General features: G+C 66.5%; 114 protein-coding genes and 4 tRNA genes (2 of these 118 only partly in view). 59 read left to right on the top strand and 59 right to left on the bottom strand.

Annotation, left to right across the window (positions count from 1 at the left end):
* The 16 genes from CDO87_RS15575 to CDO87_RS15645 all read left to right on the top strand — a co-directional run.
* Positions 1-1125 carry the 3' portion of a nickel-dependent hydrogenase large subunit gene (locus CDO87_RS15575; RefSeq protein WP_100929628.1) on the top strand. 669 nt of this gene lie to the left of the window's left edge, so the window shows 1125 of its 1794 coding nt (coding positions 670-1794); its start codon lies beyond the left edge, outside the window; its stop codon occupies positions 1123-1125.
* 15 nt (positions 1126-1140) lie between these two features.
* Complete coding sequence (locus tag CDO87_RS26805) at positions 1141-1317, top strand: hypothetical protein (protein ID WP_157815012.1); 177 nt, start codon at positions 1141-1143, stop codon at positions 1315-1317.
* Entirely contained in the window at positions 1310-2092 is a 783-nt protein-coding gene (gene cybH, locus CDO87_RS15580) for a Ni/Fe-hydrogenase, b-type cytochrome subunit (RefSeq protein ID WP_100929629.1), read from the top strand. Before CDO87_RS26805 ends, cybH begins: the two co-directional genes overlap by 8 nt.
* Before the next feature lie 341 nt (positions 2093-2433).
* A complete protein-coding gene (locus CDO87_RS15585) occupies positions 2434-3042 on the top strand; it encodes a HyaD/HybD family hydrogenase maturation endopeptidase (protein WP_100929630.1) in 609 nt (202 codons plus the stop codon).
* Positions 3043-3045: 3 nt separating this feature from the next.
* Entirely contained in the window at positions 3046-3366 is a 321-nt protein-coding gene (locus tag CDO87_RS15590) for a HypC/HybG/HupF family hydrogenase formation chaperone (protein WP_100929631.1), read from the top strand.
* 11 nt (positions 3367-3377) lie between these two features.
* A complete protein-coding gene (locus CDO87_RS15595; protein WP_100929632.1) occupies positions 3378-3761 on the top strand; it encodes a hydrogenase accessory protein in 384 nt (127 codons plus the stop codon).
* Between the two features lie 13 nt (positions 3762-3774).
* Positions 3775-4605 carry a hydrogenase expression/formation protein gene (locus tag CDO87_RS15600; protein ID WP_100929633.1) on the top strand — a complete coding sequence of 277 codons (831 nt, stop codon included), beginning with the start codon at positions 3775-3777 and terminating at the stop codon, positions 4603-4605.
* Positions 4602-5414 carry a [NiFe]-hydrogenase assembly chaperone HybE gene (gene hybE, locus CDO87_RS15605; protein WP_100929634.1) on the top strand — a complete coding sequence of 271 codons (813 nt, stop codon included), beginning with the start codon at positions 4602-4604 and terminating at the stop codon, positions 5412-5414. The genes CDO87_RS15600 and hybE overlap by 4 nt, the downstream gene beginning before the upstream one ends.
* A gap of 4 nt (positions 5415-5418) precedes the next feature.
* Positions 5419-6315 carry a hydrogenase expression/formation protein HupK gene (locus tag CDO87_RS15610; RefSeq protein WP_100929635.1) on the top strand — a complete coding sequence of 299 codons (897 nt, stop codon included), beginning with the start codon at positions 5419-5421 and terminating at the stop codon, positions 6313-6315.
* Complete coding sequence (gene hypA, locus CDO87_RS15615; protein WP_100929636.1) at positions 6308-6649, top strand: hydrogenase maturation nickel metallochaperone HypA; 342 nt, start codon at positions 6308-6310, stop codon at positions 6647-6649. Before CDO87_RS15610 ends, hypA begins: the two co-directional genes overlap by 8 nt.
* Positions 6649-7530 carry a hydrogenase nickel incorporation protein HypB gene (hypB, locus tag CDO87_RS15620; protein WP_100929637.1) on the top strand — a complete coding sequence of 294 codons (882 nt, stop codon included), beginning with the start codon at positions 6649-6651 and terminating at the stop codon, positions 7528-7530. The genes hypA and hypB overlap by 1 nt, the downstream gene beginning before the upstream one ends.
* Positions 7531-7535: 5 nt before the next feature.
* Positions 7536-9032, top strand: a complete 1497-nt coding sequence (locus CDO87_RS15625; protein WP_100929638.1) for a sigma-54 dependent transcriptional regulator — start codon at positions 7536-7538, stop codon at positions 9030-9032.
* A gap of 4 nt (positions 9033-9036) precedes the next feature.
* Positions 9037-9351 (top strand): HypC/HybG/HupF family hydrogenase formation chaperone, encoded by a 315-nt coding sequence (gene hypC / locus CDO87_RS15630; protein ID WP_100929639.1) that lies wholly within the window; start codon positions 9037-9039, stop codon positions 9349-9351.
* On the top strand, positions 9348-10490 hold the full coding sequence (gene hypD, locus CDO87_RS15635; protein WP_100929640.1) for a hydrogenase formation protein HypD: 1143 nt from the start codon (positions 9348-9350) through the stop codon (positions 10488-10490). The genes hypC and hypD overlap by 4 nt, the downstream gene beginning before the upstream one ends.
* 154 nt (positions 10491-10644) lie before the next feature.
* Positions 10645-11667, top strand: a complete 1023-nt coding sequence (gene hypE, locus CDO87_RS15640) for a hydrogenase expression/formation protein HypE (RefSeq protein ID WP_100929641.1) — start codon at positions 10645-10647, stop codon at positions 11665-11667.
* A 75-nt stretch (positions 11668-11742) separates the two neighbouring features.
* A complete protein-coding gene (locus CDO87_RS15645; protein ID WP_100929642.1) occupies positions 11743-12969 on the top strand; it encodes an AGE family epimerase/isomerase in 1227 nt (408 codons plus the stop codon).
* A gap of 39 nt (positions 12970-13008) precedes the next feature.
* Here CDO87_RS15645 and CDO87_RS15650 read toward each other — a convergent pair whose 3' ends face one another.
* Positions 13009-13764 carry an SDR family oxidoreductase gene (locus tag CDO87_RS15650; protein WP_100929643.1) on the bottom strand — a complete coding sequence of 252 codons (756 nt, stop codon included), beginning with the start codon at positions 13762-13764 and terminating at the stop codon, positions 13009-13011.
* Positions 13765-13835: 71 nt separating this feature from the next.
* Between CDO87_RS15650 and CDO87_RS15655 the strand changes: the two genes are divergently transcribed.
* Positions 13836-14465 (top strand): TetR/AcrR family transcriptional regulator, encoded by a 630-nt coding sequence (locus CDO87_RS15655; RefSeq protein ID WP_100929644.1) that lies wholly within the window; start codon positions 13836-13838, stop codon positions 14463-14465.
* A gap of 322 nt (positions 14466-14787) precedes the next feature.
* On the opposite strand, the gene CDO87_RS15660 is transcribed toward CDO87_RS15655, so the two are convergent.
* A complete protein-coding gene (locus CDO87_RS15660; RefSeq protein WP_100930992.1) occupies positions 14788-15786 on the bottom strand; it encodes a substrate-binding domain-containing protein in 999 nt (332 codons plus the stop codon).
* Between the two features lie 151 nt (positions 15787-15937).
* On the opposite strand from CDO87_RS15660, the gene CDO87_RS15665 reads away from it, so the two are divergent.
* From CDO87_RS15665 to CDO87_RS15680, 4 genes are all read left to right on the top strand, one after another.
* Positions 15938-16960, top strand: coding sequence for an ABC transporter substrate-binding protein (locus CDO87_RS15665; protein WP_100929645.1), 1023 nt, complete (start codon positions 15938-15940; stop codon positions 16958-16960).
* Positions 16961-17041: 81 nt separating this feature from the next.
* Positions 17042-19252, top strand: a complete 2211-nt coding sequence (locus CDO87_RS15670) for an iron ABC transporter permease (RefSeq protein ID WP_100930993.1) — start codon at positions 17042-17044, stop codon at positions 19250-19252.
* Entirely contained in the window at positions 19249-20307 is a 1059-nt protein-coding gene (locus CDO87_RS15675; RefSeq protein ID WP_100929646.1) for an ABC transporter ATP-binding protein, read from the top strand. The genes CDO87_RS15670 and CDO87_RS15675 overlap by 4 nt, the downstream gene beginning before the upstream one ends.
* Positions 20304-21101, top strand: a complete 798-nt coding sequence (locus tag CDO87_RS15680) for an inositol monophosphatase (RefSeq protein WP_100929647.1) — start codon at positions 20304-20306, stop codon at positions 21099-21101. The genes CDO87_RS15675 and CDO87_RS15680 overlap by 4 nt, the downstream gene beginning before the upstream one ends.
* 10 nt (positions 21102-21111) lie before the next feature.
* Here CDO87_RS15680 and ugpC read toward each other — a convergent pair whose 3' ends face one another.
* From ugpC to ugpA, 3 genes are all read right to left on the bottom strand, one after another.
* On the bottom strand, positions 21112-22113 hold the full coding sequence (gene ugpC, locus CDO87_RS15685) for a sn-glycerol-3-phosphate ABC transporter ATP-binding protein UgpC (protein WP_100929648.1): 1002 nt from the start codon (positions 22111-22113) through the stop codon (positions 21112-21114).
* A gap of 121 nt (positions 22114-22234) precedes the next feature.
* Positions 22235-23071 (bottom strand): sn-glycerol-3-phosphate ABC transporter permease UgpE, encoded by an 837-nt coding sequence (ugpE, locus tag CDO87_RS15690; RefSeq protein WP_100930994.1) that lies wholly within the window; start codon positions 23069-23071, stop codon positions 22235-22237.
* Between the two features lie 20 nt (positions 23072-23091).
* Entirely contained in the window at positions 23092-23973 is an 882-nt protein-coding gene (gene ugpA, locus CDO87_RS15695) for a sn-glycerol-3-phosphate ABC transporter permease UgpA (protein ID WP_100929649.1), read from the bottom strand.
* 66 nt (positions 23974-24039) lie between these two features.
* Here ugpA and CDO87_RS15700 point away from each other — a divergent pair, with 66 nt between their 5' ends.
* Complete coding sequence (locus tag CDO87_RS15700) at positions 24040-24315, top strand: hypothetical protein (RefSeq protein WP_100929650.1); 276 nt, start codon at positions 24040-24042, stop codon at positions 24313-24315.
* Positions 24299-24658 carry a plasmid stabilization protein gene (locus tag CDO87_RS15705; RefSeq protein WP_100929651.1) on the top strand — a complete coding sequence of 120 codons (360 nt, stop codon included), beginning with the start codon at positions 24299-24301 and terminating at the stop codon, positions 24656-24658. Before CDO87_RS15700 ends, CDO87_RS15705 begins: the two co-directional genes overlap by 17 nt.
* 18 nt (positions 24659-24676) lie before the next feature.
* Here CDO87_RS15705 and ugpB read toward each other — a convergent pair whose 3' ends face one another.
* From ugpB to CDO87_RS15740, 7 genes are all read right to left on the bottom strand, one after another.
* Positions 24677-25978 carry a sn-glycerol-3-phosphate ABC transporter substrate-binding protein UgpB gene (gene ugpB / locus CDO87_RS15710; RefSeq protein WP_100929652.1) on the bottom strand — a complete coding sequence of 434 codons (1302 nt, stop codon included), beginning with the start codon at positions 25976-25978 and terminating at the stop codon, positions 24677-24679.
* An 86-nt stretch (positions 25979-26064) separates the two neighbouring features.
* A complete protein-coding gene (locus tag CDO87_RS15715) occupies positions 26065-26964 on the bottom strand; it encodes an HAD-IIA family hydrolase (protein WP_254698156.1) in 900 nt (299 codons plus the stop codon).
* Between the two features lie 2 nt (positions 26965-26966).
* Positions 26967-27782 carry a phosphonate ABC transporter, permease protein PhnE gene (phnE, locus tag CDO87_RS15720; protein WP_100929654.1) on the bottom strand — a complete coding sequence of 272 codons (816 nt, stop codon included), beginning with the start codon at positions 27780-27782 and terminating at the stop codon, positions 26967-26969.
* Complete coding sequence (gene phnE / locus CDO87_RS15725; protein WP_100929655.1) at positions 27782-28606, bottom strand: phosphonate ABC transporter, permease protein PhnE; 825 nt, start codon at positions 28604-28606, stop codon at positions 27782-27784. Before phnE (CDO87_RS15725) ends, phnE (CDO87_RS15720) begins: the two co-directional genes overlap by 1 nt.
* The gene (phnC, locus tag CDO87_RS15730; protein WP_100929656.1) at positions 28603-29397 is read right to left on the bottom strand and encodes a phosphonate ABC transporter ATP-binding protein; all 795 of its coding nucleotides are present in this window, start codon (positions 29395-29397) and stop codon (positions 28603-28605) included. Before phnC ends, phnE (CDO87_RS15725) begins: the two co-directional genes overlap by 4 nt.
* A gap of 69 nt (positions 29398-29466) precedes the next feature.
* Positions 29467-30435 (bottom strand): phosphate/phosphite/phosphonate ABC transporter substrate-binding protein, encoded by a 969-nt coding sequence (gene phnD, locus CDO87_RS15735; protein WP_100929657.1) that lies wholly within the window; start codon positions 30433-30435, stop codon positions 29467-29469.
* Positions 30436-30477: 42 nt separating this feature from the next.
* Positions 30478-31287 (bottom strand): DeoR/GlpR family DNA-binding transcription regulator, encoded by an 810-nt coding sequence (locus CDO87_RS15740; RefSeq protein WP_308213896.1) that lies wholly within the window; start codon positions 31285-31287, stop codon positions 30478-30480.
* Positions 31288-31435: 148 nt separating this feature from the next.
* Between CDO87_RS15740 and CDO87_RS15745 the strand changes: the two genes are divergently transcribed.
* Positions 31436-33079, top strand: coding sequence for a Na/Pi cotransporter family protein (locus CDO87_RS15745; RefSeq protein ID WP_254698158.1), 1644 nt, complete (start codon positions 31436-31438; stop codon positions 33077-33079).
* 126 nt (positions 33080-33205) lie between these two features.
* On the opposite strand, the gene CDO87_RS15750 is transcribed toward CDO87_RS15745, so the two are convergent.
* Positions 33206-33279: transfer RNA gene (locus CDO87_RS15750), tRNA-Cys, on the bottom strand.
* A gap of 231 nt (positions 33280-33510) precedes the next feature.
* Here CDO87_RS15750 and CDO87_RS15755 point away from each other — a divergent pair.
* From CDO87_RS15755 to CDO87_RS15765, 3 genes are all read left to right on the top strand, one after another.
* Entirely contained in the window at positions 33511-34164 is a 654-nt protein-coding gene (locus tag CDO87_RS15755) for a protein-L-isoaspartate O-methyltransferase (RefSeq protein WP_100929660.1), read from the top strand.
* A 47-nt stretch (positions 34165-34211) separates the two neighbouring features.
* Entirely contained in the window at positions 34212-35621 is a 1410-nt protein-coding gene (locus tag CDO87_RS15760) for a TolC family outer membrane protein (RefSeq protein ID WP_254698159.1), read from the top strand.
* Positions 35622-35691: 70 nt separating this feature from the next.
* Positions 35692-37158, top strand: coding sequence for a hypothetical protein (locus tag CDO87_RS15765; protein ID WP_157815013.1), 1467 nt, complete (start codon positions 35692-35694; stop codon positions 37156-37158).
* 118 nt (positions 37159-37276) lie between these two features.
* Here the strand turns inward: CDO87_RS15765 and CDO87_RS15770 are convergent, their stop codons facing one another.
* Entirely contained in the window at positions 37277-37597 is a 321-nt protein-coding gene (locus CDO87_RS15770) for a DUF6280 family protein (protein WP_005863737.1), read from the bottom strand.
* A gap of 214 nt (positions 37598-37811) precedes the next feature.
* Here CDO87_RS15770 and efp point away from each other — a divergent pair, with 214 nt between their 5' ends.
* Both efp and CDO87_RS15780 read left to right on the top strand, forming a co-directional pair.
* Positions 37812-38375: an elongation factor P gene (gene efp, locus CDO87_RS15775; protein ID WP_100929663.1), complete on the top strand. Its 564-nt coding sequence runs from the start codon at positions 37812-37814 to the stop codon at positions 38373-38375.
* A 95-nt stretch (positions 38376-38470) separates the two neighbouring features.
* The gene (locus CDO87_RS15780) at positions 38471-38956 is read left to right on the top strand and encodes a GNAT family N-acetyltransferase (RefSeq protein ID WP_100929664.1); all 486 of its coding nucleotides are present in this window, start codon (positions 38471-38473) and stop codon (positions 38954-38956) included.
* Here the strand turns inward: CDO87_RS15780 and CDO87_RS15785 are convergent.
* On the bottom strand, positions 38953-39750 hold the full coding sequence (locus CDO87_RS15785; protein WP_100929665.1) for a fructosamine kinase family protein: 798 nt from the start codon (positions 39748-39750) through the stop codon (positions 38953-38955). The genes CDO87_RS15780 and CDO87_RS15785 overlap by 4 nt on opposite strands.
* Complete coding sequence (locus tag CDO87_RS15790; RefSeq protein WP_100929666.1) at positions 39751-40488, bottom strand: folate-binding protein YgfZ; 738 nt, start codon at positions 40486-40488, stop codon at positions 39751-39753.
* A 63-nt stretch (positions 40489-40551) separates the two neighbouring features.
* Here CDO87_RS15790 and CDO87_RS15795 point away from each other — a divergent pair, with 63 nt between their 5' ends.
* Positions 40552-41229 (top strand): TIGR04283 family arsenosugar biosynthesis glycosyltransferase, encoded by a 678-nt coding sequence (locus tag CDO87_RS15795; RefSeq protein WP_100929667.1) that lies wholly within the window; start codon positions 40552-40554, stop codon positions 41227-41229.
* A 105-nt stretch (positions 41230-41334) separates the two neighbouring features.
* Here the strand turns inward: CDO87_RS15795 and CDO87_RS15800 are convergent, their stop codons facing one another.
* On the bottom strand, positions 41335-43143 hold the full coding sequence (locus CDO87_RS15800) for an ABC transporter ATP-binding protein (protein WP_198521736.1): 1809 nt from the start codon (positions 43141-43143) through the stop codon (positions 41335-41337).
* Positions 43140-43862: a tyrosine-protein phosphatase gene (locus CDO87_RS15805; RefSeq protein WP_100929668.1), complete on the bottom strand. Its 723-nt coding sequence runs from the start codon at positions 43860-43862 to the stop codon at positions 43140-43142. Before CDO87_RS15805 ends, CDO87_RS15800 begins: the two co-directional genes overlap by 4 nt.
* Before the next feature lie 145 nt (positions 43863-44007).
* Between CDO87_RS15805 and CDO87_RS15810 the strand changes: the two genes are divergently transcribed.
* Positions 44008-45204, top strand: coding sequence for an alanine--glyoxylate aminotransferase family protein (locus CDO87_RS15810; RefSeq protein ID WP_100930996.1), 1197 nt, complete (start codon positions 44008-44010; stop codon positions 45202-45204).
* Positions 45205-45420: 216 nt separating this feature from the next.
* On the opposite strand, the gene CDO87_RS15815 is transcribed toward CDO87_RS15810, so the two are convergent.
* The 4 genes from CDO87_RS15815 to CDO87_RS15830 all read right to left on the bottom strand — a co-directional run bounded on the left by CDO87_RS15815 (position 45421) and on the right by CDO87_RS15830 (position 47920).
* Complete coding sequence (locus CDO87_RS15815) at positions 45421-45648, bottom strand: histidinol phosphate aminotransferase (protein WP_100929669.1); 228 nt, start codon at positions 45646-45648, stop codon at positions 45421-45423.
* A 131-nt stretch (positions 45649-45779) separates the two neighbouring features.
* Positions 45780-46889, bottom strand: a complete 1110-nt coding sequence (locus CDO87_RS15820) for a pyridoxal phosphate-dependent aminotransferase (RefSeq protein ID WP_100929670.1) — start codon at positions 46887-46889, stop codon at positions 45780-45782.
* Positions 46890-46928: 39 nt separating this feature from the next.
* Positions 46929-47258: a DUF1992 domain-containing protein gene (locus CDO87_RS15825; protein WP_100929671.1), complete on the bottom strand. Its 330-nt coding sequence runs from the start codon at positions 47256-47258 to the stop codon at positions 46929-46931.
* Entirely contained in the window at positions 47255-47920 is a 666-nt protein-coding gene (locus CDO87_RS15830; protein ID WP_100929672.1) for an NAD(P)-dependent oxidoreductase, read from the bottom strand. The genes CDO87_RS15825 and CDO87_RS15830 overlap by 4 nt, the downstream gene beginning before the upstream one ends.
* 106 nt (positions 47921-48026) lie before the next feature.
* Between CDO87_RS15830 and CDO87_RS15835 the strand changes: the two genes are divergently transcribed.
* The gene (locus CDO87_RS15835; RefSeq protein ID WP_100929673.1) at positions 48027-49310 is read left to right on the top strand and encodes a lipoprotein-releasing ABC transporter permease subunit; all 1284 of its coding nucleotides are present in this window, start codon (positions 48027-48029) and stop codon (positions 49308-49310) included.
* 4 nt (positions 49311-49314) lie between these two features.
* The gene (locus CDO87_RS15840; RefSeq protein ID WP_100930997.1) at positions 49315-50001 is read left to right on the top strand and encodes an ABC transporter ATP-binding protein; all 687 of its coding nucleotides are present in this window, start codon (positions 49315-49317) and stop codon (positions 49999-50001) included.
* A gap of 523 nt (positions 50002-50524) precedes the next feature.
* On the opposite strand, the gene CDO87_RS15845 is transcribed toward CDO87_RS15840, so the two are convergent.
* Together CDO87_RS15845 and CDO87_RS15850 are read right to left on the bottom strand one after the other, a co-directional pair.
* A complete protein-coding gene (locus CDO87_RS15845) occupies positions 50525-50959 on the bottom strand; it encodes a DMT family transporter (RefSeq protein ID WP_040604295.1) in 435 nt (144 codons plus the stop codon).
* An 8-nt stretch (positions 50960-50967) separates the two neighbouring features.
* Positions 50968-51375: a PaaI family thioesterase gene (locus CDO87_RS15850; RefSeq protein WP_100929674.1), complete on the bottom strand. Its 408-nt coding sequence runs from the start codon at positions 51373-51375 to the stop codon at positions 50968-50970.
* Between the two features lie 119 nt (positions 51376-51494).
* Here CDO87_RS15850 and CDO87_RS15855 point away from each other — a divergent pair, with 119 nt between their 5' ends.
* On the top strand, positions 51495-52013 hold the full coding sequence (locus CDO87_RS15855) for a hypothetical protein (protein WP_100929675.1): 519 nt from the start codon (positions 51495-51497) through the stop codon (positions 52011-52013).
* Between the two features lie 63 nt (positions 52014-52076).
* The gene (locus tag CDO87_RS15860; protein ID WP_100929676.1) at positions 52077-52493 is read left to right on the top strand and encodes a cytochrome c; all 417 of its coding nucleotides are present in this window, start codon (positions 52077-52079) and stop codon (positions 52491-52493) included.
* A 163-nt stretch (positions 52494-52656) separates the two neighbouring features.
* Here CDO87_RS15860 and CDO87_RS15865 read toward each other — a convergent pair whose 3' ends face one another.
* Positions 52657-53244: a TetR/AcrR family transcriptional regulator gene (locus tag CDO87_RS15865; RefSeq protein WP_100929677.1), complete on the bottom strand. Its 588-nt coding sequence runs from the start codon at positions 53242-53244 to the stop codon at positions 52657-52659.
* A 79-nt stretch (positions 53245-53323) separates the two neighbouring features.
* On the opposite strand from CDO87_RS15865, the gene CDO87_RS26810 reads away from it, so the two are divergent.
* The 6 genes from CDO87_RS26810 (at position 53324) to CDO87_RS15895 (ending at position 58647) form a co-directional block, all read left to right on the top strand.
* Positions 53324-53644: a hypothetical protein gene (locus tag CDO87_RS26810; RefSeq protein ID WP_157815014.1), complete on the top strand. Its 321-nt coding sequence runs from the start codon at positions 53324-53326 to the stop codon at positions 53642-53644.
* 103 nt (positions 53645-53747) lie between these two features.
* On the top strand, positions 53748-55034 hold the full coding sequence (locus CDO87_RS15875) for a homoserine dehydrogenase (protein ID WP_100929678.1): 1287 nt from the start codon (positions 53748-53750) through the stop codon (positions 55032-55034).
* A 251-nt stretch (positions 55035-55285) separates the two neighbouring features.
* The gene (gene glpX, locus CDO87_RS15880; RefSeq protein WP_100929679.1) at positions 55286-56257 is read left to right on the top strand and encodes a class II fructose-bisphosphatase; all 972 of its coding nucleotides are present in this window, start codon (positions 55286-55288) and stop codon (positions 56255-56257) included.
* A 239-nt stretch (positions 56258-56496) separates the two neighbouring features.
* Positions 56497-58242, top strand: coding sequence for a single-stranded-DNA-specific exonuclease RecJ (gene recJ, locus CDO87_RS15885; protein WP_100929680.1), 1746 nt, complete (start codon positions 56497-56499; stop codon positions 58240-58242).
* A gap of 130 nt (positions 58243-58372) precedes the next feature.
* A tRNA-Glu gene (locus tag CDO87_RS15890) sits at positions 58373-58447 on the top strand.
* Between the two features lie 125 nt (positions 58448-58572).
* Positions 58573-58647, top strand: a tRNA-Glu gene (locus tag CDO87_RS15895).
* Positions 58648-58844: 197 nt separating this feature from the next.
* Here the strand turns inward: CDO87_RS15895 and CDO87_RS15900 are convergent.
* Both CDO87_RS15900 and CDO87_RS15905 read right to left on the bottom strand, forming a co-directional pair.
* Positions 58845-58921 (bottom strand) — tRNA-Met (locus CDO87_RS15900).
* A gap of 223 nt (positions 58922-59144) precedes the next feature.
* Positions 59145-60458, bottom strand: coding sequence for an ATPase (locus tag CDO87_RS15905; RefSeq protein WP_100929681.1), 1314 nt, complete (start codon positions 60456-60458; stop codon positions 59145-59147).
* A 207-nt stretch (positions 60459-60665) separates the two neighbouring features.
* Here CDO87_RS15905 and CDO87_RS15910 point away from each other — a divergent pair, with 207 nt between their 5' ends.
* The 3 genes from CDO87_RS15910 to CDO87_RS15920 all read left to right on the top strand — a co-directional run bounded on the left by CDO87_RS15910 (position 60666) and on the right by CDO87_RS15920 (position 62707).
* Positions 60666-61241: a tetratricopeptide repeat protein gene (locus CDO87_RS15910; protein WP_100929682.1), complete on the top strand. Its 576-nt coding sequence runs from the start codon at positions 60666-60668 to the stop codon at positions 61239-61241.
* 95 nt (positions 61242-61336) lie between these two features.
* On the top strand, positions 61337-62191 hold the full coding sequence (locus CDO87_RS15915; RefSeq protein ID WP_100929683.1) for a lipopolysaccharide assembly protein LapB: 855 nt from the start codon (positions 61337-61339) through the stop codon (positions 62189-62191).
* Positions 62192-62203: 12 nt separating this feature from the next.
* Complete coding sequence (locus CDO87_RS15920) at positions 62204-62707, top strand: prepilin peptidase (protein WP_100929684.1); 504 nt, start codon at positions 62204-62206, stop codon at positions 62705-62707.
* A gap of 72 nt (positions 62708-62779) precedes the next feature.
* Here the strand turns inward: CDO87_RS15920 and CDO87_RS15925 are convergent, their stop codons facing one another.
* From CDO87_RS15925 to CDO87_RS15960, 9 genes are all read right to left on the bottom strand, one after another.
* On the bottom strand, positions 62780-63754 hold the full coding sequence (locus CDO87_RS15925; protein ID WP_100929685.1) for a type II secretion system F family protein: 975 nt from the start codon (positions 63752-63754) through the stop codon (positions 62780-62782).
* A gap of 10 nt (positions 63755-63764) precedes the next feature.
* Entirely contained in the window at positions 63765-64730 is a 966-nt protein-coding gene (locus tag CDO87_RS15930; RefSeq protein WP_100929686.1) for a type II secretion system F family protein, read from the bottom strand.
* Between the two features lie 19 nt (positions 64731-64749).
* Complete coding sequence (locus CDO87_RS15935) at positions 64750-66207, bottom strand: CpaF family protein (RefSeq protein WP_100929687.1); 1458 nt, start codon at positions 66205-66207, stop codon at positions 64750-64752.
* Between the two features lie 18 nt (positions 66208-66225).
* Positions 66226-67473, bottom strand: coding sequence for an AAA family ATPase (locus tag CDO87_RS15940; protein ID WP_100930998.1), 1248 nt, complete (start codon positions 67471-67473; stop codon positions 66226-66228).
* 290 nt (positions 67474-67763) lie between these two features.
* The gene (locus tag CDO87_RS15945; RefSeq protein WP_100929688.1) at positions 67764-68447 is read right to left on the bottom strand and encodes an OmpA family protein; all 684 of its coding nucleotides are present in this window, start codon (positions 68445-68447) and stop codon (positions 67764-67766) included.
* 8 nt (positions 68448-68455) lie between these two features.
* A complete protein-coding gene (locus tag CDO87_RS15950; protein ID WP_100929689.1) occupies positions 68456-69877 on the bottom strand; it encodes a type II and III secretion system protein family protein in 1422 nt (473 codons plus the stop codon).
* Positions 69878-70091: 214 nt separating this feature from the next.
* Positions 70092-70958, bottom strand: coding sequence for a Flp pilus assembly protein CpaB (gene cpaB / locus CDO87_RS15955; RefSeq protein WP_100929690.1), 867 nt, complete (start codon positions 70956-70958; stop codon positions 70092-70094).
* 133 nt (positions 70959-71091) lie between these two features.
* On the bottom strand, positions 71092-71268 hold the full coding sequence (locus CDO87_RS27040; RefSeq protein ID WP_198521737.1) for a hypothetical protein: 177 nt from the start codon (positions 71266-71268) through the stop codon (positions 71092-71094).
* A 280-nt stretch (positions 71269-71548) separates the two neighbouring features.
* On the bottom strand, positions 71549-71743 hold the full coding sequence (locus tag CDO87_RS15960; protein ID WP_100929691.1) for a Flp family type IVb pilin: 195 nt from the start codon (positions 71741-71743) through the stop codon (positions 71549-71551).
* A 365-nt stretch (positions 71744-72108) separates the two neighbouring features.
* Between CDO87_RS15960 and CDO87_RS15965 the strand changes: the two genes are divergently transcribed.
* The gene (locus CDO87_RS15965; protein ID WP_100929692.1) at positions 72109-72963 is read left to right on the top strand and encodes a lytic transglycosylase domain-containing protein; all 855 of its coding nucleotides are present in this window, start codon (positions 72109-72111) and stop codon (positions 72961-72963) included.
* On the opposite strand, the gene CDO87_RS15970 is transcribed toward CDO87_RS15965, so the two are convergent.
* The 11 genes from CDO87_RS15970 to coxB form a co-directional block, all read right to left on the bottom strand.
* Positions 72960-74369, bottom strand: coding sequence for an FAD-binding oxidoreductase (locus tag CDO87_RS15970; protein ID WP_100929693.1), 1410 nt, complete (start codon positions 74367-74369; stop codon positions 72960-72962). The two genes, CDO87_RS15965 and CDO87_RS15970, sit on opposite strands and share 4 nt — an antisense overlap.
* Positions 74370-74435: 66 nt before the next feature.
* Complete coding sequence (locus tag CDO87_RS15975) at positions 74436-75257, bottom strand: MBL fold metallo-hydrolase (protein ID WP_100929694.1); 822 nt, start codon at positions 75255-75257, stop codon at positions 74436-74438.
* 180 nt (positions 75258-75437) lie between these two features.
* Positions 75438-76022: a GNAT family N-acetyltransferase gene (locus CDO87_RS15980; RefSeq protein ID WP_100929695.1), complete on the bottom strand. Its 585-nt coding sequence runs from the start codon at positions 76020-76022 to the stop codon at positions 75438-75440.
* A complete protein-coding gene (locus tag CDO87_RS15985; RefSeq protein WP_100929696.1) occupies positions 76022-77284 on the bottom strand; it encodes a pitrilysin family protein in 1263 nt (420 codons plus the stop codon). Before CDO87_RS15985 ends, CDO87_RS15980 begins: the two co-directional genes overlap by 1 nt.
* Entirely contained in the window at positions 77281-78669 is a 1389-nt protein-coding gene (thrC, locus tag CDO87_RS15990) for a threonine synthase (protein WP_100929697.1), read from the bottom strand. Before thrC ends, CDO87_RS15985 begins: the two co-directional genes overlap by 4 nt.
* A 1-nt stretch (position 78670) precedes the next feature.
* A complete protein-coding gene (locus tag CDO87_RS15995) occupies positions 78671-79345 on the bottom strand; it encodes an SURF1 family protein (protein WP_100929698.1) in 675 nt (224 codons plus the stop codon).
* Between the two features lie 96 nt (positions 79346-79441).
* Positions 79442-80248 (bottom strand): cytochrome c oxidase subunit 3, encoded by an 807-nt coding sequence (locus CDO87_RS16000; protein WP_100929699.1) that lies wholly within the window; start codon positions 80246-80248, stop codon positions 79442-79444.
* A 19-nt stretch (positions 80249-80267) separates the two neighbouring features.
* Positions 80268-80882: a cytochrome c oxidase assembly protein gene (locus CDO87_RS16005; RefSeq protein WP_100929700.1), complete on the bottom strand. Its 615-nt coding sequence runs from the start codon at positions 80880-80882 to the stop codon at positions 80268-80270.
* Positions 80872-81051 (bottom strand): hypothetical protein, encoded by a 180-nt coding sequence (locus CDO87_RS16010; RefSeq protein WP_100929701.1) that lies wholly within the window; start codon positions 81049-81051, stop codon positions 80872-80874. The genes CDO87_RS16005 and CDO87_RS16010 overlap by 11 nt, the downstream gene beginning before the upstream one ends.
* A complete protein-coding gene (gene cyoE / locus CDO87_RS16015) occupies positions 81048-82007 on the bottom strand; it encodes a heme o synthase (RefSeq protein ID WP_254698161.1) in 960 nt (319 codons plus the stop codon). Before cyoE ends, CDO87_RS16010 begins: the two co-directional genes overlap by 4 nt.
* A gap of 94 nt (positions 82008-82101) precedes the next feature.
* Positions 82102-82977 (bottom strand): cytochrome c oxidase subunit II, encoded by an 876-nt coding sequence (gene coxB, locus CDO87_RS16020; RefSeq protein ID WP_100929702.1) that lies wholly within the window; start codon positions 82975-82977, stop codon positions 82102-82104.
* Positions 82978-83191: 214 nt separating this feature from the next.
* On the opposite strand from coxB, the gene tldD reads away from it, so the two are divergent.
* The 3 genes from tldD to dprA all read left to right on the top strand — a co-directional run bounded on the left by tldD (position 83192) and on the right by dprA (position 86369).
* Positions 83192-84613: a metalloprotease TldD gene (gene tldD, locus CDO87_RS16025; RefSeq protein WP_100929703.1), complete on the top strand. Its 1422-nt coding sequence runs from the start codon at positions 83192-83194 to the stop codon at positions 84611-84613.
* Positions 84606-85070, top strand: coding sequence for a hypothetical protein (locus tag CDO87_RS16030; RefSeq protein WP_157815015.1), 465 nt, complete (start codon positions 84606-84608; stop codon positions 85068-85070). The genes tldD and CDO87_RS16030 overlap by 8 nt, the downstream gene beginning before the upstream one ends.
* Positions 85071-85187: 117 nt before the next feature.
* Positions 85188-86369, top strand: coding sequence for a DNA-processing protein DprA (gene dprA, locus CDO87_RS16035; protein WP_198521898.1), 1182 nt, complete (start codon positions 85188-85190; stop codon positions 86367-86369).
* A 56-nt stretch (positions 86370-86425) separates the two neighbouring features.
* Here dprA and CDO87_RS26815 read toward each other — a convergent pair whose 3' ends face one another.
* On the bottom strand, positions 86426-86563 hold the full coding sequence (locus CDO87_RS26815; RefSeq protein WP_157815016.1) for a hypothetical protein: 138 nt from the start codon (positions 86561-86563) through the stop codon (positions 86426-86428).
* A gap of 397 nt (positions 86564-86960) precedes the next feature.
* Here CDO87_RS26815 and topA point away from each other — a divergent pair, with 397 nt between their 5' ends.
* The 6 genes from topA (at position 86961) to CDO87_RS16065 (ending at position 95099) form a co-directional block, all read left to right on the top strand.
* The gene (topA, locus tag CDO87_RS16040) at positions 86961-89645 is read left to right on the top strand and encodes a type I DNA topoisomerase (protein ID WP_100929706.1); all 2685 of its coding nucleotides are present in this window, start codon (positions 86961-86963) and stop codon (positions 89643-89645) included.
* Positions 89646-89798: 153 nt separating this feature from the next.
* Positions 89799-90362 carry a L,D-transpeptidase gene (locus tag CDO87_RS16045; protein WP_100929707.1) on the top strand — a complete coding sequence of 188 codons (564 nt, stop codon included), beginning with the start codon at positions 89799-89801 and terminating at the stop codon, positions 90360-90362.
* Between the two features lie 162 nt (positions 90363-90524).
* Positions 90525-91058 carry a superoxide dismutase family protein gene (locus CDO87_RS16050; RefSeq protein WP_254698164.1) on the top strand — a complete coding sequence of 178 codons (534 nt, stop codon included), beginning with the start codon at positions 90525-90527 and terminating at the stop codon, positions 91056-91058.
* 126 nt (positions 91059-91184) lie between these two features.
* Positions 91185-91889 carry a CoA transferase subunit A gene (locus tag CDO87_RS16055; protein ID WP_100929708.1) on the top strand — a complete coding sequence of 235 codons (705 nt, stop codon included), beginning with the start codon at positions 91185-91187 and terminating at the stop codon, positions 91887-91889.
* Complete coding sequence (locus tag CDO87_RS16060; RefSeq protein ID WP_100929709.1) at positions 91889-92512, top strand: CoA transferase subunit B; 624 nt, start codon at positions 91889-91891, stop codon at positions 92510-92512. The genes CDO87_RS16055 and CDO87_RS16060 overlap by 1 nt, the downstream gene beginning before the upstream one ends.
* A 229-nt stretch (positions 92513-92741) precedes the next feature.
* Positions 92742-95099, top strand: coding sequence for a mechanosensitive ion channel domain-containing protein (locus CDO87_RS16065; RefSeq protein WP_100929710.1), 2358 nt, complete (start codon positions 92742-92744; stop codon positions 95097-95099).
* 334 nt (positions 95100-95433) lie between these two features.
* Here the strand turns inward: CDO87_RS16065 and CDO87_RS16070 are convergent, their stop codons facing one another.
* A complete protein-coding gene (locus CDO87_RS16070; RefSeq protein WP_100929711.1) occupies positions 95434-95883 on the bottom strand; it encodes a phasin family protein in 450 nt (149 codons plus the stop codon).
* Between the two features lie 126 nt (positions 95884-96009).
* Entirely contained in the window at positions 96010-97812 is a 1803-nt protein-coding gene (locus tag CDO87_RS16075; protein WP_100929712.1) for an alpha/beta hydrolase, read from the bottom strand.
* Between the two features lie 132 nt (positions 97813-97944).
* On the opposite strand from CDO87_RS16075, the gene phaZ reads away from it, so the two are divergent.
* Complete coding sequence (gene phaZ, locus CDO87_RS16080; protein WP_100929713.1) at positions 97945-99213, top strand: polyhydroxyalkanoate depolymerase; 1269 nt, start codon at positions 97945-97947, stop codon at positions 99211-99213.
* Between the two features lie 131 nt (positions 99214-99344).
* Here phaZ and CDO87_RS16085 read toward each other — a convergent pair whose 3' ends face one another.
* On the bottom strand, positions 99345-99884 hold the full coding sequence (locus CDO87_RS16085) for an adenine phosphoribosyltransferase (RefSeq protein WP_100929714.1): 540 nt from the start codon (positions 99882-99884) through the stop codon (positions 99345-99347).
* 293 nt (positions 99885-100177) lie between these two features.
* On the opposite strand from CDO87_RS16085, the gene CDO87_RS27045 reads away from it, so the two are divergent.
* Positions 100178-100345, top strand: coding sequence for a hypothetical protein (locus tag CDO87_RS27045; protein WP_198521738.1), 168 nt, complete (start codon positions 100178-100180; stop codon positions 100343-100345).
* A 48-nt stretch (positions 100346-100393) separates the two neighbouring features.
* On the opposite strand, the gene CDO87_RS16090 is transcribed toward CDO87_RS27045, so the two are convergent.
* From CDO87_RS16090 to CDO87_RS16110, 5 genes are all read right to left on the bottom strand, one after another.
* Positions 100394-101014 carry a LysE family translocator gene (locus tag CDO87_RS16090; protein ID WP_100929715.1) on the bottom strand — a complete coding sequence of 207 codons (621 nt, stop codon included), beginning with the start codon at positions 101012-101014 and terminating at the stop codon, positions 100394-100396.
* Positions 101015-101018: 4 nt separating this feature from the next.
* Positions 101019-101696 (bottom strand): DUF2927 domain-containing protein, encoded by a 678-nt coding sequence (locus tag CDO87_RS16095; protein WP_157815017.1) that lies wholly within the window; start codon positions 101694-101696, stop codon positions 101019-101021.
* Positions 101697-101707: 11 nt separating this feature from the next.
* A complete protein-coding gene (locus tag CDO87_RS16100) occupies positions 101708-102064 on the bottom strand; it encodes a 5'-methylthioadenosine phosphorylase (protein ID WP_100929717.1) in 357 nt (118 codons plus the stop codon).
* Positions 102065-102138: 74 nt separating this feature from the next.
* Entirely contained in the window at positions 102139-103008 is an 870-nt protein-coding gene (locus CDO87_RS16105; RefSeq protein ID WP_100929718.1) for an S-methyl-5'-thioadenosine phosphorylase, read from the bottom strand.
* 247 nt (positions 103009-103255) lie between these two features.
* Entirely contained in the window at positions 103256-104008 is a 753-nt protein-coding gene (locus CDO87_RS16110) for a sulfite exporter TauE/SafE family protein (protein WP_100929719.1), read from the bottom strand.
* A gap of 289 nt (positions 104009-104297) precedes the next feature.
* Here CDO87_RS16110 and CDO87_RS16115 point away from each other — a divergent pair, with 289 nt between their 5' ends.
* Complete coding sequence (locus CDO87_RS16115; RefSeq protein ID WP_100929720.1) at positions 104298-105926, top strand: SulP family inorganic anion transporter; 1629 nt, start codon at positions 104298-104300, stop codon at positions 105924-105926.
* A gap of 75 nt (positions 105927-106001) precedes the next feature.
* Here the strand turns inward: CDO87_RS16115 and CDO87_RS16120 are convergent, their stop codons facing one another.
* On the bottom strand, positions 106002-106652 hold the full coding sequence (locus CDO87_RS16120; protein WP_100929721.1) for a CatB-related O-acetyltransferase: 651 nt from the start codon (positions 106650-106652) through the stop codon (positions 106002-106004).
* Positions 106653-106863: 211 nt separating this feature from the next.
* Positions 106864-107469, bottom strand: coding sequence for a flavin reductase family protein (locus CDO87_RS16125; protein WP_100929722.1), 606 nt, complete (start codon positions 107467-107469; stop codon positions 106864-106866).
* A gap of 119 nt (positions 107470-107588) precedes the next feature.
* Here CDO87_RS16125 and CDO87_RS16130 point away from each other — a divergent pair, with 119 nt between their 5' ends.
* On the top strand, positions 107589-108080 hold the full coding sequence (locus CDO87_RS16130; protein ID WP_100929723.1) for a GNAT family N-acetyltransferase: 492 nt from the start codon (positions 107589-107591) through the stop codon (positions 108078-108080).
* Positions 108081-108138: 58 nt separating this feature from the next.
* Positions 108139-108900: an EcsC family protein gene (locus tag CDO87_RS16135; RefSeq protein WP_100929724.1), complete on the top strand. Its 762-nt coding sequence runs from the start codon at positions 108139-108141 to the stop codon at positions 108898-108900.
* Positions 108901-109260: 360 nt separating this feature from the next.
* On the opposite strand, the gene ptsP is transcribed toward CDO87_RS16135, so the two are convergent.
* Positions 109261-110841 carry the 3' portion of a phosphoenolpyruvate--protein phosphotransferase gene (gene ptsP / locus CDO87_RS16140; RefSeq protein ID WP_100929725.1) on the bottom strand. Its footprint extends 660 nt past the window's final position, so the window shows 1581 of its 2241 coding nt (coding positions 661-2241); the start codon falls outside the window, past its right edge; the stop codon is at positions 109261-109263.

Genomic DNA, 110841 nt, shown 5'->3' on the forward strand with positions numbered 1-110841 from the left:
GGCGGCAAGAACCCGCATCCCAACTGGCTGGTGGGCGGCGTGCCGTGCCCGATCAACGTGCATTCGACCGGGGCCGTGGGCGCAATCAACATGGAACGCCTGAACATGGTGTCCTCGATCATCGAGCAGTGCATCGAGTTCAACAAGAACGTCTACCTGCCGGACGTGAAGGCCATCGGCGGCTTCTACAAGAACTGGCTCTATGGCGGTGGGCTGTCGTCCAAGGCGTGCCTCGCCTACGGGGACATCCCCGAGAACCCGAACGATTTCAGCGCCGAGCAGCTTCACCTGCCGCGCGGCGCGATCATCAACGGCGACCTCACCACGGTGCACGACGTCGACCCGCGCGACCCCGAGCAGGTGCAGGAGTTCGTCGACCATTCGTGGTACACCTACGGCGAGGCGGGCAAGGGGCTGCATCCGTGGGACGGCGTGACGGAGCCGAACTACGAACTTGGCCCCAACGCCAAGGGCACCCGGACCGACATCCAGGAACTGGACGAGGCGGCGAAGTATTCGTGGATCAAGGCGCCGCGCTGGCGGGGCAACGCGATGGAGGTGGGCCCGCTCGCCCGCTATGTCGTGGGTTATGCCAAGGGTCACGAAGAGATCAAGGACCAGGTCGACCGCCTGCTGCGCGACATGGACCTGCCGCTTGAGGCCGTCTTCTCGACCCTCGGGCGCACCGCGGCGCGGGCGCTGGAGTCGGAGTACTGCGGCCGGTTGCAGAAGCACTTCTTCGACAAGCTGGTGACCAACATCAAGAACGGCGACGAGTCGACCGCGAACGTGGCGAAATGGGACCCCTCGACCTGGCCGAAGGAGGCCAAGGGCGTCGGCATGACCGAGGCGCCGCGCGGCGCGCTGGGGCACTGGGTCCGCATCAAGGACGGGCGCATCGACAACTACCAGTGCGTCGTGCCGACCACGTGGAACGGGTCGCCCCGGGACACGGCGGGCAACATCGGCGCCTTCGAGGCGTCGCTGATGAACACCAAGATGGAGCGCCCGGAAGAGCCGGTGGAGATCCTGCGCACCCTGCACAGCTTCGACCCGTGCCTTGCATGCTCCACCCACGTCATGTCGCCGGACGGCGAGGAACTGACCACCGTCAAGGTGCGCTGAGGGAGGACCTGAACCATGAAACGCATTGCAGCACTGATCGCACTTCTTCCGGTTTCGGCCATGGCACACGGGGCGCATGCCCCGGTGCCGGAAAGCAGCCACGGCCTTGCCCACCTAGCACCCGCGCTTTTGGTGATCGCGGTGGCCGTGGTGGCCGCCCGCATCTCCCTCCGGAGGAAGGACGATGCATGACGGCACGGAGACGATCCACCAGCCGCGGCCGGGGATCGAGCCCCTGCCGACGGCCCGCCTGACCGGCGACGCCACCGCGCAGGACCTCGAGTCGATCCGCAAGCGCACCTCCGTCTACGTCTACGAGGCGCCGGTGCGCCTGTGGCACTGGATCAACGCGGCCTGCATCTTCGTGCTGGTCTTCACCGGCTGGTTCATCGGCAACCCGTTCCCGTCGATGCAGATCGGCGAGGCGACGCACCAGTTCATCTTCGGCTACACCCGCTTCGCGCATTTCGCGGCCGGGCTTATCCTGACGGTGGGCTTCTTCGGGCGCATCTACTGGGCCATCGTCGGCAACCACCACGCCAAGCAGCTGTTCTACGTGCCTGTCTGGAACCGCCACTGGTGGAAGGAGCTGTGGTTCGAGGTCAAGTGGTACGCCTTCCTCGAAAGCGAGCCGAAGAAATACGTGGGCCACAACCCGCTGGCGCAGCTTGCCATGTTCATGTTCATGACGGTGGGCCTGTCCTTCATGATCCTGACGGGTCTCGCGCTTTACGGCGAGGGGCTGGGCGATCACAGCTTCATCTATGCCGCCACAAGCTGGGTGCTCACCCTGTTCGGAAACAGCCAGATCGTGCACTCGGTACATCACCTCGGCATGTGGTTCATCGTGATCTTCATGATCATCCACATCTACGTGGCGATCCGCGAGGACATCATGTCCCGGCAGTCCATCGTCTCGACGATGATCTCGGGGCACCGCACATTCAAGGACGACCGCGCCGACTGACACGGGGCGTCCGCGAAGGCACGGGAAGGCGGGTCGCAGGGCCCGCCTTTTCGCATTCCGGTCAGCGGCTTTCCGGCCGCCGCGTGCAAGATTCTCCGGAGATACATTTTTTGGATGGAATTTTGTCTTTCTGTTTTCAGCAATGTTGCAAGATAAGTTTCCAGATGTCGTGCGCCGATGTTCGCGGTCTGCCTGAAAAAACGCTTATCCGGTAAGGGTTTGTTCAATATGCACGAAAAACGGCCCCAACCGGCAAGTCCGTTGCCGTCCGCCGCCCATCCATGGAAAGGTCTGCCTGGTAACGAGGCTTCCGGCAAGGCGGCTCGACGGAGGAGGACAGCATGACAGGGAAAACCCTCATCATGGGCATCGGCAACGTGCTCTGGGCCGACGAAGGGTTCGGCGTGCGCTGCGTGGAGGCGCTGGCCGACGCGTGGTCCTTCCCGGCGGAGGTGACGCTGCTCGACGGGGGGACGCAGGGGCTGTACCTGCTGCCGTTCCTCGAAGAGGCCGACACCCTGATCGTCTTCGACGCGGTGGACTACGGGCTGGTCCCCGGCACGCTGAAGATCGTGGAGGGCGACGAGGTGCCCGCCTTCATGGGCGCCAAGAAGATGTCGCTGCACCAGACAGGTTTCCAGGACGTGATCGCGACGGCGCAGCTCATGGGGTACTGCCCCGAGACGCTGATCCTGATCGGCTGCCAGCCCGAGGAGCTTGAGGATTACGGCGGCGGCCTGCGGGCGGTGGTGGCGGCGCAGATCGCCCCGGCGCTGGAGATCGCGCTGGAGAAGCTGCGCGCCATGGGCATCGAGCCCGTGCCCGGCAAGGCCGACACACACCTCTTGGCCGACAAGTCGATCCTGCGCGACGCCTACGAGGAGGGCCGCCCCTCCGAGGAAGAGGCCTGCCGCATCGGCGACGCCCGCTTCCTGCCTGCGGGCGCCTGAGCCATGTGCGTCGGCGTCCCCATGGAGATCCTCTCGGTCGACGGCATCTCGGCCATGGCCTCGGGCGCAGAGGGGATCGAGGTGATCGACCTGTCCCTGACGCCGGACGCGACCGTGGGTTGCCACGTCCTGACTTTCCTCGGCGCCGCACGAGAGATCATCACTGCCGACGAGGCTGCGAAGATCGCCAGTGCGCTGGCAGGCCTGCGGTCGCTGATGAACGGCGGCGCGCTGGGCGACGCCTTTGCCGACCTCGAAGACACCGGGCCGCGCCTGCCGCCCCATCTGCAAGCCGCCCTTGCCGCCGGCAAGACCACCGCCTGAAGGAGACCGCCATGTCCCATCCGCTCATCACCCGCCTGACGACCGAATTCGGCTGGCCCCGTTTCGAAGACATGGGATCGCTGGAGGACTGGCGCGCCGGTCCCGGCGCGCACGTGCTGTTCGTGCCGGGCGATCCTGTGCGCAACCTCGAAACCGCCGACGTCGCGGTGATCCTGCCCGAGCTGCGGCAGGCGTTCCAGGGCCGCTTCGACTGCGCGGTCTGCGGCGACGGGATCGAGGAGCAGGTCCGCAATGAGACCAAGGTCTTCAAGACCCCCAGCCTGATCTTCTGGCGCGCGGGCGAGATGATCGGCGCCGTGCCGAAGGTGCGCGACTGGGACGACTACATGGCCCGCGTCGCGCATATCCTGAGCCTTCCGGTCGCCGCCGAATAAGGGAGAGAGACAGATGTCGAATTTCGTACTGCCCCCGGTGGGTTTCGGCCCCGGATCGCAGCCTCTGGGCGACGAGGACGCGCAGCTGGAATACATGCCGATGCCGCAGGACATGCGCACCTACGCGCCGCATGTGCCGGATGTGGCGGGCGACGCGGATCAGGCCATGGCCCTCCTGGCGGAGGTCGGAGAGGCCTGCGCGCAGGTGGCCCGCGACGGCGGCTCGAAGACCTTCGACCTGACCGGGCTCGACGCCGCCAACCTCGCCCTGATCAAGGAGACGCTGGGCGAGGGCGAAGTGGCGGTGAAGGTCTGGGGCCTGCCCGCGCTCGCCGCGCAGGAGTCGGTGTTTGCCGGGGTCTGGCGCGTCACCGGAGAGGGCGTCGACCGCATCGAGGTCGCACAGGTGCCGCAGGCCGCCCGGGCGCGCGCCTTCATCCCGCGCAAGCCCGCCGCCGGTGCGCAGGCGCCGAAGGGCATGGGTGTGGTTAATGCCCCGGCGCTGGCGGTGGAGCTGGAAGAGCGTTCCGCCCATTACGCCGCCGCGCGGGAGCTGCATGTCGTCAACCTGACGCTGCTACCGCACACCGAACCGGACCTGCTGTGGCTCGACACCGCGCTGGGGCAGGGCTCTGCCACGCTGCTCTCGCGCGGCTACGGCAACTGCCGCGTCACGGCGACGGCGCTGCCGCATGTCTGGCGGGTACAGTTCTTCAACTCGATGGACACGCTGATCCTCGACACCTTCGAGGTGACGGACATGCCGGAGGTGGTGCTGGCCGCCAGCGAGGACCTGAGCGACAGCGCGGAGCGCATCGCCGAAGTGCTGGAGGCGATCCGATGAACACGCAGACCGGGTTCGAAGGTTCCTACCTCGGCGCGGCGGACAAGATCAGCGCGCAGGCGATCATGGAGTGCAAGATCTGCTGGACGCCCTACGATCCGGCAGAGGGCGACGACACGCGGCAGGTGGAACCGGGCACGCCCTTCCTTGCCCTGCCGGACGACTGGTCCTGCCCCAACTGCTCGGCGCCGAAGGAACAGTTCCTCGTGCAGTCCGATCCGGGGTCGGTTGCGGCGCAGCAGGCGGCGGCGCTGGCCCCGCGCATCGCCGCGCTGGAGGCCGATTTCCGCGAGATCTGGCATTCGAAGATGCGCGACGTGCCGATGGTCAACGCCGCGCTGCGAGTGGAGGCCGTGGGCTTCACCCTCTACGAAGGCCGCCCGCTGGGCGTGCTGATCTCGCCGTGGTTCATGAACCTCGTGATGCTGGCCGCCGAGGGCGAGGACTGGTCCGGGCTGAAGGCAGGCGAGAAGGAGGTGATCGCTTTCCCCTCCGGCGAGTACGAGTTCCTGCACAACGTCCGGGAGCAGGCGGGCGGCTACAAGGCCTGTTCGCTGTTCTCGCCGATGGGCGATTTCCGCAGTCACAAGGACGCCGCCGACGTGGCGCGCGCCGTGATGGTCGCGCTCTTCCAGGAGGAGCACCGGGCAGAGACCGACCGCTCTGCCGACATCCGTGCCGCGCGCGAGGCGGAGCTGGCGGCGGCAGAGGCGGCCGCAGAAGAGGAAGGCGGGGCGCCCGCGCTCAATCCCGCGCCGACGCGGCGCGCGGTCATCACCGGCGGCATGGCCTCCGGCGAGGAGGAATAACGCGATGCTGGCGCTCGTCGGACAGCCGGGCTTGGCATGGCGGACGGGACCGGCGCTGCCGGTGGCGCGCCTTGTCATCGGCCGTCCGGCAGAGGAGGCGGCGGCGGTCCTGCCGCGCATCTACAACCTGTGCCGCGGCGCGCAGGAGACCGCCGCACGGCTGGCCTTCGGTCTGCGGCTGGAGGACGGCACCGACGACCGCCTGCATGCGGAGATCCTGCGCGATCACGTCCTGATGCTGTGCATCCGCCTGCCGCGCCATTTCGGCAGCTCGGCGATGGTCCTGCCGCAGGGCTGGCAGGCGGACCCTTCGCTGCTGCGCGCGCCGCTGTTCGGGACGGTCGAACGGCTGCCCCGGCATCTGTCGGAACTGGATAGCGCCTTGGCTGCGGGGGCGGGCGTCATGCTTCTGCTGAGGCGGGTGCGCGACAGCTTTGCTCCGTTCGAGGCGGCAACGGGTGTCCTGCCGGTGCCGGAAGGGTCCGAGGTCTTCGACCGCACGGCGCAGGAGAATTCTGTCGCGGGACGCTGGGCCCTGCATCCACTGATGCGCGAGGTCGAGCGGGACTTCGGACGCGGGCCCTTCTGGCGGCTCATGGGCCGGGTCGTGGAACTTGACGCCCTGCTGGCCGGCGTGCGCCTGCCGTTCCGCGTGACCCCGGACGGAGAGGCTTTTGTCCCCGCCGCCCGCGGCTGCTACGGTGTCTCGGCACGGACAGAGGCAGGCCGTGTGACCGCCTTCGAACGGGTGACGCCGACCGATCACCTGCTGGCGGAGGGCGGTGTGCTGGACCGGAGCCTCGCGGCGCTGCCGGGGCGCAAGCGGGGGCTGGCGCCGCTGCTTCTGGATATCCTGGACCCCTGCGTGCCGGTCCGGCTGGAGGAGAAGACCGATGCATGAACTCTCGCTTTGCGAAGGCATCCGGACGGTGCTGGAAGACACCGCGCGCCAGCACGGCGTCGACCGCATCGCGCGGGTGCGGCTGGAGGTCGGGCGCTTTGCCGGGGTCGAGAAGGAGGCGCTGTTCTTCGCATTCGACGTGGTGATGCGCGGCTCTGCGGCCGAGGGGGCTGTGCTGGAAGTGATCGACCTGCCGGGGCAGGCGATGTGCTACGACTGCATGAAGGTCGTGGAGATCGCCCACCGGCTGGACCCCTGCCCGGACTGCGGCGGGGGCAAGCTGATGCCGCAGGGCGGCGACGAAATGCGTATCAAGGATTTGGAGGCTGCGTGATGTGTACGGTTTGCGGATGCGGAGACGGAGAGGTGAAGGTGCACGGCCATGACCACGATCATGACCACGGGCATCATCATCACCATGGGCATGACCAAGAGCACGGCCATGACCACGAGCACGGCCATGACCATCACCACGGGGACACCCACGACCACGTCCACTTCGGCCACGGTCCGGCGGGCGTCGAGGTGCCGGGCATGTCGCAGTCTCGGCTGATCGAGATCGAGACCTCGATCCTCGCCAAGAACGACCGCTATGCGGGGGCCAACCGCAGGGCGCTTGCCGCGAAGGGTATCCTCGCGTTGAACTTCGTCTCTTCCCCCGGTTCGGGCAAGACGACGCTCCTGTGCCGGACCATCGAGGCGCTGGGGGACCAGCCGCTTGCCGTGATCGAGGGCGACCAGCAGACGCAGAACGACGCCGACCGTATCCGTGCGACCGGCGCGCGGGCGGTGCAGGTGAACACCGGCAAGGGCTGCCACCTCGACGGGCACATGGTGGGCCACGCGCTGGAGCATCTCGACCTCGCGCCCGGCGCGATGCTGTTCATCGAGAACGTCGGCAACCTGGTCTGTCCGGCGGGCTTCGACCTTGGCGAGGACTGCAAGGTGGCGATCCTGTCGGTCACCGAAGGCGAGGACAAGCCGCTGAAATACCCAGACATGTTCCAGGCGGCGCGGCTGGCGATCCTGAACAAGACCGACCTCGCCCCGCATTGCGACGTGGACATGGACCTCTACGAGGCGAACCTGCGCCGGGTGAACCCGGAGATCGAGATCATCGCCCTCTCGGCCCGCACGGGCGAGGGCATGGACCTCTGGACCGGCTGGCTGAAGGCGCGCCTCGCGGCGAAACGGGCGCCGGCCGCCGCGGAGTGAACGCCATGGCCGACGCATCCACCCTGACCCTGCCCACGATCCTGCTGGTCGACGACGAGGAGCACGCGCTCAACGCCATGCGGATGGCGCTGGAGGACGACTTCGACTGCCTTTGCGCGCTGAACGCCGACGAGGCCGAGGCGCTGATGGAGGACAACTTCGTCCAGGTGGTGATCTGCGACCAGCGGATGCCGGGCAGGTCCGGGGTGGATTTCCTGTCGGCCGTGCGCGACCGCTGGCCCGAGACGGTGCGCATCATCATCACCGGCTACGCCGAGACGCAGGACATGATCGCGGCGATCAACGACGCGGGCATCTACCAGCTCATCACCAAGCCGTGGCATCCCGACCAGCTCATCATGATGGCGAAGAATGCCGCCGACCTCTTCCGCCTGAACCGCGACCACGAACGCATGTCGCTGGAGATGCGGTTCCTCACCCGCTCGGTCGAGCACAAGCTGGCGGAGAAGCGCCGCGCGCTGCGCGAGGGGCTGGGGTTCGAGAAGATCCTGCGCTCGGCCAATTCGCCGATGAACCCGGTGGTGGCGCAGGCGCGGCAGTTCGCGTCCTTCGACGTCTCGGTGATGATCGTGGGCGAGGAGGGCACCGGCAAGGCGGAGATGGCCCGCGCGATCCACTACGGCTCCCTCCGGTCGGACCGGGCGTTTCACGAGGTCAACGTGGTGGGCGTGGACGACCGCATCCTCGAGATCGAGCTTTTCGGCCACAAGCGCGGTGCGGTGCCCAACCTGCAGACCAACGGCGTGGGCCTTTTGCAGAAGGCCGACCGGGGCACGCTGTTCCTGAACGGGATCGAAAGCCTGTCGCCGCGCATGCAGCTCCAGTTGCAGCAGGTGGCGACGGAGGGCGTGTTCCGCCCCGTCGGCGGGCACGAGACGCTGCGCAGCGGCGCGCGGCTGATCGCCGGCAGCAGCCGCGACCTCAGGGCGGAGGTCGAGGCGGGCAACTTCCGCGCCGACCTGTTCTATGCGCTGGCGCAGACCACGCTGCAGGTCCCGCCGCTGCGTGCGCGGCTTTCGGACCTGCCGCTTCTGGCGCAGGAGATGCTGTTCGAGGCGGCCTCGCGCCACGGCAAGATCGTGCACGGGCTCTGCGAGGACGCCGTCGATTTCCTGAAGCGCTACCACTGGCCGGGCAACCTGCGCGAGCTGGAGAACGAGGTCTTGCGCATGTTGATCTTCGCGCAGGACGCGGTGCTGGGGCCGGAGCTGATCTCGCGCCACATCCTGCAGGCCGCGCCGTCGGAGGCAGGCCGCGAGCCCGGCGTGGACGCGGTGCTGGCCGACACCGGATCGCTGAAGGAGCGGGTGGAGCAGATCGAGATGCGCATCCTGCGCGAGACGCTGACCCGGCTCAGGTGGAACAAGTCGCGGGCGGCCTCCGAACTGGGGCTGAGCCGCGTGGGCCTCAGGGCCAAGATCGAACGCTATGGCATCGAAGAGCCGCGCAAGGCCGGGATGCCGGACGACGAGGAGGAGTAAGGCCATGTGTCTGGGGATCCCGGGACAGATCATCGAAGTGACGGACGAGGCGCGCATGATGGCGCTGGCCTCCGTCTCGGGCGTCCGGCGCGAGGTCAACGTGGCCTGCGTGGCGACCGGCCCGCTGGAGGAGCTGGTGGGCCAGTGGGCGCTGATCCACGTGGGCTTTGCCATGTCGCTGATCGACGAGGAGGAGGCCGCCAAGACGCTCGAGGCGCTGCGCGGCCTTGGCGAGGCGCAGGAGACGCTGGAGGCGATGGCGGCGGGCGACGCGGCGCTGGCCGGTCCGGCGCGGAACGCCGTGGAGGAAAGCGCATGAAACACGTTCAGGAATTCCGCGACCCGAAGCCCGCGAAGGCGCTGATCGCGCGCATCGGCGCGGTGCTCGACCGGATCGGCGCCACGGCGGAGAAGCCGGTGCACATCATGGAGATCTGCGGCGGGCACACCCATGCGATCTTCCGCTACGGACTCGACAAGCTGGTGCCGCCGGGGCTGGAGTTCATCCACGGGCCGGGCTGCCCGGTCTGCGTGCTGCCGATGAGCCGCGTCGACGAATGCATCGAGATCGCGGAACGCCCCGAGGTGATCTTCACCACCTTCGGCGACGCGATGCGGGTGCCGGGCACGCGGAAGTCGCTGATCCAGGCGAAGGCGGACGGCGCGGACATCCGGATGGTCTATTCGCCGCTCGACGCGCTGGAGATCGCCCGGCGCAACCCCGACCGCGAGGTGGTGTTCTTCGGCCTGGGCTTCGAGACGACGACGCCCTCCACCGCCCTGTCGATCCAGGCGGCGGCGCGCGAGGGGCTGACGAACTTCTCGGTCTTCTGCAACCACATCACCGTGCCGCACCCGATCCGCGCGCTGCTGGACGACCCGCACATGGTGCTGGACGGCTTCGTCGGGCCCGGGCACGTGTCCATGGTGATCGGTGTCCACCCCTACGATTTCATCGCGGAGGAGTATGGCAAGCCGCTGGTGGTCGCGGGGTTCGAGCCGCTGGACCTGCTCCAGTCGGTGCTTATGGTGCTGGAGCAGATCGCCGAAGGCCGCGCCGAGATCGAGAACCAGTACGCCCGCGTCGTGCCGGAGCACGGCAACCCGGTCTCGCTTGCCGCGATCGCGGATGTCTACGAGGAGCGTCCGTCCTTCGAATGGCGGGGACTGGGCGAGATCGACGCCTCGGGCCTGCGCATCCGCGCGGCCTACCGGGCCTGGGACGCGGAGGAGAAGTTCGGGATCGGCTATGCCACCGGCGCGCGCAACGTGGCGGAGCCGGAGGGCTGCATGTGCGGCGCGGTGATGACCGGCCGGATGAAACCGGTCGCCTGCCCGCAGTTCGGCACGGGCTGCACCCCGGAGATGCCGCTGGGGGCGCTGATGGTGAGTTCGGAAGGGGCCTGCGCGGCCTACTACCAGTACGGCGGCGCCCGGGCGGCGGAACCGGCGGAATGAGGGGTTTCGCCGGGCTGGCGCCCGGCGATCCGCCGGGGGAGGCGCTGCCTCCCCCGGACCCCCTCCGAGGTATTTGGACCAAGATGAAGGGGCGGGGGCGGTTCTGGCCCCCGCGGGCGCCCCCGGATGCGGGCGGGGACAGGGAAGGCAGGACATGGCTTTGAGAGACACGCGGGTGACGCTGGCGCATGGCGGCGGCGGCAAGGCGATGCGGGACCTGATCGAGGAGGTGTTCACCGCCGTCTTCCAGCCGCCGGGCATGGAGGATCAGGCGCGGCTGGTGTCGGAGGCGCTGTGTGCGCCGGGGGCGCGGCTGGCCTTCACCACCGACAGCTTCGTCGTCGATCCGGTGGAGTTTCCCGGCGGCGACATCGGCAAGATCGCGGTCTGCGGCACGGTGAACGACCTTGCGGTGGGTGGCGCGCGGCCGCTCTGGCTGTCGGCGGCCTTCATCATCGAGGAGGGCTGCGAGGTGGATCTCTTGCGGCGGATCGTGGCCTCGATGCAGCACGAGGCGGAGAAGGCCGGGGTGCGCATCGTCACCGGCGACACGAAGGTCGTGGGGCGCGGCTCGGCGGACAAGGTGTTTGTCACGACCTCGGGCGTGGGGGTGATCCCGCCGGGCCGCGACCTTGCAGCCGAGCATGTGCGCCCCGGCGACGCGGTGCTGGTGAACGGGGTGCTGGGCGACCATGGTGCGGCGATCCTTGCGGCGCGGGGCGACATGGCGCTGTCGACCGACATCGTCTCGGACTGCCAGGGGCTGGGGCACCTGATGGAGGCGGTGCTGGCGGCGGCGCCCAACGCGCGGGCCTGCCGGGATGCGACGCGGGGCGGTATGGCCTCGGCGCTGAACGAGATCGCCGGAGCGGCGGGTGTGGCGGTGGAGATCGACGAGGACGCGCTGCCGCTCAGGGACGAGGTGAAGGGGATGTGCGAGATCCTCGGGCTCGACCCTCTGTACCTCGCCAACGAGGGAACGCTGGTGATCTTCGTCCCGGAGAACGAGGCGCAGGCGGCGCTCGCCGCGATGCGGGCCTTGCCGGAGGGGCGGGGCGCCGTGCAGGTGGGCCGCGCGCTGGACGGGCCGCCGGGCCGGGTCACCATGCGCACGCTCTTTGGCGGTAGCCGGATCGTCGACATGCTGGTGGGCGAGCAGTTGCCGCGCATCTGCTGAGGGATTGTCGCGCGGGCCGTCGCTTGCCATACCTGTCGGAGAGCATCACCGCCGAGGGCTGGGGGACTTTCCGAGATGTCACAGATTTCCGATCCGGCGGGCGCGGGGCGCTGGCTGCAGGACCCGGTGCACCGCGCGTACCTTCTGGAGAATGCGCGGCGCCAGTTGCGGTTCTTCGACGGCACGTTGCGGGGCGACGGCGGGTTCGACGTGCTGGACCGTGACGGCACACCCCTGCCGCGCGCCGGGCAGGAGCTGCACTACACGACGCGCATGGTGCATTCCTACGTGCTGGGCCGGGCCATCGGCCACCGCGGCGCGGACCGGATGATCGATGCGGGGATGGCCTTCCTTTTGACCCGGCACCGCGATGCGCAGCACGGCGGCTACCTGTGGTCGGTCGATGAGACCGGTGTCCATGACGGTCTGAAACTGGCCTATGGCCATGTCTTCGTCCTGCTGGCGGCGTCGAGCGCGAAGCTCGCCGGGCACCCGGATGCCGACCGGCTGATGGCCGATGTTGCGGAGGTGCTGGACCGGCACTACTGGGACGAGGCGGCGGGCCTCCACCGGGAGGAGTTCGCGCGCGACTGGCAGCCGATCTCCACCTATCGCGGCATGAACGCCAACATGCATTCGGTCGAGGCGATGCTGGCGGCCTTCGAGGTCACAGGCGATGCGCACTGGCTTGAGCGGGCGGGCCGGGTGCTGGAGGTCTTTACCGACCGGATGCCGCGCGCCAACGGCTGGCGGGTGCCCGAGCATTACACCGAGGATTGGCAGGTCGATCCGGAGTACGCGGGCGACCCGATGTTCCGCCCGGCGGGCACCACGCCCGGCCATTCGCTGGAACTGGCGCGGCTGCTGCTGCAGCACTGGGACCTGGCGGGACGGCCCGCGGGCGACGCGCCGGAGCGTGCCCGGCGGCTGGCGGAGACCGCGCTGATCGACGCTTGGCGGGTCGACGGCGGCCTCGCCTACACGCTGAAACCGGGCGGCGAGGTGGACATCGGCGACCGCTACTGGTGGCCGGTGACCGAAGGCATCTGCGCGCTGGCGAGCCTGCTGAAGCTGGAGGGCCGCGACGGCGACGAGACCTGGTATCGCAGGCTCTGGCGGTTTGCCGACATGCGCTTCGTCGATCACGACAGGGGCGGCTGGTATCCGGAGCTTGATGACGACGGCGCGCCGGAGGGTCGCCAGTTCACCGGCAAGCCGGACATTTACCACGCGCTGCAGGCGGAGCTTTACCCGCTGGCGCCGGGGCTGTCGCGGCAGGTCGAAGGGCTGGGCACGCTGTAGCCGCGGGGCCAGCGGTGCAGCCCCGCCGGATGGACCCGTCTACTGTTTTGCCGCCCCTGCCACCGCGTCCGGGCCTGCCGGCAGGACAGTGGGGCAGTCCGCCTCGGTCGCGGAACGGAAAATCGCCTCGGCAACTTCGGACGCGCTGGTCGTCTCTTCCGGGGGATGGGCCTGCAGGGCGGCAAGCGATTTCTGCGCGAAATCGGTATAGGCCGGAGGGAACCAGCCGCCCCTGGCGACACGTTCCTGGATATTGGCCGCAAAATTTGTCGCGGGTGCGAGGCCGGGAACCACGACCCTTGCCCTGATATCGAACTGGGTCAGCTCACCGGCGGCAGATTCCGTCATTGCGACGACGGCGGCCTTGCTTGCCCGATAGACCGCAAGCAACGGAAGCGGCGCGTAGATCGTGCTCGACGCGACGTTGACGATGGTGCCGGACCGGCGTTTGCGCATGGCCGGGAGCACGGCCTGCATCATCGCAATCGTTCCGAAGAGGTTGGTCTCAAACACCTCGCGTGCCGTATCGAGCGACGTGCCTTCGAGGGCGTTGAACCAGCCGATGCCGGCGTTGTTGACGAGGACGTCGATCTGTCCGGCCTGTGCGATCGCTTCGGCAATGGAATTTGCGTCCGTCACGTCAAGCGGCACAATATGGAGGCGCTCCGATGCAGGCATCGTGTTGGCGGCGGGATTGCGCATGGTGGCGAAGACGGTCCAGCCCTTTTCAATGAAATACAGGGCGGTCTCGCGCCCGAAGCCGGTCGAGCAGCCGGTGATGAGGACTGTGGGCATCTGATTATCCTTGGTGTCGATGGTGTCTGTGTGTAATATATGAGGGTTCCCTCAGCTTTGGTAATCGCATTATGAATCGTCCGAACCCATCGCGCCTCAAGCCCAGAAAAGCACCGCAACAGGCGCGTTCAGCCGCGACCCTGGAGGCCATCCACACGGCCACTATTCAGGTTTTGATTTCCGAAGGTGTCGCGCGGCTGACGACAGCGCGGGTTGCCGAACGAGCCGGCGTTTCCATCGGCACGATGTATCAATATTATCCCCACAAGCAGGCGCTGCTGTTTGCCTTGGTCGAAAAGCAGCTTGCAACCGTTACCGATTTCATGCTGGCCGCCGCCGAGCAGTTGCGCGGGCAGGACGCGGAGACGATAGCCGAAGGGCTTGCCCTCGCCTGGCTCAATGCCAAGACCTCCGACTCCGAAGCGTTCCAGACTCTGTATGGCATTGCCGCCGAATTCGACCTGCAGGCCAGCATGGGGCGAGTACTCAGGCAGATGGCCGGGGAGTTTTCGAGCCTGCTGGCGACGGCGCCCGACGCTCGTTTTGCCGACCGCGATGCGGTGGCCTTCATGCTGGCGGTGATGATTGGCGGGTCGGTACGCATGGTTCTCGATGCTGCGGCCTCGCCGGAGAATCTGTCCCGCCTGCGCCAGGAACTGCCGCGCGCCTGCCGCGCCTATATCGTCGCGGCGCAGGAATAGCGGCGTTGGAAGCGATGTATTCGGCTGGGCGCGAAGACCGAAACCGGGCAAGTCGTCATCCCGGGTGACATAACCATTAGCTGCGCCTCGACGGCTTCCACGAACCGTTCGGTCGGTTTGGTCATGTTCCCGTCCCAACGAAGCCCCGATTGCGAGTAGGCGCCTCGCAGGCATGCGGGCGGAAACCAAGGCATGTTCGCAGATGGAGACTTCGGACAACGGATCCTGAAAAGAAATATATTTCAGATGGTTATCGTGCTCTGGCGTTCCCCTTGGCGCACTTCGAACAGGGCCATGAACCAACTCCAGTGGCGGCGGGCGGTCAGCGCCGGATCGAGCTGCGCCAGATCATGTTGACTGGCAGCGTGACGTTGGTGGGCGTGCCGTCGCCGGGCGTGCTGTCGAGCGCGCCGAGCGCCGCGCGGGCGATGTCGCGGATCGGCTGACGAAAGGTAGTCAGGCTGTAGGATTCCCATCCCGCCTGCTCGATGTCGTCGAACCCGATGACCGAGACGTCCTTCGGCACTTCCAGCCGGAAGCGCGTGCGTGCCGCGTCCATGACCCCGCAGGCGATCAGGTCGGTGGTGCAGAAGATGCCGTCGGGCCGTTCGCCCTGCGTGAGCAGCCGTGTCCCGAGGTCGAGGCCCGTCTGGTAGGAGGTGGGGCCGACTGCCGCCTCCGTGATCGCGACGCCTGCCGCTGCCGCGGCCTGCCGGAAACCCGCGGCGCGGTCCTCCAGGCTGGCGGTCCCGGCGCAGGAATTGGCCAGCGCGATCCGGCGGCAGCCCGCCGCCGCCAGCGCCGCAAAGGCCTGCCGTCCGGCATTGGCATCCTCCAGCCGGATCATCAGCGAACCGGGCCGCTCCTCGTCGCGGTTGATGAGCACGAGTTTCATGCCGTTGCGGCGGCAGGTCTCGGCCAGCGACATGTCGGGCATCCCCGACAGCACGATGGCGGCGTCGGTGCGATAGGCGATGGCCTGCCGCAGCGCCTGCGCGACGCTGTCGTCGGACCGGTCGGTGTTGATCAGCAGGCCCACCTTGCCCGCCGCCTGAAGCTGTTCGGTCAGCGCGGCCAGCAGGGCGGAACGGTAGGGGGTGTTCATCTCGGCGGCGATCAGCGCGACCAGCCCGGTGTTGGAGGTGATCAGCCCCCGCGCCAGGTGATTGACCTGGTAGCCAAGCTGCTCTGCCGCCGCCTCGATCCGGGCGCGGGTCTCCTTGGCCACCGAGGCGCCGGGCGTGAACGCGCGCGACACGGCGGTGCGGGAAACACCGGCAAGCTCGGCCACGTCCCGGGCGCTGACCTGTCGTTTCGTCATGTTCATTGCAATCCTGTGCAGCCCCCGAGCCCCGGCCAGGCAACCATAGTTTTGTGAAGGTTTCTTGACAACTGGCGATTCGGCCGACAACCTGATGCACAGGTGTGCAAAGCACCCGGCCCGGTAACCGCCGGGAACTAGGGAGGATGATATGAAGACTTTGAAATACGCCCTGATTGGGGGCGCGGCTTTCCTGCCCGCGGGCGCGATGGCCGCAGAGCTGAACCTGATCTGCTCGGCCGACGTGGTGATCTGCGAAAAGCTGGTGAGCGAGTTCGAGGCCAGCCATTCCGACATCGACGTGAACATGGTGCGCCTGTCCTCGGGCGAGGCCTATGCCAAGGTCCGGGCCGAGGGCCGCAACCCGCAGACCGACCTGTGGTGGGGCGGCACCGGCGACCCGCACCTGCAGGCCGCCCACGACGGGCTGACCGCGGAATACAAGTCGCCCATGCTGGAAGAGCTTCAGGACTGGGCGCAGGGGCAGGCAGAAACCTCGGAGTATCACACCGTGGGCGTCTATTCCGGTGCGCTCGGCTGGGGCTACAACAAGGACATCTTCGCCGAGAAGGGCATCAAGGCGCCGGAGTGCTGGTCCGACCTGCTCGACCCCGCGCTGAAGGGCGAGATCCAGATCGCCGACCCGAACTCCTCCGGCACGGCCTACACCACGCTCGCGACGCTGGTGCAGATCATGGGCGAGGACGAGGCGTTCGAGTTCCTCAAGAAGATGCACGGCAACGTCTCGCAGTACACGAAGTCCGGCTCCGCCCCGGTGAAGGCCGCGGCGCGCGGCGAAACGGGCCTTGGCATCGTGTTCCAGCATGACGCCGTCGCACAGGCGGTCGAGGGCTTCCCGGTCGAGGTCGGCTCTCCCTGCGAGGGCACGGGCTACGAGATCGGCTCCATGTCGCTGATCGAGGGCGCGCAGAACGAGGACTCCGCCAAGGTTTTCTACGACTGGGTGCTGACAGCGGAGGTGCAGAACATGATGCCGGAGGCAGGGTCCTTCCAGATCCCGTCGAACGCCTCGGCCACCCCGCCGAAGGAAGCGCCCGACCTGTCGAAGATCAAGCTGATCGACTACGACTTCGCCGAATTCGGCAGCGCGGAACGGCGCAAGGAACTGCTGTCCCGCTGGGATCAGGAGATCGGCAGCCTGCCGCTGCAATAAGCCGTCCCTTGCGGACCGGGGATGCGCGGGCCATGGCGCGCGCATCCCCTGACCCCTCTCCTGACGCTTCCGGACATCGAGATGAACAGAGACAACCGCAGGCTCGACCTGATCCTTGCGGCGGGGCTGATCGCGCTCGTCGCCCTGCCCTGGTACCGCGTGCGCCAGGGGTTCTTCGGCTTTGAATGGCTCGGCGACATCGCCGGGTCGGACAAGCTCTGGCCCGGCCTGTTCCAGGCCATCGACGGGCGCTGGCAGCTCTGGCCGGTGCTGGTGCTCTTTGCGCTGGCGGTGTGGCTGCGGCTCGGGCAGGCGCCGGGTGTGCGGGGCAGGGCGCTGGCCGGCATCGGCGTCGCCGGACTGGTCTGGCTGCTGGTCGAAGGCCTGTCCGTGGGCCTGCGCGGCTGGAACTGGGGCCTTCTGGAAACCACGTTCGGAGAGGTCGCGGGCCAGCAGGCCTTCGGCGCCGGGGCGGTCGTCCTGGGCTGCGTCTTTGCGCTCTTCGTGGCATTCGGTGCCGCGGAACGCGGCGCGCTGAAGGGCGACGCCTTCGTCCTCGGCGCGATCACGCTTCTGGTGCTGCTGGTCGGTGTCTTCGTCTTCTATCCGCTGGTGTCGATGTTCACCGGCGCGTTCCAGGACTTCGACGGATCCTTCACCACCGAGGGCGTGCAGAACAACATCTTCGACCCGAAGATCTGGTCGCTGGCCTGCCTCTGGGGCGGCAACTGCGGCGTGGCCTGGCGAACGTTCTTCCTTGCCGTCTGCACGGCGACGGGCACGACGCTGCTGGGCCTCGTGTTCGCGCTGGTCGCGACGCGCACCGGCTTCCGGTTCAAGAAATCCCTGCGCCTGCTGACCGTGCTGCCTATCATCACGCCGCCCTTCGTGGTGGGCCTCGCGCTGACCATGCTGCTGGGCCGCCAAGGCACGCTGACGCAATGGATCGAGCTGGCGACGGGCTGGGAGCTGGGCCGCTGGCTATATGGCCTGACCGGCATCTGGATCGCGCAGATGCTGTCCTTCACCCCGATCTCCTTCCTCGTGCTGATCGGCGTGGTCGAGGGCATCTCGCCCTCGATGGAGGAGGCGTCGCAGACGCTGCGGTCTGACCGCTGGCGCACCTTCCGCAAGGTGTCCCTGCCGCTCATGGCACCGGGGCTGGCGAATGCCTTCCTGATCGGGTTCATCGAGTCGATGGCCGACTTCGGCAACCCGCTGGTGCTGGGCGGCTCGGGCGGCGTGTTGTCCACGGAAATCTTCTTTGCCGTGGTCGGTGCGCAGAACGATCCGGCAAGGGCCGCCGTGCTGGCCTCCGTCCTCTTGGTGTTCACGCTCTCGGCCTTCCTGGCGCAGCGGTTCTGGCTCTCGGGGCGGAACTACGCGACCGTGACCGGCAAGGGCGACGGCGGGCGCCACGCGCTGCTGCCGCGCCGCGTCGCCTGGCCGGTGGTGACCATCGCGGTGGCGTGGGCGCTCTTCACCATCACCGTCTACGCGATGATCCTCTTCGGCGGCTTCGTGAAGACCTGGGGCCTCGACCATTCGCTGACGCTGGAACACTACATCCGCGCCTTCGGCGTGTCGCTCTCGGACGGGATCGCCTGGACCGGCGTCGCCTGGAACAGCTTCTGGACAACGATGGAGATCGCGCTGATCGCCGCGCCGCTGACCGCCGCCGTCGGCCTGCTGACCGCATGGCTGATCGTGCGGCAGCGGTTCCCGGGACGGTCGGTCTTCGAGTTCGCGCTGATGATGAGCTTTGCCATCCCCGGCACGGTCATCGGCATCAGCTACATCATGGCCTTCAACCTGCCGCCGCTTCAGATGACCGGCACCGCCGCGATCCTCATCGCCTGCTTCGTCTTCCGCAACATGCCGGTCGGCGTGCGTGGCGGCGTGGCGGCCATGGCGCAGCTCGACGGCTCGCTGGACGAGGCGTCGCTGACGCTGGGGGCCGGATCGGGGCGGACCATGCGCAAGGTCATCCTGCCGCTGATGCGGCCCGCGATCCTCGCCGCGCTGGTCTACAGCTTCGTGCGGGCGATCACCTCGATCTCGGCGGTGATCTTCCTTGTCAGCGCGAAGTACAACATGGCGACGGCCTACATCGTGGGCCTTGTCGAGAACGGCGAATACGGCATTGCCATCGCCTATTCCTCTGTCCTGATCCTCGTGATGATCACCGTGATCGGTGGGTTCCAGCTTCTGGTTGGAGAACGCCGGATCGGGCGGCGGGAATTGAAACAGTCCTTGAAGGCCGAGGCCGCAACACGGGAAGCCAACGCATGAAGACCAGAGGCGCGGTTGAATTCCGCAACGTATCCAAGAAGTTCGGCCAGTTCACGGCGATCCCCGACCTGTCGTTGTCGATCGAGCCGGGGGAACTGGTGACGCTGCTTGGCCCCTCGGGCTGCGGCAAGACGACGACGCTCAGGATGCTGGCGGGGCTGGAAAGCCCGACCGCCGGGCAGATCCTGATTGGCGGGCAGGACGTGACGCGGCTGCCGGCCGACCGGCGCGACGTGTCCATGGTGTTCCAGAGCTACGCGCTGTTCCCGCACATGACGGTGGCGCAGAACGTGGCCTACGGGCTGGAATCCGGCGGCATGAAGGCGCCCGAGGCGCGGGAACGCGCCGCTGACGCGCTGGCACTGGTGGGGCTCGACGGGCTGGGCGCCCGGCTGCCCGCCGAACTGTCCGGCGGCCAGCAGCAACGGGTCGCCGTGGCGCGCGCGCTGGTGCTGGAACCGCAGGTTCTTCTGCTGGACGAGCCGCTCTCCAACCTCGACGCCCGCCTGCGCCGCCGCGTGCGGACGGAAATCCGCGAGTTGCAGCAGCGGCTGGGCTTCACGGCGGTCTACGTGACCCACGACCAGGAAGAGGCGCTGGCCGTCTCCGACCGGATCGTGGTGATGAAGGAGGGCCTCGTGGCGCAGATGGGCTCCCCGCGCGAGCTGTACGAAGCACCCGCGTCGGAGTTCATCGCGGATTTCATCGGCGAGGCGAACGTGGTCGAGGGCCGCGTGCTGTCGGTCGCGGGGGACGAGGCGCAGGTGGATGTGGGCGGCGCGGTGATCGCGCTGCCGGCGCGCGGTCTGGGCGAAGGCCCGGCGCGGCTGGCCATGCGGTCGAACGCGGCGCGGGTCCGGTCGGGCGGCGAGGGCGTGCCGGGCACGGTGGCCTCCTCGGCCTACCTCGGCGACCATGTCGAATACGAGATCGATGGCGCTTTGGGACGGATATTCGTGGTCGACGACGAAAGCGACACGCCGCTGCCCGTGGGCGCGCCCGTGGTCCTGGACCTGCGCCCGCGCGGTCTGGCCCTGATCCCGGGTGCAGCATGAGCACCCTGACCGAACGGCTGGCGGTGGCCGAACGCGTGGCCAGCGATGCAGGCGCGCTTGCGCTGGACTATTTCCTGCGGCGCGACGCGCTGGTGATCGAACGCAAGCGCCACGTCACCGACCTCGTGTCGGAGGCGGACCGCAACGTCGAGACGCTGATCCGCGACGCCCTGACGGCGGCCTTCCCCGAGGATGCGCAACTGGGCGAGGAACACGGCCTGTCCGAGGGCACCTCGGGCTTCACCTGGGTCATCGACCCGATCGACGGCACGGCGCCCTATCTCAACGGCCTGCCGGGCTGGTGCGTTTCCATCGGCGGCCACGACGCCGAGGGGCCCGCCCTCGGGGTGATCGTCGCGCCGGTGCTGGGCGAGGTCTTCGTCGCGGCGCGCGGGCAGGGCGCACGGCTGAACGGCGCGCCCATGCGGGTGATGCCGGGCGACCTGAGGTCCGGGATGCTGGGTGTGGGGGCCAACGACCGCGTCGCCTCCGACCGGGTGGGACAGATGCTCGCCGACCTGATGGAGGCCGGATCGTCCTGGACCCGCTACGGCTCCGGTGCGCTCATGCTGGCCTGGGTCGCGGCGGGGCGGCTCGTGGGCTACGCCGAGCCGCGCATGTCCGCCTGGGACTGCATGGCCGCCTATGCGCTGATCCTAGAAGCCGGGGGCCGGGTGCTGCCCTTCCCGACCGGCCCGGACTTCGCGAAACCCGCGCCGGTGATGGGTGCGGGGCCGGGCACCTTCGACGAACTGGCCCGCATCTGCGCCTTCGGCACTTCGGAGGCCTGGTAGCCCCGCCCGGTCAGCGGATGCGCTGGCCCTTGGCGTCAAAGCGCATCTCCTGCGCCGCATCCCAGTCGAGCGAGACGTCGGCCCCTTCCTCCGGGATGGGGCTGGCGGCGTCCTGCCGGACTGTCAGCAGGTCGCCCTGAGCGCCGCGCAGGTGAATGAGCGTTTCCGCCCCCAGCGCCTCAGCGTATGCCACATGGGCGGGCAGGCGGCCCGAGGGCGCGATGCGCATGTGTTCGGGCCGAACCCCCACCTTGCCCTCGCCGCTCTGTCCGATCTGCGCGGGGTCGAGGAAGTTCGTGGGCGGCGAGCCGATGAACCCGGCGACAAAGGCGGTGGCGGGATTGGCGTAGACCTCAAGCGGCGCGCCGATCTGGTCGGCCACACCACCGTTCATCACGATCATCCGGTCGGCCAGCGTCATCGCCTCCACCTGGTCGTGCGTGACATAAAGCGACGTTACCCCGAGGTCGCGTTGCAGCGCCTTGATCTCCAGCCGCATCTGCACGCGCAGCTTGGCGTCGAGGTTCGAGAGCGGCTCGTCGAACAGGAAGACCGCAGGCTTGCGCACGATGGCCCGGCCCATGGCGACCCGCTGCCGCTGCCCGCCGGACAGCTCGCGCGGCTTGCGCTTCAGGTAGGGCTCAAGCTGCAGCATCTTCGCCGCCTGCGCCACGCGGGTCTCGATCTCCGCCTTCGGGGTGCCCGCGATCTTCAGCCCATAGGCCATGTTGTCGAAGACCGACATGTGCGGGTAAAGCGCGTAGTTCTGGAAGACCATGGCGATGTCGCGGTCCATCGGCTCCACGTCGTTGACCGTCCTGCCGTCGATCTGCACCGCGCCGGAGGTCACGGTCTCAAGTCCCGCCACCATGCGCAGCAGCGTGGACTTGCCGCAGCCCGAGGGGCCGACGATCACGATGAACTCGCCTTCGGACACATCGATCGAGACGCCGTGGATGACCTCGGTCTTGCCGAAGGATTTCTTTACATTGTCGAGGGTCAGCGTCGCCATTGGTCTTCTGTCCTGTTGTTCTGTTCCGCCCGGCGGCACGCCGTGCAGCCCCCGGCTGCCTCCATGGGCGGGGGCGTCACCCGCGGTCGGGGGTCACCCTTTTCTCCCAAGGAAAGCCGGCTCATTTCTCGCTGTCCACAAGGCCGCGGATGAAGAGTTTCTGCATGCCGATTACCACCAGAACCGGCGGGATCATGGCGAGGATCGAGGTCGCCATGATGACCGGCCAGTCGGCGATGTCGTCTCCGCTGGGGAACATCTGCTTGATGCCCATGACGATGGTGTTCATCGACGGATCGGTGGTGATGAGCAGCGGCCAGAGGTACTGGTTCCAGCCGTAGATGAAGAGGATGACAAAGAGCGCGGCGATGTTCGTCCGGCTCATCGGCAGCAGGATGTCCCAGAAGAACCGCATGGGGCGGGCGCCGTCGACGCGCGCGGCCTCGGCCAGCTCGTCGGGGACGGTCATGAAGAATTGCCGGAAAAGGAACGTCGCCGTGGCCGAGGCGATCAGCGGCAGGATCAGCCCGCTGTAGCTGTTAAGCATCCCGAAGTTCGCGGCGACCTCGTAGGTCGGCACGATGCGCACCTCGACCGGCAGCATCAGCGTCAGGAAGATCAACCAGAAAAACAGGTGCCGGCCCGGAAAGCGGAAGTAGACGATGGCAAAGGCCGACAGGAGCGAGATGACGATCTTGCCGACCGCGATGCCGATGGCCATGACGGCCGAGTTGAACAACATCAAGGCCACCGGCGCGTTGATGCCGGAGGTCAGGGCCTTGGCGTAATTCTCCCAGAACTGATCCCCCGGCAGCAGCGGCATCGGCGGACGGGCGATTTCCGGCTGGCTGACGGTCGAGGCGACGAAGGCCAGCCAGATCGGGAAGAAGATGAAGAGGATGCCGAGGATCAGCCCCGCATGGGTCAGCCACAGGCCTGCGCCGCGTTTCTCGACCATTCCGTTGCGTTCGGAAGCCATCAGTAATGCACCCTGCGCTCGATGAACCGGAACTGCACGACGGTCAGGATGCCGACGATCACCAGGAGGATCACGGACTGCGCCGCCGAAGACCCGAGGTCCTGCCCGACGAAGCCGTCGGCATAGACCTTGTAGACGAGGATCGTGGTCGCCTGCTGCGGCCCTCCGCTGGTGATGGTGTGGATCACGCCGAAGGTCTCGAAGAAGGCGTAGATGATGTTGACCACCAGCAGGAAGAAGGTCGTGGGGCTGAGCAGCGGCCAGACGATGGTGCGGAAGCGCGTCCAGAACCGCGCGCCGTCGATGGCCGCCGCCTCGATCACGCTGCGCGGAATGGCCTGCAGCCCGGCAAGGAAGAACAGGAAGTTGTAGCTGATCCGCCCCCATGCGGAGGCCACGACCACAAGGCCCATCGCCTCCGTCCCGTTCAGCACGTGGTTCCAGTCATAGCCGAGCTGGCCCAGGTACCATGTCACCACGCCGACGCGGGTGTTGAACATGAACATCCACAGGACGCCCGCCACCGCCGGGGCCACGGCATAGGGCCAGATCAGCAGCGTGCGATAGGTGCCCGACCCCTTGATCAGCCGGTCGGCCAGCACCGCGAGGTACAGCGCCACCCCCATCGACACCACCGTCACGAGGATGGAAAACACCGCCGTCGTGACAAAGGATGCGCGGTAGTACGGGTCACCCAGCAGGTATTCGAAGTTGCCCAGACCCACCCATTGCATCGACAGGCCGAAGGGGTCGGGGATGAACAGCGACTGCCAGACCGCCTGCCCGGCAGGGTAGAAAAAGAAGACCGCCGTGATCGCCATCTGCGGCAGGACCAGCAGGAGGGGCAGCCAGACCCCCTTGAAGGTAACGCGTTTTTCCATCAGTCATTGACTCCGGTACGACCAGGTCGCACCTTCTTGGGCAGGCGCAAGCGCGAGGATGTTTCCATGACCGTCAAGATGTCCATTTCCCTGACCGACCAGCAGGCCGCCTACGCCCGCAAGCAGGTCGAAGAAGGCCGTTTCCCCTCGACCTCTGCCGTGATCCAGCAGGCGCTGGAAGCCAAGCGGCGCGAGGACGAGGAATACCAGGAGTGGAAGGCCGGGTTCTTCGAGGAACTGAAGCGCCGCGCCGAGGGGCCGCATGTGTCGTTGGACGAGTTCCACGTGATGGTCGAAGAGATGCTCGACGAAGAGGACGCAAGGCTTGCCTTGGACCGTTGAGGTCGGCCAAGCCGCCCGGGATGATCTTCGCCGGATCTATCGCCATCTCATCGCGTCGAATGGCGCCTTTGGGCACGACCTTAAGGACGCCAAGGCATTGTCGCGGGCGCGTGTCTTCGCCATCGAGGCTGGCTTTGCGCGATTGGCCAAGGCACCCTATCGCGGTACGTGCCACACCATCGCCGGACACACCTATCGCCACGTCACCATCGACCGCGCGGTCTACTGGTTCACGCTGGACGAGCCCGCAGAGGTCGTGCGGATCGAGGCGATATTCTTTGGCGGACAGGATCATCTGGACCGGATGTTCAATCGTTTGCGGGAGGAGGGAGAGGCCCCGTAAGGCCCCTCCCGGCAGCACTCAGCGTGCGGACTGCTCGAAGCGGCGCAGCAGCGGGTTGCCGCGTTCCACCGCCGAATCCAGCGCTTCCTGTGCCGACTTGTCACCGGCCCAGACGGCCTCCAGTTCCTCGTCGATGATCGTGCGGATCTGGTCGAAGGAGCCGAGGCGGATACCCTTGGAGTTCTCCGTCGGCTCGTTCGTGGTCATCTGCTTGACCGCCACGTCCGTGCCCGGGTTCTCCTCGTAGAAGCCCTGCTCGGCGGTCAGGTCGGCGGCGGCCTGGGTGATCGGCAGGTAGCCGGTGTCCTGGTGCCACTTGGCCTGGATCTCCGGCGAGGAGAGGAACTTCAGGAACTCCGCCACGCCGTCGTATTCCTCTTCGGACTGACCGGCCATGACCCAGAGCGATGCGCCGCCGATGATGGTGTTCTGCGGGGCGTCGACCAGCGCGGACCAGTAGGGCAGGGGCCGCACGCCGAAGTCGAAGTCGGCCTCGGCCTTGATGCCCGCGTAACCGGCCGAGCTTTCGGTGAAGAGCGCGCATTCGCCGCCGCGGAAGTTGGCGCCGCCCTCGTTGCGGCGGCCGGTGTAGACGAACTTGCCGTCCTGCGCCCACTCTCCCATCGCCTGGATGTGCGCCACCTGCGCCTCGGAGTTGAAGACCAGCTCCGTGTCGGTGCCTTCGAACCCGTTGGCCTTCGTGGCGAACGGCACGTCGTGGTAGGCCGACAGGTTCTCGAGGTGGATCCAGCTTTGCCACGCGGTGGTCAGCGGGCAGTCGACGCCTGCCTCTTTCAGCTGGTCGAGGACCTCGCCCACCTGCTCCCAGGTCGAGAGGTCGACGTCCGGGTCGATGCCGCTCTCTTCCAGCATGGTGCGGTTCACCCACAGCACCGGCGTGGATGAGTTGAACGGCAGCGACAGCATGTTGCCGTCGGCAGAGGTGTAATAGCCCTTCACCGCGCCGATGTACTGCGACTGGTCAAAGCCTTCGCCCATGACCTCGAAGACCGGGTTCACGGCGCCCTGCGCGGCCATCATCGTGGCGGTGCCGACCTCGAAGACCATCAGGATGTCGGGCTGCTCGCCCGCGCGGAAGGCGGCGATACCGGCGTTCAGCGTCTCCGAATAGTTGCCCTTGTGGGTGGCGACCACGGTGTAGTCGTCCTGCTGGCCGTTGAAGGTCTCGACCTGTTCGGCCACCAGCTCTCCGAGGCGGCCGGTGAAGGCGTGCCAGAACTGGATCTCCGTCTGGGCCATGGCCGGGGCCGCGGTCGCGATGGCCGCCGCCGTGGCCAGTAGGGTGTGGGTCAGTTTCATGAGGTTCTCCTCCGTTGGTTGGTATCGGCTTCTCTGGCCGAAAACATGCGCGGTTTGCCCGCACTGGTTGAGAGTTTAACGTCCCGTCACGGTCGGTCCACGATAACGTCGGGGACGATGCCGGACTTCGCGATGGCCGCATGGGGATCGCCGCTGGCGAAGAAGCCGTAGCCCGCCACCAGCGCCGAATGGATGCCCGCCGCCTGCGCGCCGAGGATGTCGGTGTGCAGGCTGTCGCCCACCATCAGGATGCGGTCGCGCGGCGGCATGGGGTCCAGCCGCGCCATCGCAAGCTCGTAGATGTTTGCGAACGGCTTGCCGAAGAATTCCGGCACGACGCCCGTCCGGTCGGCCAGCCGGTGCGCGAAATGCCCCGGCTCCACCGAAAAGCCGGTTTCGCGCGGCGCCACGATGTCGGGATTGCCGACCAGCACCCGGCGCGGCCTGTCGGCAAGCGCCGCTTCCAGCAGGGCCTGCCGTGCCTCCGTCCAGGCGGCGCTGCCGATCATCAGGAAACCGTCGACATCGGCATAGGCCGCCGGGTCTTCCTCGAGGTAGATCAGGTCGAGGTCTTCCAGATCGCGCAGACCCGTCGCCGGGGTTGCCATCAGCCCCCAGCGCATCCCGGCCGGACCGTTCAGGTTCGCCAAGAGCGTCCGGCGGCTCGTGATGACGTCCTCCGGTGCGAAGTCATAGCCGAGCCGGGCGTATTTCTCCATCAGCGCGGCATGGGGAAAACCGGCGGCGTTCGACACGATCAGCACCTGCTTGCCCAGTTCCCGCAGGTCCGAAATGCGTTCCGCCACGCCCTCGATGGCCGTCTCGCCGATGTTCAGCACCCCGAAGGCATCGAGCAGGAAGGCGTCATAGCGGCTGGCCACGTCGGCGAGCGTGCGGGCACGCTCCGGTGCGGGGCGGCCTGCCACCGGCGGCGGCAGGCGGTGGCGCACCGCCTCGTAGGCGGCAAAGGCGGTTTCCAGCGTCATGCTCAAATGATCGCCCCCCGGACCTTGGCCGACACCCATTCGGAAATGACGACGGCAGCGAGGATCACCAGCAGGATCAGCGAAACCTGCGGCCAGGCAAGCACATTGAGCGAGCTTTGCAGTTGCAGCCCGATGCCGCCCGCGCCCACCAGCCCCAGCACGGTCGACTCGCGGATGTTGATGTCCCAGCGGAAGACCGCGACGCCGGCCAGCGCGGGCAGGATCTGCGGCACGATCCCGTAGGCCATGACCTGCCAGCGCGAGGCGCCCGTGGCGGTGATCGCCTCCACCTGGCTGTGGTCGATCTCCTCGATGGCCTCGTAGATCAGCTTGGCGCAGAACCCGACAGAGCGGATGGCGATGGCCACCACGCCCGCGAAGACCCCCGGCCCGATGATCGCGATGAGGAGGAGCGCCCAGATCAGGGAGTTGATCGAGCGGGTCGAGACGATCACCAGAAGCGCGATCGGCCGCGCCAGCACGCGGGAGGGCGTGGTGTTGCGGGCCGCGAGGAAGGCCACCGGGATCGCCAGGACCAGCGAGATCAGCGTGCCGAGGGTTGCAATGTTCAGCGTGTCCCAGATAGGGCGGCCGAGCTGGGTGATGTATTCCCAGCGCGGCGGGGTGGCGCGGCTCCAGATGTCGCCCGCGATGCGCGGCGCGTCCCAGACGAAGAACCACGTCGTCGCCTCGGAGATCCGCTGCCAGCAGAAGAGGAACACCGCCACGCCGATCAGCCAGCCGAACCAGCGTACCAGCGATTGCCCGGTGGTTCTGCGGCGCCAGACCTGTTTGCCGTCCTGTGTCAGAACCACCATCACTGAACCCTCGCCCGGATCACGCCGGAGAGGTACTCCAGCGCCATGACGATCCCGATGATCAGGATCAGGATGGCCGCCGCCGTGTCGTACTCGTAGCGGTCGAAGGCGGTGTTGAGCGTCGCCCCGATGCCGCCGGCGCCCACCAGCCCGAGGATCGCGCTTTCGCGGAAGTTGATGTCGATGCGGTACATCGAGAGGCCCACGAGACGGGGCATGACCTGCGGCTGGACGCCGTAGTTGATCCACTGCATCCAGCGCGCGCCGCTGGCCCGGATCGCCTCGGCCTGCACGCGGTCCATCGACTCGATGTCCTCGGCCAGCAGTTTCGACAGGAAGCCGATGGTGGCAAAGGACAGCGTCAGGAAGCCCGCCAGCGGGCCGAAGCCGAAGATCGCGACCAGAAGGATCGCCACGATGATCTCCTGCAAGGCCCGGCTGATCGCGATGATCGCCCGGCAGATCACGTAGACGGGCAGGGGGGCGATGTTGCGCGCCGCCCCCAGCCCGATGGGGATCGAGATGGCGATGCCCACGACCGAGGCCGCGACCGTCATGATGATGCTTTCCGCCAGACCGTCCCAGATGTCCGACCAGCGGGTGACGAAATCGGGGTGGGTGAAGGCCAGCACGAACTGCCAGCCGCGGTCCAGCCCCTCGTAGACCCGGCCCCAGTCCACCGGAATGGTCGAGACCGCCGCCACGAGGTACACGCCGAAGGCTGCGATCAGGCCCCAGCGCAGGGCGGTGTTGCGGATCAGCGGGGGCTTGCGCCAGCCGCGGCCCAGCATGTCGTCCAGCTCGCGATGGGTTCCGGCGCTCATTCCGCCGCCTCCACCGCTTCGCCGTCCTCGTCCTTCTGGATCGTCGCTTCCCAGTCTTCCTCGCCGTAGATCTCGGTCAGCTTGTCGGGGCTCAGCGCGGTCGGCAGCCCGTCAAAGACGATCTCGCCCAAGCGCAGGCCCACGACGCGCGGCACGAACATCTGCGCCAGCGCCACGTCGTGGATGTTGATGATCGCCGCCAGCCCGCGCTCGGCGCAAAGCTCGCAGATCAGCCGCATGATCTGGCGCGAGGTCTTGGGGTCGAGCGAGGCAGTGGGTTCGTCCACCAGCAAGAGCTTCGGCTCCTGGATCAGCGCCCGGCAGATGCCGACCCGCTGCCGCTGCCCGCCCGAAAGTTCGTCCGCGCGCTTGTCGGCCATGTGCAGAAGGCCCACGCGGTCCAAGAGGCGGAACGCCTCGTCCACGTCCTTCTGCGGGTACTTCCTCAGGAACGACCGCCAGAAGCCGACATAGCCCAACCGGCCGGACAGGACGTTCTCCATCACCGTCAGCCTTTCGACCAGCGCGTATTCCTGGAAGATCATGCCCATCTCGCGCCGCGCCCGGCGCAGCGCCCCGGACCCGAGTTTCGTCAGGTCCGTTCCGTCCAGCATCACCGCGCCGGAGGTCGGTTCCACCAGCCGGTTGATGCAGCGGATCATGGTGGACTTGCCCGCGCCCGAGGGCCCGATCAGCGCCAGCACCTGCCCCGATGGCACGTCGAGGTCGATGGCCTTCAGGGCCATGTCGCCGGTTTTGTAGGTTTTCGTCAGTTTCTCGAGGCGCAGCATTCCCGTTCCCCAGCCGTTCAGGGACAGGACGCAAGGGCGCCCTGTCCGTTGGTTTCTATCGGGGCAGGATCATTCGCAGGCGTAGGACACGCCGTTTGCGGCGTCGATCTTGCGGATCACCTCCCAGAAGTCCTTGTAGTTCATCTCGATGAACTGGGCCTCGTCGGACTTGGAGAACTCCTCCTGCAGGGACGTGCCCTCCCAGTCGAAGCTGAAGAACGCGTCCCTGATCTGGTCCTGAAGCTCGGGCTTGAGGTTGTAGACCACGCCGAAGCCGGTCGTCGGGAAAGTCTGCGACTTGTAGATCGACTTGACCTGGTCCTCGGTGATCACGTCGCGGTCCAGCATCCGGTGCATGACCGAGTTGGCGATGGCCGCCGCCGGGTAGTCCTGGTTGGCGACGCCGAGGATGGAGTTGTCGTGCTTGCCGGAGAACACTGGCTCGAAGTCGGTCTCCGCCTCCATGCCGTATTCCGCCTTGAGGATCGCCGAGGGCGCCTTGAAGCCGGAGTTCGACGTGGGCGAGGTAAAGGCCATCTGCTTGCCCTTGATGTCCTCGACGCTCTCGATGCCGCTTTCGGGATGGGTGATGATCTCCATCTCGTAGCCGAAGTTGCCGTCCGCCGACGCCATGATGGTGAAGGGACGGAAGCCCGCGCAGTTCACCGCCAGCGGGTTCGACCCGGTGTTGAAGCCCGAGATGTGCAGGCGGCCCGACCGCATCGCCTCGATCTGGGCGGCGTTGTTCTGCACCGGGAAGAAGATCACGTCCTTGCCGGTCTTTTCCTTGAGGTGGTCGAGGAAGTCCGACCATGCCGTCTTGTAGACCGCGGGATCCTCCACCGGCGTGTAGGCGAACACCAGCGTGTCCGGGTCGATCCACTGGCTTTCGTCCGTGGGCACGTCCGCCACGAGGTCGCCGTCCGCATCGCAATACCGCGCGTCGAGGTCGCCTTTCGGGCAGTCCTGCGCCTGTGCCGCCGTGGCCAGCAGCGCCGCCACCGACGCGCCGAGCATCAGCCTGAGTGTCTGTGTCATGTGTTTTCCTCCCTTGTGTGCGGCAGTTTCACCGCGTTGTTTTCAGTCCGCCAGGATGAACTCGACGCCTCCCGCCGTCAGTGTCCCGGCAATCTCCGGCCCCGGCACGCGATCCACGATCACGCTGTCGAGGTCTCCCGGTCCTCCAACCGTGTTCAGACCCCGTTTGCCGAATTTCTCCGCGTCGATCAGCAGGTGGCGCCGCGCGGCGCGGCCCAACATGGCGCGCTTCACGGCGGCAAAGCCCCGCACGCTCTCCGAGGGGCCGTCCTCCGTCAGCCCCGAGGCGCCGATCATGCAGCGGTCGACGTTGAACCGCGCGAGGTAGTCGAGCGTGTCGGTCCCCACCACGGCGCTTTCGGCGGGCAGGTATTCCCCCGGACACAGCAGCACCTGCTGCGGGCCCTGCGCCAGCGTCATGGCCACGGGGATCGAATTGGTGATGACGGTGCAGGTCGTGCCGCGCAGGGCAAGCGCCCGGGCGAACTGGATCGTGGTCGACCCGCTGTCGACCATCAGCGTCTCGCCCTCCTCGACCAGCGCCGCGGCGCGCCGCCCGATGCGTTCGCGTTCCCCGATGCGGGCATGCGCGCGTTCGTCCAGCCCCGGGTAATGCCCCGCGCCGGTGGCCATCGCCCCGCCATGCGCCCGCGCCACCAGCCCGTCGTCGGCCAGCGCGTCGAAGTCGCGCCGCACGGTTTCAGTGGAGACGTTGAAGCGCTCCGCCAGCTCGGAAATCCGCAGGTGCGGACGCAGCTTCAACTCCAGCAGGATCTGCTCACGCCGCTCCGACTTGCGCAGCCTCGACGGCGCCGTGTCGGGTTTCGGGGATTGGATGCCGGTCACTGCCACGTTGCGTCCTGACTCGCGTTTCCCGGCCATGTTTGTGGCTTTGCACTCGTTTTACAATCATTTTTGTTGCATATGCCTCATCTTTGCGGTCGTCTTTGGTCAAATACCTCGATTCAAAAAGACTATTGTGGAAAGGGCAGGGGCACCGGTGATCGGTTTCCTCATACATCTGTCGGCGGCCGTGGCGCTGCTGTTGTGGGCGGTCCGGCTGGTCCGCACGGGGATCGAGCGTGCCTTCATGTCCCAGGTGCGGCAGGGCCTGCGCAACCTGTGCCGCAACCGCCTGACGGCGGCCATGGGCGGTATGCTGGCGGCGATGCTGATGCAAAGCGGGACCGCCGTGACCCTGATCGCCAGCGGCTTCATCGCCTCCGCCGCGATCGCCCCCGCGGCGGCGCTGGTGCTGATCGTCGGTGCGGAGCTCGGCTCCGCCCTCATGGCGCGCGTCCTCTTCCTGCCGATCCAGAGCGCGATCCCCGTCCTGTTGCTGGCCGGGGTCATCCTGAACTTCCGCAAGCAGAACCACGCCCTGAAACAGGCGGGCCGGGTGCTGATCGGCCTCGCGCTGATCCTGCTGGCGCTCGGCATGATCCGCGCCGCGACGGCCCCCATTGCCGCCAACGACATCGTGCGCGCCATCGCGGCCTATCTCGCCGGGGACCTGCTCAGCGCCTGGGTGCTGGGCGCGCTTCTGGCGTGGTCCATGCACTCCAGCCTCGCCGCGGTGCTGACAGTGGCCAGTTTTGCCGCGACCGGGCTGACCACGGCGCCGGTGGCCGCCGCCCTCGTGCTGGGCGCGAACTTCGGCGGGGCGATCATCCCCATGACGCTGCTTTCCGGCACCGGCCGCGATGTGCGCGTGGTCGTCACCGCCAACACCCTCGCAAGGGGGAGCCTCGCCGTCGCGGGCCTCCTCGCGCTCTACTTCCTCGAAACGCCCGCGCTCTTCCCGGGGCTGGAGGAAGGGACCCGCGCCGTCACGCTGCACATCCTCTTCAACCTTGTCCTGACCCTCCTCGTGCTGCCGTGGCCGGGCCTTTTCCTCAACGTGTCCGCCCATGTCGTGCGTTCGGACCCCGACGCGCTGCAGGACGACCTGAGCGCGCTCGACCCCGACGCCGTGGCCGATCCCCGCCTCGGCATCGCCTGCGCCCGCCGCGAACTGATGCGCATGGGCGAGACGGTGCAGGCGATGCTCGTGCAGGTGAAACCGCTCTACCGCGCCTGGGACGCGGAGGCCGAGGCGCGCATCCTGCGGCTCGAAGAGGCGGTCGACCGGATGCACTACGAATCGAAGCTCTACATCTCCCGCCTGCGCGCCGGTGACCTGTCCGACAGCCAGTCGCGCCAGACCCTCGAACTGGTGACGGTGGCCAACGGGTTGGAAGAGGCCGCCGACCGCATCGCCGTCAACATGCTCGCCATCGCCCGCAAGATGCACCGCAAGGCGGTCAGCTTCTCCGGCGAGGGGTTGAACGATCTGGAACGGCTGCACGATGTCGTCTGTTCGAACGCCCAGCTTGCGATGGGCGTGCTGACCACCGGCAACCCCGACGACGCGCGGCAGCTCGTGGCCCAGAAGGACGAGATGCGGGGACTGGAACAGCGCCTGCAGGAGCGCCACCTGCAACGGCTTCAGGACCGCAGATCGGACAGCGTGGCCAGCACCAACATGCACCAGGAGTGCCTGCGCCTGCTGAAGCAGATCAACACGTCCTTCACCTACGCGGCCTACCCGATCCTGGAAGAGGCCGGCGCCTTCCTCGGCAGCCGCCTGACGCGAAACGCATGATACGAAACGCCTGAAGGATCGCTCAGGCATCTGCCCATCCGGGCCGAAAACGACAAATACATGGAAAACTGCTCACAAAAAATCGGCGCCCCGAAGGGCGCTGTCCGATAGGATCACGATTTTATGTGGAGGCGAGTACCGGAATCGAACCGGTGTACACGGATTTGCAATCCGCTGCGTCACCACTCCGCCAACTCGCCAGAGTTTCGCCTGATTAGGGCCCCCGCCCGGGGACGTCAAGCGGTTATCCGTCGACTTTCCGATTGCCGCCGCGGCGCGGCCCCGCGCGCGCCGGACCTGCCGGGCGTCCGTTCCTCGGGGGCGTCTGACAGTTGCAACACTACACCCAAGTTTGACCGGCTCAGACATTGCCGCCCCGGTCGGGATGTGGCACAACGCAGTTCAGGCCTCTGAACGAAAGAGTTTAGTGCATGAGCGATTTTGCCACACGACGCCGGATGATGGTCGACACGCAGGTGCGTCCCTCCGACGTGACCGAATTCCCGATCATCGAAGCGATGCTCACCGTCCCGCGCGAAGCCTTCGTGCCGCGTGACCGGATCGAAGCCGCCTATGTCAGCGAGCATGTGCCGCTGGGTGGCGGGCGCGTGCTTCTGGACCCGCGCGTCTTTGCCAAGATGCTGGACGCGCTCGACATTTCCAACGACGACCTCGTGCTCGACGTGGGTGCGGGGCTGGGTTACTCCGCCGCCGTGATCGCCCGCATCGCCGAGGCGGTCGTCGCCGTCGAGGATGACGACACCCGCGCCTCCGAAGCGCAGTCCCTCCTGTCGGAGCACCACGCCGACAACGTGATCCTGCACGAGGGTCCGCTGGACGCCGGTGCCGCCGAACACGGCCCCTACGATGTCATCATCGTCGAGGGCGGGGTGGAGACGCTGCCGGAGACGCTGTGCGACCAGCTCAAGGAAGGCGGCCGCATGGCGGTCATCTTCATGGAAGGCGCGCTCGGCACCGTCCGGGTGGGCCACAAGTACGATGGCGCGATCAACTGGCGCTTCGCGTTCAACGGCACGGCGCCTGTCCTGCCGGGGTTCACGAAGGACGAAGTGTTCGCGCTCTGATACAACCGGACGAGAAGCCGGGACGGGACTTGCGATTGGGGACAGCTATGCTGAGCAGACTGCGCGCGACATGTATCGGAGGGGTGGCCGCGATAGCGGTATCGGTGGCGACCGCCACTGCAGGCTGGGCGGAAACGCTGGCCGAGACGCTCTCCTATACCTACATCCACAGCGGCGTTGTGGAGCAGAACCGCGCGCTGCTGCGCGCCGCCGACGAGGATGTGGCGCAGGCGCTCGCCTCTCTGCGCCCGGTGCTGAACTGGTCCGGTTCGGTGCGGCGCCAGTACGGCACCGCGGGCGCCAGCGGCCTGACCTCGCGCAACATCACCCATGACGCGACCGTGGGCCTCACCGCCGAGATCGTCCTCTACGCCGGCGGCCGCAACCGTCTGGCCCTGGACGTGGCCAAGGAATCCGTGCTTGCGACGCGGGCCGACCTGCTTTCCGCCGAACAGAGCATCCTGCTGCGCGCGGCGAAGGCCTTCCTCGGGATCCGCGAATCCGCGCAGACCCTCGGCCTCCGTCAGAACAACGTCCGCGTCATCCGGCAGGAAGTGCGCGCCGCGCGCGACCGCTTCGACGTGGGCGAGGTGACCCGCACCGACGTCGCGCTGGCAGAGGCGCGCCTCGCCGCCGCCGTGGCCGCGCTGGCCGCCGCCGAAGGTTCGCTGATCCAGGCGGGCGAGGAATTCCACGCCGTCGTCGGCCGCGATCCCGGCAACCTCGTGACGCCGACCTCTCTGCCCTCGCTGCCCGCCAGCGTGGAAGAAGCGAAGCGGCAGGCGTTGCAGCGCCACCCCGACATGCACGCCGCGCAATATGCCGTGGCCGTTCAGGAACTGAACATCCTTATCGCCAAGGGCGCAATGAAGCCGTCCGTCTCGCTGCAGGGCACCTATGGCGTGACGGAGGAATTCGGCAACGACGACTTCTCGCGCGGCGGGTCGGTCTCGCTGCAGGCCAGCGGGCCGATCTACCAGGGCGGGGCGCTGGCCTCGGCGGTGCGTCAGGCCATGGCAGGGCGTGACCAGGCGCGTGCCAACCTGCATGTCGTCAGCCTTACCATCGAACAGCAGGTCGGCGTCGCCTACAGCGCGCTGCGGGTCGCCCGCGCCAACAAGACCTCCTTCGAAGAGCAGGTCCGCGCCGCGGAGACCGCCTTCCGCGGGGTCCGCGAGGAGGCTACGCTGGGCGCACGCACCACGCTGGACGTGCTCGACGCCGAACAGGAACTGCTCGACGCGCGGGCCAACCTGATCTCTGCCCAGATCTCGGAGTTCTCGGCGGCCTACGACGTTCTGGCCTCGCTTGGCCTGATGACGGCGGAGGCGCTGCGGCTGGACGTGCCGCACTTCGATCCGGCGGCCTACTACAACCTCGTCAAGACCGCGCCCGTGGCGCGCAGCAAGCAGGGTCAGGAACTGGACCGTGTCCTCCGCGCCCTCGGAAAAGACTAGTCTTTTTCGGGTCTGTTGTGCGAATTCGCGCAAGCGGGTACATTGGTGACGAGGTCAGAGTGGTAGAATAATGTCAGATCCCGTCACGAACGTAGAGATAGAGGATATCCTGTCTTCGATTCGGCGACTCGTCTCCGAGGACGGTGGCCCGCGCCACCCCCTCCCGAGAGAGGCGAAGCGCGTCGAACGGCTTGTCCTGACGCCGGCCCTGCGGGTGCAGGACGCCCCGCCGCCCAGGCCGCAGCCCGCGCCGGAACCGATGCTTCTCACCAATCCGTCGGAGACGCCCGAACCGTCACAGCCAAGCCGCCTGGCCCGGCTGGTCGAGCGGGAGGTCGCCCGCGTCTTCGGGTCCGGTGACGACAGGGCAGGGCGCGCCGGCAAGGACGACAGAGTCGCCGCCGAAGACAGCGAAGACATCGGGTACACCGCCGCAGAGGCGGAGGACGATCCGGTGGCGGAGATCGCCGACTGGACCCGCGTCCGCCTGTCTGAACCGATGTCGCGCTACGACCATGACGCCGTCGGGCTGGACACCCCCGAGGACGAGGAAGAGCCCTCCGATGCACCGGACGAGGCCGAGCTTGACGCGGTCCTCGACGCCCTCGCGTCTGTCGACGAGCCCGCAGCGGACGACGACGAGGCCCTCTCGCTTGAGGCGCTGCAGGACGTTCAGGACACGCCGGAGGACGACACGCTCGACCTCTCCGCCGTGCTGGCAGAGGCAGAGGCCGTCACCGACTTCGGCCCGATGGACCGCGGTCTGGAGGCGAAGATCGCCGCGCTGGAGGCGCTGATCAACAGCCGTGACGACAGTGCCACGCCTGTCGCCACGGACGCGCAGCAGGCCACACCGGACCATGCCGACGAGGATGATAACGACGCGGACACCGCCCTCGCAGAGCCGGGCTATGACGCAACGTCATCCGCCCGACCGGAGGAAGAGGACCCCACCGACGACCTTTCCGACCACGTCGACGAGGCCGAAGCGTTGGTTCACATGATGTCGCAAGAGGCAGATTCGTGGGATGCCGACGCCGCGCGGGACGTCCATCAGGACGCGGCCCGGGCCGAAAGTCACGCAGACGTGACGGCTTCGATGCGCCCGACGCTCTCCGTTGTCCCGGATGACGAGATCGACGTCTGGGACGATCTGGCGGACGAGACACCGGAACCGGAAAAACAGCAGGCAGACGACCCGGAAGAAAGCAGCGCACGCGCCGCCACCGGCCCGGCCTTCCGTCACCGCCCGCCTGAGCCGATGCTCGACTGGGAAGACCACGCGCCCCGCAGGGACAGCGCACGTCAGGCCGTGGCGCCGCGCGCCGACGCCGACCGCGACGAAGAGACCTCGCAGCCCGTCGCGCAGGCGTCCGACGACGCGCCCTACCTGGACGAGGCGATGCTGCGCGACATGGTGTCGGAGATCGTCCGCCAGGAACTTCAGGGCGTGCTCGGAGAGCGGATCACCCGCAACGTGCGCAAGCTGGTCCGCCGCGAAATCCATCGCGTGATGATGACACAGGACTTCGACTGACGCGCACGCGTCCGTCCGCCGCGAGATCCCGATCAGGGCTACGCAACGTAAATCCTTGTTCTGAAAAGAAAAACCCGCTCCGAAGAGCGGGTTTTTTCAGCTTGGCAGCAGTTTGGGTTCAGGCAGCTTCGGCCTGCTGAGCGGCATGACGACGCTCGCTCTCTTCGCGCGACAGCGCAACGGACGTACGAACGCCCTTCGAGACAAACTCCATCAGCCCGTTCACGACACGCTCGTTCGGGTCGATCCCGGCACAGGACAGAACTTCGCGCCCGTCGCGCGAACGCGCCCAGCGGGCGATCTGCTCCGGCCCGTTGCCATACTTCTTGTCATCGGCAATCGCATCGTCCAGAGCGGCGAGAACCACGGCCGCAAACAGCTTGCGGGCACGGTTGCCTTGCTCGGCGTTGAATGCGGTGCCGTCAACGAAATCCTTCATAGTGCGACCTTTGATTATTGCTCTTGTGTTCGGCGTAACGCGGGTTATGGCCTATCTGTTCCGATTCGGATACCCCGATACAGCATAGCTCTATTGCGGCTGGCGCATGACTGCTGCAAGTGCAGCACGACATATCGTTGTCTTGCCAGCCACCAACGGGCCAGATATAGGAGCGGTCGAAGTTTCATCAACCTTTCGACACGGAAAAGCTCCCATGCCCAAGATCAACGGTAACGAGATCCGTCCAGGCAATGTTCTAGAGCATGACGGCCATCTTTGGGCCGCTGTGAAGGTCGATCACGTAAAGCCCGGCAAGGGCGGCGCTTTCGCCCAGGTCGAGCTCAAGAACCTTCGTAACGGGTCAAAACTTAACGAACGCTTTCGGTCCGCCGACAAAGTCGAGCGCGTGCGCCTCGAACAGAAGGACATGCAGTTCCTCTACGAGACCGACGGCCGCCTGACCTTCATGGACACGGAAACCTTCGAGCAGGTCGAGCTGGACGCCGACATCCTCGGCGAGCGTCGCCCGTTCCTGCAGGACGGCATGACCATCGTCGTGGAATTCCACGAATCCGAGGCGCTGAACGCCACGCTGCCGCAGAAGGTCATCTGCACCATCGAAGAGACCGAGCCGGTGGTGAAGGGCCAGACCGCGGCCAACAGCTTCAAGCCCGCGCTGCTCGACAACGGCGTGCGCGTGACGGTGCCCCCCTTCGTCGGCACCGGCGAGCAGATCGTCGTGAACACCGAGACCATGGAGTATTCGGAACGCGCATAACCCGCGCGGCCTGAACCCATTCCCCCGTGCAACCGCCGGGGGCGATATACAGACAGAAAAGGCCTCCGGCTCTCACAGCCAAGGAGGCCTTTTTCATGATTACCGAAGCCACGCAGAGCGACCTGGGCGGGCTTGTGCCGCTCTTCCGGTCCCTCAACGACCTGCACGCGGTCCACGTGCCCGACCGCTTCCACGATGCCGCCAGCGACGCGGACCTGCACGAGGTTCTGCAGGGCGCCTGGCACGCCGGGAGCCGGTTCCTCGTCTACCGCACCGAAGGCGTGGCGCGCGGCTACCTCAAGTGGCAGATGCTGCCCGAGGGCGTCGCCGCGCTGGAACGCCCCCGCCGCACGGCCCTTCTGGATCACATCTGGGTGGAACCGATCTGGCGGCGCCGGGGCCTGGCCTCGCGGCTCATCGACCGGTTCGAGCGGGACAGCGCAGGGGCAGGGGCGCGCGGCTGGACGGTGCGGGTGCATGCCTTCAACGCCGCTTCCGCCGCGCTGATGCAGCGCCACGGGGCCAGGCTGTCGGTGCAGTCCTTCGACAAATGCGCAGCGCCCGCCCGGATCGGTGCCTAGACGCGCGCCAGTGTCAGCAGGCGCTCCACCAGACCGAAGTAGCTGCCGCCGAAAAGGTGCAGGTGCACCAGCGCGGGGAACAATTGGTAGATCGGGCGGCGTGCCTCGTGCCCGCGGCGCAACTCGCCATAGCCGTCGTGAAAGGACGGGCCCGGCTTGCCGAACAGGTGCAGCATGGCAATGTCCACCTCCGGGTCGCCGAAGTAGCAGGCCGGGTCGATCAGCCACGCCCGATCGCCGGAGAACAGCGCGTTGCCGCTCCAGAGGTCGCCGTGCAGCAGCATCGGCGTCACGTCCTCCAGCCGGTCGGGCAGGGCGCCGGCCAGCGTCTCCACCCGCCGGGCGAGGGCGGCGGGCAGGTGCGGCAGGAACGGCAGCAGCCGCGCCTCGCACCAGAACGACGGCCAGTCCGGGCGCGGCGTCATGTCGAGCCTCAGCGCCCCGAAGGCGTAGCCCTCCGGCCATCCCGTGCTGCGGCCCGCGGTGGCGTGCAGCCGCCGCAGCCCCCGTCCCAGCGCGTGCCAGCCGGCATCGGTGGCGGGGCTTTCCTCCAGCCATTCGAGGCAGAGGATGTCGCGGCCCTGGAACAGCACGCGCGGCACCGGCGCGCCGGTGCGGTCCATGGCCTGCAGCATCCGCGCCTCGACGGCCACGTTGGCGCCGACCTTGACCGCCATGCGGCGGCCGTCGGCCAGGTCGACGCGGGCCACCTCGGACAGGTCGCCGCCGTGCAGGTGGCGGACCGCCGTGACACGGGTCTCGAACGTCGCGGCAAGGTAGGGGCCGGGGATCACCTAGCCGACCATCGACACATGGACGTCGCCCGCCATCATGTCCTCTCCGGCGCGGTCGAAGCGCAGGTAGGCGATGGCCTCGTTGCCCGCTTGGGTGAACAGCGTGCCCGCCTCCTTGCCGTTGCTGACGATCGTCGTGCCGACCGGCGCGTGGCCGTCGATGGCGACCCGCGCCAGTCCCTTGCGCAGCTCCGTCTTGTGCTTCATCCGGGCGGTGACCTCCTGCCCGACATAGCAGCCCTTCTTGAAATCGACGCCGTTCAGGCGTTCGAACCCGGCTTCCAGGATGAAGGTGTCCGGTGTCAGCTCCACCCCGGCGCGCGGCACGCAGGCGGCGACGCGCAGCGCGTCCCAGTCGGCCTCGCCGGCGGGTTGCCCGGCATAGCCGCGCCAGCCCAGCCGAGGATCGCGCGGATCGGCAAAGGCGCCCTCGGGCGGGGTGCCCGTGCCGCGTGTCACCACGAGGTCGGTCTCGGTGATCTCCACCGGCGTGCGCAGCTTGTACATGCTCAGCGCCTGCATCAGGCTGACCGTCAGCGCCACCTCCACGTCGATCAGGACATCCTCGCCATCGGGGACGAGGAAGAAATCGGCGCGGTACTTGCCCTGCGGCGTCAGCAGGGCGGCATAGACCAGCCCCTCGTCCAGCCGCTCAACGTCGTTTGTCACCAGTCCCTGAAGGAACTCCCGCGCCTTGGCGCCGTGGACCCTCAGGACGGTTCGGCTCTCTTGCGTCATGTCTATTCTTTCACCTCTGGCTTCAGGGTGTCATATAGACCCGCGAAGCCAGAGATGACAGACATGCCCGCTCCGATCACCGTCCTGATGCCAACCCTGAACGCGGCGGCCGACATGCCCCGCGCTCTGGCGTCGCTGGGCGAGGGGCTGACCGAAGGGCTGATCCGCGAACTGATCGTCAGCGACGGCGGCTCCACCGATGCGACGCTGGACATCGCCGATGCGGCGGGCGCCACGATCGTGACCGGCCCGGCCTCGCGCGGCGGGCAGTTGCGCCGCGGCGCGGTCCGGGCGCGGGCGGACTGGCTGATGGTGCTGCACGCCGACACCGTGCTGGGGCAGGGCTGGACCCGCCCCGCGGCCGAGGCCATCCGCCACGGGCAGGCGGGCTATTTCACCCTGCGCTTCGACGCCACGGGCCTCGCGCCGCGCGTCGTCGCGGGATGGGCCAACCTGCGGGCGCGGAGTTTCGGCCTGCCCTACGGCGATCAGGGCCTGCTGCTGCCGAAGGCGCTCTACGACGAGGTCGGCGGCTACCCGGACATCCCGCTGATGGAGGACGTGGCCCTCGCCCGCGCGCTGAAGGGTCAGCTGAAGCCGCTGGACGTCATCGCCACCACATCGGCAGAGCGGTATCGCAGGCAGGGGTGGATCGTGCGCGGCGGGCGCAACCTCTCGACACTGACCCGCTACCTCGCCGGTGCCGATCCGGAGACGCTGGCACGCCGCTACCGGAGCTGACGTCAGGCCCGCCCCACAAGCGCAGCACGGGCGCTGATCGGGGACTGAATGGGCAAGTAGGCACCAAGTCAGCACAAGACCCCGTGAGAGGCCACAGCGCGCCTCTCAGGCCGTTCCGGTGGCAGAAGCCCCTTCGTCCGCGTCGGCGGCGTCCCCGGCCTTCCGCGTCTCGAACTGCATCCGGTAGAGCGCGGCATAGGCGCCGCCCTTTTCCAGCAGCGCGTCATGGGTGCCTTCCTCGACAACCCGGCCCGCGTCCATCACCACGATCTTGTCGGCGTTGCGCACGGTGGACAGCCGGTGGGCGATCACGATGGTCGTCCGCCCGACCGCCAGTTCCTCCAGCGCCGCCTGCACGATGGCCTCCGACTGGGTGTCGAGCGCGCTTGTCGCCTCGTCCAGCAGCAGCACCGGCGTGTCGCGCAGTACCGCCCGCGCGATGGCCACCCGCTGCCGCTGCCCGCCCGAAAGCGTCGATCCGCGCGGCCCGACCCGCGTGTCCAGCCCGTTTGCCAGCCGCGGCAGGAAGTCCTGCACATGCGCGGCCTTCAGCGCGGCCTGCAACTGCTCTTCGGTCACCTTGCGGTCCAGCACGATGTTGGAGCGCAGCGTCTCGTCGAACAGCAGCGCCTCCTGGCTGACGGTCGAGATCATGCCGCGCAGGTCCGCCAGCCGCATGGCCGAGACCTCGGTTCCGCCGATGGTGACCGCGCCCTCCTGCGGATCGACCAGCCGGGTCAGCAGGTGGAAGATGGTGGATTTGCCCGCCCCCGATGCGCCGACCAGCGCCGTCGTCTTGCCCGGCTCGGCGCTGAAGGTCACGCCGCGCAGCACCTTGCTGTCGCCGTAGGACAGGCGCACGTCGCGCAGGTCGATGCGCGGGGTGCCCGTGGGCGCCGGCAGCGGATGCTCCGGGTCCTTCAGCGCGGGCTCGGTGTGCATCACCTCGATCACCCGTTCGATGCTGGCGGCGGCGACCTGCCAGGACCCGCTGATCGCGCCGAGGCGGCGCAGCGGATCGAACATCATGCCGATGGCGGTGAAGAAGGTCATGAACTCGCCGATGGTCTTGCCGCCGTCCTGGATCTCGCGGCCCGCGAAATACAGGATGCCGAAGAAGCCGATGCCCGACATGATGTCGATCAGCGACGGCATCAGCGCCTGACCGGCGACCGAGCGCGTCTCGCCCAGGATGCGCTTCTTGGCCAGCTTGCGGTAGCTCTTGGCCTGATAGGTTTCGAGCTGGTTCAGCTTCACCGGGGTGATGCCGTGGAAGACCTCGTTCAGCCGGGTCGACTGACCGGCGGCGATGTTGCGCACCCAGCGGGCGTTGTTGCGCACGAAACGCTGGAGCAGGGCGCCCGGCGCGATCATCAGCGGCGCACCGATCAGCGCGATCAGCGTCCACTGCCAGTCCGTCCACATCGCCACGCCGAAGAGCCAGATGAAGGTCAGCGCGTCGCGCCCGGCGCCGGTCAGCACCGTGCTCCAGACCTTGGCGATGGCGCCCACGTCGCCCTCGACCCGCTGGATCAGGTGCCCCGGGCCGACCTCGTTGTGATAGGACACGTCGAGCCGCATCAGATGCTCCAGCATGTCCTGCCGGATGTCGGCCATGCTGCGCTGCGCGGCACGGTTCAGCACCACCTTCTGCGCCACGCTCGACACGGCGCGGAAGAAGAACAGCGCCAGCACGATCAGCCCCACGCGCAGCAATGCGCCGCGGTCGTCGGTCGAGAACACGTCGTCGAAGAGCGGCTCCATCATCACCGCGAAACCCGCGGTCATGGAGCTTTCGAGCGCCATGAACACCAGCGCGACGGTCAGGAGTTTCCAGTACTTCCGGAGGTAACGCTTCCACAACCAGCCCAGAAGCCGCGTGGGCGGGGTCTGTATCGGGGCTTCCTCGCTCATGCGTCGCGCTCCGTCATCAGGCGCTGCGCGACCTCGGCCTCGGGCTGGCGCGCCTCCCAGCCTTCCTGCAGGGGATTGGCGCGGTATTCGTGCCGGATCCACTCCTCGAAACCGATCTGTCCCAGCGCCAGACGTGCGCCATAAACCCGCAGGATGTAGTCCTGCACGCCGGTCTTGGTGAAGTCGAGGTGGATGTACTTCAGGCCAAGCTGCTTCTGCGCGACCTCGATCGGCGCGTCCTCGAAGATCAGCAGGTACATCGCGGCGACGAAGCCCGCGCGGTCCGCACCGGACTTGCAGTGGAACATCATCGGTTTCTCGGCGGCGCGCAGGGCGTCGATCACCGCCACGATCTTGCTGCGCGGCGCCGCCGTGCGCGCCCAGAGCTTCGCATCGACCAGCGTCAGCCCCAGCGCCTCGCAGCTTTCCTTCTCGAAAAGGTACTGCGCCCGCTTGTCCGGGCCGCGCAGGTTGATGACCGTCTTTATCCCCATCTTCGCATAACGCTCGAACCGGCCGTGCGTGGGCTGGTTCGACCGGTACACCCCCGGCGCGATCTCGAAGAAGTTGGTCCACAGGATGCGCAGAAAGGCATGGTCGAACAGGTGGAAATGCAGCGTCGACCAGCGCCGCGCCTTCGGATCCGTGATGTCGGTGCCGAAGGAATGGCGCAGGCGACGTTCCGCCTTGTCCAGTTTGTCGCGCAGTCGTGCCAGCATCGAAGGTTCCAAGCGTCAGTGTCGCCGTTTACGCGGCAAACCCCCCGGTGTCCAGCAACAGGCCCATGCCCTGCGGCGCCCGGGGGTATTGACGGCGCGGCGCAGGCGGTGAAGGGTCGCGCCGTTCTGGAATATGGAGGACCGGATGACACTTTCACAGGGGCGTGCCCACGTTGCGATTCCCGGCCCTTCGGTGATGCCGGACGCGGTGCTGCAGGCGATGCACCGCCCGGCGCCCGACATCTACTCGGGCGATCTGCACGGCATGGTCGACAGCCTCGTGCCCGACCTGCGCTACGTGGCGGGCACGAAGGGCCATGTCGCCATGTACATCTGCAACGGCCACGGCGCGTGGGAGGCCTCGTTGTCGAACGTGGTGGCACCGGGCGAAACCGTGCTGGTGCCCGCCTGCGGCCGCTTCGGCCTCGGCTGGGCCGAGGTGGCGCGCGGCCTCGGGATCGAGGTCGACCTGATCGACCACGGCCGCCAGCGTCCCATCGACCCGGAACTGGTGCGTGAAGCCCTCCGCGCCGACAAGGGCCAGAAGATCAAGGCCGTGCTGGCGGTGCACACCGACACCTCTTCGTCGGTCCGCTCCGACATCGCCGCGCTGCGCAGGGTGCTGGACGAGGAAGGGCACCCCGCGCTGCTGATGGCGGACTGCGTGGCCTCGATGGCCTGCGACGAGTTCCGCATGGACGACTGGGGCGCCGACGTGGCGATCACCGGCTCGCAGAAGGGGCTGATGGTACCGCCGGGCATGGCCTTCGTGTTCTTCAACGACAAGGCCAAGGCGGTGCGCGCCGCCATGCCCCGGGTCACCAACTACTGGGACTGGACGCAGCGCGCCGAGCCCGAGATGTTCTACCAGTACTTCGGCGGCACCGCGCCGACGCACCACCTCTATGGCCTGCGCGCCGCGCTCGACATGATCCGCGCCGAGGGGATGGAGGCGATCTGGAACCGCCACGCACGGCTGGCCGCCGCGCTCTGGGCCGCGGTGGAACATTGGGGACAGGACGGCCCCTTCAAGCTGAACATCGCCGACCCCGCGCACCGCTCGCACGCGGTGACGGCCATGGCGATCGGCAAGGGCAACGCCGACCGGCTGCGCAAATGGTCCTCGGAAGAGGCGGGGGTGACGCTGGGCGTTGGCCTCGGCGTGACCGACCCGGACGACCCCACCGCGTCTGGCTATTTCCGCATCGGCCACATGGGCCACATCAACGCGCACATGATGCTGGGTACGCTGGGCGTGATCGAGACCGGGCTGAAGGTGCTGAAGATCCCGCACACCCCCGGCGGCGTGGCGCAGGCGGCAGAGGTGCTGGCCGCCGGCTGACCAAAGCGGGCGCGCCACCGTCAATGAGGCGGAGCGCCTGCGGCGCACAGGTCGTCTCGGCCGGGGCCTTCGTGCCCCGCCCTCGGGATGGCACGCACCGGAACGGCCCCCCCGGCGGGGCCCGCCCAGGGCACCGGACGCTGGCCGCGAAAGCGCCAAGCTTCGGCTCTACGGACTGATCAATGAAATCGGGATGCGCTGTGCGCGCCGCCCCGCTCAGGCCTTGTCGGTGTTGGCCGAGGGCGGCTCGATCCCGGCGTCCCTGCGGCGGCGCGCCTGGTCCAGCCGGGTGATGAGGTGGTTCAGGATGGCCGCGATCAGGATCACCGGGGCAAGCCCCCAGACGGACCAGATCGCGACGAGGATCCAGAGCAGGTTCACGAAGAGCAGGATCATGTTGGCGGTCATGTAATCCTCGACCGGTTGCGGATGATGGTTCTGCATGGCGGCGGCTCCGGGCCCTGATCCCGCACCCTGTCGGGGTGCCGTTGACCAAAGCCTAGCGCATCTGCCGCAGGAGTCCCGTCCACTCTGCGTGAATTTGGTAAACCCTGCGTTAACGCGGGCAGGGACGGTCAGCCGTTGCGCGCCCGCGCCAGTGCCTTGGGCAGCGCCTCTTCGAGGATGTCCATGTCCTCCGGGCGGCCGGCGGTGATGCGGATGCAGCGGTCCTGCGGCGCCACGAAGGGCATCCGGACGAACACGCCGTCCTCCGCCAGCGCGGCCAGCACCGCACGGGCAAAGGCGCCGTCGCTGCCGCAATCCACCGCGACGAAGTTCGTGCCGGAGGGCAGGGTGCTCAGCCCGTTGGCCTCCGCGATGCGGGTGATGCGCGTTTTCGACTCGTCCACCAGCCGCAGCACGTCGCCCAGCCAGGCCTTGTCCTGCAGCGCCGCCAGCGCGCCCGCCAGCGACAGGCGCGACATGCCGAAATGGTTGCGGATCTTGTCGAAGGCCTTGATCAGCCCCTGCGCGCCCACCGCGTAGCCGATGCGCGCCCCGGCCATGCCATGCGCTTTCGAAAAGGTGCGGAAGCGAATCACGCGCGGGTCCTCGGGGTCGAGATCCGGCGAGGTGCCGTCCGGCGCGAACTCGATATAGGCCTCGTCCAGCGCCAGCACGCAGCCGTCGGGCAGGTGGTCGAGCGCCGAGACGATCTCGCTGCCCTTGTGGAAGGTGCCCATCGGGTTGTCGGGGTTCGACAGGTAGACGATCTTTGCGTCGACCTCCGCGGCCTTGGCGAACAGCGCCGCCGGGTCCTCGCGGTCCTTGACGAAGGGGACCTTGTGCAAGACGCCGCCATAACCCGCGACATGGTAGTTGAAGGTCGGATAGGCCCCGTCCGAGGTCACGACCGCATCGCCCGGTGCCACCAGCAGCCGCACGAAATTCCCCAGAAGCCCGTCGATGCCGGAGCCCAGCACGATGTTCGCAGGCGTCACGCCCATCTGCTCGGAGAGCGCGCCCTTCAGGTCCAGATGGCTCGAATCGGCGTATTTCCAGATCTCCACCGCCTCGTCCTGCATCGCCGCGATGGCGAAGGGCGAGGGGCCGAACACGCTTTCATTGGCGCCCAGACGCGCCCGGAACGGCGCACCGCGCTGGCGTTCCAGCGCCTCGGGGCCAACGAACGGCACGGTTGCGGGAAGGTCGGCGATCAGGTCGGGGTAACGGGGTCCACTCATGGCTGCGCAATATGCCGCGGGATTTCCGCCGTGCAAGCGTTATCGCAGGAACTTGCGGCGCGCTTCCCGGGCGATCTCGTAACGCAGTTGCAGGTCGGCGATCCGCGCCATAAGGCGTTTGCGCGCGTCGGGGTCCGTGGCGGCCTGCCAGTCGGTGCGCGCGGCGTCCAGCTGCGCCTTCAGCGCGATCTCCTCGGGCAGGGCGCCGGCCTCCGCCATGATGCGGAAGCCCACCGCGTCGCCCGCATCGACCTGCGCATCGCCGGGACGCTTCGGCAGCGGCTTGCCCTCGCCGGACAGGCCGGAAAGCGCGCCCTCCGCCTCCGCCTTGCGGATCTGCGCTTCGGTCAGCCTGTGCCAGCCTCTCATCCCGTGGCCCTCCCTGGGCGGCTGACCCGGCGCGCCAGCACCGGTGCGGTGCCGTATGTCGCCGGATCGTCCAGACATTTTACCACGTATTCCGCCACGTCAGCACGGCTGATCACGCCCATCCGCCATGTCTCCGGCGCAACCATCACCTCGATGTCGTGGCAGGCGCGGTTGCCGGTCAGGATCGTCGGGCGCACCAGCGTCCAGTCGAGCGACGAGGCGCGGATGATCTCCTCCTGCCGGGTCTTGTCCTTGTAGGGCTCCGACAGCAGGACCCGGTGGCCCAGCCGCTCCGGCGTGGACAGCGCCGACACGCTGTCGCCCGCGCCGATCCCGGTGATCGCGACCAGCCGCCTCACGCCCTGCGCCTCCATCAGCGGCACCAGCGCCCGCGTCGCATCGGAGAACAGCGTCACCCGCCGCCACAGCATCGCGATGCTCTCCTTCATGCCAAGCGCCATGACCACCGCATCGACGCCCTCCAGCGCGGGGCCGAGATCGGCGGAGTTCGTGGCGTCCCCCGCGACCGGCTCCAGCCCCTCGCGCGGGGGCATCGACCCGGCGGAGCGTGACATCGCCCGCACCGTGTGACCCGCCGCCAGGGCGGCCTCCACCACCTTCAGACCGATCCCCCGGCTGCCTCCCAGAACAAGCAGTTTCATGGCGACGCACCTCCTGCGGGTTGTTGACCATCACAGTTCCTTAACTTGACCCGGCAGCGTCAAAAGGCCAGTTTCGCCGCCGAGCAGTGCAGGAAAGAAAAACCATATGCGCAATCCGCCGCCCTTCGCCCCTTTCGAATGGATGATCGCGTGGCGATACCTCCGCGCGCGCCGGGCCGAAGGCGGCGTTTCGGTGATGACCTGGATCAGCCTCGTGGGAATCACGCTGGCGGTCTTTGCCCTGATCGCGACGCTGGCGGTGCGCTCCGGCTTCCGGGCGGAGTTCGTCGACACCATCCTCGGCTCCAACGCGCACCTCACCGTCTACAGCACCACCCGCACCGACGAGGCGGGCAACCCCGACCGCACCATTGCCGATTACGAGGGCATGGCGCAGCAGGTCGAACGCGTGCCCTTCATCCAGCGCGTCGCACCGCTGGTCAAAGGGCAGGTCATGGCCACCGCCAACGGCAACAACGCCGGCGTCGAGGTCTTCGGCATCGCCCCCGACGACCTGAAGGCCATCCCGCGCATCGCCGACCCCGAAACCGGGCGCGGCGACCTCGACCGCTTCGAGGAGGGCGTGGCCATCGGTTCGGGCGTGGCGATGATGCTGGGCGTGGGCGTGGGCGACGACGTGAAGCTGATCTCGCCCAACGGGGTGAAGACCGCCTTCGGCGTCTCGCCCCGCGTGAAATCCTACAAAGTGACCTGGATCTTCACCGCCGGGCGCTACGACATCGACCGCACGCGGATCTACATGCCCTTCGCCGAGGCGCAGCTCTACTTCAACCGCGAAGGCGTGGCCGACGAGCTGGAGGTCATCGTCTCCGACCCCGAAGAGGTGGAGACCTTCATCCAGCCGGTGTCGGAGGCGGTGGGTCCCGGCGCGCTGATCTGGACGTGGCAGGACGCCTCAGGCGGGTTCCTGCGCGCGCTCGAAATCGAGGACAACGTGATGTTCGTCATCCTCTCGGTGCTGGTGCTGATCGCCACGATGAACATCGTCTCGGGCCTCATCATGCTGGTCAAGAACAAGGGCCGCGACATCGGCATCCTGCGCACCATGGGGCTGACCGAAGGCTCGGTCATGCGGGTGTTCTTCATCTGCGGATCGTTCACCGGGATCATCGGCACGGCCATGGGGGTGATCCTCGGCTGCCTCTTCGCGATCTACATCGACCCGATCTTCGCCTTCGTGAACTACGTGGCGGGGGGCGGCGTCTGGGACCCGTCGATCCGCGGCATCTACGCGCTGCCCGCCAAGCTGCAGATGGCCGACGTGATGTCGGCGGTGCTGCTGTCGCTGGGCCTGTCGTTCATCGTGACGATCTTTCCGGCGCGCCGCGCCGCCCGCATGAACCCGGTGGAGGCCCTGCGCTATGAATGACACCGTGCAGGACCCGGTGCTGCGGCTGACCGGGATCGAGAAGGTCTACAACGCCGGCAAACCCGGAGAGGTCCGCGTGCTGCGCGGCTGCGACCTCGAAGTCGCGCGCGGCGAGGTCGTGGCGCTGGTGGCGCCCTCCGGCGCGGGCAAGTCGACGCTCTTGCACATCGCGGGGCTTCTGGACACCGCCGACAGCGGCACGGTGGAAATCGCGGGCGAGCCGATGCAGGGCAAGTCCGACCGCCGCCGCACGCTGGTGCGCCGGGCGGAGGTGGGCTTTGTCTACCAGTTCCACCATCTGCTGCCGGAGTTCTCCGCGCTGGAGAACATCGTGCTGCCGCAGCTTGCCAACGGCGTGCCGCGACAGGCGGCGGAGCAGCGGGCACGCAGCCTGCTGGACAGCGTCGGCGTGGGGGAGCGCGCGGGCCATCGCCCGGCGGCCATGTCCGGCGGCGAACAGCAGCGGGTCGCCTTCTGCCGGGCCATGGCCAACACGCCGAAGCTGCTGCTGGCCGACGAGCCGACCGGCAACCTCGATCCGCAGACCTCCGACCGGGTGTTCGCCGCGCTCATGGACCTGGTGCGCGAGACCGGGCTTTCCGCGCTGATCGCCACCCACAACCTCGACCTCGCCGCGCGCATGGACCGGCGGGTACGGATGGAAGACGGCCACCTGCGCGCGGACGGCTGAGGGGGAGGCGGCGCAAAGCCCCGCCCTACAGCCGTCGCGCTTGTCTGCGGATGACGCGCACCGACCGGATGTACAGGACACGCCGGTGGCAAACCGCGTGCCGGATCGTAGGGCGGGGCTCTGCGCCGCCTTGCCCTTGGCTTTCCATCTGCAAGTGACAGCCGTCGCGCGCGAACCCGGACGGCGCGCCACGGATCGCCGATGGCCGGGCGGTTCGCAGGGCGGTGCTCGGCGCCGCCTGCGCCTCTGCGACACATGCGCCCGTTAACCACATCCGTGGGCAAATCGCGGTCCCGGGCGCGGCGCGCCGGGACAAAGGTTAACAACCGGCCGGGAATCGGGGTCCAATCGGCCGGTTCGCCCCTTAATGCGACACTGGCGCGGCTTAAGCCTTCGGTAATCCGTTGTGGAAAGCCCCGCCCGCCCTACCGCATCTGGCGCCGGACGGGCCGTTAACCCCACCGTGCGCCGCGTGAACGGGCGCAGGACCGTAGCCCCGTTGCCGCCGCACACCCACCGCGCTTTACGCCCTTTGCGTGATCCAGACCCCCAGCGCCATGACCGCGATCCCGGTCGCGCGCGTCAGGGTCAAAGGGCTGATCCGCGCGCCGAACAGGCCGAAATGGTCGATCGCCGCGGCCGAGATCAGCTGCCCGATCAGCACGAAGAACACCGCGTTGCCGACGCCGAAATGCGGCGCGATGAAAGTCACCGACAGCACGTAGAACGCGACGAAGGCACCGCCCAGCAGCAGGTGCTTCGGCGCCACGCGCACACCCCCGAAGCCCTTGGCGCCATTGAGAATCCACACGACGAGGCAGATCGCCAGCGCCACGCAGAACAGCACCACCGCCGCCGCTACGGGCGAAGCCAGCCGCTGCCCCAGCGCCGCGTTCAGCGCCGCGAGGATCGGGATGCCCATGCCCGCGAAAAGCATGACCACCGCGTAATGCGTCATCCCCGGCGTCATGGCTTGAAGAACGTCGCGCTGGCCCGCGCGACCTCCTTTTCGCCGGGCAGGCTGACCAGCACGGCCTCGGCGAAAATCAGCGCCCGCCCGCCCTTGACGACCTTCGCCGTGCAGCGGATCGCATCGCCCCGCGCCGCGCTCAGGAACCGCGTCTCCAGGTTCGTCGTCGCCACCGGCACGAACTCTCCGATATGCCCGGCGCAGGCAAAGACCATCGCCGTATCGGCCAGCGTCGACAGCGCCTGCCCGCAGACGATGCCGCCGACACGGGCGATCTCTGCGGTAACCGGAATTTCAAGAACGGCGCCCAATGGTGTGATATCGGACACTTTTGGCTGCAAAGCTTGCACCCATGGGGCGAAATTGTCTTCTAACAGCGCATTTGCGGTGGCAGGATCGAGCATGAGTCTCCCTCGGACGTCTTCTGGGTCCGACCATGACCGCCGGAACGGCGCCTGTCACGCGCCCGAATGCGCGGTGCGCGACAGAGGAGGCCGGGGGGACAGATAGGGAAGGATCTCGGATGAAGCGTTGGCTGGCACTGACGGCGGCACTGGGACTGCTGTCGGGATGCGCGTTCCTCGAACGGCTGGCGGGTCCGGGGCCTGCCGCGCCGCAATCGGGCACCATCACCCTCTCGGGCACCGCTCCGGCCTCGGCCGTCTACCTGGTGGAGCCGCAGGTCACCGTGATCAGTCCGCCCCGCGCGGTGCCGGTGACGCAGGGCGCAAGCCTTTATGCGGGCTGGTGCATGGACTGCCACGGCGCCGAGGCACGCGGTTTCGGCCGCGTCTCCGGCCAGATGACGGTGAAGCCCACGGACCTCACCACGCTTGCGCTCAACAACGGCGGCACCTTCCCGGCGCGGCGCGTGATCGGCGCGATGCAGGGGGCCGGGGCCTATCACCGCGGCCTGATGCCGGAGATCGGCGGCGCGCTCGACGGCCCGCTGGTGGAGTGGATCGGCCCCGACGGCACCTCGCATCTGACCACGCAATCCACCATGGACCTGATCGTGTATCTTGAAAACCTGCAGGTCTGACGCAGCGCTTGCATCCGCGGCAGGGCGCTGGCATCACACCCTGAAAAAGAGGGGCTGAAGGACATGCGCGCACCGCTCATCGCGTTGGTTATGACCGCTGGACTGGCGGGTTGTGTCGAAGAGACCGAGATGCCGGGGCCGCAGGACGGCCGCGCGCTCTTCATGGAAAACTGCGCCGTCTGCCATGGCGAAAACGGCAAGGGCGACGGTCCGATGGCGCGCCGCATGCAGAAGGCGCCCAAGGACCTGACGCTGATCAGGCTGCGCCACGGCAACGCCTTCCCGCGCGCGAAGGTCATGTCGATCATCGACGGCTACGCGCGCTCCGACATCGCCGGGCCGGGGATGCCGGAATTCGGTGAACTGCTGGAAGGCGACCTCGTGCCCTTCGACTCGGGCGATGGCATCCAGACGCCGACGCCGCGCAAGCTGGTGGCGCTGCTGGAATACCTCGAGACGATCCAGGAAGACCGCAAGTAAGTTCTGGAGCCCGGCGATTCCAGGGGGTTGCCGGGCGTGCCTCTTACAGCCTCCGAACGGCGCGGCGTGGTCCGTGCCTCCTGACGCGACACATGAGGAACGGCCGACTCTCCTGTCCTGACAGGATGATGTCCCGGGATCTTCGGGTCGCGTGAGAGCGTCGTCAGGCGGCGACCGTCTTGCGCACCATGTCCCAGTAAAGCCGCGCCACGTCCTCCGGCCCCAGCCGCCCGCCGGGGCGATACCAGGTGGTCACGCCGGTCAGCATGGCGATCACCGCAAGCGTCGTCAGCTTGCTGTCGGTCAGGGCAAAGATCCCCGCTGCCACGCCGTCCCGCAGGATCGTTTCCAGCGCATCCTCGTATTCCCTCCGCAAACGCTCGATCTTGGCGAAGTTGCCGGGATCGAGGTTGCGCAGCTCCATGTAGGAGATGAACACCGCCTCTGGCCGGTCGAGGTGAAAGGCGATGTGGAACCGCACGAAGGCCTCCAGCCGCGCGTCTGGCGCCTGTGGCGGGTCGAGCGTGCGCCAGGCCTCCAGCAGGTCGAGCATGTGGCCTTCGAGCAGCGAGAACAGAAGCGCCTGCTTGTCGGGCGTGTAGTTGTAAAGCGCGCCGACCTGCACGCCCACCTCGCCCGCGATCTGCCGCATGGAGACCGCCGCGAAGCCGTGCTTGGCGAACAGGTGCAGGGCGGCCTCTCGGATGCGGGGGCCGGTGATCTCGGAGTGGGAGCCTTGGGTGCGCGCCATGCCGCCCAAATTATCTGAACGCACGTTCAGATCAAGGCGGGCGCTTGCGGGAGGATGCGCCATGCGGCAAGACTGACGCATGAGACGCGCGTACCTGTCCCTCCCGGCGGCCCTGTTGATGGCCCTGACCGCCTGCACCCAGTTCCCCGAACTGGATGCGGTGGCGACCCCGGGCGTGGAGAACGCGCCTTATCCCCGGCTCGTGCCCATCGACGACCTCATCGCGGACCCGGCCCCGCCGCGTGCGACGAAAGAGGACATCGCGCAGGTGCAGGCGCGGGCGGATGGGCTGCAGGCGCGCGCGGCGGGGGTCGGCAGCGCGCAGGTCTCCCAGCCGGATTCGGTGGCGGAGCGGCTGAAGCGCCTGCAACAGAAAGCGGCAGAGCTGCGGCAACAGTGACGCAGGGGGCCCTTGCCCGGGCATGGGCATGTCCGCGCGTGGTTGCAGGGCGCATCACTTGCGCGTAACCGGTGTCGCGGAACGTCACCCGGAGGTATGCCCCATGTCCCAACCCCTTCGTCTTGGAATTGCCGGTCTCGGGACCGTCGGCACCGGCGTGGTCAAGATCGTGCGCCAGAAGGCGGCCCTGCTTGAGGCACGCTCCGGCCGGCCGATCGCCATCAGCGCGGTGTCGGCGCGCACCCGTGCCAAGGACCGGGGCGTGTCGCTGGACAGCTACGCCTGGGAAGACGACCCGGTGACGCTGGCCACCCGCGACGACGTGGACGTGTTCGTCGAACTCATGGGCGGCAGCGACGGCCCGGCGAAGGCCGCTGTCGAAGCGGCGCTGAAGGCGGGCAAGGACGTCGTCACGGCGAACAAGGCGCTGCTTGCGCACCACGGTCAGGCGCTGGCCGAACTGGCCGAAGCGAGCGGATCGGTCCTGCGCTTCGAAGCGGCGGTGGCGGGCGGTATCCCGGTCATCAAGGCGCTGACCGAGGGCCTTGCCGGGAACGAGATCATCCGCGTGATGGGCGTGATGAACGGCACCTGCAACTACATCCTCACCCGGATGGAGGACGGCGGCCTGACCTACGACGAGGCCTTTGCCGAGGCCGACGCCCTGGGCTACCTGGAGGCCGATCCGACGCTCGACGTGGGCGGCATCGACGCGGGCCACAAGCTGTCCCTGCTGGCGGCCATCGCCTTCGGCACGCAGGTCAGCTTCTCCGGGGTGGAGCTGGAAGGCATCGGCAAGGTCACCATCGACGACATCAAGCAGGCCGCCGACATGGGTTTCCGGATCAAGTTGCTGGGCGTGTCCCGGATGACCGGTCGCGGGCTGGAGCAATCCATGGCGCCCTGCCTCGTCCCGGCCTCCTCGCCGCTGGGCCAGCTTTCGGGCGGCACCAACATGGTGGTGATCGAGGGCGATCAGGTCGGCCAGATCGTGATGCGCGGCGCCGGCGCGGGCGAGGGGCCGACCGCCTCTGCCGTGATGGGCGACGTGATGGACGTGGCGCGCGGGCTGCGGGTCTCGACCTTCGGACAGGCCGCGTCAAAGCTCGTTCCGGCGGTGCCGGCGAAGGCCACGACGCCGGCACCCTACTACCTGCGCACCCAGCTTGCGGACAAGCCGGGCGCACTGGCGAAGGTGGCCGCCGCCTTGGGCGAAGCGGGTGTGTCGATCCACCGTATGCGCCAGTACGACCACGTCGAGGACCGGGCGCCCGTGCTGATCGTGACGCACAAGACCACGCGCGCGGCGCTCGACCAGGCGCTGGAGGCGATGCAGAAGCTGGCCGTTGTGGTCGCGGCGCCCGTCGCCCTGCGGATCGAGGAAGTCTGAGGCAGGGGCGGCGCAAAGCCCCGCCCGACATCGGACCTGCACGGCGCGGCACGGGCCGGGCACGGTACGGGAGCGCCGCCTTTGGCGCTGTCGGCGCCGCGTCGGTGCCTGCCTGCTGACCGAACAGGCTTTGGCGGCGGCGAAGGTGGCGGGAAAGGCGCAAGGCGGCGAGGGTTGGCGCAACCAGCCTTGCCCCCCGCGCGCCGCCTGCGCTAGAGCCAAGACACGCTTCATCCAAAGGAAATACTCCGATGCCGACGCCCAAGGATTTCAATGACCGCATGCTTTCTCTGGGCCTCGCCCGGGTTGCCGAACAGGCCGCCATCGCCAGTGCCGACCTGATCGGCCGCGGAGACGAGAAGGCCGCGGACCAGGCCGCCGTGAACGCCATGCGGGAAGAGCTGAACAAGCTCGACATTTCCGGCGTGGTCGTGATCGGCGAGGGCGAGCGGGACGAGGCGCCGATGCTCTATATCGGCGAGGAAGTGGGGCAGGGCGGCCCCGGCGTGGACATCGCGCTCGACCCGCTGGAAGGCACGACGCTGACCGCCAAGGACATGCCGAACGCGCTGACCGTGATCGCCATGGGGCCGCGCGGGTCCATGCTGCACGCGCCGGACGTCTACATGGACAAGCTGGCCATCGGCCCGGGTTACCCGGTCGACGTGGTGTCGCTGGACATGTCGCCCTCCGAACGTGTGTTCGCGCTGGCCAAGGCGAAGGACTGCGCGCCGCAGGACATCACCTGCTGCATCCTCGAACGGCCGCGCCACGAGGACATGATCGCCGAAGTCCGCTCGACCGGGGCGGGCATCCGGCTGATCACCGACGGCGACGTGGCCGGTGTCATGCACTGCGCCGAACCGGTGTTGACCGGCATCGATATGTACATGGGTTCGGGTGGTGCGCCCGAGGGGGTGCTGGCGGCGGCCGCGCTGAAGTGCATGGGCGGCCAGATGTGGGGCCGCCTGCTGTTCCGCAACGACGACGAGCGGGGCCGCGCCGCCAAGGCCGGGATCACCGACCTGGACAAGATCTACGCCCGCGACGAGCTGGTGACCGACCACGTGATCTTTGCCGCGACCGGCGTGACCAACGGCTCCGTCGTGTCGGGGATCAAGCGCACGCCCGGCTGGATCGAGACGGAGACGATCCTGATGCGCTCCAAGACCGGGTCGGTGCGGCGGATGCAGTACCGCAATCCGTTCCGTCACAAGGTCTGAGTACCTTTGGCATAAGTGCCCGGACCGGCCCCCGCGATCTGCGGGGGCCGTTTCGTTTTGCCCATGCCCGGTGTCGCGTGGCTGTCAGCCTTTGAGGCAGGTATTTGATCCAAGGTGAAGACAGGGCGCTTGCGCCGGGCCCCATCGGGTGTGCAGCGTGATGGCGGGGGTGTGGCTGCGGCCTTTCGCTTGCCACCGGATTTGGCTATCCCCTGCGGTGGGGCAGTGGAAGGACGGCATTGGCGTATCTGGGTGTAGAGAGCAGCCTCTCGGGGCGGCGTTGGGTCGGACCGGACGTGGAAACCGAGCGTCAGGCGGAGCTTCTGGCGCAGCAGACCGGACTGGCCCGTCCCCTCTGCGCGATCCTCGCGCGGCTGGGTGTTCCGCCGGAGGAGGCGCAGGCCTACCTGGAGCCGAAGTTGCGCGACCTGCTGCCCGACCCGCGGTCGCTCAAGGACATGGAGAAGGCGGCCACGCGGTTCCTGAAGGCGGTCTCCGGGCGCGAACGGATCGCGGTGTTTGCCGATTACGACGTGGACGGCGGATCCTCGGCCGCCCTGCTGATCGACTGGCTGCGGCAGATGGGGCGGCCGGCGACGCTGTATGTGCCCGACCGGATCGACGAGGGCTATGGGCCGAACCCGACCGCCATGGCGGGGCTGGCCCGCGAGCATGACCTGATCGTCTGCGTCGATTGCGGGACCTTGTCGCATGACGCCATCGCCGCGGCCGAGGGGGCGGATGTGGTGGTGCTGGATCACCACCTTGGCGGCGAGACGCTTCCCGACTGCGTGGCGGTGGTCAACCCCAACCGGCAGGACGAGGACGGCGGGCTCGCGCATCTCTGTGCGGCCGCGGTGGTCTTCCTGATGCTGGTCGAGGCGGGGCGGCAACTGCGCGAGGCAGGCGCGCGCGGGCCGGACCTGATGAAGATGCTCGACCTCGTGGCGCTGGCGACGGTCGCCGATGTGGCGCCGCTCCGGGGCGTGAACCGGGCGCTTGTCCAGCAGGGGCTGAAGGTCATGGGGCGCAGGGAGCGCGTCGGCCTCGTGGCGCTTTCTGACGTGGCACGGCTGGAGCGCGCGCCGGAGGCTTATCACCTGGGATTTGTCATGGGGCCGCGGGTCAACGCCGGTGGGCGGATCGGGCAGGCCGACCTTGGCGCGCGGCTTCTGGCCAGCGACAACCCGGCCGAGGCGCAGGCGATGGCGGAACGGCTCGAGGCGTTAAACGCGGAACGGCGGGAGATCGAGGCGGCGGTGCGTGCGGCGGCCCTTGATCAGGCCGAGGCGCGCGGGTTGGATGCGCCGCTGATCTGGGCCGCGGGCGAGGGATGGCACCCGGGGGTCGTCGGAATCGTCGCCTCCCGCCTGAAGGAGCACACCGGTCGGCCCTCCGTGGTCATCGGCCTCGACGGGGCGGAGGGCAAGGGCTCCGGTCGCTCCGTCGCAGGGGTGGACCTCGGCGCCTCGGTGCAGCGGCTGGCGGCGGAGGGGCTGCTGATCAAGGGGGGCGGGCACCGCATGGCGGCAGGCCTCACCGTGGCGCGCGACCGGCTGGAGGAGGCCATGGCGCGCCTCTCCGACCTGCTGGAGAAGCAGGGGGCCGGGGCGGGCGGCGCGGCGGACCTGCGGGTCGACGGCGTGTTGATGCCCGGTGCCGCGCAGGTCGACCTGGTGGAGGATCTGGAGCGCGCCGGACCGTTCGGGCAGGGCGCCCCCGGACCGCGATTCGTCGTGCCGGACGTGCGGCTGTCCTTTGCCAAGGTCGTGGGGTCGGGGCATCTGAAGATCACCTGCGGAGACGGCCTCGGGGCCCGGCTGGAGGCGATCTGTTTCAACGCGATGGACGGCCCCCTGGGGCAGGTGCTGCTGAACCACGAGGGTCGGCGCTTTCACTTGGCGGGCAAGCTGGACGTGAACACGTGGCAGGGCCGGCATACGGTCCAGATGCGGCTCGACGATGCCGCGCCCGCGGCGGATTGAGGCGTGATTCCATCGGGTTGCGCGGGGGCGGCCGGGGGCACCCTGCCGCGATGAAGATTCCTGCGCGGCCTCGTGATTTTGTGCTTGCGCGCGGCGCCCGCATTCCCTAGAAGACCGCTCACCACAGCGTGGCCCGTTCGTCTATCGGTTAGGACGCCAGGTTTTCAACCTGGAAAGAGGGGTTCGATTCCCCTACGGGCTGCCACTTTTCCCTGAAAATCCAGATACGTGCCGGTCCAGTGGGAACCGGAATTTCGTGTGCATTCAGGGTGAAGATTGGTCTTGCACGTCGCCGCGCGCTTCCGTAGAAGACCGCTCACCACGATGCGTGGCCCGTTCGTCTATCGGTTAGGACGCCAGGTTTTCAACCTGGAAAGAGGGGTTCGATTCCCCTACGGGCTGCCACTTTTCCCCTTGGACAAGCATCAGTTTCCCGGTGACGAAGCCGGTTCGTCTGCGCCTTGGATTGTGTGTCAGTCCGGGGCTGGCTGCGACGGCACTGGCGGCGATTGCCGATGCTCTCCGCATCGCAGGATACACCGTGCGCAGCGGGACGCGTGGTGCGTCGCTTCGCTGCAAACTGCAATGATTTAGGGGTGTTGTGGTGGCGTGGGGGGGACTCGAACCCCCGACCTAACGATTATGAGTCGTTCGCTCTAACCAACTGAGCTACCGCGCCAGACCGTGGGCGGGGGATAAGGGGGGGCGCGGGCGCCGTCAAGCGGAAATTCCGGGAAATCGTGCCTTACTCTGCTGTGCCGTGACGCGCGGTGTTCAGGTCACGGCATGCCCCGGTGCCAAGCGCTGCGCGACAGCCTGCGAGATCGCGGCAAGGACGCCCTGTACCACCCGCCGACACTTCACGGCGCATGGCAGAAACCGCGCGCAGGGGCCCACAGTCCCTACTTCACGATCTTCTCGTCCTTGACGAACATGTTGCCCCATGCGCGGTCGATCAGCTCGGGCGTCATCTTGTAGGGCAGCCCTTCGAAATCGCAGACGGCAATCATCTGGTCGATCAGGAAAACCGGCTGGTAGTTGGCGAAGATGTTGTTGATCGTCGGGTACTTGGTCTTCAGCAGGTGCACGAGCGAGGCCTCGTCCAGCTGCATCTTCTTCTTGCGGGCCACGAGGGCGAAGATCTTCAGGAAGTTCTCCTGGCTGGGGCCGTCGATCTTGATCTTGAAGAAGATCCGGCGCAGCGCGGCTTGGTCGAAGATCTCGTTCGGGTGGAAGTTCGTGGAGAAGATGACCAACGTGTCGAAGGGCACCTCGAACTTTTCGCCGGACTGGAGGGCGAGGATGTCCTTGCCTTCCTCCAGCGGCACGATCCAGCGGTTCACGAGGCTTTGCGGCGGTTCCGCCTGGCGGCCAAGGTCGTCGACGATGAAGATGCCGCCGGTGGACTTCAACTGGAGCGGTGCCTGGTAGGTGCGTGCCGTGGGGTTGTAGACGAGGTCCAGCATCGACAGCGAAAGCTCCCCCCCGGTGATGACCGTCGGGCGTTTGCACATCACGTAGCGGCGGTCGAAGCGGGCCCGCTGGCGCAGGGCGTTGGGATCGTCCGCGTCCTCCTCGGCCTTCGAATGCACGATCGGGTCGTAGACGGTGATGACCTGTCCGGAATACTCCAGCGCGCGGGGCACGTAGATGCGGTCGCCCATGGCGTCGCGGATGCCGTTGGAGATCGACGACTTGCCGTTGCCCGGCGGGCCGTACATCAGGATCGACCGGCCAGAGGACACCGCCGGCCCGAGGTTGGAGATCAGGTCGTTCGGCAGGATCAGGTGGCCCATCGCCGAGGTAAGCTGTTCGCGGGTGATCTGGATGTTGCGGATCGACTGGCGTTCGACCTGTTCGCGGTAGACCTCCAGCGGGACGGGCATCGGGCCGAAGTACTCCGACTGCGCCAGCGCGTCGAGGGCGCGGGCCTTGCCGCTGTCGGTCAGCTGGTAGGGCATCTCGTTGGCGACCTGCCCGGCGGCCCCCAATGTGCCCATCGCCTCCATCAGGCCCTGGGCGCGGGCCATGTCGATGATCTCCTGGCAGACGGGCACGGGCAGGCAGACGGCGCGGGCCAGTTGCGTGACCTTGTTGGTGTTCTTGCGGAACAGCGTCTTGAGAACGATGTCGCGCATCATCACGGTCGAAAGGCTCATGTCCTCGAGCCTGCGCGGCGCCGGAGGCGCAATGACGGTGCTGCTTTGCATGTTCATGTGGATGTCCTGCCCGGATTGCCCGTTTGTTTGGTTGCCAGAGTGACAACGGTTTGTGGCAGGTCTAGGGCGGGCTTTGGGACATTTGGAGGGTGCGTGCCGGTCGGGCAGGGGCGGCGCGACCCCCTGTGCCGCCGCGAAACGTCTTGACGTGGCGGGCGCTTCACGCGACTTGAATAGGCGAGCAGCTTTCCCAAGGGGCGACAGATGACCCCAAGTTCCACATGGTGGTCGCTTGCGGCGATCCTTCTCTTTTTGACACTTGCCGGATGCGCGCCGGGCGAAGAGGTCGTGGACGATCCGAACCCGTTTGCGCCCTCCGTCGATCCGGACGGCGAGGCCGTCGACGGCATGATCGTCGGCCACCGGCTGATGGAAGCGGGCGAGTACCATCTTGCGCTGGAGGCCTACACGCGCGCCGCGGGCCAGAAGGGCATCAACGCCGAAACCCTTACCGCGCTCGGTTCGGTCAACCTCGCGCTCGGCCGTTTGAACCAGGCGGAGGGGCTGTTGCGCCGCGCGGTGGAACTCGACCCGGAATGGGCCGAAGCCTGGAACAACCTTGGCGTCCTGCTGATGGAAAAGGGGGAAACCTCCGAGGCGAGCCTCGTGTTCAAGAAGGCCTATGCCCTCGACAATGGCCAAAACGACTCAATTCGCGATAATCTTCGCTTGGCGCTCGCAAAATTGGAAAATAGCCGGTATGATCCGGAACAAGAAGAAGAATTCAGGCTCGTGCGGCGGGGCAGCGGATCGTACCAGATCCGCAGGAACGACGTTTAACCGGGCTGAATGGCCGTCCAACGTGGCGGCAGAGGCATAAATACATCCGCCATCAAGGTGGAGACAAGGCAGAGCAGCAAGAGGACGCAGGCAACATGCGCCATCTGATCCGTGTGACATTGGGCGTGGCCGTGGCGGCGTCGCTTTCCGCGTGCGACAAGACCATCGACAAGGACGAAGTGGACCGCAAGTTCCAGGGCGTCAACGTCATCGACGAGACGAACCTGAACGAGGTCATGCTGACCGTCGGCGACCCGAACGAGGCGGTCAACTACTTCAGGCGTTCCTCCACGACCGAGCCGGACCGGATCGACTTCCAGCGCGGCCTGGCCTCCAGCCTGATCCGGGCGAAGCGTTTTCCCGAGGCGCGGATCGCCTGGGCGCAGGTGGTTGCGCACGAGGATGCCACCAACGAGGACCGCGTGGAGCTTGCCGATGCACTGATCCGCACGAATGACTGGGATCAGGCGGAAAAGGTCCTGTCCTCGATCCCGCCGACACACGAATCCTTCAAGCGTTACCGGCTGGAGGCGATGATCGCCGACGGCAAGAAGGACTGGAAGAAGGCGGATGCCTTCTACGAGGTCGCGCTGGGTCTGACGACCAAGCCTGCCTCGGTGATGAATAACTGGGGCTATTCGAAGCTGACCCGCGGCGACTTCCGCGAGGCGGAGCGGCTGTTCGGAGAGGCGATAAACGCCGACCAGACGATGTTCACCGCGAAGAACAACCTCGTCATGGCGCGCGGCGCGCAGGGCAACTATACTCTGCCGGTCATCCCGATGACGCAGCCGGAGCGCGCGGAACTGCTTTATACGCTTGGCCTTGCGGCGGTAAAGCGCGGCGACGTGCAGATCGGCAAGGGGTTGCTGCGCGAAGCGGTGGAGACCCATCCGCAGCACTTCGAGGCGGCCGCCCGTGCCCTGGCCGCGCTTGAAAACGGCGCCTGAGGGGCGCCGGAGATGTCGATAACGGTCACCGAAGCCGCCTGGTTCCTGCCTTTCGTCCTGCCGGTCTGCCTGTACATCATGTACACCGACATGAAGGGCATGCGCATTCCCAACCACTCCGTCCTTGCGATGTTCTTCATCTTCGTGGTGGTGGGGTTCATCGTCATGCCGTTCGACGCTTACCTATGGCGCTACGTGCATTTGATCGTGGTATTGGTCGCGGGCATTGCGCTGAACGCCGGGGGCGCCGTGGGGGCGGGGGATGCGAAGTGGGCGGCCGCTGCCGCGCCCTTCATCGCGCTAGGCGACCTGCGGTTCCTGATGATCCTCTTCGCAGCGAACCTGCTGGCGGCCTTTGTCGCCCACCGGATTGCCAAGTTCACGCCCATCCGGCGGCTGGCCCCGAACTGGGAAAGCTGGAACGCCGGGTCGAAGTTTCCCATGGGCCTCGCCCTTGGCGGCACCATGGCGATCTACCTCGGACTTGGCCTGTTCTACGGTCAGGCCGCGGGCTGACCTCCGCCACATCGTGAAACGGAAAACGCCGCGCCGATCGGGACGCGGCGTCGTTTTTTCATGGCGGCTGGCTCAGTTGCCGGCCATGGCGCCCATCTGCGTGATGCCCACGGCAGAGGGGCCGACGAGGATGATCAGCAGCGGCGGCACCGTCAGCATCATTGTGGTCAGCGTCATCTTGGTCGGCAGCTTGTTGGCGGCTTCCTCGGCGCGCATCACACGCTTGTCCCGCATCTCTCCGGCATAGACGCGCAGCGCGTCGGAGATCGACGTACCGAAGGTCTGCGCCTGATTCAGCACGGTCACGAAGCTCGACACGTCCTGCGATCCGCAACGCTCCGACATGTCGTTCAGGACCTGGCTGCGGTCCTTGCCGGCCTTCATCTCGTGGCTGATGATCTCGAACTCATCGGCCAGCGCGGGGTAGGAGGCGCGCAGCTCCTTCGCCACGCGGATGATCGACTGTTCCATCGACTGGCCGGCCTCGACGCACACGAGCATCATGTCGAGCGCATCCGGGAAACCCTGCTGGATCTCTTCCTTGCGCTTCTCCATGCGCTTGGTGATCCAGTACTTCGGGGCGAGGTAGCCGACACAGCCGGGGCCGAGGATATACATCAGCTTGGTGGTCATGTCCGCTTCTTCGGGGTTCACGAAGAAGAGGTAATACCCCGTGCCTGCCGCCAGCATCCCGAGGCCGAGCGCGAACTGCATGAAGTAGTAGACCTGCACCGCGTCCTTCGTGCGGTAGCCCGCCTGAAGCAGTTTCAGCTTGATCTCGGACAGTTCCTTGGCGTCCTGCGGTTCGAGGAACTGCGCGTACTTGTTCAGCTTCTCGTTGCGGCGCTTGTCGCGCAGGACGGCGCGCGACTGCGCGTCCATCTTCTTCTGCGAGGTCTCCTTGAGCTTGTCGAGCGGGTCAGGCTTGGTGCTCAGCAAGATCGGGATGGTCGCGAGGATCAGCAGGATCGCGAGACCGGCAACCACGATCAGCGGGCCGGCGGGGCCCAGCAGATCGGTGATCGCGGTGTTGAGTTGGTCTAGCATGGGTGTCTCCTCAGACCTTGATGTTCACGAGCCAGCGCATGACGATCATGTTCAGGGCGAGCATGATGCCGACGATGAAGCAGGCCGGAATGAACCACGGGTGGTCCAGAACTTCGTCGTAGTAGTCGGGTTTGGCGACCTGGATGAAGATCAGGGCCATGACGGGAAAGCCGGACAGGAACTTGCCGGACCACTGCGCCTCGGCGGTGATGGCCTTCACGCGGCGGAACAGGCGGAAGCGGGCGCGGATCACCTTGGCCAGACCTTCGAGGATCTCGGCGAGGTTGCCGCCCGCCTGCTGCTGGATCGCCACGGCGACGGCGAGGAAACGCAAGTCCTGCATGTCGAGCCGTTCGGCCATGTGCTTCAGCGCCTCGCCGATGTCACGGCCATAGGCGGATTCGTCGGCGATGATGCCGAACTCGGTCGCCAGCGGGTCCTTGATCTCTTTCGAGACGATGGTGATCGCGGAGGTGAACGGATGGCCGACGCGCAGCGACCGCACCATAAGTTCCACAGCATCGGGCAGCTGCTCCTCGATCATCGAAAGGCGCTTCTTGGCCTTGGAGCCAACCCACATGTAGACGCCGCCGATGCCCATGCCGGCCGACAGAATGACGCGGATGGGCAGCCCGGTCTCCGTCCCGATGCTGAGGCCCAGGAAGGCCACGACCGATGCGCCTGCCATGATCATCATCAGCTGCTGCGGCGTGAAGGCGATGGCCGCCTTGTTTGCCTTGTCGGCCAGCAGGGAATAGATCGGCAGGGACCGGCTTTCCATGTGCTGGTCCATCTCCTTGCGGAGCTTGGCCAGGACATCTTCGCGCCGGTCGCCCCGGTCGAGCATTTCCAGCCGCCGGTTGACCTTGTTGGACAGCGAGATCGACTTGCCGAAGGCGACCAGGTAGATGCCGTTCACGAAGACGAGGACGCCGACGAAAATCAGGCCGTATATGATCGGTGCTGCAGAGAGCATGTTCGTGACTCGCTTTCAATTAATCCGGGCGGAACGGTTCGTAGATCGAGGCCGGGATGTCGTAACCCCACATCCGGAACCGCTCCGAGAAGGCCGACCGCACGCCGGTCGCGGTGAAGTGACCGATGATCTTGTTGTCCGGCGTCAGCCCGACGCGCTGGTAGCGGAAGATTTCCTGCATGGAGATGACGTCGCCCTCCATGCCGGTGATCTCGGTGATGGAGGTCATCCGGCGGGAGCCGTCCTGCAGGCGCGACGCCTGCACGATGAGGTTCACGGCCGATGCGATCTGCGAGCGGACCGCCTTCAGCGGCATCTCGATCCCGGCCATGGCGATCATGTTTTCCAGACGCGCCACGCCGTCCCGCGCGGAGTTCGCGTGGATTGTGGTCATGGAGCCGTCGTGACCGGTGTTCATAGCCTGGAGCATGTCGATGACTTCCTCGCCGCGGGTTTCCCCCACGATGATCCTGTCAGGGCGCATACGCAGGGCGTTCTTGAGGCAATCGCGTGGCGTGACGGCCCCCTTGCCCTCGACGTTGGGCGGGCGGCTTTCCATGCGTCCCACGTGGGTCTGCTGAAGCTGGAGTTCCGCGGTATCCTCGATGGTCAGGATGCGTTCGCTGTCGTCGATGAAGCTGGACAATGCGTTGAGCGTGGTCGTCTTGCCCGAACCCGTACCGCCGGAGACGATGATGTTCAGGCGGGTCGCCACGGCGGCTTGAAGGTAGACGGCCATCTCTTCGGTGAAGGCGCCGAAGTTCACGAGGTCGTCGATGCCCAGCTTGTCCTTCTTGAACTTCCGGATCGAGACGAGGCTGCCGTCGATGGCGATGGGCGGCACCATGGCGTTGAAACGGGAGCCGTCCATCAGACGGGCGTCGACATAGGGGTTCGATTCATCGACACGGCGGCCCACGGCGGACACGATCTTGTCGATGATCCGCATCAGGTGCTTCTCGTCCTTGAACGTGATGTCCGAGAGCTGCAGCTTGCCCGACCGTTCGACAAAGATCTGGTGCGGACCGTTCACGAGGATATCGGAGACGGTGTCGTCTTTCAGCAAGGCCTCGAGCGGGCCCAGACCTTTCACCTCGTCGTAGAGGTCGGTCATCATCGCGCGCCGCTCGTCGCGGTTCAGCACGATGCCGCGTTCAGTGAGCGATTCCGTCGCGATCTGGGAGATTTCCTCGCGCAGCTCCGCCTCGGACGCCTGGTCCAGCGCGGCGAGATTAAGGTTCTCCAGCAGCGCGCGGTGCAGTTCCAGCTTCACCTCGCCAAGGCGTTCCTTGCGCTTCTTTTCCTTGTCGGCATTGCCCGCTTGGGCCGGGGCCTGCGGCGGCCCCTTGCGGCGCACGGCCGACGGTGTCCGCACCTCGACCTTGCGGTCGTCCGCCGCCGGGGCGGCGACGGCTTCCGCCTTGGCCACGGGGCGGGGGGCCTCCTTGAGACCGGGTTTCTTGTAGCGTGAGAACATTCGGTCGGTCCTTCGCGATCAGGCAGCTTCGGCGTCGTCGGCGCCGATTGCGTTGAGCTGCTGCGCCAGCTTCACGATTTCCTTGCGGAGCGGGTTCTTCGCGGCGTGTGCGGCCAGCGGCAGGCCGTGGTCGCAGGCCTGCATCACCGCCCGCCCGCCATCGGGAAGCTGCAGGTCGAGCGAGATACCAAGGCTGTCGGCCATGCGCTTGACCCGGCTCTTGCCCTGCAGGTCGGTGAACTTCGGCGACCGGTTCAGCGCGAAGCGGATCTTGTCGAACGGCAGATCCTCCGACTGGAGCATCCGCTTCAGCCGCAGGGTGTTCTGGGCCGAACGCATGTCCAGCTCGACCAGCGCGATGTAGATCTGCGCCTCCGTCAGGACGGTTTCCGTCCACTGAACCAGCGTGCCGGGCATGTCGACCACAACGTAGTCGAAATGGTCGCGTGCGATGTCGAGAAGCTTCGACACCTCGCTGGGACCGATCAGGTCGAGCGGCAGGATGTCGGCCGGAGAGGTGAAGACCTGCAGCTTGTCCTCGAAGGACACCAGCGCCTGCGCAAGGCTTTCGCCGTCCATCGACTCGATGTCCGACAGCGTCTCGAACACGGCCTCGCGGCGCGGCAGGTCCAGGTAGGTCGCGACAGAGCCGAATTGCAGGCCGAGGTCGATCAGGCAGACCTTGGGGGGCTTGTCGCCACCGACAGAGGTCAGTTCATAGGCCAGGTTCACCGCCAGCGTGGTCGCACCGCATCCGCCGGACAACCCTTGAACGGCAATCAGGACGCCGTCGCCGCCGCCCGAGAGCTTGACCTTTGCCGGCGCACTGGCAGTGGACGCCGGCACAGGTACCGGTTCGGGGGCGCGCAGGCGTTCGACCGCCGCGGCAAGTTCGCCTTCGGGAAGCGGGTAGGGGACAAATTCGTCGGCACCGCTGCGCAAAAGCTGGTGCAGCGAGGCGGGTGTCACGTCCTCGGCAATCAGGATCACCTTGATGCCGTGTGTTCTTGCCCCCTTGATGATGCCGGCCAACTGCGAGACTTCGCCTTCGTCTATGGCGTCGATGGCCATGGCCACGAATTCCAGCGACGAGGCTTCCGGTTGCGACATGAAGGCGAGCGCTTCGTCGAAACCGAGATCGCCCCAGGCTTCGCCCAGAATCGTCTCCATGTCCTCGATCAGCAGGTCGAAGTTCTGCACGTCCCGGCTGATCGTGCAGGCAATGATCGGCGCGGGATCTGCCTGCGTGGTCGGTGTACTGGTCATGCCTCTTTCGTCCTTTTCTCGCGCGTCCCGGACAACGGCGGGCTTCTGCCCGCCCCCGGTGAACGCGGGCGCCGAGTCGGATCGGCGCATGGGTGGTTCCGTTTCAAAGTCACTTCGAAAGGCGGCGACAATGGGGCCAAATTTCCGAATTTGTGCGAAGTTTAGCGGTCAAAAAGAGATTGTTCGCGCGGGCGGGAAAAGGGCCGGATTGAGCGAGGAGGGATGCCACAAATGCAAACGCCGCGACCCCGGGGGCGCGGCGTTTGCTACGTGTCAGGCCTGAGCTCGCGTCAGTTGCCGAGCTGAAGCTCCGCACCCGACTGGCTGTTCAGGTTGGATGCGGGCGCCGCGCTGTTGACGTACTCGCGGTAGATGATCTCCGCGTACTTTCCTTCCAGCACCTGCGGATGCCCGGCGACGAAACCCGACACCTCTGTCACGGTGCGCCGGTTGCGGCGTTCGCGGCCTTCGGTCACGATCAGCGGCTGCGTTTCGCCGAAGGACACCACGGCTTCGAGGCGGGACCGCGAAATGCCCTGACTCACCAGATAGTTGACCACGGCGTTGGCACGGCGCAGGCCGAGCGACTTGTTGTAGGCCTGGTTGCCGACCTTGTCGGTGTGGCCATAGACGCGGAAGCGGACCTCGGGGAACTGGCGGATCCAGTGCGCCTGTTCGCGCAGCGTGTCCAGCGCGCCCTGATCGAGCTGGGCGGAGTTGAACGCGAAGTTGACGGTGGTCATGACCTCGGCGGCGAAGCGTTGCGACAGGTCGTAGACGTATTGCTTTTCGCCAGTCATGTACTGGTGGTTGTTCATGGTGGCGTCGCCGAAGTTGCCCGGATCGACCTTGACGCCCACCTCGTTGTTGAAGCCGCGCGTCATCGTGGACTGCGTGTTTCCCGCGCAGCCTGCGGTCAGAAGTCCGACGGCAAGCCCGGTCAGGGTGAGGCGGAGGAGGGGTCGTTGGGCCATGGTCTCTCTCAATCCATCACGTAGCCGTAGGAGCCGTTGAAGTCCTGGTTTGCCACTTCTGCGGCGGCACCGGACCGCGGCCTGCGCCCGTTTCCGTCGATCTGGCCGTTCAGGAACAGCTGACGCTCGGACGGCAGGGTGACGCGGTCGGTCGGCAGGGCCAGCGCCTCGCCCCGGGTGGGGGTCACGAGGTGCGGCGTGACGATGATGACCAGTTCAGACTGTTCGCGCTGGTATTCCGTCGACCGGAACAGCGCGCCAAGGATCGGCACGTCACCGATCCACGGCACCTGACCGTTGAGGTCGGAGAAGTTTTCCTGCAGCAGACCGGCGATGGCAAAGCTTTCGCCGTCACGCAGTTCCACCGTGGTCTTCGCTTCACGGCGGGCGAAACCGGCGATGGTCACGTCCTGGAAGGTGATGCCGTTGCTCGAGTCGACAGACGACACGGCCGCTTCGAGCTCGAGGTTGATGAGGTCGCCGTCGATCACGCGCGGCACGAAGGCCAGCTCGACACCGAAGGGTTTGAACTCCACCGTGACGCTGCTGTCGCCCTGCGCCGTCGGCACCGGGTATTCACCGCCCGCGAGGAAGCTGGCTTCCTGCCCGGAAAGGGCGGTCAGGTTCGGTTCCGCGAGGGTCCGGACCATGCCTTTGGATTCAAGGGCTTCAAGGAGGATGCCGACTTCAAGACCGCCGGCGTTGAAACCGAAGAGCACGGCACCCTCGGTGCCCAGCCGGCGGGGGAACAGCTTGTCGGAGACGAGGTCACGTTCGGCGATGGTGGCGGCGTTGCCTGTCCCCAGTTCGACACCCAGATCGCCGGTCGACCCGCCGGTGGCGAGAGATGCGCGCAGGGCTTTGGAGACGGAGCGCCGCATTTCCGCGAAACGCACCTTCAGCATGACCTGCTGGATGCCGCCGACCACCATCAGGTTCGACACCCGGTCGGGCGCGTACCTTTGCGCCAGGTCGAGCGCGCGTTCCATGCGGGCGATGGAAGAGACAGTGCCGGACAGCACGATGCCATCGTTGGCGGTGCGGACCTCGATCTTCTCTTCCGGGAGGATCTGGGTCAGGCGTTCCTTGAATTCGGTCACATCCGCGGCGACACGCACATCGACGTTGGTGATGAGCTGCCCCTGCGGGTCGAGGATCGTCAGCGTGGTCGTGCCCGGCTGCTTGCCGAGGACATAGATCGTGCGGTCCGACAGGGACGAGATGTCGGCGATAGAGGGGTTGGCGATGGACAGTTCCGCGAAAGGCGTATCGCTTTCGACCACCACGGCCCGGTTCATTGGAACCGACAGGACGGATTCCGTACCGGTTCGCACGACGCGGATGGAATCCGCGTGCGCGGGCGGCGACACGGTCGCAACGCCCAAGGCCAGCCCGCAGAGGGCCGCCTTCAGATAGCCGTCAAATGTCATGTGACCTGCCTTTCGATCACGCCTCATCCGCAGGTCTTCATGCCTGCATTTCGTGGGAGTGTGTTTCAATTTGGAAAATTAATCAAGAATCAAGGGCTTTGAGCGCGCAGTTTCTGTGGATAAGGGGCAACAGGCGGTATGTGACGTGCGCCGCTACACAAAAGGGTCCCGCATCGCGGGACCCTTCCGGAACACTGGCAGGTGTTATCTTGTATCAGTTTGTGCAGGGGATCGGGATGTTGACCACCTCGGCGCCGCGGCGGACGCGAGTGCTGCAGACCTGCTCGCGCTGGACCGGTTCCGGCGCGGCGACGGGTTCTGCCCGTTGCAGGCCGAGCATCGACAGCTGGTCGACCTCCGTGGTGATCGCCTCGCCGTCCTCGTCCTGCGAGATCAGGGAAAGGGTCAGTTGGCCTGTCGATTGCGCGTGGGTCAGCACCAGCGTCTGTTCGCGGGTTGCGGCGACGGTGACGGTGCGTGCGATGGACGTCCCGCTGGTGTCCGCTTCGGAGTTCTGGTCGATGGCGATCAGGCGCATACCCGCAAGGATCATCTTCGTCACTTCGCCGCGCGGCATGTTCGGATCGCGGCTGTCCACGCGGCCCGTCCAGTACACGTCGACGCGATCGCCGGGACGGAGGAAGCCGGACACGCCGGAGGCCACGTCCACGCGGATCGCAAAGGCGCTTTCACCGGGCTTCAGGTAGTGCGTCAGACCCGCAGAGCCGCCGGGCTGGGAAACCTTGCTGGGCACGATGGCCTCGAACGCGTCGATGGCGCGCAGCGCGACACGCGGCTCCATGTTTTCTGTCAGGAGTGGATTTTCCTCGTCGAAGATGCCTTCCGGCATGATCTCTTCCGGCCAGGGGGCGAGGCGGATGTCCTCCTCGGTGATCTCCTGCCCGTAAGCGATGGGTTTCGCCGACACGTAGATCTGCTTGGTGGGGACGGACGCATGGGTCTGCTGCCGTGCCTCGACAAGCGCCGTTTCGTAGGCGCCGATGTAGTTCTGCGCCATGTAGACGGCAAAGCCGGCAAGTCCGATGCCTGCAAGAAGGACGAGTCCGAATACAAGTCGCATGTGGCTTCTCCTGTAATGGGCTTCTGCCCGGTCATTGGGATCGGGATAGCCAAGGAAAAAGGTTAACTCAGGCAGAAATCATGACGATCTCGTGGCCGAAGCGGTTTCGCGGGTCCGGCTGCCTGGCGCGGGGTTATTTCCCTTCGGGCGCGGTGTCCTGCATGAACTGGCCGATGCCGTCGCTGAGCTCCATCGTGGTGCTGTCCATGATGGTGGTCGCCAGCAGGCACAGCCCGACCATTGCCGCGGTCAGGACAATCCAGTCGATGGTGACTGCGCCGGTTTCGTCTGTGAGGAATGTGGTGAACATCCGGAGTGCCTCTCGCGTTTAGCCTGATCCGCCTGGCGCGGATTGTCCCGTCTCGTCGGGCGGCCGCGTTCTGCAGCAGCGGTCGTTCATGTGGAGCACATGCCGACAGATGCTTCTGCGCGCATCCGAAAGCTCCGGGATACCTTGGTATCGGTCGGTGGTCGTCTGGTGGCGAAAGCGATCCGGGAACGCGCTTTGGCCTGGATCGAAAAAGGCGCGGCAAGCATTTGCCGCGCCGGGGCGGACCACCCTGTGCCGGGCGGTCCGACGCGAGAAGCGATTACTTCTTCGCTTCGAGCAGGGTCTGCTCTGCCGCGACTTCGCCGGCTGCTGCGTTGATCAGCGCGTTGGCGTTGGTCTCGATCTGGGTGTAGGCGGCGATGGCCAGGCCCACGACGGCGGCGGTCAGAACGACCCAGTCAACGGTCACGGCGCCGGATTCGTCATTGCGGAAGTTTTTGATGAAGTTGATCATGGTCTCTCTCCGTAGTGTGTGTTGTGTTGCTCACGTTCACCAGCTTGGGGTCGGTAGCGGGCCTCTCTCATTGCCCTGTCCCTCGTTGGTATGACCCTATAAAGCACTTGGTTTGGGGCGAGATTTTGGCCGCTTTGCATTAATTTCGCGGTCGTTGAGATTTTTTTAATGATCCGGTTATCCGGCTGATTTTAAATGTAAAAATGCATTACTACCTTCGTTGAGGGCCGGCAAAATATCCTAACGTACAGGCGACTGGGACAGAGATTGCCGCAATCCGTTTACAAAAGTGGTTTTCTTCACCGGATTGTGCGAGACTGTCAGGAATACTCCCGAAACGGCATAGAACCGGGGACGAGCAGTACATGACACAGAGACTTTTCGCGGCGGCCGTGGTGGCCGTATCCTGCGCCTTTGCAACCGATGCGATGGCGCAGCAGGTCTTTTCAGATTTCTCGGCGCGGCGCGTGTCGCCTCCCAAGGCGGGGGCGGCCAAGAGGATCACCGTTCAGGTGGCCCCGCGCGCGAATCCGGCAGTGCCGCCGCTGCCGGCACCCCGGCCATCGGCTGAAAAGACGTCGGCGTCGGCCTCGGCCCCGCGGGCGGGCGCCGCACCGTCGCGCAGTGGCAGTTACGCCTGGTTCTGGGACACGGTGTCCCCCGCCCAGTCCGACAGCGGGCCGGGGCGCCTCGAACCGGCTCTGGCCTCGCTGGGCAACGGCCCGGGTGGCGCGCGGGTGGCTGCACCCCGCCTTCAGGCCCTTCAGGACATCGCGGCACGGCACGGCAAGGACCTGCTGCGCGAGACGGTCGGGACGCGCGTGTCCCCTGCACTCGCCCTGGCCGTCATCTACGTCGAATCCGGTGGTCGCCCGGATGCGCAGAGCAGCGCAGGCGCTCAGGGGCTCATGCAGCTCATGCCAGATACCGCGAAACGTTTCGGCGTCGAGGATTCGATGGATGCGGTGCAGAACATCAAGGGCGGTGTCCGGTTCCTCGATTTCCTGATGGAAAAATTCGCCGGCGATCCGATTCTCGTTCTGGCCGGCTACAACGCGGGCGAAAACTCCATCGGCGCGAACCAGGGCGTGCCGAATTACGCCGAGACGCGCGACTACGTGCCCAAGGTGCTGGCCGCGTTCGAGGTCGCCCGCGGCCTGTGCCTGACCCCGCCGCAACTGGCGTCGGACGGCTGCGTGTTCCAGGTCGCGGCGCGTTAGGGCAGCACGGCCCCGGGGTTCATGATTCCCGCCGGATCCAGCGCCGACTTGATCGCGCGCATCGCCGCGAGCTTCACGGGGTCCGTGTAGCGTGTCATGTCGTCCGTCTTCAGCCGCCCGATGCCGTGCTCTGCGCTGACCGAACCGCCCATCGCATGTGTCAGGTCGTGCACGCAGGACTTGATCGCCTCCCTCTGATGGGCGTGATCGGCGCGGGTGCGGCCTTCCAGGGGGAAGACGTTGAAGTGCAGGTTGCCGTCGCCAAGGTGCCCGAAGCAGTTGATGCGGAAGGTGTCCATGGCGTTCAGCGCCTCGGTCGCCTTCACGATGAAATCGGGAATCGCAGAGAGCGGCAGGGAGATGTCGTGGCTCGATATCGATCCGATCCGGCGGTTGCCCTCCGGAATATGCTCGCGGACGTCCCAGAACTGCTGCGCCTGCGTGTCCGAGGAGGCGATGAGGCCGTCGTCCGACAGGCCACGGTCGAGCGCCTCGGCAAACAGCGTCTCGAGCGCGGCTGTCGGGTCTGCGCCGCGGCCAAGCCCGATCTCGATCAGAACGCACCATTCGGGCGGCGTCTCCCACGGGCGGCGGATCTCGGGCAGTTCAGAAGCGAGGAAGTCCATGCCCTGCCGGTGGATCAGCTCGAAGGCGGAGACGGTTTCGCCCAGCTGGTCGTGCGCCAGAGCCAGCAGATCGAGCGCCGCGCGCGGTGAGGGCACGGTCAGGAAGGCGGTGCCGGTGGACGCGGGGCGCGGCGAGAGGGCCAGGGAGGCCGCGGTGATGACCCCCAGCGTCCCTTCTGCCCCGATCAGCAGGTGGCGGAGGTCGTAGCCCGTGTTGTCCTTGCGCAGGCGCCTGAGGCCATGCCAGACCGATCCGTCTGGCAGCACGGCCTCCAGCCCAAGCACCAGATTGCGGGCGTTGCCGTAGCGCAGGGTGTTGATCCCCCCGGCGTTGGTCGACAGCAGTCCACCCAGCCGCGCAGAACCCTTGGACGCCAGCGACAGCGGAAACAGCCGGTCAATGGCCTCTGCCGTATCGTGTATGTCGCTCAGGATGGCGCCCGCTTCGGCGATAAGCGTGTTTTCCTTCGGGTAGGTCGCGCGGATGGCGGTCATGCGTTCGAGCGACAGCACAAGCGGCTGGCCCTCCGGCGCGATCTGCCCGCCGACGAGGCCCGTACCGCCGCCGTAGGGCACGATGCCGGTGCGTGTGGCGGCGCAGTGACGGACGATGGTGGCAACGTCGTCGGTGTTGCGGGGCAGGGCCACCCAGGTGGACGATCCCTGCCAGCGGCCACGCGACTCTTCCAGGTAGCGTGGTTCTGCCCGGCGCAGCGTGTCATCGGGCAGCAGGGCGCGCAGCGTGTCCGCAAAGGCGTCATCGGCGGGGGCGAGGGGCATGGCGGTCTCCTTCCGTCGTCGCCTCAGCCTGTCCCCCATGCGGGCGGGTTTATCAAGGGGCGGATGTCATTCGCGGAGCCACTCCGGCCGCAGCACGACAACCGTCGGGCGGGAGGGCAGGGTGCGCAGGCTGACCTCCATCGACGAGGAGTCGCGCCGGTCGATGGTGAAGGTCTCGCCGATCTGGGTCAGGAAGGACTCCAGCCCGTAGTCCGAGAACCAGTGCATCGGAATCACCACCGAGGACTTCAGCCGTTCCAGCATGGGTACCACGCGGGACAGCGGCAGGGTCATGCCGCCATCGACAGCCACCATAACCACGTCGAGCCGCCCGAGCGCGGCGAACTGTTCGTCGGTGGGGATGTGATGGAGGTGGCCGAGGTGGCCGATGCACAGGCCCTCGACCTCGAAGACGAAGATGGAATTGCCCTTCTCCTCCATCCCGCCATAGCCGGAACGGATGTTGGTCGACACGTTGCGGACGAGCATCTCGCCGAGGTCCAGGTAATGGTCGATCCCGGTGCCGAAGGGTTCGCCCCAGCCAGGCAGGACGTGCGGGATGGCCGGGTCGGGGTTTGCCGTCCAGTGGGTGCTGTGGGCGTGGTTCATGGTCACGATGTCCGGGATCAGGGGCACGTTGCCGATGAAGCCGGTGAAATCGGTAACCGCGGTCAGGCCGCCCTGCGTCTGTAGCAGGAAACTGGCATGAGAGAGGTAGTGCAGGCGCACGGAGTAATCGGGGACGGGTTCGGTCCAGGACGCCTTGTGCAGGTATTCGAGCCCCGGTGCGGCGTCGGCGATGGCGATGCAGTGCGACGGGCGGCGCTGGTCCTGCGCCATGGCGGAGGTGGCGGCAACGGCGAGGAAGGCGATGGCAAGGCGGATCATGAACGTCTCCTGGCTCCGGGAAGGGAGTCGGAGTGAACTCCGACCTACGCGGGGCCAGCGCCAAGTCGAAGGCAAGGCACCGACCTGCCGGTCAGCCTAGCCTGAGAGCCGCGTTCGCCAAAGCGTGCAGAGCCGCCAGACGGCGCCCATGCGTTCACAACGGCTTGATCTGCAGGTGAACTAGCCGACCGTCGTCTTGCCGCGCCGGTCGCTGCGCAGGCAGGCATAGAGGACGTGGGTCCGCCAGCGCCCGTTGATCTGCAGGTAGCTCTGCGCCACGCCCTCGTACTTGAAGCCGGACCGTTCGAGCAGCCCGCGCGAGGCCGCGTTCTCGGGAAGGCAGGCCGCTTCGAGGCGGCTGAGCCCCAGGCGTTCGAAGGCGTGATGGGTGACGGCGGCGATCGCCTCTGCCATGTAGCCGTTTCGCGCGTAGGGCTGGCCCGTCCAGTAACCGAGCGTGCCGGCCTGCGCGGGGCCGCGCCGGATATTGTCGAGCGTGATTGCGCCCACCAGTGCTTCGTCGTCGCGCCGGATCAGGAACAGCGGCACCGCCGTCCCGCCGTTGATCGAGCGCGATGCCCAGTAGACGCGGTTCGTGAAGGCCTTGCGCGACAGGTGGTCGGCGGCCCATGTCGGTTCCCATGGTGCAAGGAAGCCCCTGCTTCCCGACCGCAGCGTCTGCCAGGGCGTGTAGTCGGAATGCATGGGGGGGCGCAGTGTGAGACGTTCCGTCTCGATCCGGAGCTTCCGCCGGAAAGAGAGCATCACGCAGCCCGCCGTGCCTGCAGTTGTTCCAGGGTGGGCGCGCTGTCGACGGGGCCATACAGGGCCAGCGCCGCCGCGGATTGCGCGGCCTGCGCTTCGGCAAAGGCGAGCACGCCCTCGCGCGTGACCGCGTCGATGCGGGCGACCGTCTCTTCGATCGGCGGCACCTTCCCCCAGATCTGCACCATGCGTGCCATGCGCTCGGCCCGGCTGGACGGGCTTTCGAGCCCCATCAGCAGCCCGGCCTTCATCTGGGCGCGGGCGCGCTCGATCTCGGCATCCGACATGGTGTCTGCCGCGCGCTTCATCTCGTCCACGGTCAGGTCCAGCAGTTCGCCCATCTCGTCGCCGGAGGTGCCGGCGTAGATCGTCGTCATCCCGGTGTCGGCGTAGGCGCCGGACTGGGCGAAGATGGTGTAGCACAGCCCGCGCTTCTCGCGGATCTCCTGGAACAGGCGTGAGGACATGCCGCCGCCAAGCGCGATGGCGTAGATCTGCGCGGTGTAGAACCCGGGGTCCCTGTAACCCGGAGCCTCGAAGGCGAGCGCCATGTGCGCCTGTTCGAGGTCCTTGACCCGCCGCATCTCGCCGCCGTGGAACCGGGCGCCGTCGGCGTTCCGGCCGGGGCGGGGGGACAGGCTGCCGAAAAGACCCTCGGCCTGCTTCACCAGCGCGTCGTGATCGACGGCACCGGCGGCAGAGAGGATCATCTGGCCGGGGCCGTAGTGCTCCTCGACGAAGCGTTGGAGGTCCGAGCGGGAGAACCCCTCGACCCGGGCCGCCTCGCCGAGGATCGTCCGGCCGATGGGCTGATCGGGATAGGCCTTTTCCTGCAGCCAGTCGAAGATGATGTCGTCCGGCGTGTCATGCGCCTGGCCGATTTCCTGAAGGATGACGTGGCGCTCCGTGTCGATCTCCCTCTCGTCGAAGACCGGGTTGAGCAGGATGTCGGCCAACACATCGACCGCCAGCGCGGTGTCGGCCTTAAGGACGCGGGCGTAATAGGCCGTGACCTCGCGCGAGGTATAGGCGTTGATGTAGCCGCCCACGTCCTCGATGGCTTCGGCGATCTGCAGCGCGCTGCGCCGCTTTGTGCCCTTGAACGCCATGTGTTCGAGGAAATGCGCAATGCCGTTCTGTTCCACGCGTTCGTGCCGTCCGCCCGCCGTCACCCAGAGACCGAGCGCGGCGGATTGAAGGCCGGGCATCTTCTCGGTGACGATGCGAAGCCCGTTGGACAGCGTGGAAATCTGGACGGTCACTTGGTGATACGCTCCTGAATAAGGTTTTCGAGGGCGGACAGGTCGTTGGCCACGCGGGTCAACCGTTCCGAACGCTCATACAGGTCAGCCATGCGATTTGGAAGAGGGGGACGAATACCCGTGGCCTTTTCAACGGCATCCGGGAACTTGGCCGGGTGCGCGGTGGCCAGCGTGATCATCGGCGTCTTCGGATCGCGCTGGTCCTCTGCCACGCGGACGCCTATCGCGGAATGCGGGCACAGGAGTTCCCCCATCGTGGCCTGCGCCAGGCGGATGGTGTCCAGCGTCTCCTCCTCTGACACGCGGCCGGAGTCGAAGTGTTCGCGCAGGGCCTGAAGCGCGCCCTGGCTCACGTTGAAGCCGCCTGCCTTCAGTTCGTCCATCAGCTGCGCCACCGCCGCACCGTCGCGGTCGTAGGCGTCGAAGAGGGCACGCTCGAAGTTGCTGCTGACCTGGATGTCCATCGACGGGCTGATCGAGGGATGGACTTCGGAGGTCTGGTAGTCGCCCGACGTCAGGCAGCGGTGCAGGATGTCGTTCTGGTTCGTCGCCACAACCAGCCGGTCGATGGGCAGGCCCATGCGCTTGGCGATGTAGCCCGCGAAGATGTCGCCGAAGTTGCCGGTGGGCACGGTGAAGCTGACTTTGCGGTCCGGGGCGCCGAGGCTGACGGCGGCGGAGAAGTAGTAGACGACCTGCGCCAGCACGCGCGCCCAGTTGATCGAGTTCACGCCGGCCAGCCGAACGCCGTCGCGGAACTCGAAGTGGTTGAACATGTCCTTCAGCCGCGCCTGGCAATCGTCGAAGTGGCCGTCCAGCGCCAGTGCGTGCACGTTGGCCTCGGGCGGTGTGGTCATCTGGCGGCGCTGCACCTCGGACACCCGGCCATGCGGGTAGAGGATGAAGACGTCGACATTGTCGAGCCCCTTGAACGCCTCGATAGCGGCCGAGCCCGTATCGCCCGACGTGGCGCCGACGATGGTCACACGCTCGCCCCTCCGCTCCAGCGCCTCCTGGAAGAGCTGGCCGATGAGTTGCATGGCGAAGTCCTTGAAGGCCAGCGTCGGCCCGTGGAACAGCTCAAGCAGGAAGTGGTTCGGTGCCAGCTGCACCAGCGGCGCTCGGGCGTTGTGACCGAAACCTGCGTAGGCCTTGGCGATCAGGTCGGCAAAGACCTCGTCGGTGAACCCGTCGCCCACGAAGGGCCGCATCACGCGGAAGGCGGTTTCCTCGTAGCTGAGACCTTCCAGCGCGCGGATGTCGTCGGCGGACATCTGGGGAATGGTCTCCGGCACGTAGAGGCCGCCGTCACGGGCGAGGCCGGACAGCATGGCTTCTTCGAATGACAGGGCCGGGGCCTGGCCTCGGGTGGAGATGTAACGCATGTCAGTCGGTGCCTTTCGCGATACGGCGCAGCCATACGCCGGTCATGAGGAGCCAAACCGCGGCCAGAGAGAACCACGTGATGGCGTATTGCAGATGATCGTTGGGAATGCCGGAGGTGTCCACGGGCAGCGGATCGACGGCGTCGTCCGCCGGATCCAGACTGCGGGCAATGACCAGTAGCGGCTCCGTGTCCAGCGCCTCGGACATGGGGCCGATGTCACGGGCGAACCATGTGTCGTCGTCCGGGTCGTTGTCGGGGGTGGAGGAGTTGCGGTCGTCCGGCCAGTGCAGGTTGCCGGTCAGCCGGGTGGAGCCCGCATACAACGGCGCGTCCTTTTGATCGATCGGGGTGAAGCCGCGATCCACCAGGAGACGACGCCCGTCGTCGGTGGTGAAGGGGGAGATGACCCGCCAGCCCGCGCCGCGCAGCTTTGCCGAGACGAGGACGTGCAGCGCCTCCGCGCCGATCTCGCCCGACAGTTCCACGGGCTGATAGCGCTGTGCCGTGGGGTCGACCATGACGGGCAGGGGCTGCGCGGGTCCGGAGATCGTTGCCTCCATGTCGGCGAGCAGGCCCTCTTTCCAGTCCAGGCGCTGCATCTGCCATGTGCCCAGCCACAGCAGGATCGCGCATCCGGCGATGCCGATCAGCAGGGGGGCGAGGTAGCGTGTCACATGCGTCTCCGGAAACGGAAAAGGCGCGCCCGGTGGGGCGCGCCTTGGTTTACCGCGTGAGGCGTCGAGCGCAAGCCCTGTGGCCGTCGAGGAGGCTCAACCGCCCCAGATGTAGACCGCTGCGAAGAGGAACAGCCACACCACGTCGACGAAGTGCCAGTACCAGGCGGCCGCCTCGAACCCGAGGTGGTTTTCCGGGGTGAAGTGGCCGCGGTAGACGCGCAGCAGGCAGATGAACAGGAAGATCGTGCCGATGATCACGTGCGCGCCGTGGAAGCCGGTCGCCATGAAGAAGTTGGCGCCGTAGATGTTCCCGGAGAAGCCGAACGCCGCGTGGCTGTATTCATACGCCTGAAGGGCGGTGAACAGCAGGCCGAGGACGACGGCGATGATCAGGCCCTGCTTGATCTCGTCGCGGCGGTTGCCGTGGACCAGCGCGTGGTGCGCCCAGGTCGCGGCACAGCCGGAGCACAGCAGGATCAGCGTGTTGATCAGCGGAAGGTGCCAGGGGTCGAACGTCTCGATTCCCGCCGGCGGCCAGACACCGTCGACAGCCGGGCTCATGCCGTTCGGGTCGATCGGGTAGATCGCGTGCTTGAAGAAGCTCCAGAACCACGCGAAGAAGAACATCACCTCCGACATGATGAACAGGATGAAGCCGTAACGCAGGCCGATCAGCACGACGGGTGTGTGGTCGCCGACCAGGTTCTCCTTCACGGTTTCGCTCCACCAGCCGAACATGGTGTAGAGGACGCCGACAAAGCCGATGAGGAACATCCACATCGTGATGTCCTTCATCCACAGCACCGCGCCGAAGAGCATGATGAACCCGGCCACTGCGCCCAGGAAAGGCCAGATGGAGGGGTTCAGAATGTGGTAGTCGTGGTTCTTAGCATGCGCCATGGCAATCCCTCGTTAGGCGTTAGTTCACGGATGCTTTCGCATCGGTCTTATCGTCGATGCCGGGGGCATCGCCAGTGATATCGAGCGCGGCCTGCGTTTCTTCGGGCAGGTCGATCTCGTAGAAGGTGTAGGACAGCGTGATATGCTTGGTGTACTTCGCGTCGCGGTCGTCGACGATCTCGGGGTCGACGAAGAAGCTGACCGGCATCTCGACGCGTTCGCCGGGCATCAGGACCTGCTCGGTGAAGCAGAAGCACTCGATCTTGTTGAAATAGCCGCCTGCCTGGTAGGGCGCCACGTTGTAAGTGGCCTGACCGGCGACCGGGTGGTCGGTCGGGTTGTAGGCCTCGTAGAACGCCAGCCCCTCTTCGCCGATGCGGACGGTCATCTCGGTCTGCATGGGCTTGAACTCCCACGGCATCCCGCGGTCCTTCGAGGCGTCGAACTTGATCTTGATGGTGCGGTCGAGGATGTCGCGCTTGGCCGAGGCTTCGGCGACCTGCGTGGTTCCGCCAAAGCCGGTGACGCGGCAGAACCAGTTGTAGAACGGCACCGAGGCCCAGGCCATCGCGCCCATGAAGACAACGACGCCGAGCGTCTGGAAAAGGGTCTTGGTCTTTGGATCAATTGCCATTGCCGTCTCCCTGTGTTGCCGCAGCCGGTTGCATCTGGAAGTCGCCGCGGTTGATCTTCACCATGGTCATTCCGAAGACGATCACGATGAACGCACCCAGCACCAGCCCGACACCGATGTTGCGGGATCGGCGGCGCTTGTGAAGCTCGTGTTCGCGGCTGATGCTCATGACAGCACCCCGAAGCGTTCGAGCCCTGCGTCCACGAGGATCGCGCCGAAGTGGGCGAAGAGGTAGAGCAGGGACAGCTTGAAGAACGCCTTTTCGGCCTTGAAGTTGTCGGCCTCCGAGGCGGCTTCGTCGCGGCGCCAGATGGTCCACGCGCCTTTCAGGAACAGCGCGTTCAGCACGATGGCGGTGGCGAGGTAGACCGGCCCGCCAACCTGCGTGAAGCCCAGCCCGATGGCAAAGGCGGCCAGCAGGACGGTGTAGACGAGGATGTGCGTGCGGGTCGACTTTCGGCCGTGGGTGACAGTCAGCATCGGCACGGTGGCATTGTCGTAGTCCATGCGGACGAACAGCGCGAGCGCCCAGAAGTGCGGCGGCGTCCAGAGGAAGGTCAGGCAGAACATGAGAACGGAGGCGGTGGAGACCTCGCCGGTGGCGGCGGCCCAGCCGATCATCGGGGGGAAGGCCCCGGCGGCGCCGCCGATCACGATGTTCTGGGGTGTCGAGCGCTTGAGCCACATCGTGTAGATCACGACGTAGAAGAAGATGGTGAAGGCCAGCAGGGATGCGGCCAGCCAGTTGGTCGCGAGGCCGAGGAAGACGACGGCAAAGGCGGAAAGCGTCAGGCCGATGGCCAGCGCGTCTTCACGGTCGACCTTGCCCGCGGGGATCGGACGCTTGGCGGTGCGCTTCATCAGTGCGTCGATGTCCGAGTCGTACCACATGTTCAGGGCGCCGGACGCACCGCCGCCGATGGCGATGAACAGCACCGCGCAGAAGCCGAGGAACGGGTGGATCGCCACGGGCGCGGCAAGCAGGCCGACGAAGGCGGTGAACACCACAAGCGTCATAACACGCGGCTTGAGCAGCGCGAAATAGTCGCCGAACTGCGCTTCCTGCGAGTCGGCCCGCATCTCGGTGCCCATCTGGGTGCGTGTTTCGAAGCTGGCGTCGCTCATGTCGGCTCCTGCCTGAAGTGCCATGGTCGGTTTGGTGCAGCGCAGGCCGGGAGCGGTCCCGGCCTGCGCATCATGTCTATGTCGCCGGGGGCGATCAGTTGGTCAGTGCCGCGCGCACGTCGGTGTACCAGCCTTCGTCCTTCGACGCGGCGAGCCATGCGTCGTAGGCTTCCTGGCTGACCACCTTGACGGTGATCGGCATATAGGCGTGGGCGATCCCGCAGAGTTCCGAGCACTGGCCGAAGTAGACGCCTTCGCGCTCCGGGGTGAACCACAGCTCTGCGAGGCGGCCGGGGACCGCGTCCTGCTTCACGCCGAAGGCCGGGATGGTCCACGAGTGGATCACGTCGGCGCCGGTGACCTGCATCACGATGGTCTTGCCGACCGGCACGACAACGGCGGTGTCGGTGGCCAGCAGCCACTCGTCCTTGGTGTAGCCGGCGTCGGTCAGCATGGTCTGCACGTCTTCGGAGTAGCGGTTGTCGCCGCCGGTCGCCGGGGAGCCGATCATGTAGCTGTCGTAGGCGAGGTCCTCACCCACGTACTCGTAGCCCCAGTACCACTGGTAGCCGGTCACCTTGATGGTGATGTCGCCTTCCGGGATTTCCTGCTGCTTGAACAGCACCGGCAGGGAGAAGGCACCGATGAACACGAGGATCACGATGGGGCCGATGGTCCAGGCGATCTCCAGCGGGGAGTTGTGCGTGAAGGTGCCCGGCGTCTTGTTGGCCTTCTGGTTGTAGCGCACCACGATGAAGGCGAGCAGGGCAACCACCAGCAGGCAGATCGCGGTGATGATCACCAGGATCATGCCGTCGAGCCACTGAAGGTCACGCGCCAGTTCCGTGGAGGCCGGCTGGAAACCCATGCCACCCTGGTGCGGGCGGCCCACAACGGGCAGGTCCTGCGCCAAGGCCGGCGCGGCGACAAAGGCGCTGAGTAGGCCCGTCATCATCGTCTTGAAGGTCATATGTCACCCTGATCGATTCGAGTTGTGCACGGGCCCGCCGACCCGGAATGACTTGATATACATGCAAAAAGGAAGCGCAGGCTGGCGCCCGTCCTCCTCCGCGGCATACCGTTGCGTTCTGGCGGTCTAGAAACCATATTCTTTCCACCCGTGAAAGCTTTGAGCTTGCGGCAAAGCGCCGCTTTACTTGATCCAGATCAATCCAGAGGTCCATATGTCCGACGCACTTTTCCGCCCTTTCGAGACACATCTGGATCTTGATCGCACTGTATCGCTGGTGCGGGAGGCTCTTTCCGGGGCCGAGGACGGCGAACTTTTCCTTGAGCGGCGGCGCTCGGAATCGCTGGTCCTGGATGACGGGCGGCTCAAGACGGCGAGTTACGACGCCTCCGAAGGATTCGGATTGCGCGCGGTGAAGGGCGAGGTGGCCGGTTACGCCCATGCCACGGAGATCAGCGAATCCTCCCTCAGGCGCGCGGCAGAGACGGCGCGTCTGGCGGTGGGCGACGGCGGCGGCGTGATGGCCCCGCCGCCTCCGGGCACGAACCGCACGCTCTACACCGATGCCGACCCGATTGCCGGGGCGAGCTTTCCGGTGAAGGTGGACACCCTGAAGGAAATCGACGCCTTCGCCCGCGACCTCGACAGCCGCGTGGTGCAGGTGACGGCCAGCATCGCTGCCTCGCTGCAGGAGGTTGCGATCCTCCGTCCCGAAGGCGGCCTTGTGACCGACGTGCGCCCGATGACGCGGGTGAACGTGTCGGTGATCGTGGAACAGGACGGGCGGCGCGAGGCCGGAACGGCAGGCGGCGGCGGGCGCGTCACGCTGGAAGGACTGCTGGAGCCCGTCGAATGGCAGTCGAAGGCGCGCGAGGCGCTGCGCATCGCGCTCGTCAACCTCGAGGCGGAGCCTGCGCCGGCGGGCGTCATGGACATCGTTCTCGGCCCCGGCTGGCCCGGCATCCTGCTGCACGAGGCAATCGGGCATGGGCTCGAAGGCGATGCCAACCGCAAGGGCACATCCGTCTTCGCCGGTCTGATGGGACAGCAGATCGCGTCGAAGGGCGTGACGGTGCTGGACGACGGCACCATCCCGGACCGGCGCGGCTCGATCACCGTGGATGACGAAGGCACGCCCTCCGGCAAGAACGTCCTGATCGAGGACGGCAAGCTCGTCGGCTTCATGCAGGATCGGCAGAACGCGCGCCTGATGGGCGTGACCCCCACCGGCAACGGACGCCGCGAGAGCTATGCGCATATCCCGATGCCGCGCATGACCAACACCTACATGCTGGGCGGCGATGCCGATCCGCAGGACATCGTGGGCGATCTGAAGGACGGCATCTGGGCCGTGGGCTTCGGCGGCGGACAGGTCGACGTGACCAACGGCAAGTTCGTATTCTCCTGCACGGAGGCCTACCGCGTGAAGGACGGCAAGGTCGGCCGTCCCGTAAAGGGCGCCACGCTGATCGGCGACGGCGCCTCTGCGCTTCAGCAGATCCGCGCCCTTGGCAACGACATGGCGCTCGATCCGGGCATGGGCAACTGCGGCAAGCAGGGGCAGTGGGTGCCGGTGGGCGTCGGGCAGCCGACGGTGATGATTGGCGGCCTGACGGTCGGCGGTGCGGGTGTCTGACACGCCAGACCCGTTGCCCTGGTGGCACCCAGTGCATGCGCCGGTGATCCGGCCAACACTCCGGCAGCACGGACTGGCCATTCTGGCGACGCTGGCCGCCACGCTGGGCGCCGGGATTTCCGTCGTGACGCTCGCGCTGATGGTCGCGACGGTCTCGGACCCCGCGGCGGGGGCGCTGGTTGTCGTTGGCTACGTGCTGGTGTTCTCGGTCGCCTTCACCTGGATCGGTCACCTGGCCGGGGCGTTCGTGCTTCACTCGCCTCTGGCGCGCGGCTTCGGCGGCTGGGGCGTGGCGATGCTGGGCGGTTTCTTCGTCGGTGCGCTGCTCAAGCCGGTGGTGGGCACGGGGCTGACGGTCGGGCTGGGGCCTTTCCTGGCCGTGCTGCAACTTGCCATGCTGCGCGTGATTGTCGGACGTACGGAGCGCGACCTGCCGGGTGACGGCACGCCGACCTGAAGCTTTTCCAGGGCATGTCCACTGGCTGCGCACCGCGGGAATAATTCTCTCGCCAGAGTTTACCTTCGGTTAACCACCCTCACGCTATGGATGAAGGTGCAAGACGGCGGGGCCAAGATGCGCGACGACAGCTACTCTTCCACTCACCCCCCACTCCCACCCACCACGGAAGATGCTCGTGTGGATTGGCTCCGCCTCTTGCGCTCACGCCGCGTCGGCGTGGCAACCTTCTGGCGGCTTCTGGGCGAACACGGCTCGGCCCGCGCAGCACTCGACGCGCTACCCGAAGTGGCGAGGGCCGCGGGGGTGGAGCGTTACACCGTCTGCCCCGAAAACGTGATCCTTGGAGAGATGAAGACCGCCCGCCTGTGCGGCGCCCGGCTGATCCTGCGCGGAGAGGCGGATTACCCGAAAGACCTGGCCGACCTTTCCGACGCGCCGCCGGCGCTGTGGACGGTGGGCGATGCGCGCGTGCTGAGCCGTCCGATGGTGGCGCTTGTCGGTGCGCGCAACGCGTCGTCGCTGGGGCTGCGGATGGCGCGCAACCTTGCCGAAGGACTGGGCGAAGCGGGTTATTGCGTCGTCTCCGGACTGGCGCGCGGGATAGATGCGGCGGCGCACCATGCCGCGCTCAGGACCGGCACGGTCGCCGTTCTGGCGGGCGGCGTGGATGTGCTTTATCCGGCAGAGAACGCCGGGCTGGCGGATGACATCGTCTCTCACCACGGTGCGCGGATCAGCGAACAACCCATGGGCATGCAGCCGCTCGCCCGCCATTTCCCCATGCGCAACCGGATCGTCTCAGGGCTGGCCCGGGCCGTGGTGGTGGTGGAAGCTGCGGCAAAGTCCGGGTCGCTGATCACCGCGCGCGGCGCGCTCGACCAGGGGCGGGAGGTGCTGGCCGTGCCCGGTCACCCGCTCGACGCCCGGGCGGCGGGCTGCAACATGCTGATCCGCGACGGCGCGCACCTCGTGCGGCACGTCGACGATGTTCTCGAGGCGCTGCCGCGGCTGGAGGGCCAGACATCGGCACAGGCGGAACTGGCCCTGCCGGACCCGGCGAGGGCGGGCATTGACTCGGTGAAGGCGCCGGAGCCCGAGACCCGGACCCTGCGCCAGACGGCCGATCTGCACACGCGCATCCTTGACCGGCTCGGACCGTCGCCCCTGGCCGAGGACCAGCTGATCCGCGACCTCGGCGCGGCCTCTGCCCACGTCTCGCCGGCCCTCACCGATCTGGAGCTGGAAGGGCGCATAAGGCGTCAGCCGGGCGGTTTTCTCTCGCTTGTGCCACGCTGAATCAGCAGGCCTAAGGGATTACACTCTGCCATGTGGCGCAGAAGGGGCCCGAACTTTCATGCGTCTGTTGCGCCCATGGTCCATTGGCCCGCGACCGAGGCGTTGCCCGACCGCTGGCACAGGGCCTGCACCTCCTGCCCGCCGTATTCGAAGATATCGGGGCTGCGTTTGGGGAAGAGATCGGGGGATGTCATGGTGCGCCCGTCCCCGCGCAACGGATCCAGTATTCCAAGGGCGACAGCGCCGACCACCCGCAGCCCATCGACCCGAAACAAAAGCGGCGCTCCGAAGACCTACCCGGCGTCGGGGCACGTCTCGACCATCCGATAGGCGCGAAGGCTTCTGCCGATTTCAGGGGTCTCCCGCGCGCCCCGGGGCAGGCGACGCAAGGTCAGCTAGAAAGCGGGAAACCGCATGTCCGGGGCTCCTTTTTGCGGCGTTCAGCCAACGCCCGAACACCCCCGGGACAAGCGCGGCTCTTCCGCCCGCATTGACAATTACCCCTTGCACCCCACATCTAGCGCCGCGATACGCCGCCCGGAAAGCAGCCGCGCGAGGCCGCCAAGAAATCAGTAGAGGTAGCAGTCCCAGATGCCCGTCGTCGTCGTCGAATCGCCCGCCAAGGCCAAGACAATCAACAAGTATCTGGGATCCGACTACACGGTTCTGGCGTCTTACGGTCACGTGAGGGACCTGCCTCCGAAGGATGGCTCGGTCGATACCGAACATGATTTCGAGATGACGTGGGAGGTCGCGAACGATTCGCGCAAACACGTCGCTGCCATCGCCGAAGCCCTGAAAACCGACGACAAGCTGATCCTCGCAACTGACCCCGATCGTGAGGGGGAGGCGATCTCGTGGCATCTGAAGGAGGCACTGACGAAGCGCCGTTCGATCAAGAAGACGACAGAGGTCAGCCGGGTCACATTCAACGCCATCACCAAGGCCGCCGTGACCGAGGCGATGAAGAACCCCCGCGACATCGACGCGCCGCTGGTGGAGGCGTATCTCGCCCGCCGTGCCCTCGACTACCTCGTGGGCTTCAACCTGTCGCCGGTGCTGTGGCGCAAGCTGCCCGGCGCGCGGTCGGCCGGTCGTGTGCAGTCCGTCTGCCTCCGCCTGATCGTCGAGCGCGAGATGGAGATCGAGGCGTTCAATCCCCGCGAATACTGGCAGGTGAAGGCACAACTCGCGACGCCGCGCGGCCAGACGTTCGACGCCCGGCTGGTCAGCCTCGCCGGCAAGAAGCTCGACCGCTACGACCTCGAAAACGCCACTCAGGCCGAGATGGCGGTGGATGCCGTCGCCAAGCGCAGCCTGAAGGTTCTGAGCGTCGAGGCGAAGCCCGCCTCGCGCAACCCGTCGGCGCCGTTCATGACCTCCACCCTCCAGCAAGAGGCGAGCCGCAAGTTCGGCATGGGCGCCAAGGCGGCGATGAACGCGGCCCAGCGGCTCTACGAGGCCGGGCACATCACATACATGCGGACGGACGGCATCGACATGGCGCCGGAAGCCGTCAGCGCCTGCCGCGACGCCATCGCGGAGCGCTACGGCAAGGATTACGTGCCGTCCTCGCCGCGGGTCTACAAGAACAAGGCGAAGAACGCGCAGGAAGCGCACGAGTGCATCCGACCGACCGACATGACGAAGGACGCCGAGAGCCTGCGCCTGTCCGAATCCGACCAGCGCAAGCTGTATGACCTGATCTGGAAGCGCACGCTCGCCTGCCAGATGGAGGCCGCCCGGATGGAGCGGACCACGGTCGAGATCGGCTCTGACGACGGGCAGGTCGGTCTGCGCGCCACCGGCCAGGTGGTGCTCTTCGACGGGTTCCTGAAGGTCTACGAAGAGGGGCGTGACGAGCCGGTCGAGGATGACGACAAGCGCCTGCCGCAGATCATGCAGGGCGAGCCGGCGAAGTTCGACGCGGGCGCGCTCAAGTCCGAGCACGCGAAGGCGATGGAGAAGGGCACCGACCGCGGTCTGCCCGCGGTGCTGTCCGGCGACGGCGCGACTCTTGGCACGCAGAGCTTCACTAACCCGCCGCCGCGCTACACCGAGGCGACGCTGGTCAAGAAGATGGAGGAACTCGGCATCGGGCGACCCTCCACCTATGCCTCCGTCATCACGACGATCCAGGATCGCGAATATGTCCGCAAGGAACAGAACCGTCTGTTCCCGGAGGACAAGGGCCGGATCGTGACGATCTTTCTGCTGAACTTCTTCAAGCGCTACGTGGAGTACGACTTCACCGCAGCGCTGGAGGACGAGCTGGACCAGGTCAGCGCAGGTGCCGAGGACTACAAGGAACTGCTCGCTAAGTTCTGGCGCGACTTCAGCGCGGCCATCGCCGAGACGTCCGACCTGCGGATCTCGGAGGTTCTGGACGTGCTGGACGAGGCGCTTGCGCCCCAGCTTTACCCGCCGCGTGAGGACGGGAGCGATCCGCGCATCTGTCCGAAGTGCGGGCAGGGACGGCTGCACCTGAAGACCTCGCGCACCGGCGGATTCGTCGGCTGCGGCAACTACCCCGAATGCACCTACACGCGCCCCATCGCGGGCGAGGGCGCCGAGGGCGAGGAGCGTCTGCTGGGCGAGGATCAGGGCGACGAGATCTGGCTGAAGGCCGGGCGCTTCGGCCCCTACGTGCAGCGCGGGGAACCCACGCCGGAGAACAAGAAACCGCCGCGTGCGTCCCTGCCCAAGAAGGGCGGCCAGTTCCTGCCGGGCTGGGATCCGGCGGACATGACGCTGGAGAAGGCGCTGACGCTGCTGACCATGCCGCGCGAAGTGGGGATGCACCCTGATGGCGGCGTCGTGAGTGCGAACCTCGGGCGCTTCGGTCCCTACATCATGCACCAGCTCCCGGACGAGGAGAAACCGGTCTACGTGAACCTCAAGGAGTTCCAGGAGGTCTTCGAGATCGGCATGAACCACGCCGTCGAACTGCTGGCGCAGAAGCGGGCGAACCCCGGCCGCGGACGTCAGACGGCCAAGGCGCTGCGCGACATGGGCGAGCATCCCGATGGCGGCAAGATCTCCATCATGGAGGGCCGCTACGGTCCCTATGTAAAGTGGGAGAAGGTCAATGCCACGCTGCCGAAGGACGTGGAGCCTGCGGACGTGACAATGGAAACCGTGCTGGAACTGATCGCCGCGAAGGCGAAGAAGAAACCGGCGAAGAAGGCCGCGGCCAAATCGACCGCCACAAAGTCGACCACGAAGAAGACCGCCGCAAAGAAGCCGGCGGCCAAGAAGGCGGCGAAGAAAGACTGACAGACCGGCGACGGAGGCGGAAAGCCGCCTCCAACCGTCTGATCTGTTGCGAAAAAGCACTCACATTCGTGGTAAAGAATGTGTGATTTCCAAAACCCGCCACCCGCCTCCATGTTGCCCGCATCGAAACAGGCAACAAGGAGGGATCCCTTCATGACGAAGTCGAGCATCACCCGGCGCAAGCTGCTGAACACCGGTCTCGTGGCAGGGGCCGCGGCGCTGATCGTCCCGGCCACGGCGCGTGCGGCGGACGTGCGGCGCAACGTCTCCAGCTTCGTGATGCAGGACTGGCGCGACCATTTCTCGGAGATCGGGAAAGGCTGCATCGTCTGCGATACCGAAAGCCGCGCGCTGCACTACTGGGCGGCCGATGGCGTCGATTACCGCATCTACCCGACCTCCGTGCCGAAGTCCGACGAGCTGACGAAGCGCGGCTATACGGAGATCGTGCGCAAGAAGGTCGGCCCCTCCTGGACCCCCACCGCCAGCCAGATGGAGCGTTTCCCTGACTGGAAGCCCGTCGCAGGCGGCGCGCCCGACAATCCGCTGGGCACGCATGCGATGTACCTGAGCTGGCCCGCCTACCTGATCCACGGCACCCATGACACGCGCAAGATCGGGCGCCGGTCGTCCGACGGCTGCATCGGGCTCTATAACGAGAAGATCGCCGAACTGTTCGAGATCACGCCCATCGGCACGCAGGTCCGCCTGATCTGACTTGGGATCCGTGACTGGGGACCTCTGAGTGGGGTCCTGCCCTTTTTGCGCTACCTCCGAACCACCGGGACAACGCGGGCGTTGGTCCATGGTACGCCCCTGCACGGGCTCCTCCGGGAAGCCCGTGCCGACAAGGGGCACCCAACCAGAGGAGGATAGATCGTGACACGTTTCATGCTGACCACCGCCATGGCGGCGATGCTTGCATCGGGCGCCTGGGCCGAAAGCCACGGGGCCGCGATGGACCAGCCGGGGCAGACCGCTTCGGCCGACCTGATCAACACCGACGACGAGAGCATCGGCACCGCCACCCTGACCGACGGTCCGGCGGGCATGCTGATCCATGTCCGTGTCGAAGGGCTGACACCGGGCAAGCACGGTCTGCACCTGCACGCCGTCGGCACCTGCGAGTCCTCCGAGGGCTTCACCACCGCCACCGGCCATGTCGGCAAGGTGGAGGGCGGCCACGGCCTGCTGAACCCCGAAGGTCCGGAGCCGGGCGACCTGCCCAACATCTTCGTGGGCGAGGACGGCATCGGCGAGATGGAGGCCTATTCGACGCTCGTGGATGTGGCGTCCCTGCTGGATGAGGACGGCTCCACCTTCATCATCCACGCACAGGGTGACGACCACATGTCCCAGCCCATCGGAGGGGCGGGCGACCGCGTCGCCTGCGGGATCATCAAGGGTCAGTGACACAATGAGGGGGCGGTCGGTTCGGCCGCCCCCGTCGCGTTGGGGCGCTACCATGACGCGGCCGCGTTGACTCTCTGCTGCAGAGCGGCGACAACCTGCGTCAGTACCGCACAGGAGGGGTGTTTCATGAAGAAGGTATACGGTTCGGCGTCCGAAGCGCTGGACGGCCTGTTGAGCGACGGCATGCTGATCGCGGCGGGCGGGTTCGGTCTTTGCGGCATTCCCGAGCTTTTGATCGACGCCTTGGTGGAAAGCGGCGTGAAGGACCTGACGGTCGCGTCCAACAATGCGGGCGTCGACGATTTCGGCCTCGGCAAGCTGTTGGCGACCCGCCAGATCAAGAAGATGATGTCGTCCTACGTGGGCGAAAACAAGGAGTTCATGCGCCAGTACCTCGGCGGTGAGCTCGAGCTGGAATTCAACCCGCAGGGCACCCTGGCCGAGCGCATGCGCGCCGGTGGGGCAGGTATTCCGGGCTTCTACACCAAGACCGGCGTCGGCACCCAGATTGCCGAAGGCAAGGAAGTGAAGACCTTCGACGGCGAGGATTACATCCTCGAACGCGGGATCTTTGCCGACCTCTCCATCGTGAAGGCGTGGAAGGCCGACGATACCGGCAACCTCGTGTTCCGCAAGACGGCGCGCAACTTCAACCCGCCGGCCGCGATGTGCGGCAAGGTCTGCGTGGTCGAGGTCGAAGAGATCGTGCCCCGTGGCTCCCTCGACCCGGATCACATCCATCTGCCCGGCATCTACGTGCACCGGATCGTTCAGGGCGAACACGAGAAACGGATCGAACAGCGCACGACGCGCAAGCGGGAGGAAGCGTAATGCCCTGGGATCGTAACCAGATGGCCGCACGCGCGGCGGAAGAACTCGAAGACGGCATGTACGTGAACCTCGGCATCGGCATCCCGACGCTGGTGGCGAACTACGTGGGCGACAAGGACATCACGCTTCAGTCCGAGAACGGCATGCTGGGCATGGGGCCGTTCCCCTTCGAGGGCGAAGAGGATCCGGACCTCATCAACGCGGGCAAGCAGACGATTACCGAACTGGCGCGCACGTCCTACTTCGACAGCGCCATGTCCTTCGGCATGATCCGCGGCGGCAAGATCGCGGCGGCGATCCTCGGCGCCATGGAAGTGGCCGAGAACGGCGACCTCGCGAACTGGATGATCCCCGGCAAGCTCGTGAAGGGCATGGGCGGCGCGATGGACCTTGTGGCCGGTGTCGGCAAGGTCATCGTCGTGATGGACCATCAGAACAAGGCAGGCGAGTCCAAGGTGCTGAAGGAATGCACCCTGCCGCTGACTGGCAAGGGCGTGGTGAACCGCATCATCACCAACCTCGGCGTACTCGACGTGGTCGAGGGCGGTCTGAAGATCGTCGAATGTGCCGATGGCGTGACCGAGGACGAGATCCGCGCGGCGACCGACGCGACCATCGTCTGATTTTCGATGCACGGCATAGGGGGCGGCTCCGCTTGGGGCCGCCTTTTTTGTTGACCGGGCGGGGCGGCAGACCGCTTCCACACGGTCATCGGCGGCGCATTTTCTTGACCTCGCACCCGCAGCGCTAAGTCGTTTGGCGCAATCCGCGCCTGGCGGGGCAGGGACATTGGCCCCGCGGGGGACAGCGCGGTCTCGGAACGTTGAGCAGAACAAGAACAAGGAGCTCTTCATGAGGGTTCATATCCGGCAGGGTCTGTTTGCCTGCCTTGTCGCCTTACTCGCAATCCTTGCCCTTCCGGCTTCTGTGCAGGCGCAGGACACCGCGGCAACGACCGGTGTCGCCAGCGGTGTAGAGGCACTGACACCCGCGCAGGCCAAGGCGCTGGCCGATCTTCTGGCCGACGACGCCACGCGCGGCGCGCTGATCGACGCCCTGAACCGCACCGGAGAGCCTGCGCAGGCCAGCGACACCTCCGGCGAAACCGTGACCGAGGCGGTTACCGGCGCGGTCGAGGACGAGGCGACGGACCCCGGTGAAACCTCCTTCAGCCGCCGGATTGCAGCCGCCACGCAGGACACCGCAGAGCGCATCGCGGGCAGCCTCGGACGGTTCTGGCAGGGGTTCAGCCGGGCGCCCGAGACATTGGGCAGCGCCCTGTCGATCAATCCCGACATCATCCTGACCGCGCTGCGTGACCTCGCCCTGGTAATCGTCGCGACGGTCCTGCTTTACAATGTCCTCAGGTGGATCGCGAAACGGCTGTTCCGCCGGATGGGCAACCTGGCCGGGGATGCAGGCCCGGCACAGACCGCGCTGATCATCGTCACCTCCGTCATCATCGACGCCATCGTGGTGGTGATCGCCTGGGGAGCCGGCTACGCCCTTGCGATTACGGCCTTCGGCGACGCCGGGCAGATCGGCATCCGGCAGACAATGTACCTCAATGCCTTCCTGATCGTGGAAATGGTCAAGGTGCTGATCCGCGCCGTCATGTCGCCCACCACTGCGCAACTGCGCACCGTGAACGTTCCGGACCGGGGCGCGCGCTATGTCGCGCGGTGGCTGACCTTCCTCGTCAGCCTGCTGGGCTACGGCCAGCTGCTGGTGGTGCCGATCATCAACCAGAACGTCAACTTCACCACCGGGCGGGGCGTGTCCACGCTGATCTCTGCCGTGGCCATCGCCATCCTGATCTGGATGGTCCTGAAGTGGCGCCGGGTGGTGGCCGACTGGCTTCTGGGCGAACGCAGGCTGAGCGAGGGGCGTGGTCTCCTGAAGTTCCTCGCCCGCAACTGGCACGTCCCGGCACTGATCTATCTCGTGGTCGTGCTGGCCATCGTGCTGGCTCGTCCGGGCGGCATCCTTTTCCCGCTCCTGGGCACATCGGCAAAGGTGTTGGGTGCCATCGTGCTGGGCTTCATCGCCTCCAACCTCGTGAGCCGTGCCATCATGCGGGGCGTGCGGGTGCCCTCCGGGGTGTCGCAAAGGCTGCCGCTGCTGGAGCGCCGCCTGAACGCTTTCGTGCCGCGGGTGCTGACGATCCTCAAGGTGGCGATCGTGCTGGCGGTGGTCATGTTCACACTCAATACCGTCGGTGTTCTGGACGTTCAGGGCTGGATGGAAAGCCAGATCGGTGTGCGCACGACCGCCGTCGTCCTGCGGGTCGCGGTCATCCTGACGGTGGCCTTCCTGATCTGGCTGGCCGTGAATTCCTGGGTGGATTTCCGTCTGAACCCGGAATTCGGCTCCGTCCCGACGTCCCGGGAACAGACGCTTCTGGCGCTGTTGCGCAATGCGGTGACCATCGTGCTGGTGGTCATCACGCTAATGTTCGTACTGTCGGAGGTGGGCATCGACATCGCGCCGCTCCTCGCGTCGGCCGGGGTGCTGGGCCTGGCTATCGGTTTCGGTGCGCAGAAGCTGGTGCAGGACATCATCACGGGCGTCTTCATCCAGCTTGAGAACGCGATGAACGTGGGCGATGTGGTGACCGTCGGCGGGACCACAGGGACGATCGAACGCCTGACGATCCGGTCGGTCAGCCTGCGCGACCTGCACGGCGCATTCCACATCATCCCGTTCTCCTCGGTGGACATGGTGACGAACTACATGCGCGAATTCGCCTTCTGCGTCACTGACATGGGCATCGCCTACCGCGAGGACATCGGCGAGGCCAAGCAGGCGATGTTCGACGGCTTCGAGGAGTTGCGCGCCAATCCCGACTGGGGGCGGCATATCCTCGAGGACCTGCAGTGGTTCGGCCTGAACAGCTTTGGTGCCAGCGAAGTGGTGGTGCGCGCACGGATCAAGACGGTGCCGGGCCAGCAATGGGGCATCGGGCGTGCCTACAACGAGATCCTGAAACGGATTTTCGACGAGCGCGGCATCGAAATCCCGTTCCCGCACCAGACCATCTATTTCGGCGAGGACAAGCAGGGGCAGGCGCCCGCGGCGCCGGTCCGCATGACCATCGAACAGACGCCGAAGTCCGCCCCCGCGCCGTCCAGCGGGACGACGGGGCAGCCGGATACGCTGGACTCGTCGATCAACACCTCGCCCGACGACGAACCGCCGGGAGATCGGTGAGGACATCGTCGCGCCATGCGGACACAGCCGCATGGGCGGGGATACCCGGAAAACAGGAAACGCCCGCGCGAGGGATCGCGCGGGCGTTTTCATGTCCGGACGCAAACCGTTCCTGTGCCGTCACCCGTCGGTAGACCAGCGCAACGACCTTCGGGAAGCGTCATGTCGAAAGCGGAAACGACTGCGCCTCCCTGCAGGCCGCACGAGGTAATCCCGGCATACAGGGAGGCGCATAAAGAAGGGGCGGGCTCCTAAGAACCCGCCCCAGGATTTTGCGCCTGAATGGGAGGAGAGGGCGCAAAAAACCGGTCCTCGGCCCAGAAGGGCCCAGGGATTACTTGGCCGCTTCGGAGACTTTTTTGGTCGCCGCGGTCATCTCGTCGGTTGCCTTCTTGGCAGCCGCGGTCATGTCCTCGGAGAAGTCCTTGCCAGCGGCCATCATCAGCTCGACGGTGTCCATCTGCACTTTCTTCGCGATTTCGGCGAAGGTTGCCATGTGCTCGGCTGCGGCTTCGGCCTGAGAGGCTGCGAAGTCGGTCATCGCCTTGGCGTAGTCGGCCGGCTCTTCCTTGGCGGAAGACAGCTCGGCGATCTTCGACAGGGTTTCCTTGGTCCAAGATGCGGACAGCTCGGTCGACTTCTCGGCTGCTTCAAGCGCCACTGCGGAGAGCTTCTCGCTCATCGTCGCGGTGGTCTTGAAGGCGTCTTCCATTGCCTTCGTGTCAACCGGGAAAGAACCCATCATTTCTTTCATCATAGCGGTGAAGTCTTGCGTCTGTGCCATTTTATTCCTCGTAATCTCTCTGCTGCTCTGCGGGCCCGCCCCGCGTCTGTGCAACTGAGAGAAATATGCATGCTGCAGCGCAGCATTTCAAGTGTTTTTCTGCGCCGCAGCAAAAATTCCTTCAACTCATTGAATTTGTTTCGCCGCTTTCATCTTCACATAAGTGCCCGGCGCGGGGGCGAGAACCTCGTAGCCAGAATCACCCGGAACGCGAGCGTCCACCTTCTTTCCGGCGCGCTTCTTCAGCCACGCTTCCCAGTGCGGCCACCACGATCCGGGGTGATGTTCGGCGCTGGCCTTCCAGTCTTCGAAGGACAGGCTGAGATCGTCGTTGATGTAATGACCGTACTTGTCCTTGCCCGGCGGGTTGACGATGCCGGCAATGTGGCCGGACTGGCCCAGCACGAACTGCTTGTTCTTCGACCCCATCATCTGAACGCCGCGATAGACGTCCCGCGCCGCGGCGATGTGGTCCGTTTCCGTCGCAATGGACATCAGGGGCACGTCCACATCCGCCACCGACAGCTTTTCGCCGAACAGTTCATAGCCGCCCTCGGCGAACTCGTTGCGCTGGCAGAGCGCGCGGAGGTACTGGCGGAACATCTTGCCCGGCAGGTTCGCGCCATCGCCGTTCCAGTAGAGCAGGTCGAAGGCGGGGGGCGTTTCCCCCATCATGTAAGACTTGATCGCCGGTCCGTAGATCAGGTCGTTCGACCGCAGGAACGAGAAGGTCCGCGCCATGATGAAGTGCGGCAGCATCCCTTCCTGGTCGATCTCCTGTTCGATGCCGTCGGCAAAATCATTCTGCAGGAAGGGCGTGAACTCTCCCTGGTCGCTGAAATCGGTCAGGGCGGTGAAGAAGGTGGCCGACTTGACCGACTTGTCGCCGCGCTTCTTCATCAGCGACAGGGCGATGGACAGGGTTGTGCCGGCGATGCAGTAGCCGACGGCATTGACCTTGTCGACGTCGCAGATGTCCTTGGCGATTTCCATCGCCTTCAGGAATCCCTCTTCGACGTACTCTTCCATCCCCACGTCGCGGTAGCGGCCATCCGGGTTGACCCAGCTGACCACGAAAAGGGTGTAGCCCTGATCGACCACCCAGCGGATGAAGGAGTTCTGCGGCTTCAGGTCAAGGATGTAAAACTTGTTGATCCACGGCGGGAACAGCACGATGGGGGTCTCGTGCACCTGGTCGGTGGTGGGGCTGTACTGGATCAACTCCATCATGCGGTTGCGATAGACCACCTCGCCCTTGGCCGTGGCGATGTTCTCGCCGATCTCGAATGCGCTTTCGTCGACCAGCCGCACGACCATCTCGCCGTTGTTGGCCTCAAGGTCGGCAACGAGGTTCTCTAGCCCCTTCACAAGGCTCTCGCCCTCCGTCTCCACCGCCTTCATCAGCGCGTCGGGGTTGGTTGCAAGGAAGTTGGTGGGGGCGAACATGTCGATGATCTGCTGGCTGAAGTAGCGCAGGCGCCTCTTCTCCTTGGGGTCCATGTCGTCGATCGACTCGACCGCATCGCGGATCGCGTCCGCGTTGATGAGGTATTGCTGCTTCACGTAGTTGAAATAGGGGTGGGTGTCCCACAGGGGATTCTTGAACCGCTTGTCGGTGGGGCCCGGATCCTCGGGCGCGGACAGCTTTCCGGAGGCGAGCGCATGCTGCGCCTCGACGAAATGCGAAACGGTCTTTCCCCAGAATCCCACCTGCTGCTCGATCAGCTTGGCGGGGTTGGTGACCCACTCCTGCATGTAGGCCTGCGCCGCCTTTACATAGAGGGAACTGTCCGGCCCGTTCAGGGCTTCAGGGGTGGGATGGCGCCGTGTCAGCGCTGCAACCATGCGCTGTGAGAGCTCTTCGACCTTCTTGAGATTCTCCTCAAGCCGTTCTCTATCTTTCCCTGCGGCAACAGTGTTCGTTGTCATTTCAAGAATTCCCCCCTATCTTCGCAAACGCAGAAATACCGTCGCCGGGGTCGGGGGGCAAAGCGACGAAATGGCTCGGGTCCGACCGCCGACGTGGCTGCGTCGACCCCCATGATAATAGGAGTGGCTGTCATGCGCTACATGGCGACGTACGATCTGATGGAAACGATGCGTAATACCAGCCAATGGCTTGGCGCAACGGCCCGAACGGCTGCATCCTACCCGGCGATGTCCCTGATCCCCAACCCCATGATCCAGTGGATGGCCGCCTGGGGTGAGGTGACGGAACGCACCTACGAACGCATGGTGGTCAAGCCCGACTGGGGAATCCGCACGTTCACCTGCGAGGACGGCAAGGACCACCTCGTCGATATCCGCAACGTGGTCGAGAAGCCGTTCGGCAACCTGATTCACTTCGACGTCTCCGGACGCGAAGAACAGCCGCGCAAGATCCTGCTGGTCGCCCCGATGTCCGGCCACTACGCGACCCTCGTGCGCTCCACCGTGAAGTCGCTGCTGGTGAATTGCGAAGTCTACGTCACCGACTGGCACAACGCGCGCGACATCCCGGTGAGCTGCGGCAAGTTCGATGTTGAGGACTACACCCTCTACCTGATGGATTTCATGCGTCACCTCGGGCCCGACACCCACGTGATCGCCGTGTGTCAGCCCGCGCCGCTGACGCTGGCCGCGACCGCCTACCTGGCCGAGATCGACCCGGATGCGCAGCCGCGCACGCTGACCCTGATCGGCGGCCCGATCGACCCCGACGCCACGCCCACGGATGTGACCGACTTCGGACGCCGTGTGACCATGGGCCAGCTCGAGGAAACGATGATCCAGCGCGTGGGCTTCAAGTACAAGGGCGTGGGTCGCATGGTTTACCCGGGACTGCTGCAGCTCACCTCCTTCGTCAGCATGAACGCGGACCGGCACGTCAAGGCGTTCCAGGACCAGATCCTGCGCGTGGCCAAGGGGCAGGCGTCGGACCATGACGCACACAACCGGTTCTACGACGAATACCTCGCCGTGATGGACATGCCGGCGGAATTCTACCTGTCGACGGTGGAACGGGTCTTCAAGAACCGCGAGATCGCGAAGAACGAATTCGTGGTGAACGGCCACAAGATCGACATCGGCAAGATCACCAGCGTTGCGGTGAAGACGGTCGAAGGGTCGAAGGACGACATCTCCGCCCCCGGCCAGTGTGTTGCGGCGCTCGACCTCTGCACCGGTCTGCCGGCATCGAAGAAGGCGAGCCACCTCGAGCCGGGCGCAGGCCACTACGGCATCTTCGCGGGCAAGAGCTGGCGGAACAACATCCGTCCGCTGGTGCTCGACTTCATCGACGCCAACTCGGCCGCTCCGAAACAGGCGGAATCGAAGGTCGTCAACCTCTGACAACCCATTCCCGACGATGAAAAAGGCGCGCCCGGGTGGCGCGCCTTTTTAGTTTTCCAGTGGCTTGGCCCGCAGCTCCACGTCCCGCAAGGCGGATCGGTCTGTCTACGGGGCAGGGCGGCAGGCCGCCCTCAGAGCCCGCCGTATTCCACCAGCGTATGCACATCCATCCCGAGCGCCTCCAGCCGCTTGCGCCCGCCAAGGTCCGGCAGATCGACGATGAAGGCGCAGCCGATGATCTCACCGCCAAGCCGCTCAACCAGCTTGATCCCGGCTTCGGCGGTGCCGCCGGTCGCCAGCAGGTCGTCCACGATCAGGATCTTCTCGCCCGCCTCGATGGCGTCGTCATGCACCTCGACCACCGCCTCCCCGTACTCCAGCTGGTACTCCTCGGAGATCACGGCGCCGGGCAGCTTGCCCTTCTTGCGGACCGGCACGAAGCCTGCCGACAACTGGTGCGCCACCGCGCCGCCAAGGATGAACCCCCGCGCCTCGAGGCCCACGACCTTGTCGAACCGGACACCGGCATAGGGCAGAAGCAACTGGTCGATGGCCATCCGGAACCCGCGCGGATCGACGAACAGTGTCGTCACGTCCCGGAACATGATCCCCTCGTGCGGGAAATCGACGATGGTGCGGATGTAGTCCTTGATCTCGCGACGGGGTGGCATGAGGCCTCCGGATAAGAAAAAACCGCCCCAAGCGGTAGCGCGGGGGCGGTCCTGCCGCAAGCGTGTTGCCGTGAGTGGTGGTGCCGCGTCAGCGCAGGCGGGTCCAGGATGCGTAAAGCGCGCGCTTGAACCAGCTCAACCGCGGGCGGCGGCCGTCAAGACTGTCGTTCATGAAGATGGACTTGGCATGGAAAGGGCTCATGGGTATACCTCTGTTTTTATAGTTTTACGCTGTACTTTGTATATACAATTCGTGAACCGAAGGTCAATGACGGCAACAGGAGAAGACCGGTTTGGGCAAGGACGACAAGAAAAAGGCCAAAGGCAAGGACGCCCAGCTGGTGCTGCGACTGGATCGTGAGGACCGCGACGCCTTCATCGCCCTGTGCAAGGACATGGACACCTCCGCCTCGCGCGAGGTGCGGCGCTTCATCCGGGACTTCCTGAAAAGCAACGGCTAGGCGCGGCATGGCGTAGGGCAGGGCTTTGCGCCGCCGCCCCGCCAGACATCACGCCCTGCGCAGGGTCGCTGTCAGAACACCCATGCCGATCAGGGTCGCCCCCCCGGCCCGGGTCAGCCAGGTCAGCGCCGAGGGCCTGGCGATCCACTTCCTCAGCCGGTCGGCAGCCAGCGCATAGGCCAGCGCGTTCAGCGTCGCCAGCGTCACGAAGGTCGCGATCAGGATGGCGAATTGCGGCAGCAGCGCGCGCGCCGGGTCGATGAACTGCGGCACGAAGGCCACGAAAAACGCGATGCTCTTGGGGTTCAGCGCCGTCACCGCCGCGTTGTGCCAGTAGACCGACCGGGCCGAAACCTCGGCGCGGGGCAGGGACAGGCCCTCGGCGCGCGCCGACCGGATCAGTTTCACGCCCAGCCAGACCAGGTAGACCGCGCCCACCCATTTCAGCACGGTGAACAGCGCGGCAGAGGTCGCCACCAGCGCCCCCAGCCCCGCGAGCGAGGCGGACATCGCGACGAAATCCCCGGTGGCCACACCGGCGGCAGAGGCCACGGCGACCGACCTTCCCTTTGACAGGGCATAGGACAGCACCAGCAGGACGGTGGGTCCCGGGATCAGCAGCAGCGCGGTGGAGGCGGCGACAAAAGTCATCCAGATCGAAAGGTCCATGGGGTTACTCCGGTGGGTAATGGCGGCGCAGGGCCATGACGTCCTGCGGCGAGAATTGCTTGGTGTCGTTGCTGTCCTGCGAGAAGATCGAGACGCCCTCGTAGACCGGGTTGCGGATGTCCGTCAGCAACCCCAGCGCTTGGGTTACTTCTTCCAGCATGGCGGATTCGTAGTGCTGGATATGCAGCCGCGTACCGAATAGGATCGTTGCCCGCAGGATGGTCTTCGTATCGCTGCGCGACCAGACGATGACCCGCGCGCCCGTGACCGTGGTGCCGTCCGCGCCGTCGATCCCGGTCCGCGCCAGGGGTTTGCTGCCATCGGTGTCGAGGAAGTGGATGCTGATGTCCGCCTCGGACGCGGGCCCCACCTGTTCGACCCGGATGCCCGCACCGGCCGCGTTGATGTACTGCACCGCACGTACCAGCGCCGCCTCCGCCCGTTTCGTCTTGCCGCCCAGGAAGGCCCGGTCCATCGACGCGATCCGCACGCGCACCGGGCGTTCGTCGCTCCAGTGCAGCATCGGCTTGACGCAGCGAGCCCCCGGCGGGGCCGCGCAGGCCACGAGCCGGTAGAAATCGTCGTCCGACAGCCAGCCGTCGGATTCCACGTAATCCTGTGCGGCGGGGGCCGCGTTTGCGGTGAAGGCGGCCAGAACCAGGCCGCAAAAGGCAGGACGCATGGGCAGGCGGATCACTTCTGCGGATTGGTGTTGTCGATCATCTTGTAGACGACACGGTAGAGGTAGGTCGACGGCGGTGCCTGCCGGCATTCTGTCAGCGTGGCCTCGTAGATCTTCAGCCCGCCGACCTTCTCGACGATGTCGGTGAACCCTTTCTCGCGCTCCGTCGTCGCCCGGGTCCAGACACCCAGCACCCAGCCCGCCAGCTGGCCCTTCAGGCTTTCGTCCGACCCCTGGAAGGTCTCGATCACCTCGGCACAGGTCCAGCCGCCGGCGCCCATGATGTAGCTGTCGGTCGAACTGAAGGTGACCTGCGCCGACAGTGGCGTCGCGCATGACACGATCAGGGCGAGGGCAAGATGGCGCATCTCCGGTCTCCTTCGCCGCCAACTCTAGCGCCCGGTGTGCGCGCGGGACAAGCCCGCCGTGACCGTTGCACCTGTCAGAGCATCCGCCCCGCCACCGCGTCGAGCTTCGACAACAGGGCCGGGTCGCGCTTGTCGGGGGCGGTCATGATGGCGAACTCCAGCGCGCGGTCGCAGCCGTGCGGGCAGGGCGCACGGTCCGCGCCCAGAAGCGCAGGAAGGCGGCGCACCATTTCGCGCCCCTTGTCGGCGTTGCCCGTCAGGGTGGCGATGATCTCGGTGATCTCCACCGCGCCGTGATCGGGGTGCCAGCTGTCGTAATCCGTGACCATGGCGATGGAGGCGTAACAGAGCTCCGCCTCGCGGGCGAGCTTGGCCTCGGGCATGTTGGTCATGCCGATCACGTCGCAGCCCCAAGCGCGGTACATCTTCGATTCCGCCATGGACGAGAACTGCGGCCCCTCCATTGCGAGGTAGGTGCCGCCCTTGTGGATGGTGATCCCTGCATCCTTCGCGGCGGTGTAGCAGGCGTCGCCCAGCCGCGGGCAGGTGGGATGCGCGACCGAGACATGCGCCACGCATCCGGTGCCGAAGAAAGACTTTTCCCGCGCGAATGTGCGGTCGATGAAGTCGTCGACCACCACGAAATGGCCCGGTGCGTACTCCTCGCGGAACGACCCGCAGGCCGAGACGGAGATCACGTCTGTCGCCCCCAGCCGTTTCAGCGCGTCGATGTTGGCGCGATAGGGCACCGTGGTCGGAGAGTGGACGTGCCCGCGCCCGTGACGCGGCAGGAAGGCCATCTTCACCCCGCCAAGCCGCCCCGTCAGGATCTCGTCCGACGGCGTCCCCCAAGGGGTTTCGACCGCCTGCCAGCGGGCGTCTTCGAGGCCGTCGATCTCGTAAATTCCCGAGCCGCCGATCACGGCGATCATGGTCTCTGTCATGGGGGTCTCCGGGCTGTTCTGGGCAGGTTTCGCGCGCAGTTAGCCATGGCCCGCGCGGGGCTGCAACCGGGGATCGGCGCAGGGGGCGATTGGCTCAGGATCAGGCGGCTGGCGGTCGGCGCTTTGGATTCAGGGGCTTGCCAAAGGCGATGGTCCCTGAACTCATTTTCATCTCCCGAATTCGTGAAAAAATCACGAAACAGGGAAGGGTGCCAATGTCGTCACCATGCCTGCCGGAACGACAAGGTCAGCCGTATATGTCCAGCCCGCCCTTCACCAGAAGCACGACCGAGAGGATCAGCAGGAAGACCTCGATCACGATGCGGTAGGCGCGTTCCGGCAGATGCGCCGTCAGCCAGCGGCCGCCATAGGTGCCGACCATCCCGGTGACGCACAGCGCCGCGACAAGGCCCCAGCGCAGACCATCGAACTGGCCGATGGACCAGTAGGCCGGCAGCTTCACGAGGTTGCCGATGGCGAAGGAGATGGCGACGGTGCCCGCGAACTCCAGCTTTGGCAGGCGCTGCGGCAGCAGGTACGCCTGCACCGGCGGCGCGCCGGAATGGGTGATGAAACTCGCAACGCCGGTAATCGTGCCCCAGAAGACGCCGGGCGCCACGTCCGGGCGGGTCGGTTCCGGTGCCTCTTTCTGCCGAAGGGCCCGTCCCCATGTGCGCGCGATGTACCAAAGGCCGATCAAACCAGTGAAGATCAGCAGCGCCCATTCCGGCGTGTAGGGCGTGATGACAGTGGCGATGGCCACGCCCAGCAGGATCGACGGCACGAGGATGGCCACGTTGCGGCGCGAGTAATCCTTGCGGTAGAGCCACACACCGATCCAGTCGGTGGCCACGAAGACCGGCAGCAGCGTCGCCGCCGCCGTCACCGGGTTCATGAAGAGCGACAGCATCGGGACCGCGATGGCCGCGGCAGAGGCGAGCCCGCCCTTGGAAAAGCCGACGATCAGCGCCGCGAACAGGAGGAGAGAGGTTTCGAGCACGGGATGTCCTTTCCGGCGCGGACCCGGACGCGGTCGCCCGTCAGGTCAGCTCTGCTGTCCGTCTTGCAGGTCTGCCACGCATCTTCAAGCCGCCGCACGCGCTGTGGACCTTCGTGCCGCGTGGGAGGACGGCAGGGCACTGGAAACCCGTCCGCGGGGCAGAAGAAACCCGTGCATCCGCGCAAATAACTGGCTATAGCACAGCCGAACGCGCTGCTTTGCAGCATTGTCGGTGGTGTTTGCGCTCCCGTTGCGCTATGCCGCCGCCTCGCGACGAAGAGGATCCCCGATGAAGAACACCGTCCTGGCGAACTTCGCCAAACGCCTTGCCATGCCCGACCTGTCCCTGATGCCGGAGGGTAAACTGACACCTGAACGGCTCCGGATCGAGGTGCTGGCCGGCCTGACGGTTGCGCTTGCGCTCGTGCCAGAAGCGGTGGCGTTCGCCTTCGTGGCGGGGGTGCACCCGCTTGTCGGCCTCTACGCGGCCTTCATGGTGGGGCTTGTCACTGCGCTCTTCGGCGGCCGTCCGGGCATGATTTCGGGCGCGACCGGCGCGCTCGCCGTTGTCATGGTGGCGCTGGTGGCAGACCACGGGGTCGAATACCTGTTCGCGACGGTGGTGCTGATGGGCATCCTGCAGGTCTTTGCCGGGGTCATGCAGTGGGGCAAGTTCATCCGGCTGGTGCCGCACCCGGTCATGCTGGGCTTCGTCAACGGGCTGGCCATCGTGATCTTCCTTGCGCAGCTTACGCAGTTCAAGGTTCCGGGCACGACCGAGGTTTCCGGCCACGGTGCCGGAGGTGGCGAATGGCTGACCGGCCTGCCGCTCTACCTGATGCTGGGCCTCGTGGCGCTGACCATGGCGATCATCTGGCTCATGCCCAAGGTGTCCAAGGTCGTGCCCGCGCCGCTGGCGGGCATCGCCGTCGTCGCGGCCATCGTGATCGGCTTCGGGCTGGACGTGCCGCGCGTGGGTGACATGGCCTCCATCGAGGGAGGACTGCCCACGTTCCACATTCCCATGGTGCCTCTGAACCTCGAGACGCTGCAGATCATCTTCCCCTACGCGGTGATCCTCGCGGCGGTCGGCCTGATCGAATCCCTGCTGACACTGAACCTCGTGGGCGAGATGACCGGCAAGCGCGGCGGCGCCAGCCAGGAATGTATCGCGCAGGGAGCCTCCAACGTGCTGACCGGTTTCTTCGGCGGCATGGGCGGCTGCGCCATGATCGGCCAGTCGATGATCAACGTGAAGTCCGGCGCGCGCACGCGGATCGCGGGCATCGTGGCGGCACTGTTCCTGCTGTCCTTCATCCTCTTTGCCTCGCCGCTGATCGAGATGATCCCGCTGGCGGCGCTGGTCGGCGTGATGTTCATGGTGGTGATCGGCACCTTCGCGTGGAATTCGCTCAAGATCCTGCTCAAGGTCCCGGCGATGGACGCCTTCGTCATCATCCTCGTGACCGTGGTCACGGTGCTCGAAGACTTGGCCGTCGCGGTGGTCGTCGGTGTCATCGTCTCGGCGCTGGCCTACGCCTGGAACAACGCGCGGCGCATCCACTCCCGCACCTACGTGACGCCCGAAGGGTCCAAGGTCTACCAGGTGCAGGGACCGCTGTTCTTCGGCTCCTCCGACGGCTTTGTCGAGATGTTCGACGTGGCCAGCGACCCCTCGCTTGTGGTGGTCGATTTCGCGGACAGCCGCGTGGTCGACCAGTCGGCGCTTCAGGCGATCGAGGCGGTTGCGGGCAAATACGCGGCCATCGGCAAGACCGTCCAGCTGCGGCACCTGTCGCGCGACTGCCACCGGCTGCTCAACAAGGCCGGGCACCTGATGATCGATTCCGACGACGATCCGGATTACGAACTGGCGGTGGACTACGGGGTGCGGACCGGCATCCTCGGCGGGCACTGACCCCGCTGAACTCCGGATCGGGGCGGCCTGCGCGGGCCGCCCCTTTTCCTGTCCGGACGCGCGGCAAGGCACGGCTCAGGGCGCCAGCCGTTTCAGCGCGTCGACATCGCCCGCTTCGAGAGCGGGCCGCGCCCGTGCGATCCGCTCAGGCGCCCAGTCCCACCATGCCAGCGCGTTCAGGCGCGCGATGACATCGTCCGGAAAGCGCATGCGGACGACCGAGGCAGGGTTGCCGGTGACCACGGCGTAATCGGGGATCGACCCGCGCACCACGGCACCGGCCCCCACGATGACACCGTTTCCGATTCTTGCGCCGGGCAGGACCATGGCGCCATAGCCGAGCCAGACGTCATGACCGATGGTCATGTCGCGGGTGTCAGGCTGGTAGCCTGTCATCGCGGCCGGATCGAGCACGGCGAAGGGGAAGGTGGTCAGGCCATCCGTCGCATGGTTGGCGGACGAGCCGATGAAGCGCACGCCGTGGGCGATCTGGCAGAACTTGCCGATTGTCAGCCACTCTTGCGAGAACGGGAAAAGGAAGGGCGAGAGCCGTGCGGCCCAGTCCTCGGGCGGGTCGAAGTCGGAGGCGTATGTGTACTCGCCGACAACGAACCGCGGGTGGTCGATGACGTTCTTCAGGAAGACGGTGCCAAGATGGGGCGTGCCGTCAGGAAGGGTGATGGGATGACGGCGCGTTGCGTCGGGCAGGACGAAGGGAGCAGGCATGGGGCCTCCTTTGAAATGCTGAACGGGTGTCAGGGGTTCAAAGGTGCTGGTCCATTTCGCTCTCCATCGGCTGCGGGCCGTCCTTAGCACGGGGCGGTCGGCTTGGCCACGGCCCATGGCCTGCGGACCGGCGGGATGGTCATGACGGGGCCGGCGGGTGACCTGTTCGGCCTGCGGCCAAAGGCGCCCACCCGCCGCCCCCGGCGCGCCCTTACTGGCCCGGACGCTTGAGCGAGAACTTCTCGCGCACCACGGTGTAGTCGCGGTAGCCCATCCGCGACAGCGGGTTGTAGGCCAGCACGTCGAAGATGCCGTCGATCAGGCAGTCGTCGCGCATGTGGATGCCCGTGACCTCTCCGAACACCGCGAAGTTGCTGGTGCCCTCCAGCGCCACGATCTGTGTCAGCCGGCATTCGAGGTTCGCGGGGGCCTTTGCCACGCGCGGACAGGCGATGGTCTCGCATTCGGCCTTCTCGATTCCGGCCTCGAGGAACTCGTCGGTTCCGGCGGGCAGGGGGGCAGAGGTGGCGTTCATGGCGTCGCGCATGGCGAATTCGACGATGTTCACACAAAAGACGCCGGTCTCGCGGATCTGGGCGACGCTGTCCTTGGTGTCGCCGCGGTCTTCCTTCGACGAGGTGGAGGAGAACATGACCTGCGGCGGCGTGTAGGCGCAGGCGTTGAAGAAGGAATAGGGCGCAAGGTTGTCGCGCCCGTCGGCCCCCCGGGTCGAGATCCATCCGATCGGACGGGGGGTGACGATGGCATTGAACGGATTATGTGGCAGGCCGTGGCCGTCAGCGGGGCGGTAGAACATGGTGTCGCTCCTGTTTGCAGGGGATTCCTGCTGGTGATAGGGCGTTTGGAAGCGAAGTGCACGTGCCTCACGGCGCAGGCGACCTGCAACGATGCAGGCGGGAAGGGAGACCGCGACGGGTGTATGTGACGACCGAGGAACGGCCCGAGGACTGGTGGGAAGTCGAGGCGCTGTTCGACCTGGCCTTTGCACCGGGGCGCACGGCCCTGTCTTCTTACCGGCTGCGGGAAGACGTGCCACCCGTGGCACCGCTCTGCCGCATGGCCCGCGACGGGTCGGGAACCACCGTGGGGGCCATCCGCTACTGGCCGGTCCGGATCGGTGAAGCCGAGGTCCTGCTGCTGGGCCCCGTGGCGGTCCACCCCGTGGCGCAGGGCGCAGGGCTGGCGGCGCTCCTGATCCGCGAGACGCTGTCCAAGGCCGCAGAGCTGGGCTTTGAACGGGTTCTGCTGGTGGGCGACCGGCCCTATTACGGCCGTTTCGGGTTCGATCGGCTGGAGGGGGTCGAGATGCCGCCGCCCACGAACCCGGCGCGGATCCTGGGGCTGGAACTGGTCGAAGGCGCATGGGACGGCGTGACCGGCGAAGTGGAACGCGCGATCCCGGCATGACAGCGGCGTCTTGAACGGCGCGACTTCGGTCACATCTTTTTCAGCAGGAGGATGCGCCATGACCGAGATCATACCTGTCGGAACCACGGAAGAGCAGGTGCGCCTGCTGGCCAAGCGCTACAAGTCCGCCAATTCGGTGGGGATGCAGTTGCTGAACCTGATCGGCGGACAGGCGGAGAACCTGCTGGAACGGCTGCCGGATTCGGCCAAGGATCGCCTCGAGGTCACGGCGGAGCGTGCCCTGGGTGCCGCGCTGGACGCCGCCGGGCGGACGCGCGGCGTGGTCCCGGACCAGAAGGGCTGGCTCAACACCGCGATGGCGACGGCCATGGGGGTTGCGGGCGGAATGGGCGGCCTGCCGTCGGCGCTCGCGGAACTGCCGGTCACGGTCACCGTCCTGATGCGCGCCATGCTGGGCATCGCTGCCGAACATGGCTTTGACCCGGAAAGCCCCGAGGTTGCGAAGGAATGCCTTGCGGTCTTTGCCTCCGCCGGTCCGCTGGCGAAGGATGACGGGGCGGACATCGGGTTCTTGGCGGCGCGTGTGTCGCTGACAGGGGCCAGCGTGAACGGCCTGATTGCGCGCGTCGCGCCGCGTGTCGCAACGGCGCTCGGCCAGAAGCTGGCCGCCCAGACGGTGCCGGTTCTGGGTGCCGCTGCAGGGGCCGCCGTGAACTACGCCTATACCTCCTACTACCAGCAGATGGCGCATGTGCATTTCGGTCTCCTGCGGCTGGCAGAGGACAGCGGCCGCCCGAGGGCAGAACTGCTGGAAATGCTCCGCCAGGAACTGGAGCCGCCGCGCATACGCCGTAATTGAATTTCGGATTTTCGGTAACTTTGGCTTAAGGCGCAGGCTGTAGCTTGGCCGCTATCCGGGGTGCAGAAAGCCCTGCGAAGCAATCCGGTCCCAAGACCCTACGCGACAGGCTGTCCTGAAGGCACACAGTACCTGCATGTGGGAACCGGTTCCTGCCGCGCAGAAGTGTGCGCAGGGCTCTTTGCCAGAAGGCGGAGGGCGGAAACGAGACGTCAGAGACTAACGCGCTCCGGTTCGGTGCAAAACGCGCCGGCCGGGGCGCTTTTTCACCGGGGTTGGCGGTCCTTGCATCCGTTGCGGTGGGCCAACCCGGGTCCAAGGGCCGCGTCATGGCATAACGAACATGAGCCGCCGCAGGGCCTAGCTCGAATCCCGCAGGTATTCCATGACCGCCTGCCGCACCGACTGTTCGCCGCGCACGCGCGATTCCTCGATCACGTCGCGGATCTCGGTCAGCGAGTAGCGCATCAGCAGCGACTTGACCGGCCCGATGGAGGCCGGGCGCATCGACAGCGTGCGGATGCCTATGGCCGCGAAGCACAGCGCCTCGACCGGGCGGCCCGCATCCTCGCCGCAGAAGGACAGGGCGGTGCCGGATGCCTCGCACCGCTTCACGATCTGTTCGAGGAAGGTCAGGAACGACACGTTCAGGGAATCGTAACGGCGGCGGACGCGCTCGTTTTCGCGGTCGGCGGCAAAGAAGAACTGCTTCAGGTCGTTGCCGCCGATCGACAGGAACTCCACCTCCTCGAAGAAACGGTCGGAGGCGTAGGCCAGCGAGGGCGTCTCCAGCATGCAGCCGACGGACAGCCGTTCCGGAACTTTGTGGCCCAGGCGTTTCTCGCGGGCGATGACCTTGTCGACCTCGGCGCGGGCGCGGGCGTATTCCTCGTACTGCGCGATGAAGGGGAACATGATCGACATGGCGCGGCCATCGGCGGCGCGCAGCAGGGCCTGAAGCTGCATCCGCATGACACCGGGCCGGTCGAGCGCCACCCGGATCGCCCGCCAGCCAAGCGCCGGGTTCGGCTCTTCCTGCGGCTTCATGTAGGGCAGCACCTTGTCGGAGCCGATGTCCAGCGTGCGGAAGATCACCCGCCTGTCGCCCGCAGCATCGATGACACGCTTGTAAAGCGCGGCCAGTTCGTCGCGCCGCGGCATCTGGTTCCGGACGAGGAACTGCAACTCGGTCCGGAACAGGCCCACGCCCTCTGCACCGGAGCTTACGAGCGACGGCAGGTCCGCCATCAGCCCGGCGTTCATCATCAGGTGCACCCGTTTGCCGTCTGCCGACACGCATTCGGTTTCGCGGATGGAGGCGTAGCGCTCCTGCGCCTTGGCCTGCATAGCCATCTTGTCGCGGAAGGCGTTCACCACGGTTTCGTCCGGGCGCAGGTGCACCACGCCCTGATCGCCGTCGACAAGGATCAGGTCGCCGTTCAGCGCCTCGTTGGTGATGCGCTCTGCGTGGATCACCAGCGGAATGGCCAGCGCCCGTGCGACGATGGCGGCGTGCGATCCGACCGAGCCCTGCTCAAGTACCACACCCTTCAGCCTGCGGCCGTAGTCCAGTAGCTCGCCGGGGCCGATGTTGCGGGCGATCAGGATGGGGGCGTCCGGCATCTCCGCCCCGGTTTCGCGGCCTTGTCCGGTCAGGATGCGCAGCAGCCGGTTCGACAGGTCGTCGAGGTCGTGCAGGCGTTCGCGCAGGTAACCGTCGGTGACCTGGCTCATGCGGGACCGGGCCTGCGACTGTTCCTTCTCCACCGCGGCCTCGGCGGACAGGCCAAGGGCGATGTCCTCTTCCATGCGCCGTAGCCAGCCCTTGGAGTTGGCGAACATCCGGTAGGCTTCCAGCACGTCGACCTGTTCCTGGTCGCCCATGGCGCCAGCCAGCATCTCGTCGACCGACACGCGCAGCTTGTCCACCGCCTCGCGCAG

Source organism: Sagittula sp. P11 (assembly GCF_002814095.1).
Taxonomy (GTDB): Bacteria; Pseudomonadota; Alphaproteobacteria; order Rhodobacterales; family Rhodobacteraceae; genus Sagittula.

Coding starts and splice junctions, on each gene's coding strand:
- CDO87_RS26805 (WP_157815012.1), top strand. CDS start 1,141: ATGAAACGCATTGCAGCACTGATCGCACTTCTTCCGGTTTCGGCCATG.
- cybH (WP_100929629.1), top strand. CDS start 1,310: ATGCATGACGGCACGGAGACGATCCACCAGCCGCGGCCGGGGATCGAG.
- CDO87_RS15585 (WP_100929630.1), top strand. CDS start 2,434: ATGACAGGGAAAACCCTCATCATGGGCATCGGCAACGTGCTCTGGGCC.
- CDO87_RS15590 (WP_100929631.1), top strand. CDS start 3,046: ATGTGCGTCGGCGTCCCCATGGAGATCCTCTCGGTCGACGGCATCTCG.
- CDO87_RS15595 (WP_100929632.1), top strand. CDS start 3,378: ATGTCCCATCCGCTCATCACCCGCCTGACGACCGAATTCGGCTGGCCC.
- CDO87_RS15600 (WP_100929633.1), top strand. CDS start 3,775: ATGTCGAATTTCGTACTGCCCCCGGTGGGTTTCGGCCCCGGATCGCAG.
- hybE (WP_100929634.1), top strand. CDS start 4,602: ATGAACACGCAGACCGGGTTCGAAGGTTCCTACCTCGGCGCGGCGGAC.
- CDO87_RS15610 (WP_100929635.1), top strand. CDS start 5,419: ATGCTGGCGCTCGTCGGACAGCCGGGCTTGGCATGGCGGACGGGACCG.
- hypA (WP_100929636.1), top strand. CDS start 6,308: ATGCATGAACTCTCGCTTTGCGAAGGCATCCGGACGGTGCTGGAAGAC.
- hypB (WP_100929637.1), top strand. CDS start 6,649: ATGTGTACGGTTTGCGGATGCGGAGACGGAGAGGTGAAGGTGCACGGC.
- CDO87_RS15625 (WP_100929638.1), top strand. CDS start 7,536: ATGGCCGACGCATCCACCCTGACCCTGCCCACGATCCTGCTGGTCGAC.
- hypC (WP_100929639.1), top strand. CDS start 9,037: ATGTGTCTGGGGATCCCGGGACAGATCATCGAAGTGACGGACGAGGCG.
- hypD (WP_100929640.1), top strand. CDS start 9,348: ATGAAACACGTTCAGGAATTCCGCGACCCGAAGCCCGCGAAGGCGCTG.
- hypE (WP_100929641.1), top strand. CDS start 10,645: ATGGCTTTGAGAGACACGCGGGTGACGCTGGCGCATGGCGGCGGCGGC.
- CDO87_RS15645 (WP_100929642.1), top strand. CDS start 11,743: ATGTCACAGATTTCCGATCCGGCGGGCGCGGGGCGCTGGCTGCAGGAC.
- CDO87_RS15650 (WP_100929643.1), bottom strand. CDS start 13,764: ATGCCCACAGTCCTCATCACCGGCTGCTCGACCGGCTTCGGGCGCGAG.
- CDO87_RS15655 (WP_100929644.1), top strand. CDS start 13,836: ATGAATCGTCCGAACCCATCGCGCCTCAAGCCCAGAAAAGCACCGCAA.
- CDO87_RS15660 (WP_100930992.1), bottom strand. CDS start 15,786: ATGACGAAACGACAGGTCAGCGCCCGGGACGTGGCCGAGCTTGCCGGT.
- CDO87_RS15665 (WP_100929645.1), top strand. CDS start 15,938: ATGAAGACTTTGAAATACGCCCTGATTGGGGGCGCGGCTTTCCTGCCC.
- CDO87_RS15670 (WP_100930993.1), top strand. CDS start 17,042: ATGAACAGAGACAACCGCAGGCTCGACCTGATCCTTGCGGCGGGGCTG.
- CDO87_RS15675 (WP_100929646.1), top strand. CDS start 19,249: ATGAAGACCAGAGGCGCGGTTGAATTCCGCAACGTATCCAAGAAGTTC.
- CDO87_RS15680 (WP_100929647.1), top strand. CDS start 20,304: ATGAGCACCCTGACCGAACGGCTGGCGGTGGCCGAACGCGTGGCCAGC.
- ugpC (WP_100929648.1), bottom strand. CDS start 22,113: ATGGCGACGCTGACCCTCGACAATGTAAAGAAATCCTTCGGCAAGACC.
- ugpE (WP_100930994.1), bottom strand. CDS start 23,071: ATGGTCGAGAAACGCGGCGCAGGCCTGTGGCTGACCCATGCGGGGCTG.
- ugpA (WP_100929649.1), bottom strand. CDS start 23,973: ATGGAAAAACGCGTTACCTTCAAGGGGGTCTGGCTGCCCCTCCTGCTG.
- CDO87_RS15700 (WP_100929650.1), top strand. CDS start 24,040: ATGACCGTCAAGATGTCCATTTCCCTGACCGACCAGCAGGCCGCCTAC.
- ugpB (WP_100929652.1), bottom strand. CDS start 25,978: ATGAAACTGACCCACACCCTACTGGCCACGGCGGCGGCCATCGCGACC.
- CDO87_RS15715 (WP_254698156.1), bottom strand. CDS start 26,964: ATGACGCTGGAAACCGCCTTTGCCGCCTACGAGGCGGTGCGCCACCGC.
- phnE (WP_100929654.1), bottom strand. CDS start 27,782: ATGGTGGTTCTGACACAGGACGGCAAACAGGTCTGGCGCCGCAGAACC.
- phnE (WP_100929655.1), bottom strand. CDS start 28,606: ATGAGCGCCGGAACCCATCGCGAGCTGGACGACATGCTGGGCCGCGGC.
- phnC (WP_100929656.1), bottom strand. CDS start 29,397: ATGCTGCGCCTCGAGAAACTGACGAAAACCTACAAAACCGGCGACATG.
- phnD (WP_100929657.1), bottom strand. CDS start 30,435: ATGACACAGACACTCAGGCTGATGCTCGGCGCGTCGGTGGCGGCGCTG.
- CDO87_RS15755 (WP_100929660.1), top strand. CDS start 33,511: ATGAGCGATTTTGCCACACGACGCCGGATGATGGTCGACACGCAGGTG.
- CDO87_RS15760 (WP_254698159.1), top strand. CDS start 34,212: ATGCTGAGCAGACTGCGCGCGACATGTATCGGAGGGGTGGCCGCGATA.
- CDO87_RS15765 (WP_157815013.1), top strand. CDS start 35,692: ATGTCAGATCCCGTCACGAACGTAGAGATAGAGGATATCCTGTCTTCG.
- CDO87_RS15770 (WP_005863737.1), bottom strand. CDS start 37,597: ATGAAGGATTTCGTTGACGGCACCGCATTCAACGCCGAGCAAGGCAAC.
- efp (WP_100929663.1), top strand. CDS start 37,812: ATGCCCAAGATCAACGGTAACGAGATCCGTCCAGGCAATGTTCTAGAG.
- CDO87_RS15780 (WP_100929664.1), top strand. CDS start 38,471: ATGATTACCGAAGCCACGCAGAGCGACCTGGGCGGGCTTGTGCCGCTC.
- CDO87_RS15790 (WP_100929666.1), bottom strand. CDS start 40,488: ATGACGCAAGAGAGCCGAACCGTCCTGAGGGTCCACGGCGCCAAGGCG.
- CDO87_RS15795 (WP_100929667.1), top strand. CDS start 40,552: ATGCCCGCTCCGATCACCGTCCTGATGCCAACCCTGAACGCGGCGGCC.
- CDO87_RS15800 (WP_198521736.1), bottom strand. CDS start 43,143: ATGAGCGAGGAAGCCCCGATACAGACCCCGCCCACGCGGCTTCTGGGC.
- CDO87_RS15805 (WP_100929668.1), bottom strand. CDS start 43,862: ATGCTGGCACGACTGCGCGACAAACTGGACAAGGCGGAACGTCGCCTG.
- CDO87_RS15810 (WP_100930996.1), top strand. CDS start 44,008: ATGACACTTTCACAGGGGCGTGCCCACGTTGCGATTCCCGGCCCTTCG.
- CDO87_RS15815 (WP_100929669.1), bottom strand. CDS start 45,648: ATGCAGAACCATCATCCGCAACCGGTCGAGGATTACATGACCGCCAAC.
- CDO87_RS15820 (WP_100929670.1), bottom strand. CDS start 46,889: ATGAGTGGACCCCGTTACCCCGACCTGATCGCCGACCTTCCCGCAACC.
- CDO87_RS15825 (WP_100929671.1), bottom strand. CDS start 47,258: ATGAGAGGCTGGCACAGGCTGACCGAAGCGCAGATCCGCAAGGCGGAG.
- CDO87_RS15830 (WP_100929672.1), bottom strand. CDS start 47,920: ATGAAACTGCTTGTTCTGGGAGGCAGCCGGGGGATCGGTCTGAAGGTG.
- CDO87_RS15835 (WP_100929673.1), top strand. CDS start 48,027: ATGCGCAATCCGCCGCCCTTCGCCCCTTTCGAATGGATGATCGCGTGG.
- CDO87_RS15845 (WP_040604295.1), bottom strand. CDS start 50,959: ATGACGCATTACGCGGTGGTCATGCTTTTCGCGGGCATGGGCATCCCG.
- CDO87_RS15850 (WP_100929674.1), bottom strand. CDS start 51,375: ATGCTCGATCCTGCCACCGCAAATGCGCTGTTAGAAGACAATTTCGCC.
- CDO87_RS15855 (WP_100929675.1), top strand. CDS start 51,495: ATGAAGCGTTGGCTGGCACTGACGGCGGCACTGGGACTGCTGTCGGGA.
- CDO87_RS15860 (WP_100929676.1), top strand. CDS start 52,077: ATGCGCGCACCGCTCATCGCGTTGGTTATGACCGCTGGACTGGCGGGT.
- CDO87_RS15865 (WP_100929677.1), bottom strand. CDS start 53,244: ATGGCGCGCACCCAAGGCTCCCACTCCGAGATCACCGGCCCCCGCATC.
- CDO87_RS26810 (WP_157815014.1), top strand. CDS start 53,324: ATGAGACGCGCGTACCTGTCCCTCCCGGCGGCCCTGTTGATGGCCCTG.
- CDO87_RS15875 (WP_100929678.1), top strand. CDS start 53,748: ATGTCCCAACCCCTTCGTCTTGGAATTGCCGGTCTCGGGACCGTCGGC.
- glpX (WP_100929679.1), top strand. CDS start 55,286: ATGCCGACGCCCAAGGATTTCAATGACCGCATGCTTTCTCTGGGCCTC.
- CDO87_RS15905 (WP_100929681.1), bottom strand. CDS start 60,458: ATGAACATGCAAAGCAGCACCGTCATTGCGCCTCCGGCGCCGCGCAGG.
- CDO87_RS15910 (WP_100929682.1), top strand. CDS start 60,666: ATGACCCCAAGTTCCACATGGTGGTCGCTTGCGGCGATCCTTCTCTTT.
- CDO87_RS15915 (WP_100929683.1), top strand. CDS start 61,337: ATGCGCCATCTGATCCGTGTGACATTGGGCGTGGCCGTGGCGGCGTCG.
- CDO87_RS15920 (WP_100929684.1), top strand. CDS start 62,204: ATGTCGATAACGGTCACCGAAGCCGCCTGGTTCCTGCCTTTCGTCCTG.
- CDO87_RS15925 (WP_100929685.1), bottom strand. CDS start 63,754: ATGCTAGACCAACTCAACACCGCGATCACCGATCTGCTGGGCCCCGCC.
- CDO87_RS15930 (WP_100929686.1), bottom strand. CDS start 64,730: ATGCTCTCTGCAGCACCGATCATATACGGCCTGATTTTCGTCGGCGTC.
- CDO87_RS15935 (WP_100929687.1), bottom strand. CDS start 66,207: ATGTTCTCACGCTACAAGAAACCCGGTCTCAAGGAGGCCCCCCGCCCC.
- CDO87_RS15940 (WP_100930998.1), bottom strand. CDS start 67,473: ATGACCAGTACACCGACCACGCAGGCAGATCCCGCGCCGATCATTGCC.
- CDO87_RS15945 (WP_100929688.1), bottom strand. CDS start 68,447: ATGGCCCAACGACCCCTCCTCCGCCTCACCCTGACCGGGCTTGCCGTC.
- CDO87_RS15950 (WP_100929689.1), bottom strand. CDS start 69,877: ATGACATTTGACGGCTATCTGAAGGCGGCCCTCTGCGGGCTGGCCTTG.
- cpaB (WP_100929690.1), bottom strand. CDS start 70,958: ATGCGACTTGTATTCGGACTCGTCCTTCTTGCAGGCATCGGACTTGCC.
- CDO87_RS27040 (WP_198521737.1), bottom strand. CDS start 71,268: ATGTTCACCACATTCCTCACAGACGAAACCGGCGCAGTCACCATCGAC.
- CDO87_RS15960 (WP_100929691.1), bottom strand. CDS start 71,743: ATGATCAACTTCATCAAAAACTTCCGCAATGACGAATCCGGCGCCGTG.
- CDO87_RS15965 (WP_100929692.1), top strand. CDS start 72,109: ATGACACAGAGACTTTTCGCGGCGGCCGTGGTGGCCGTATCCTGCGCC.
- CDO87_RS15970 (WP_100929693.1), bottom strand. CDS start 74,369: ATGCCCCTCGCCCCCGCCGATGACGCCTTTGCGGACACGCTGCGCGCC.
- CDO87_RS15975 (WP_100929694.1), bottom strand. CDS start 75,257: ATGATCCGCCTTGCCATCGCCTTCCTCGCCGTTGCCGCCACCTCCGCC.
- CDO87_RS15980 (WP_100929695.1), bottom strand. CDS start 76,022: ATGCTCTCTTTCCGGCGGAAGCTCCGGATCGAGACGGAACGTCTCACA.
- thrC (WP_100929697.1), bottom strand. CDS start 78,669: ATGCGTTACATCTCCACCCGAGGCCAGGCCCCGGCCCTGTCATTCGAA.
- CDO87_RS16000 (WP_100929699.1), bottom strand. CDS start 80,248: ATGGCGCATGCTAAGAACCACGACTACCACATTCTGAACCCCTCCATC.
- CDO87_RS16005 (WP_100929700.1), bottom strand. CDS start 80,882: ATGGCAATTGATCCAAAGACCAAGACCCTTTTCCAGACGCTCGGCGTC.
- CDO87_RS16010 (WP_100929701.1), bottom strand. CDS start 81,051: ATGAGCATCAGCCGCGAACACGAGCTTCACAAGCGCCGCCGATCCCGC.
- cyoE (WP_254698161.1), bottom strand. CDS start 82,007: ATGAGCGACGCCAGCTTCGAAACACGCACCCAGATGGGCACCGAGATG.
- coxB (WP_100929702.1), bottom strand. CDS start 82,977: ATGACCTTCAAGACGATGATGACGGGCCTACTCAGCGCCTTTGTCGCC.
- tldD (WP_100929703.1), top strand. CDS start 83,192: ATGTCCGACGCACTTTTCCGCCCTTTCGAGACACATCTGGATCTTGAT.
- dprA (WP_198521898.1), top strand. CDS start 85,188: ATGCGCGACGACAGCTACTCTTCCACTCACCCCCCACTCCCACCCACC.
- CDO87_RS26815 (WP_157815016.1), bottom strand. CDS start 86,563: ATGACATCCCCCGATCTCTTCCCCAAACGCAGCCCCGATATCTTCGAA.
- topA (WP_100929706.1), top strand. CDS start 86,961: ATGCCCGTCGTCGTCGTCGAATCGCCCGCCAAGGCCAAGACAATCAAC.
- CDO87_RS16045 (WP_100929707.1), top strand. CDS start 89,799: ATGACGAAGTCGAGCATCACCCGGCGCAAGCTGCTGAACACCGGTCTC.
- CDO87_RS16055 (WP_100929708.1), top strand. CDS start 91,185: ATGAAGAAGGTATACGGTTCGGCGTCCGAAGCGCTGGACGGCCTGTTG.
- CDO87_RS16060 (WP_100929709.1), top strand. CDS start 91,889: ATGCCCTGGGATCGTAACCAGATGGCCGCACGCGCGGCGGAAGAACTC.
- CDO87_RS16065 (WP_100929710.1), top strand. CDS start 92,742: ATGAGGGTTCATATCCGGCAGGGTCTGTTTGCCTGCCTTGTCGCCTTA.
- CDO87_RS16070 (WP_100929711.1), bottom strand. CDS start 95,883: ATGGCACAGACGCAAGACTTCACCGCTATGATGAAAGAAATGATGGGT.
- CDO87_RS16075 (WP_100929712.1), bottom strand. CDS start 97,812: ATGACAACGAACACTGTTGCCGCAGGGAAAGATAGAGAACGGCTTGAG.
- phaZ (WP_100929713.1), top strand. CDS start 97,945: ATGCGCTACATGGCGACGTACGATCTGATGGAAACGATGCGTAATACC.
- CDO87_RS16085 (WP_100929714.1), bottom strand. CDS start 99,884: ATGCCACCCCGTCGCGAGATCAAGGACTACATCCGCACCATCGTCGAT.
- CDO87_RS16090 (WP_100929715.1), bottom strand. CDS start 101,014: ATGGACCTTTCGATCTGGATGACTTTTGTCGCCGCCTCCACCGCGCTG.
- CDO87_RS16095 (WP_157815017.1), bottom strand. CDS start 101,696: ATGCGTCCTGCCTTTTGCGGCCTGGTTCTGGCCGCCTTCACCGCAAAC.
- CDO87_RS16100 (WP_100929717.1), bottom strand. CDS start 102,064: ATGCGCCATCTTGCCCTCGCCCTGATCGTGTCATGCGCGACGCCACTG.
- CDO87_RS16105 (WP_100929718.1), bottom strand. CDS start 103,008: ATGACAGAGACCATGATCGCCGTGATCGGCGGCTCGGGAATTTACGAG.
- CDO87_RS16115 (WP_100929720.1), top strand. CDS start 104,298: ATGAAGAACACCGTCCTGGCGAACTTCGCCAAACGCCTTGCCATGCCC.
- CDO87_RS16120 (WP_100929721.1), bottom strand. CDS start 106,652: ATGCCTGCTCCCTTCGTCCTGCCCGACGCAACGCGCCGTCATCCCATC.
- CDO87_RS16125 (WP_100929722.1), bottom strand. CDS start 107,469: ATGTTCTACCGCCCCGCTGACGGCCACGGCCTGCCACATAATCCGTTC.
- CDO87_RS16135 (WP_100929724.1), top strand. CDS start 108,139: ATGACCGAGATCATACCTGTCGGAACCACGGAAGAGCAGGTGCGCCTG.